Source organism: Agrobacterium sp. K11, from assembly GCF_059429395.1.
Genome location: NZ_JCAHRB010000009.1, coordinates 1 through 115,343 on the forward strand (window position 1 = coordinate 1; position 115,343 = coordinate 115,343).

99 protein-coding genes and 1 riboswitch (1 of these 100 running past the window's edge) are annotated in these 115,343 nt (G+C 58.6%); of the genes, 44 read left to right on the forward strand and 55 right to left on the reverse strand.

Features of this window, described 5'->3' with window-relative positions:
- The first annotated feature begins 130 nt into the window (after nucleotides 1-130).
- From AC5SEO_RS16670 to AC5SEO_RS16690, 5 genes are all read left to right on the forward strand, one after another.
- The gene (locus AC5SEO_RS16670; RefSeq protein WP_174060499.1) at nucleotides 131-1,081 is read left to right on the forward strand and encodes a phosphoribosylaminoimidazolesuccinocarboxamide synthase; all 951 of its coding nucleotides are present in this window, start codon (nucleotides 131-133) and stop codon (nucleotides 1,079-1,081) included.
- A gap of 2 nt (nucleotides 1,082-1,083) precedes the next feature.
- On the forward strand, nucleotides 1,084-1,743 hold the full coding sequence (locus AC5SEO_RS16675) for a TetR/AcrR family transcriptional regulator (protein WP_019566104.1): 660 nt from the start codon (nucleotides 1,084-1,086) through the stop codon (nucleotides 1,741-1,743).
- A 198-nt stretch (nucleotides 1,744-1,941) separates the two neighbouring features.
- On the forward strand, nucleotides 1,942-3,144 hold the full coding sequence (locus AC5SEO_RS16680) for an efflux RND transporter periplasmic adaptor subunit (RefSeq protein ID WP_003516855.1): 1,203 nt from the start codon (nucleotides 1,942-1,944) through the stop codon (nucleotides 3,142-3,144).
- Nucleotides 3,145-3,197: 53 nt separating this feature from the next.
- Nucleotides 3,198-6,287: an efflux RND transporter permease subunit gene (locus AC5SEO_RS16685; protein WP_174068639.1), complete on the forward strand. Its 3,090-nt coding sequence runs from the start codon at nucleotides 3,198-3,200 to the stop codon at nucleotides 6,285-6,287.
- A gap of 149 nt (nucleotides 6,288-6,436) precedes the next feature.
- The gene (locus AC5SEO_RS16690; protein ID WP_174060501.1) at nucleotides 6,437-7,879 is read left to right on the forward strand and encodes an efflux transporter outer membrane subunit; all 1,443 of its coding nucleotides are present in this window, start codon (nucleotides 6,437-6,439) and stop codon (nucleotides 7,877-7,879) included.
- Between the two features lie 111 nt (nucleotides 7,880-7,990).
- Here the strand turns inward: AC5SEO_RS16690 and efp are convergent, their stop codons facing one another.
- The gene (efp, locus tag AC5SEO_RS16695; RefSeq protein ID WP_003516849.1) at nucleotides 7,991-8,560 is read right to left on the reverse strand and encodes an elongation factor P; all 570 of its coding nucleotides are present in this window, start codon (nucleotides 8,558-8,560) and stop codon (nucleotides 7,991-7,993) included.
- 250 nt (nucleotides 8,561-8,810) lie between these two features.
- Here efp and epmA point away from each other — a divergent pair, with 250 nt between their 5' ends.
- From epmA to AC5SEO_RS16710, 3 genes are all read left to right on the forward strand, one after another.
- Complete coding sequence (gene epmA, locus AC5SEO_RS16700) at nucleotides 8,811-9,875, forward strand: EF-P lysine aminoacylase EpmA (RefSeq protein ID WP_174068640.1); 1,065 nt, start codon at nucleotides 8,811-8,813, stop codon at nucleotides 9,873-9,875.
- Nucleotides 9,872-10,936, forward strand: a complete 1,065-nt coding sequence (locus AC5SEO_RS16705; RefSeq protein ID WP_174068641.1) for a lysine-2,3-aminomutase-like protein — start codon at nucleotides 9,872-9,874, stop codon at nucleotides 10,934-10,936. The genes epmA and AC5SEO_RS16705 overlap by 4 nt, the downstream gene beginning before the upstream one ends.
- Nucleotides 10,937-11,314: 378 nt before the next feature.
- Nucleotides 11,315-11,503 (forward strand): hypothetical protein, encoded by a 189-nt coding sequence (locus AC5SEO_RS16710; protein ID WP_003516843.1) that lies wholly within the window; start codon nucleotides 11,315-11,317, stop codon nucleotides 11,501-11,503.
- Nucleotides 11,504-11,812: 309 nt separating this feature from the next.
- On the opposite strand, the gene AC5SEO_RS16715 is transcribed toward AC5SEO_RS16710, so the two are convergent.
- Nucleotides 11,813-12,049: an Lrp/AsnC ligand binding domain-containing protein gene (locus AC5SEO_RS16715; protein WP_003516842.1), complete on the reverse strand. Its 237-nt coding sequence runs from the start codon at nucleotides 12,047-12,049 to the stop codon at nucleotides 11,813-11,815.
- A 116-nt stretch (nucleotides 12,050-12,165) separates the two neighbouring features.
- A complete protein-coding gene (locus tag AC5SEO_RS16720; RefSeq protein ID WP_112290030.1) occupies nucleotides 12,166-13,077 on the reverse strand; it encodes a LysR family transcriptional regulator in 912 nt (303 codons plus the stop codon).
- A 130-nt stretch (nucleotides 13,078-13,207) separates the two neighbouring features.
- Here AC5SEO_RS16720 and AC5SEO_RS16725 point away from each other — a divergent pair, with 130 nt between their 5' ends.
- The 4 genes from AC5SEO_RS16725 to modC all read left to right on the forward strand — a co-directional run bounded on the left by AC5SEO_RS16725 (nucleotide 13,208) and on the right by modC (nucleotide 17,250).
- Nucleotides 13,208-14,491 (forward strand): NAD(P)/FAD-dependent oxidoreductase, encoded by a 1,284-nt coding sequence (locus AC5SEO_RS16725; protein ID WP_174068642.1) that lies wholly within the window; start codon nucleotides 13,208-13,210, stop codon nucleotides 14,489-14,491.
- Nucleotides 14,492-14,621: 130 nt separating this feature from the next.
- Nucleotides 14,622-15,413, forward strand: a complete 792-nt coding sequence (gene modA, locus AC5SEO_RS16730; RefSeq protein ID WP_174068643.1) for a molybdate ABC transporter substrate-binding protein — start codon at nucleotides 14,622-14,624, stop codon at nucleotides 15,411-15,413.
- A gap of 56 nt (nucleotides 15,414-15,469) precedes the next feature.
- The gene (gene modB / locus AC5SEO_RS16735; protein ID WP_003516834.1) at nucleotides 15,470-16,177 is read left to right on the forward strand and encodes a molybdate ABC transporter permease subunit; all 708 of its coding nucleotides are present in this window, start codon (nucleotides 15,470-15,472) and stop codon (nucleotides 16,175-16,177) included.
- Complete coding sequence (gene modC, locus AC5SEO_RS16740) at nucleotides 16,174-17,250, forward strand: molybdenum ABC transporter ATP-binding protein (RefSeq protein ID WP_019566094.1); 1,077 nt, start codon at nucleotides 16,174-16,176, stop codon at nucleotides 17,248-17,250. Before modB ends, modC begins: the two co-directional genes overlap by 4 nt.
- Here modC and AC5SEO_RS16745 read toward each other — a convergent pair.
- From AC5SEO_RS16745 to thiC, 6 genes are all read right to left on the reverse strand, one after another.
- Entirely contained in the window at nucleotides 17,219-17,617 is a 399-nt protein-coding gene (locus tag AC5SEO_RS16745; RefSeq protein WP_174068644.1) for a winged helix-turn-helix domain-containing protein, read from the reverse strand. The two genes, modC and AC5SEO_RS16745, sit on opposite strands and share 32 nt — an antisense overlap.
- Nucleotides 17,618-17,620: 3 nt before the next feature.
- Nucleotides 17,621-18,625, reverse strand: coding sequence for a P1 family peptidase (locus tag AC5SEO_RS16750; protein WP_495363901.1), 1,005 nt, complete (start codon nucleotides 18,623-18,625; stop codon nucleotides 17,621-17,623).
- A 61-nt stretch (nucleotides 18,626-18,686) separates the two neighbouring features.
- On the reverse strand, nucleotides 18,687-19,460 hold the full coding sequence (locus AC5SEO_RS16755) for a thiazole synthase (protein ID WP_003516825.1): 774 nt from the start codon (nucleotides 19,458-19,460) through the stop codon (nucleotides 18,687-18,689).
- Between the two features lie 4 nt (nucleotides 19,461-19,464).
- On the reverse strand, nucleotides 19,465-19,662 hold the full coding sequence (thiS, locus tag AC5SEO_RS16760; protein ID WP_003516823.1) for a sulfur carrier protein ThiS: 198 nt from the start codon (nucleotides 19,660-19,662) through the stop codon (nucleotides 19,465-19,467).
- Nucleotides 19,631-20,635 carry a glycine oxidase ThiO gene (thiO, locus tag AC5SEO_RS16765; RefSeq protein ID WP_019566093.1) on the reverse strand — a complete coding sequence of 335 codons (1,005 nt, stop codon included), beginning with the start codon at nucleotides 20,633-20,635 and terminating at the stop codon, nucleotides 19,631-19,633. The genes thiS and thiO overlap by 32 nt, the downstream gene beginning before the upstream one ends.
- Before the next feature lies 1 nt (nucleotide 20,636).
- Entirely contained in the window at nucleotides 20,637-22,460 is a 1,824-nt protein-coding gene (thiC, locus tag AC5SEO_RS16770; RefSeq protein WP_003516819.1) for a phosphomethylpyrimidine synthase ThiC, read from the reverse strand.
- A gap of 94 nt (nucleotides 22,461-22,554) precedes the next feature.
- Nucleotides 22,555-22,666: riboswitch (TPP riboswitch) on the reverse strand.
- 180 nt (nucleotides 22,667-22,846) lie between these two features.
- Between thiC and AC5SEO_RS16775 the strand changes: the two genes are divergently transcribed.
- From AC5SEO_RS16775 to AC5SEO_RS16795, 5 genes are read left to right on the forward strand one after another with little or no spacing between them, the layout of a single operon-like run.
- Nucleotides 22,847-23,098, forward strand: a complete 252-nt coding sequence (locus AC5SEO_RS16775; protein WP_003492279.1) for an acyl carrier protein — start codon at nucleotides 22,847-22,849, stop codon at nucleotides 23,096-23,098.
- Complete coding sequence (locus AC5SEO_RS16780; RefSeq protein WP_019566091.1) at nucleotides 23,098-24,279, forward strand: acyl-CoA dehydrogenase family protein; 1,182 nt, start codon at nucleotides 23,098-23,100, stop codon at nucleotides 24,277-24,279. Before AC5SEO_RS16775 ends, AC5SEO_RS16780 begins: the two co-directional genes overlap by 1 nt.
- A gap of 4 nt (nucleotides 24,280-24,283) precedes the next feature.
- Nucleotides 24,284-25,192: an amino acid--[acyl-carrier-protein] ligase gene (locus AC5SEO_RS16785; protein ID WP_013636844.1), complete on the forward strand. Its 909-nt coding sequence runs from the start codon at nucleotides 24,284-24,286 to the stop codon at nucleotides 25,190-25,192.
- A gap of 6 nt (nucleotides 25,193-25,198) precedes the next feature.
- Nucleotides 25,199-26,182, forward strand: coding sequence for a DUF1839 family protein (locus AC5SEO_RS16790; protein ID WP_174068645.1), 984 nt, complete (start codon nucleotides 25,199-25,201; stop codon nucleotides 26,180-26,182).
- The gene (locus tag AC5SEO_RS16795; RefSeq protein ID WP_113291867.1) at nucleotides 26,179-28,635 is read left to right on the forward strand and encodes a glycosyl hydrolase 2 galactose-binding domain-containing protein; all 2,457 of its coding nucleotides are present in this window, start codon (nucleotides 26,179-26,181) and stop codon (nucleotides 28,633-28,635) included. Before AC5SEO_RS16790 ends, AC5SEO_RS16795 begins: the two co-directional genes overlap by 4 nt.
- On the opposite strand, the gene AC5SEO_RS16800 is transcribed toward AC5SEO_RS16795, so the two are convergent.
- Nucleotides 28,606-30,423 (reverse strand): serine aminopeptidase domain-containing protein, encoded by a 1,818-nt coding sequence (locus AC5SEO_RS16800; RefSeq protein WP_113291866.1) that lies wholly within the window; start codon nucleotides 30,421-30,423, stop codon nucleotides 28,606-28,608. The genes AC5SEO_RS16795 and AC5SEO_RS16800 overlap by 30 nt on opposite strands.
- Nucleotides 30,424-30,769: 346 nt before the next feature.
- Here AC5SEO_RS16800 and AC5SEO_RS16805 point away from each other — a divergent pair, with 346 nt between their 5' ends.
- The 4 genes from AC5SEO_RS16805 to AC5SEO_RS16820 all read left to right on the forward strand — a co-directional run bounded on the left by AC5SEO_RS16805 (nucleotide 30,770) and on the right by AC5SEO_RS16820 (nucleotide 36,939).
- Complete coding sequence (locus tag AC5SEO_RS16805; protein ID WP_003516808.1) at nucleotides 30,770-33,487, forward strand: ABC transporter ATP-binding protein; 2,718 nt, start codon at nucleotides 30,770-30,772, stop codon at nucleotides 33,485-33,487.
- 43 nt (nucleotides 33,488-33,530) lie between these two features.
- Nucleotides 33,531-33,986, forward strand: coding sequence for a cyclic nucleotide-binding domain-containing protein (locus tag AC5SEO_RS16810; protein WP_003516807.1), 456 nt, complete (start codon nucleotides 33,531-33,533; stop codon nucleotides 33,984-33,986).
- A 188-nt stretch (nucleotides 33,987-34,174) separates the two neighbouring features.
- Complete coding sequence (locus AC5SEO_RS16815) at nucleotides 34,175-35,035, forward strand: MBL fold metallo-hydrolase (RefSeq protein ID WP_495363902.1); 861 nt, start codon at nucleotides 34,175-34,177, stop codon at nucleotides 35,033-35,035.
- 209 nt (nucleotides 35,036-35,244) lie between these two features.
- Nucleotides 35,245-36,939 (forward strand): adenylate/guanylate cyclase domain-containing protein, encoded by a 1,695-nt coding sequence (locus tag AC5SEO_RS16820; protein ID WP_003516805.1) that lies wholly within the window; start codon nucleotides 35,245-35,247, stop codon nucleotides 36,937-36,939.
- A gap of 37 nt (nucleotides 36,940-36,976) precedes the next feature.
- On the opposite strand, the gene AC5SEO_RS16825 is transcribed toward AC5SEO_RS16820, so the two are convergent.
- On the reverse strand, nucleotides 36,977-37,459 hold the full coding sequence (locus AC5SEO_RS16825) for a class I SAM-dependent methyltransferase (protein ID WP_003516804.1): 483 nt from the start codon (nucleotides 37,457-37,459) through the stop codon (nucleotides 36,977-36,979).
- 79 nt (nucleotides 37,460-37,538) lie between these two features.
- Nucleotides 37,539-38,879 carry a nucleotide sugar dehydrogenase gene (locus AC5SEO_RS16830; protein WP_003516803.1) on the reverse strand — a complete coding sequence of 447 codons (1,341 nt, stop codon included), beginning with the start codon at nucleotides 38,877-38,879 and terminating at the stop codon, nucleotides 37,539-37,541.
- Nucleotides 38,880-39,007: 128 nt separating this feature from the next.
- On the opposite strand from AC5SEO_RS16830, the gene AC5SEO_RS16835 reads away from it, so the two are divergent.
- Nucleotides 39,008-40,105, forward strand: a complete 1,098-nt coding sequence (locus AC5SEO_RS16835; RefSeq protein WP_174068646.1) for a glycosyltransferase family 4 protein — start codon at nucleotides 39,008-39,010, stop codon at nucleotides 40,103-40,105.
- The gene (locus AC5SEO_RS16840) at nucleotides 40,102-40,845 is read left to right on the forward strand and encodes a polysaccharide deacetylase family protein (RefSeq protein ID WP_174068647.1); all 744 of its coding nucleotides are present in this window, start codon (nucleotides 40,102-40,104) and stop codon (nucleotides 40,843-40,845) included. Before AC5SEO_RS16835 ends, AC5SEO_RS16840 begins: the two co-directional genes overlap by 4 nt.
- On the opposite strand, the gene AC5SEO_RS16845 is transcribed toward AC5SEO_RS16840, so the two are convergent.
- Nucleotides 40,837-41,799 (reverse strand): glycosyltransferase family 32 protein, encoded by a 963-nt coding sequence (locus tag AC5SEO_RS16845; protein ID WP_174068648.1) that lies wholly within the window; start codon nucleotides 41,797-41,799, stop codon nucleotides 40,837-40,839. The genes AC5SEO_RS16840 and AC5SEO_RS16845 overlap by 9 nt on opposite strands.
- 213 nt (nucleotides 41,800-42,012) lie before the next feature.
- Here AC5SEO_RS16845 and AC5SEO_RS16850 point away from each other — a divergent pair, with 213 nt between their 5' ends.
- From AC5SEO_RS16850 to AC5SEO_RS16880, 7 genes are all read left to right on the forward strand, one after another.
- Nucleotides 42,013-43,905 (forward strand): ABC transporter ATP-binding protein, encoded by a 1,893-nt coding sequence (locus AC5SEO_RS16850; RefSeq protein WP_174068649.1) that lies wholly within the window; start codon nucleotides 42,013-42,015, stop codon nucleotides 43,903-43,905.
- Nucleotides 43,902-45,803, forward strand: coding sequence for an ABC transporter substrate-binding protein (locus AC5SEO_RS16855; protein ID WP_174068650.1), 1,902 nt, complete (start codon nucleotides 43,902-43,904; stop codon nucleotides 45,801-45,803). Before AC5SEO_RS16850 ends, AC5SEO_RS16855 begins: the two co-directional genes overlap by 4 nt.
- Before the next feature lies 1 nt (nucleotide 45,804).
- Nucleotides 45,805-46,803: an ABC transporter permease gene (locus AC5SEO_RS16860; protein WP_003516797.1), complete on the forward strand. Its 999-nt coding sequence runs from the start codon at nucleotides 45,805-45,807 to the stop codon at nucleotides 46,801-46,803.
- Complete coding sequence (locus AC5SEO_RS16865) at nucleotides 46,800-47,975, forward strand: ABC transporter permease (protein WP_003516796.1); 1,176 nt, start codon at nucleotides 46,800-46,802, stop codon at nucleotides 47,973-47,975. The genes AC5SEO_RS16860 and AC5SEO_RS16865 overlap by 4 nt, the downstream gene beginning before the upstream one ends.
- Nucleotides 47,976-48,047: 72 nt before the next feature.
- Nucleotides 48,048-49,256, forward strand: a complete 1,209-nt coding sequence (locus AC5SEO_RS16870; protein WP_003516795.1) for a glycosyltransferase family protein — start codon at nucleotides 48,048-48,050, stop codon at nucleotides 49,254-49,256.
- A gap of 43 nt (nucleotides 49,257-49,299) precedes the next feature.
- On the forward strand, nucleotides 49,300-50,547 hold the full coding sequence (locus AC5SEO_RS16875; protein ID WP_174068651.1) for a glycosyltransferase: 1,248 nt from the start codon (nucleotides 49,300-49,302) through the stop codon (nucleotides 50,545-50,547).
- Complete coding sequence (locus AC5SEO_RS16880; protein ID WP_003516793.1) at nucleotides 50,544-51,695, forward strand: glycosyltransferase family protein; 1,152 nt, start codon at nucleotides 50,544-50,546, stop codon at nucleotides 51,693-51,695. Before AC5SEO_RS16875 ends, AC5SEO_RS16880 begins: the two co-directional genes overlap by 4 nt.
- On the opposite strand, the gene AC5SEO_RS16885 is transcribed toward AC5SEO_RS16880, so the two are convergent.
- The 6 genes from AC5SEO_RS16885 to AC5SEO_RS16910 all read right to left on the reverse strand — a co-directional run bounded on the left by AC5SEO_RS16885 (nucleotide 51,661) and on the right by AC5SEO_RS16910 (nucleotide 58,920).
- Nucleotides 51,661-52,401, reverse strand: coding sequence for a copper homeostasis protein CutC (locus AC5SEO_RS16885; protein WP_003516792.1), 741 nt, complete (start codon nucleotides 52,399-52,401; stop codon nucleotides 51,661-51,663). The two genes, AC5SEO_RS16880 and AC5SEO_RS16885, sit on opposite strands and share 35 nt — an antisense overlap.
- Before the next feature lie 79 nt (nucleotides 52,402-52,480).
- The gene (locus AC5SEO_RS16890) at nucleotides 52,481-53,686 is read right to left on the reverse strand and encodes an MFS transporter (protein WP_003516790.1); all 1,206 of its coding nucleotides are present in this window, start codon (nucleotides 53,684-53,686) and stop codon (nucleotides 52,481-52,483) included.
- Between the two features lie 63 nt (nucleotides 53,687-53,749).
- On the reverse strand, nucleotides 53,750-55,183 hold the full coding sequence (locus tag AC5SEO_RS16895; RefSeq protein ID WP_174068652.1) for a M81 family metallopeptidase: 1,434 nt from the start codon (nucleotides 55,181-55,183) through the stop codon (nucleotides 53,750-53,752).
- A 12-nt stretch (nucleotides 55,184-55,195) separates the two neighbouring features.
- Entirely contained in the window at nucleotides 55,196-57,115 is a 1,920-nt protein-coding gene (locus AC5SEO_RS16900) for a beta-N-acetylhexosaminidase (protein WP_174068653.1), read from the reverse strand.
- A 42-nt stretch (nucleotides 57,116-57,157) separates the two neighbouring features.
- Entirely contained in the window at nucleotides 57,158-57,940 is a 783-nt protein-coding gene (locus AC5SEO_RS16905) for an SDR family oxidoreductase (RefSeq protein ID WP_174068654.1), read from the reverse strand.
- A 116-nt stretch (nucleotides 57,941-58,056) separates the two neighbouring features.
- Nucleotides 58,057-58,920 (reverse strand): MurR/RpiR family transcriptional regulator, encoded by an 864-nt coding sequence (locus AC5SEO_RS16910; protein ID WP_003516783.1) that lies wholly within the window; start codon nucleotides 58,918-58,920, stop codon nucleotides 58,057-58,059.
- Between the two features lie 173 nt (nucleotides 58,921-59,093).
- Here AC5SEO_RS16910 and AC5SEO_RS16915 point away from each other — a divergent pair, with 173 nt between their 5' ends.
- Nucleotides 59,094-59,579: a hypothetical protein gene (locus AC5SEO_RS16915; RefSeq protein WP_003516778.1), complete on the forward strand. Its 486-nt coding sequence runs from the start codon at nucleotides 59,094-59,096 to the stop codon at nucleotides 59,577-59,579.
- A gap of 146 nt (nucleotides 59,580-59,725) precedes the next feature.
- Here the strand turns inward: AC5SEO_RS16915 and AC5SEO_RS16920 are convergent, their stop codons facing one another.
- The 5 genes from AC5SEO_RS16920 to AC5SEO_RS16940 form a co-directional block, all read right to left on the reverse strand.
- Nucleotides 59,726-60,838, reverse strand: coding sequence for an ABC transporter ATP-binding protein (locus AC5SEO_RS16920; RefSeq protein WP_003516776.1), 1,113 nt, complete (start codon nucleotides 60,836-60,838; stop codon nucleotides 59,726-59,728).
- Nucleotides 60,839-61,023: 185 nt separating this feature from the next.
- Entirely contained in the window at nucleotides 61,024-62,256 is a 1,233-nt protein-coding gene (locus tag AC5SEO_RS16925; protein ID WP_003516773.1) for an extracellular solute-binding protein, read from the reverse strand.
- Between the two features lie 40 nt (nucleotides 62,257-62,296).
- Complete coding sequence (locus tag AC5SEO_RS16930) at nucleotides 62,297-63,154, reverse strand: carbohydrate ABC transporter permease (RefSeq protein ID WP_003516772.1); 858 nt, start codon at nucleotides 63,152-63,154, stop codon at nucleotides 62,297-62,299.
- Nucleotides 63,151-64,035, reverse strand: a complete 885-nt coding sequence (locus AC5SEO_RS16935; protein WP_003516771.1) for a carbohydrate ABC transporter permease — start codon at nucleotides 64,033-64,035, stop codon at nucleotides 63,151-63,153. The genes AC5SEO_RS16930 and AC5SEO_RS16935 overlap by 4 nt, the downstream gene beginning before the upstream one ends.
- A 12-nt stretch (nucleotides 64,036-64,047) precedes the next feature.
- Nucleotides 64,048-65,229 carry a Gfo/Idh/MocA family protein gene (locus tag AC5SEO_RS16940; protein WP_003516769.1) on the reverse strand — a complete coding sequence of 394 codons (1,182 nt, stop codon included), beginning with the start codon at nucleotides 65,227-65,229 and terminating at the stop codon, nucleotides 64,048-64,050.
- Between the two features lie 439 nt (nucleotides 65,230-65,668).
- Here AC5SEO_RS16940 and AC5SEO_RS16945 point away from each other — a divergent pair, with 439 nt between their 5' ends.
- Genes AC5SEO_RS16945 through AC5SEO_RS16960 form a run of 4 tightly spaced genes read left to right on the forward strand, consistent with a single transcriptional unit; the run spans nucleotide 65,669 to nucleotide 69,566 of the window.
- Nucleotides 65,669-66,424 (forward strand): GntR family transcriptional regulator, encoded by a 756-nt coding sequence (locus AC5SEO_RS16945; protein ID WP_003516768.1) that lies wholly within the window; start codon nucleotides 65,669-65,671, stop codon nucleotides 66,422-66,424.
- 26 nt (nucleotides 66,425-66,450) lie between these two features.
- Entirely contained in the window at nucleotides 66,451-67,473 is a 1,023-nt protein-coding gene (locus AC5SEO_RS16950; RefSeq protein WP_113291859.1) for an SIS domain-containing protein, read from the forward strand.
- Nucleotides 67,470-68,636 (forward strand): N-acetylglucosamine-6-phosphate deacetylase, encoded by a 1,167-nt coding sequence (gene nagA / locus AC5SEO_RS16955; RefSeq protein ID WP_174068655.1) that lies wholly within the window; start codon nucleotides 67,470-67,472, stop codon nucleotides 68,634-68,636. Before AC5SEO_RS16950 ends, nagA begins: the two co-directional genes overlap by 4 nt.
- Nucleotides 68,637-68,639: 3 nt before the next feature.
- Entirely contained in the window at nucleotides 68,640-69,566 is a 927-nt protein-coding gene (locus tag AC5SEO_RS16960; protein WP_080800161.1) for an ROK family protein, read from the forward strand.
- A gap of 6 nt (nucleotides 69,567-69,572) precedes the next feature.
- Here the strand turns inward: AC5SEO_RS16960 and AC5SEO_RS16965 are convergent, their stop codons facing one another.
- Together AC5SEO_RS16965 and AC5SEO_RS16970 are read right to left on the reverse strand one after the other, a co-directional pair.
- Nucleotides 69,573-70,829, reverse strand: a complete 1,257-nt coding sequence (locus AC5SEO_RS16965; protein ID WP_112682376.1) for an FAD-dependent oxidoreductase — start codon at nucleotides 70,827-70,829, stop codon at nucleotides 69,573-69,575.
- Nucleotides 70,830-70,855: 26 nt separating this feature from the next.
- Entirely contained in the window at nucleotides 70,856-71,557 is a 702-nt protein-coding gene (locus AC5SEO_RS16970) for a phosphatase PAP2 family protein (RefSeq protein ID WP_025594534.1), read from the reverse strand.
- 163 nt (nucleotides 71,558-71,720) lie between these two features.
- Between AC5SEO_RS16970 and dxr the strand changes: the two genes are divergently transcribed.
- Nucleotides 71,721-72,914, forward strand: a complete 1,194-nt coding sequence (gene dxr / locus AC5SEO_RS16975; RefSeq protein WP_112959811.1) for a 1-deoxy-D-xylulose-5-phosphate reductoisomerase — start codon at nucleotides 71,721-71,723, stop codon at nucleotides 72,912-72,914.
- A gap of 35 nt (nucleotides 72,915-72,949) precedes the next feature.
- On the opposite strand, the gene hemA is transcribed toward dxr, so the two are convergent.
- Nucleotides 72,950-74,167 (reverse strand): 5-aminolevulinate synthase, encoded by a 1,218-nt coding sequence (gene hemA / locus AC5SEO_RS16980; protein ID WP_174068656.1) that lies wholly within the window; start codon nucleotides 74,165-74,167, stop codon nucleotides 72,950-72,952.
- A 371-nt stretch (nucleotides 74,168-74,538) separates the two neighbouring features.
- Here hemA and AC5SEO_RS16985 point away from each other — a divergent pair, with 371 nt between their 5' ends.
- The 5 genes from AC5SEO_RS16985 (at nucleotide 74,539) to AC5SEO_RS17005 (ending at nucleotide 83,886) form a co-directional block, all read left to right on the forward strand.
- Entirely contained in the window at nucleotides 74,539-74,790 is a 252-nt protein-coding gene (locus tag AC5SEO_RS16985; RefSeq protein WP_003492347.1) for a YMGG-like glycine zipper-containing protein, read from the forward strand.
- Nucleotides 74,791-74,965: 175 nt separating this feature from the next.
- Nucleotides 74,966-76,891: an autotransporter assembly complex protein TamA gene (locus AC5SEO_RS16990; RefSeq protein ID WP_112496304.1), complete on the forward strand. Its 1,926-nt coding sequence runs from the start codon at nucleotides 74,966-74,968 to the stop codon at nucleotides 76,889-76,891.
- Nucleotides 76,892-76,936: 45 nt separating this feature from the next.
- Nucleotides 76,937-81,097 (forward strand): translocation/assembly module TamB domain-containing protein, encoded by a 4,161-nt coding sequence (locus tag AC5SEO_RS16995; protein WP_495363903.1) that lies wholly within the window; start codon nucleotides 76,937-76,939, stop codon nucleotides 81,095-81,097.
- Between the two features lie 167 nt (nucleotides 81,098-81,264).
- Nucleotides 81,265-81,741 (forward strand): chemotaxis protein CheW, encoded by a 477-nt coding sequence (locus tag AC5SEO_RS17000; RefSeq protein ID WP_003504949.1) that lies wholly within the window; start codon nucleotides 81,265-81,267, stop codon nucleotides 81,739-81,741.
- Between the two features lie 372 nt (nucleotides 81,742-82,113).
- Nucleotides 82,114-83,886: a methyl-accepting chemotaxis protein gene (locus AC5SEO_RS17005; RefSeq protein WP_035252390.1), complete on the forward strand. Its 1,773-nt coding sequence runs from the start codon at nucleotides 82,114-82,116 to the stop codon at nucleotides 83,884-83,886.
- Nucleotides 83,887-83,929: 43 nt separating this feature from the next.
- Here AC5SEO_RS17005 and fdhD read toward each other — a convergent pair whose 3' ends face one another.
- The 8 genes from fdhD to AC5SEO_RS17045 form a co-directional block, all read right to left on the reverse strand.
- Nucleotides 83,930-84,745 (reverse strand): formate dehydrogenase accessory sulfurtransferase FdhD, encoded by an 816-nt coding sequence (fdhD, locus tag AC5SEO_RS17010; protein ID WP_003516752.1) that lies wholly within the window; start codon nucleotides 84,743-84,745, stop codon nucleotides 83,930-83,932.
- A gap of 276 nt (nucleotides 84,746-85,021) precedes the next feature.
- The gene (locus AC5SEO_RS17015) at nucleotides 85,022-85,432 is read right to left on the reverse strand and encodes a F0F1 ATP synthase subunit epsilon (RefSeq protein ID WP_003516751.1); all 411 of its coding nucleotides are present in this window, start codon (nucleotides 85,430-85,432) and stop codon (nucleotides 85,022-85,024) included.
- A 127-nt stretch (nucleotides 85,433-85,559) separates the two neighbouring features.
- Nucleotides 85,560-87,014: a F0F1 ATP synthase subunit beta gene (atpD, locus tag AC5SEO_RS17020; protein ID WP_003516750.1), complete on the reverse strand. Its 1,455-nt coding sequence runs from the start codon at nucleotides 87,012-87,014 to the stop codon at nucleotides 85,560-85,562.
- Between the two features lie 23 nt (nucleotides 87,015-87,037).
- A complete protein-coding gene (locus AC5SEO_RS17025; RefSeq protein WP_003516748.1) occupies nucleotides 87,038-87,916 on the reverse strand; it encodes a F0F1 ATP synthase subunit gamma in 879 nt (292 codons plus the stop codon).
- 30 nt (nucleotides 87,917-87,946) lie between these two features.
- On the reverse strand, nucleotides 87,947-89,476 hold the full coding sequence (atpA, locus tag AC5SEO_RS17030) for a F0F1 ATP synthase subunit alpha (RefSeq protein ID WP_003516747.1): 1,530 nt from the start codon (nucleotides 89,474-89,476) through the stop codon (nucleotides 87,947-87,949).
- Nucleotides 89,476-90,042, reverse strand: a complete 567-nt coding sequence (locus AC5SEO_RS17035) for a F0F1 ATP synthase subunit delta (protein ID WP_173739219.1) — start codon at nucleotides 90,040-90,042, stop codon at nucleotides 89,476-89,478. The genes atpA and AC5SEO_RS17035 overlap by 1 nt, the downstream gene beginning before the upstream one ends.
- A gap of 261 nt (nucleotides 90,043-90,303) precedes the next feature.
- Nucleotides 90,304-90,690 (reverse strand): AGROH133_08824 family phage infection protein, encoded by a 387-nt coding sequence (locus tag AC5SEO_RS17040; RefSeq protein ID WP_003516743.1) that lies wholly within the window; start codon nucleotides 90,688-90,690, stop codon nucleotides 90,304-90,306.
- A 77-nt stretch (nucleotides 90,691-90,767) separates the two neighbouring features.
- Nucleotides 90,768-92,984, reverse strand: coding sequence for a primosomal protein N' (locus AC5SEO_RS17045; RefSeq protein ID WP_003516742.1), 2,217 nt, complete (start codon nucleotides 92,982-92,984; stop codon nucleotides 90,768-90,770).
- Nucleotides 92,985-93,128: 144 nt separating this feature from the next.
- Here AC5SEO_RS17045 and AC5SEO_RS17050 point away from each other — a divergent pair, with 144 nt between their 5' ends.
- Both AC5SEO_RS17050 and AC5SEO_RS17055 read left to right on the forward strand, forming a co-directional pair.
- Nucleotides 93,129-94,076 carry a tyrosine recombinase XerC gene (locus AC5SEO_RS17050; protein WP_035252387.1) on the forward strand — a complete coding sequence of 316 codons (948 nt, stop codon included), beginning with the start codon at nucleotides 93,129-93,131 and terminating at the stop codon, nucleotides 94,074-94,076.
- Nucleotides 94,077-94,156: 80 nt separating this feature from the next.
- Nucleotides 94,157-95,251 (forward strand): TraB/GumN family protein, encoded by a 1,095-nt coding sequence (locus tag AC5SEO_RS17055; protein ID WP_065705232.1) that lies wholly within the window; start codon nucleotides 94,157-94,159, stop codon nucleotides 95,249-95,251.
- Here AC5SEO_RS17055 and AC5SEO_RS17060 read toward each other — a convergent pair.
- The 16 genes from AC5SEO_RS17060 to sdhC form a co-directional block, all read right to left on the reverse strand.
- Complete coding sequence (locus tag AC5SEO_RS17060) at nucleotides 95,235-95,723, reverse strand: DUF2867 domain-containing protein (RefSeq protein WP_003516737.1); 489 nt, start codon at nucleotides 95,721-95,723, stop codon at nucleotides 95,235-95,237. The two genes, AC5SEO_RS17055 and AC5SEO_RS17060, sit on opposite strands and share 17 nt — an antisense overlap.
- Before the next feature lie 166 nt (nucleotides 95,724-95,889).
- Nucleotides 95,890-96,390: a cytochrome b gene (locus AC5SEO_RS17065; RefSeq protein WP_003516735.1), complete on the reverse strand. Its 501-nt coding sequence runs from the start codon at nucleotides 96,388-96,390 to the stop codon at nucleotides 95,890-95,892.
- Nucleotides 96,391-96,502: 112 nt separating this feature from the next.
- Nucleotides 96,503-97,909, reverse strand: coding sequence for a dihydrolipoyl dehydrogenase (gene lpdA / locus AC5SEO_RS17070; RefSeq protein WP_003516734.1), 1,407 nt, complete (start codon nucleotides 97,907-97,909; stop codon nucleotides 96,503-96,505).
- Nucleotides 97,910-97,973: 64 nt separating this feature from the next.
- On the reverse strand, nucleotides 97,974-98,618 hold the full coding sequence (locus AC5SEO_RS17075; RefSeq protein WP_003516732.1) for a LysE family translocator: 645 nt from the start codon (nucleotides 98,616-98,618) through the stop codon (nucleotides 97,974-97,976).
- A 14-nt stretch (nucleotides 98,619-98,632) separates the two neighbouring features.
- Nucleotides 98,633-99,046 (reverse strand): MAPEG family protein, encoded by a 414-nt coding sequence (locus tag AC5SEO_RS17080; protein WP_013636885.1) that lies wholly within the window; start codon nucleotides 99,044-99,046, stop codon nucleotides 98,633-98,635.
- Between the two features lie 68 nt (nucleotides 99,047-99,114).
- Nucleotides 99,115-100,347, reverse strand: coding sequence for a 2-oxoglutarate dehydrogenase complex dihydrolipoyllysine-residue succinyltransferase (gene odhB, locus AC5SEO_RS17085; protein ID WP_019566052.1), 1,233 nt, complete (start codon nucleotides 100,345-100,347; stop codon nucleotides 99,115-99,117).
- A gap of 53 nt (nucleotides 100,348-100,400) precedes the next feature.
- A complete protein-coding gene (locus tag AC5SEO_RS17090; protein WP_003516728.1) occupies nucleotides 100,401-103,397 on the reverse strand; it encodes a 2-oxoglutarate dehydrogenase E1 component in 2,997 nt (998 codons plus the stop codon).
- A 176-nt stretch (nucleotides 103,398-103,573) separates the two neighbouring features.
- Nucleotides 103,574-104,476 carry a succinate--CoA ligase subunit alpha gene (gene sucD / locus AC5SEO_RS17095; protein WP_003516727.1) on the reverse strand — a complete coding sequence of 301 codons (903 nt, stop codon included), beginning with the start codon at nucleotides 104,474-104,476 and terminating at the stop codon, nucleotides 103,574-103,576.
- Between the two features lie 17 nt (nucleotides 104,477-104,493).
- Nucleotides 104,494-105,687: an ADP-forming succinate--CoA ligase subunit beta gene (gene sucC / locus AC5SEO_RS17100; RefSeq protein WP_003516725.1), complete on the reverse strand. Its 1,194-nt coding sequence runs from the start codon at nucleotides 105,685-105,687 to the stop codon at nucleotides 104,494-104,496.
- Between the two features lie 131 nt (nucleotides 105,688-105,818).
- Nucleotides 105,819-106,781 carry a malate dehydrogenase gene (mdh, locus tag AC5SEO_RS17105; RefSeq protein WP_003516723.1) on the reverse strand — a complete coding sequence of 321 codons (963 nt, stop codon included), beginning with the start codon at nucleotides 106,779-106,781 and terminating at the stop codon, nucleotides 105,819-105,821.
- Nucleotides 106,782-106,957: 176 nt separating this feature from the next.
- Entirely contained in the window at nucleotides 106,958-108,121 is a 1,164-nt protein-coding gene (zapE, locus tag AC5SEO_RS17110) for a cell division protein ZapE (protein ID WP_013636887.1), read from the reverse strand.
- An 87-nt stretch (nucleotides 108,122-108,208) separates the two neighbouring features.
- A complete protein-coding gene (locus AC5SEO_RS17115; RefSeq protein ID WP_003516719.1) occupies nucleotides 108,209-108,751 on the reverse strand; it encodes a protease inhibitor Inh/omp19 family protein in 543 nt (180 codons plus the stop codon).
- 205 nt (nucleotides 108,752-108,956) lie between these two features.
- Nucleotides 108,957-109,736 carry a succinate dehydrogenase iron-sulfur subunit gene (locus AC5SEO_RS17120; RefSeq protein WP_003516718.1) on the reverse strand — a complete coding sequence of 260 codons (780 nt, stop codon included), beginning with the start codon at nucleotides 109,734-109,736 and terminating at the stop codon, nucleotides 108,957-108,959.
- A 15-nt stretch (nucleotides 109,737-109,751) separates the two neighbouring features.
- Nucleotides 109,752-111,593 (reverse strand): succinate dehydrogenase flavoprotein subunit, encoded by a 1,842-nt coding sequence (gene sdhA / locus AC5SEO_RS17125; RefSeq protein WP_013636888.1) that lies wholly within the window; start codon nucleotides 111,591-111,593, stop codon nucleotides 109,752-109,754.
- Nucleotides 111,594-111,600: 7 nt separating this feature from the next.
- Nucleotides 111,601-111,981, reverse strand: coding sequence for a succinate dehydrogenase, hydrophobic membrane anchor protein (gene sdhD / locus AC5SEO_RS17130; protein ID WP_003516716.1), 381 nt, complete (start codon nucleotides 111,979-111,981; stop codon nucleotides 111,601-111,603).
- Nucleotides 111,982-111,995: 14 nt separating this feature from the next.
- Nucleotides 111,996-112,388, reverse strand: a complete 393-nt coding sequence (gene sdhC, locus AC5SEO_RS17135) for a succinate dehydrogenase, cytochrome b556 subunit (RefSeq protein WP_013636889.1) — start codon at nucleotides 112,386-112,388, stop codon at nucleotides 111,996-111,998.
- A 306-nt stretch (nucleotides 112,389-112,694) separates the two neighbouring features.
- Between sdhC and AC5SEO_RS17140 the strand changes: the two genes are divergently transcribed.
- A complete protein-coding gene (locus AC5SEO_RS17140) occupies nucleotides 112,695-113,063 on the forward strand; it encodes a hypothetical protein (protein ID WP_019566047.1) in 369 nt (122 codons plus the stop codon).
- A 5-nt stretch (nucleotides 113,064-113,068) separates the two neighbouring features.
- Here AC5SEO_RS17140 and AC5SEO_RS17145 read toward each other — a convergent pair whose 3' ends face one another.
- From AC5SEO_RS17145 to AC5SEO_RS17160, 4 genes are all read right to left on the reverse strand, one after another.
- Complete coding sequence (locus tag AC5SEO_RS17145) at nucleotides 113,069-113,713, reverse strand: class I SAM-dependent methyltransferase (protein WP_003516713.1); 645 nt, start codon at nucleotides 113,711-113,713, stop codon at nucleotides 113,069-113,071.
- Nucleotides 113,714-113,720: 7 nt separating this feature from the next.
- Entirely contained in the window at nucleotides 113,721-114,164 is a 444-nt protein-coding gene (locus AC5SEO_RS17150) for an EVE domain-containing protein (RefSeq protein ID WP_003516712.1), read from the reverse strand.
- Nucleotides 114,165-114,170: 6 nt separating this feature from the next.
- The gene (locus tag AC5SEO_RS17155; RefSeq protein WP_003516711.1) at nucleotides 114,171-114,464 is read right to left on the reverse strand and encodes a YciI-like protein; all 294 of its coding nucleotides are present in this window, start codon (nucleotides 114,462-114,464) and stop codon (nucleotides 114,171-114,173) included.
- A gap of 86 nt (nucleotides 114,465-114,550) precedes the next feature.
- Nucleotides 114,551-115,343: the 3' portion of an NAD(P)H-dependent glycerol-3-phosphate dehydrogenase gene (locus AC5SEO_RS17160; RefSeq protein ID WP_065688672.1), read on the reverse strand. The gene runs 191 nt beyond the window's last position; 793 of the gene's 984 nt are visible here — the last part of the coding sequence; its start codon lies off the right edge, out of view; the stop codon is at nucleotides 114,551-114,553.

Here is a 115,343-nt window from a genome sequence, read left to right on the forward strand (position 1 = left end):
GGAGGGCAAGAGGAGCCTCCTGTATGTGCCGACTGGTTCTGTTTCGGGAAACATGCAATAGGAACGGATAAGAGTTTCAGCCAGACTGGGGCGTCCGACGCCCCTTATAGCCTTAAGAATTGGAGAGCCCGTGCGCATTCTCGATGAAGCCGTCATTCCCGAGCTGCCGAATTACTACCGTGGCAAGGTGCGTGAAAATTACGATCTGCCCGACGGCAACCGCATTATCATATCAACCGATCGCCTCAGCGCATTCGACCGCATCCTCACCTGTGTTCCTTATAAGGGGCAGGTATTGACCCAGACGGCACGCTACTGGTTCGAGCAGACGAAGGATATCTGCCCCAACCACGTGGTCAGCTATCCCGATCCGAATGTCGTCATCGGCAAGAGGCTTGAAATATTGCCGGTCGAAGTGGTGGTTCGCGGTTATCTGGCCGGCACCACCGGCACATCTATCCTGACCCTTTATAAGAAGGGCCAGAGACAGATGTACGGCATGAGCCTGCCGGACGGGATGAAGGACAACCAGATCTTGCCCGAGCCGGTGATCACGCCGACGAGCAAGGCCTTCGATGGTGGTCACGACGAGCCGTTGACGCCGGCCGAGATCGTGGAGAAGAAACTTCTGACGCAGGAGCAATGGGACACGCTTTCCCATTACGCGCTCGCACTGTTCAAGCGCGGACAGGAGATTGCCGCAAAGCAGGGCCTCATCCTCGTCGATACGAAATACGAATTCGGCACCGATGAAAACGGCACGATCATTCTGGCCGACGAAATCCACACGCCTGACAGCAGCCGCTACTGGATGGCTGAAACCTATGAAGAGAGCTTCCGCAACGGCGCACGGCCGGCAAGCTTCGACAAGGATTTCGTGAGAGCCTGGGTTGCCGAACGCTGCGATCCCTATAAGGACGACGTTCCGGAAATTCCGCAGGAACTCGTATTGCAGACGTCAAGAGTATATATTGATGCATACGAACGCATCACCGGACAAAGCTTCGTTCCCGACGATAGCGGTGAGACGCCGCTGGCAAGAGTACGCCGGAACCTGGAGCAATTTTTCCCCGGAGTCTGACCTTGAGCAAAACGATCGAACAGGCGAGAAAGGGTGACAGGAGGAACGACGTTCCTGTCAAGCGCCGGCCTCGCCGTTCCGCCGAAGAGACGCGGCGGGACATTCTTGCCAAAGCCGAAGAACTTTTTCGCGAGCGCGGGTTCAATGCAGTGGCGATTGCCGATATCGCCGCAGCACTCGGCATGTCGCCCGCGAACGTCTTCAAGAACTTCAATTCGAAGAATGCGCTCGTCGATGCCATCGGGTTTGAGCAGATCGGTGCATTCGAGCGGGAAATCCACCCGCTCGATAAAAGTCATGCACCAGTTTCAAGGCTGCGCCATCTCGCCCGCACCCTGATGGAACAACACCATCAGAACCTCAACGACAATCCCTATATATTTGAAATGATCCTGATGACGGCCAAGCAGGACATGAAGTGCGGTGACTATTACAAATCCGTCATAGCAAACCTGGTGGCCGACATTATTCGCGATGGCGTAGATAAGGGAATTTACGCCCCCGCCGACATCCCGCCTCTGGCGGAAACCGTTCTCCACGCACTCGCGAGCGTCATCCATCCCGTCCTCATCGCACGGGAAGATATCGGCAATTTAGCAACACGTTGCGATCAACTGGTTGATTTAATCGAGGCAGGATTGCGCAATCCGCTTGCTAAGTGACGATTCTCAACTTACGTCACCTTCTCGCAATTGCTTGCGAAGCGTGAAAGCCTGCGCTTCTATGCGAATGGCGGTCCGAGCAGATTGAACGAAGAAGGTCCCCATAGGGCCTTTACCCATCGTCCCTGCACCCGGACCAGCATCCGCCGAGCGACACTGCGCTTATAGTTGAATGCGACCGATACGCAGGGAAGAACAATGAGCCGACGTATTTTACCCCTATTTGCTTCTCTGTGCATGACCGCAGTTCTCGCGGGATGCAGCGATGGCGGCGAAAGCAGCCAGACCGCCGGCCAGGGCGCCGCGCGTCCCCCGTCTCCGGTCAGCATCATTGTGATGAAGACGAGCGAATATCCCCTGACCACCGTTCTTCCCGGCCGCGCAAGCGCGTTCCAGACGGCGGAAATCCGCCCGCGCGTCACTGGCATCATCCGCGACATTCCCTTCAAGGAAGGCAGCGAGGTCAAGCAGGGTGACATTCTCTACCAGATTGAAGACAACACCTATCTGGCAGAAGTGGCACAGGCCAAGGCAAGCGTGGCGAAAGCCGAAGCAAGCGTTCCGAGCGCCCAGGCGAATCTTGCCCGCTACGAGCGGCTGGTCAACAGCGGCGCAACGCAGATCGAATATGAAAACGCCAAGGTGACGCTGCTTCAGGCCGAAGCCGACGTGGCCCAGACCAAGGCTGCGCTGGAAACGGCTGAGATCAATCTCGATCTCACCAAGGTCCGCGCGCCTTTCGATGGCATCACCAGCGCTACCGCTTTCAGCATCGGGAACGTGGTGACGGCAAACCAGACGACGGCTTTGACGACGCTGCGCCGCATCGATCCGATCTACATCGATCTGATGGAATCCAGCATCAATCTTCTGCGTCTGAAAAAGGCGATCTCGTCGGGCCAGCTCGGCGGCGATACCAAGGAAACCGGCATTCACCTGACGCTGGAAGACGGCACCGAATACAAGCATGACGGCAAGATCGACATGTCGGACATGGCGGTGAGCGAAACCACGGGCACCTTCTCCATCCGTGCTCTCTTCGATAACCCGGACGATCTTCTGCTTCCCGGCACCTATGTTCGCGCAACGCTGACCATCGGTAAGGAAACGGGTTTCCGCATCCCGCAGCGCGCAGCGAGCCGGAACGCCAATGGCGAACTGACCGCAAAATTTGTCACCGCGGAAAACAAGGTGGAAACGCGCACCTTCCCGTCCAGCCAGCAGTCGGGCAATGCCTGGCTGGTGACGGAAAATGTCAAGGATGGCGACAAACTCATCGTTGACGGCTTCCAGTGGATTGCCGACGGCGCGACGGTCGCGCCCGTGGAAGTGACCATCGACGATCGCGGTATCGTCGTTCTGCCGCAGCAAGCTCCGCCTGCCGCCGCCCCCTCGAAATAAACATGAGCACGAAACCCTCGGTCGAAGCTCGTAAAAGGTAAGGCAGGACTGCCATGGCCCATTTCTTTATCAGGCGCCCCGTTTTTGCATGGGTTATCGCCATCGTCATCATGCTGGGCGGCGCTCTGGCAATTGTGACGCTCTCCATCTCGCAATATCCCGATATTGCCCCAACGACGGTCCGCGTCAGCGCAACCTATAACGGCGCTAGCGCGGAGACGGTCGAAAAATCGGTGACGACCATCATTGAGGACGGCATGACCGGCCTCGACGACCTCACCTATATGACCTCGTCTTCCTCGACAGGCAGCGCCGAAGTGACGCTGACCTTCGGCAACAGCATCCTGCCTGACATCGCGCAGGTTCAGGTGCAGAACAAGCTGCAGCTCGTGCAGTCGCAATTGCCCGACACCGTGCAGCAGCGCGGTATTCAGGTCAGCCGCTCCACATCGAGCATTCTGATGGTGGGTGCGCTGATATCGACGGACGGCAAGCGCAATTCGGCCGATCTCGGCGACGTGTTCTCCTCGCGCGTTGAAGACCAGATCAAGCGCCTTGAAGGCGTGGGCAGCATCAACGTCTTCGGTTCCGAATATGCGATGCGCATCTGGCTCGACCCGTTCAAGCTCAACAAATACCAGCTGACCACGGCTGACGTCACCGGCGCCATCGAAAGCCAGAACACCCAGGTTTCGGTCGGCTCCCTCGGTGCCGTTCCCGCCGTCCAGGGCCAGCAGCTCAATGTGACGGTGACGGCGCAGAGCCAGCTCACCACCGTCGCCGATTTCGAATCGGTCATATTGAAGGTTGAGAAGGACGGCGCAACCGTTCGCCTGAGCGACGTGGCCCGCATCGAAATCGGCCAGGAAACCTATGGCGGTGATTCCCGCTCGAACGGCCGTCCTTCCGCCGGTTTCGCGGTCAACCTCGCCACGGGCGCCAACGCGCTCGATACTGCAGCACGTGTCAAGTCCGCACTTACCGCCGTTGAGGGCTCGCTGCCTGCAGGCGTCTCGATCGAATATCCCTACGACACGACACCCTTCGTGAAGCTGTCGATCGAGAAAGTGGTGCATACGCTGATCGAGGCGATCATCCTCGTCTTCGTCGTGCTGCTGGTCTTCCTGCAAAACCTGCGCGCCACCTTCATTCCGATGATCGCCGTGCCCGTCGTGCTCCTCGGCACGTTCGGCATCCTCGCAGTCACCGGATATTCCATCAACACGCTGACCATGTTTGCCATGGTTCTAGCGATCGGCCTTCTCGTGGATGACGCCATCGTCGTTGTTGAAAACGTCGAGCGCATCATGTCGGAAGAGGGCCTGTCGCCGGTCGAGGCGACGGAAAAATCGATGGGCGAGATAACCGGCGCCATCATCGGCATCGCGCTCGTCCTGACCGCCGTGTTTATTCCCATGGCCTTCTTTGGCGGATCGACTGGTATCATCTATCGCCAGTTCTCGATCACGATCGTTTCGGCCATGCTGCTTTCGGCGGTGGTCGCCATCGTTCTGACGCCGGCGCTGTGCGCAACAATGCTGAAGCCCATCGACCATACCAAAAAGCAGCGTGGACCGGGTGCCTGGTTCAACCGCGGCTTCGGCAAGACGACGGACGGCTATGTTTCGTCGATCGGCTATCTGCTGAAACGGCCACTGCGCGTGACGATTCTTTTCCTGATCATCGTCGGCGGCTGCGCCTGGTTCTTCACCAAACTGCCAAGCTCCTTCCTCCCACAGGAAGATCAGGGCGTGCTGCTGACGATCATCCAGACACCGACCGGTTCGAACATCGAACGCACCAACGAGGTGGTAAAACAGGTCGAGAGCTACTTCCGTGAAAAAGAAGCAGCCAATGTCGAATCGGTTTTCGGCGTGCTTGGATTCAGCTTCAGCGGTTCGGGTCAGAACAACGCGATCGTCTTCACCAAGCTCAAGGACTTTTCCGAGCGAACCGCACCCGATCAACACGCCGCCGCCATTGTGCAGCGGGCAATGGGTACGTTCTTCGGCTTCCGCGATGCACAGGTATTCCCGCTTTTGCCGCCGGCAATTCAGGGCATGGGCACGTCGAGCGGTTTCTCCATGTATCTCGTGGATAGCGGCCGCAACGGCACCGACGCTCTGACCGCAACCTCCAAGGACCTGATTGCGCTTGCAACAAGCAATCCAAAGATCAGCTCTCTGCGAAGCGACAGCCAGGACAACGAAACGCAGATGAAGATCATTCTCGATCAGGAAAAGATGGGGGCCATGGGCGTCGATCTTTCGTCCGTGAACCTGATGCTGTCGACGATCTTTGCCGGCCGGGATGTCAACGACTTCACCCTGAACGGTGAGCTCAAGCCGGTCTATGTTCAGGGCGATGCACCCTATCGCATGCAGCCGGACGACCTGAAGTTCTGGTATGCCCGCAACACCAGCGGCGAAATGGTACCTTTCTCCTCCTTCAGCGAGGTGAAGTGGATCAACGCGCCGCCGTCACTGGCACGCTACAACGGTACGGGCGCGATCTCGCTTGAAGGCACCGCCGGCGCGGGCATTGCTTCCGGCGAAGCCATGGACGAGATGGAACGTCTGACGGCAAGCATGCCAGGCGGCTACACCGTGGCATGGCAGGGCATCTCCTATCAGGAACGCCTTTCCGGCTCGCAGGCGCCCATGCTGTACGCGCTGTCGGTTCTCATCGTGTTCCTTTGCCTGGCTGCCCTTTATGAAAGCTGGTCGATCCCGTTCTCGGTCATTCTGGCTGTCCCGGTGGGTGTCCTCGGCGCTTTGACTGCGGCCCATTTCTTCGGCCAGACGAACGACGTCTACTTCAAGGTGGGCCTGCTGACGACCATCGGCCTTGCCGCGAAAAACGCGATCCTGATCGTTGAATTCGCCAAGGAGAGGCAGGAGCACGGGTTAAGTCTGGTGGAGGCGGCACTCGAGGCGGCGAAGCTGCGCCTGCGCCCGATCATCATGACGTCGCTCGCCTTCATCCTCGGCGTCGTGCCTCTCGCGATCGCAACCGGAGCGGGTTCCGCTGCGCAAAATGCAATCGGTATCGGGGTGCTGGGTGGTATGCTTTCTGCAACACTGCTCGGAATTTTCTTCGTTCCGTCCTTTTTCGTCATCATTCGTCGCCTTTCAAGGCGTTAACAAAACAAAAATGGGCTGTGCCAACCGTTAATACGCTGCTAGAAATATGGCCGATTTGGCAAACGCACGTTTCTAGGGCATATCGACCGCGCAGCCCATTTGTCAGCAAGCCGCGCTTGGTAAGCCAACCAGAGAATTGGGAAAATTATATGCTGTCTATTCGCGCTACTATTCCCCTGACAATGCTACTGCTTTCGGGCTGCGTTGTCGGACCCGACCACAAGACGCCGGAAATTCAATTGCCGGGAAAGTTCGCGGAAGCCGGAAAAACCAGTAATGGCGACATCAGCAGCGTTGCATGGTGGACGGCCTTTAACGACAACCGCCTGAACGGTTACGTCTCCACTGGCCTTGCGCAGAACCTCACCGTGATGCAGGCAATCGAGCGCATCAATCAGGCGCAGGCCCAGGTGATCGTGGACGGCGCCGGCGGCCTGCCGAGCCTGACTGGCAGTGGCAGCCACACGACCAGCGAGACCAAGGGCAGCTACCGTGACGTTCCCGTCACCAACGTATCAAACGGCAGCCTTAGCATTTCCTGGTTCCTCGACCTTTTCGGTCGCTATCGCCGGGCAACGGAAAGCGCCGATGCTTCGCTTGACGCCGCGTACTCCACCGTCGACGTTCAGCGCCTGACGCTGATTTCCTCAGTCGCCGCGGCCTATATCGACGTGCGCTATTATCAGGAGCGCCTGGCGATTGCCCGCCAGAACCTGAGTTCACGCCGCGAAACGCTCGATCTGACGAAGCTGCAGCTCGAAGCGGGTGCGGCCTCGCGTCTCGATGTCGTCCAGTCCGAAGGTCTGGTCAATTCAACGCTGTCGCAGATACCCGGTCTCGAAACCAGCTTCCGCAAGTCAGCCCACCGCATCGCGACCCTGCTCGGCATGCCGGCCTCGTCGCTCATCACCGAGCTGCAGAAGGGCGCACGCCAGCCTGTTGCGCGCGCTGTTCCCCGCACCGGCATCCCGGCCGACCTGATCCGCAACCGTCCGGACATCCGCGTCGCTGAACGCAATCTCGCCGCTGCGGTCGCCACGATCGGTGTAACCGAGGCACAGCTTTATCCAAGCATCGAGCTTGGTGGCGCGATCACCCCGAGCTACAATTTCCTGAGTGGCGGCGGCAGGGGAACGGCCAATAGCTGGTCCTTCGGTCCGAGCCTCACTCTCCCGATCCTCGATGGTGGCAGACTGCGCGCCAATGTCGACATCGCGAACTCGCAAGCACGCGAGCAATATCTCGTCTGGAAGGCAACCGTTCTCAACGCGGTTGAAGAAGTCGAAAACGCCTTGGCCGCCATCAATCGCGACCAGCGTACCGTCGACGCGCTGAGAAAGACTGTCTCATCCTACCAGGAAGCGCTGCAGCTCTCGACAGCCAGCTATCGTGACGGTGCGTCGTCTCTGCTCGACGTTCTGGATGCCCAGCGGTCGGTCTCCGATGCGCAGGCAAACCTTGCAACGGCGATCCAGACGACCGCGCAGGATTATGTCTCGCTCAACGTGGCTCTCGGTGGCGGTTATGCCGTTGGCCAGCCTGTCCCGAAGAAGTCCGCCGGCCCAACCGTGGCCGCTGCAAAGGGCATGTAAGAAACGCCTCAAGGCAAATGAAAAGCCCGCGTCGAGACGCGGGCTTTTTTGTATTCCAGACACAAAAAAGCACCGGTCGCCCGGTGCTTTTTGTTTAACCTGCCGTCAGGCTCAGTTCTTGGCGCGCTCGACGTAGGAATTGTCTTCCGTCGCGATGACCACGCGGATACCGGCGTCGATGTGCGGCGGCACCATGGTGCGGATGCCGTTGGAAAGAATTGCCGGCTTGTAGGAAGAAGAAGCCGTCTGGCCCTTCACAACCGGTTCCGTTTCGACGATTTCAAGCGTGACGTGGCGCGGCAGTTCGACAGCCAGCGGATTGCCTTCGTGAATGGAAAGAACGCAGGTCATGCCTTCCTGCAGATAGGCCTTCTGGTCGCCCATCGTCTCAACATCGACAACGACCTGATCGTAGTTTGCCGGGTTCATGAAGTGGAAGCCTTCGCCGTCTTCATAAAGGAACTGGAAGTTCAGGTCTTCGACGAAAGCACGCTCAACCTGTTCGGTCGTGCGCCAGCGCTCGGAGACCTTCACGCCGTCAACGATGCGGCGCATGTCAACCTGCGTGACCGGCGTGCCCTTGCCCGGGTGAAAGTTCTGCGCGGTGAGAACAACGTAGAGCTTGCCGTCCACGTCGAGAACATTGCCCTTGCGGACGGATGAGGCGATAACCTTGACCATATGACTTCCTTGTAACTCGATGAAATGCGTCGTAAAGGACTGCGCGATAGCACCGGCCCGGCAGACGTTTTGTCTTTTTTCTGGGGCGCAACTACCTTAAATCCGCGCGAATTGCCAGCCTTCTACAGCAATTCGCGGAAGAGTGCCTAGCGGTTTTCCGCCCGGAATTGCTTTAAATGATGCGATCAGGCGTTTTGCGGGCCGTTTATCCGTAACAAGGCCAGCAGGTAAGACGGAAAAGAAAAAAGAGATGGGCTCAAGCAACGAGACAATGTCGCCCTGGTGGACGCCCGACGTCCATGCCGACCGCCGCGCCTTTCTGCTTGGACGCAACGCGATCCAGTCGGAATTTCGCAGCTATTTCGCGCGCGCGGACTTTCTAGAGGTCGACACCGCCACATTGCAGATTTCTCCCGGCAACGAGGCACATCTGCATGCCTTCGCCACCCAGGGACTGACGCCAGCCGGCGACGCCGCTCCGCTCTATCTCCACACCTCGCCCGAATTCGCCTGCAAGAAATTGCTCGCGGCCGGTGAAGAACGCATTTTCTGTTTCGCCCATGTTTATCGAAACCGGGAAAGAGGCCCCCTGCACCACCCAGAATTCACGATGCTGGAATGGTATAGGGTCGGAGAAACCTACGAGATCCTGATGAAGGACAGCGCCAATCTTCTGGCGCTGGCGGCAGAAACCGCCAAAACAAACAATTTCACCTATCGTGGCCGCAGCGTCGATCCGTTCCTCGAACCGGAACGTCTGAGCGTCGCGGAAGCCTTCGATCGCTATGCGGGAATTGATCTTCTGGCGACGATTGACCGAAACGGCGAGACGGATAGCCAGCACCTCGCCGCAAGCCTCACCAATGCCGGAATTCGTGTGGCTAGGGACGACACCTGGGCGGATATGTTCAGCCGCGTTATCGTGGAGCGGGTGGAACCAGAACTGGGCTTCGGCCGCGCCACCATTCTCGATGAATATCCCACAAGCGAGGCTGCGCTTGCCCGCAAATCGCCTGGGGATGCGCGGGTGGCGGAACGGTTCGAGCTTTATGCGTGTGGCGTGGAACTTGCCAATGCCTTTGGCGAATTGACACACGCTGCTGAGCAGAGACGGCGTTTCGAAATGGAGATGGTTGAGAAGCAGCGGGTTTACGGCGAGACCTATCCTTTGGACGAGGATTTTCTGGCGGCGCTGGCGATCATGCCGCCGGCAAGCGGCATAGCACTCGGTTTCGACCGACTGGTGATGCTGGCAACCGGCGCGCCCCGAATCGATCTGGTCATGTGGGCACCCGTCGCGGAATACGGACGATGACAAGGCTTGAAACCATCAAGACACCCGAAGCACTTGTTGAGGCGGGGTTGATCAAGACCGAGGCGCTCGAGGACGTGCGCGCGGTGACGCAGCGTTACGCGTTAGCCATCACATCGACAATGGCCGATCTGATGGACAGCCGCGATCCGCAGGACCCCATCGCGCGGCAATTCGTGCCGGACCTAGCCGAACTCGTCCACCTTCCCGAAGAACGGGACGATCCGATCGGCGACGGTGCACATAGCCCCGTCCATGGCATCGTCCACCGTTACCCGGACCGGCTGCTCTTGAAGGCGGTGCATGTCTGCCCCGTCTATTGCCGTTTCTGTTTCCGCCGCGAAATGGTCGGGCCGCAGGGCAACGGCATGATGAGCCCGGAAGAGCTGGACGCCGCATTCGACTATATAAAAGCCAACCCGGCCATCTGGGAGGTCATCCTCACCGGCGGCGATCCGCTGGTACTCTCGGCGCGGCGATTGTCCGACCTGATGACGCGGCTGAAAGACGTACCGCACGTCAAGATCGTTCGCTTCCACACCCGTGTACCGGTCGTCGATCCCGAACGAATCGACGGGCCGCTGATCGAGGCATTGAAGGCCAGCGGCAAAACCACCTATGTGGCCCTGCACGCCAACCACGCACGCGAACTTGGGCAAGCAGCCAGAAGTGCTTGCGCGCGGCTGATCGATGCCGGCATCGCCATGGTCAGCCAGACCGTGCTTTTGAAGGGCATCAACGATGATTCGGCAATTCTCGCCGAACTGATGCGCGCCTTTGTCGAGAACCGTATCAAGCCTTACTACCTGCACCACCCCGACCTAGCGCCCGGCACCAGCCATTTCCGGCTGACGATAGAAGAAGGTCAGCGAATCGTTTCCGCCTTGCGCGGGCATGTCTCCGGTCTTTGCCAGCCGACCTACGTCCTCGACATTCCGGGCGGTCACGGCAAGGCCACGATCGGCCCGAATGCGGCCGAAAAAACCCGCGATGGCTGCTACTCCGTCTCGGACTTCAACGGAAACGATCATATTTACCCACCGCCTGCATCCGGCGACGATTAAAAAAAGCATAAAAAGCCCGCCGTGCCGGGCTTTTCAAAGCGGCGTCGAACGAAAACAAAAATTTCACATTTCCGCCCCCCTCCTGTCATCATAAAGAAAAATATTCTACCTATAACAATCAGCATTGATTTTAATGGTGGTCTGGATTATCAGTGTGGAACTGGAGAGCGAGTCTCCTGATTCCGGATCAACACCAATACAGGGAGTGTGTCATGTCAAAATATATTCGCATCAACGCAATCCTTGGTCTTGAGTCCTGGAATGCTGGATTTAAATCCACGTGTTCCCGCTGCTGTCGAATGTGACCTGACGGTCTCAATTTTCTGAAAATCAGTTCGACGACATGCTGTGTTAATGAGCCACAGCGGGAGTATACCTATGCAAAAGCAAGTTATTGAATTCGCTGGCGAACCCGTCGGCATCGTCATACCGGACAACGACCGGCTGAAGTTCATCGCGGTGAAGTTCCACGTCCACGACCTGGACGAACAGAAGTTCGACAGCGCCGACGATGTGCGGATTGCAATTCGCAATCTCGTGCGCAGCCGGAACCTGGCCGCGGCCTGATGCGGGAAACCCATCACCCGCTCACGGACCTTTCAAAACCAAAGCGCGCCCAATATCGGATCCCGAATACCGGGTCGATGGCGCGCTTTTCTATTGCCTGACAATTCGTCCACTGGTCTGTCATAAACCACGACGGGGTGTATCAATACGCCCTGCACTAAGGTGAAATAGCTTTTTCAAATCCGGATTAGAGTGCAAAAGCCACGCGCTCTTAGAACTCCCACCGCTCCTCGTTTCTGCGCTTGTCGCAGGAATCCAGCCAGCCCAGATCCTGGGGCTGAAAAGACTCTCTCGCCGCCCAGACGCGCGTCAGAACGCGGTAAAGGTCAGCGTCGTCAACGAGCGGACGATGCCTGGAATATTGACGATGTTCTGGTTGATGAACTTGCCGATATCCTCTTCCTGCGGAAGATAGATCTTCAGCATCAGATCATATTCGCCGCTGGTGGAATAAAGCTCGGAAACCAGCTCCGTTTTGTAGATGGCATCGGCGACATCATAGGTCTTGCCGGGCTCGCATTGAAGCTGGACAAAAATGGGCTTCACGGACATCTCCCGTATTGGAACTTGTGGTGCGTGGCTCTTCGCCATGCGTCATGGCGCACTATTGGCTTAGCCGCGCCGGTCTTGCAAGACCGCCTGCCGGTTTAGGCAGAAAAGTCTCATCCGCTGCTACCAACTCCGATCGCGGCCTGAGAAACGATCCAGCTTCGAAAACTTTCAAGCGGAGCGTAACCGGCGCGATCCGGCATGCAGGCGAGATAATAGGCCTCTTCGCTCTCCACCTCGCCGGTAACCGCCGCGACAAGCCGGCCGCTTCGCAACTCCTCCCCGATCATGAAGGACGGAATGAGCGATGCCCCGACCCCGGCACTCGCCGCCTCGGCAATCGTCGTGAACTGATCAAAAAGCATGCCATGCACATTGTCGAAAACCACATCATGGCTGCGAAACCATTGTTCCCAGGCATCCGGCCGGGTCGTCATGTGCAGCAGCGGCACATGCAGCAGATCGCCCGGCTGTGAAAGCCCGTAGCGCTCCCTGAAAGCGGGACTGCACACTGGAATGACTGTTTCATGCATCAGAAAAACGAGTTCGGTACCCGGCCAATGCGGCAAACCGAAATGTATCGCCGCATCGACTGTATCGGTACGGAAATCAAACAGCGACGAACGCGTAAGAAGATTGACCGAAACGCCCGGATGTCGGGCGATGAAATCGGGAAGACGCGGCACCAGCCAGCGCGTACCAAAGCTTGGCAGAACACCGAGATTGAGCGTGCCGCCATCCGGATTGGCGCGCAGATTGAGCGACGCGGTCGATATTCGCCGCAGGGCCTCCCGGATTTCCCGCGCATAACCCTCCCCCGCCCGGGTGAGCCGGATTGTCTGCCGCTCGCGCAGAAACAGCGCCACGCCAAGTTGCTCCTCAAGCGCGAGGATCTGCCGGCTGACCGCACCTTGAGTAAGCCCGAGTTCTCTCGCAGCCGCGGTCACGCTGCCGGTGCGCGAGGCGGCTTCAAAGGCCGCAAGAAGTGAAAGCGACGGTAAGAAGCGCCGAGGCGGCAGGACCATATTCCCTCACGGAATGAACTCTTGACGATATGTCGATATTCAACAGGTGAGGCCGCTTGTAAAGTCTCATAAACAAGGGCTTGTCACTCATACGGAAAACAAATGAACTCGCCCGGAAGATGGTGGAACGATGTATAATGACCCCCGCTCGCACGGCCTCTGGGAAAAGACCGCGCCGCAGCCGCCCGCAACGCCTGCACTGCAAGGCGAGGCGGTTGCCGATGTGGTGATTGTCGGCGGTGGCTTCACCGGACAATCCGCGGCCCTTCATCTTGCTGAAAAGGGCATGGATGTCGTTCTTCTCGAAGCCAGGGAAATAGGCTTCGGCGGCGCCGGCCGCAATGTCGGTCTCATCAACGGCGGCATGTGGGTCATGCCGAGGGAGTTGCCCGGCGTGCTGGGCGAAACCTACGGTGAACGGCTTCTCAGCCTTCTGGGTGACGCGCCGTTGCTGGTGCGCGAATTGGTGGAAAAACACGCGATTCCCTGCGAGATCGAAAAGAATGGCACATTGCATTGCGCCGTCGGTGAAAAAGGGCTCGCCGAAATTCGCGAGCGCTGCGAACAATGGGCAGCCAGAGGCGCTCCCGTCCGCCTTCTCGATGCCGATGAAACGGCAAGACACACCGGCAGCACCGCCTATTCCGGCGCACTTTTCGATACGCGCGCGGGCACGCTTCAGCCGCTTGCCTATGTTCGTGGTCTGGCTGCCACCGCGCAAAAGGCAGGAGCACGGCTGCACACCGCAAGCCCCGTCGTAGCGACCGAACGCAGCGGCGGAAAATGGGTGGTAAAAACACCGCAGGGATCGGTGACCGCCAACTGGATCGTGGTCGCCACCGAAGCATACAGCACCGGGCCGTGGCAGATCGTCCGCGACGAACAGACCTACCTGCCCTACTTCAACTTCGCGACCAGACCGCTTAGCGACAATCTGCAAAAGAGTATCCTGCCGAACCGAGAAGGTTGCTGGGATACAAAGGAAATCCTCTCCTCGTTCCGCATGGACAAAGCGGGTCGGCTGGTCTTCGGCAGCGTCGGCGCCTTGCGCAGCACGGGTGCCGCCATTCACCGGGCCTGGGCCAAACGATCGCTGAAGCGGCTTTTCCCGCAACTGGGAGAGACGGAATTCGAATGCGAATGGTACGGCCAGATCGGCATGACGGACAATGCCGTGCCGCGTTTCCATAAATTCGCGGAAAATGTCGTCGGTTTTTCCGGTTATAATGGCCGCGGCATCGCACCCGGTACTGCCTTCGGCAAGGTGATTGCGCAACATATTCTGGGTGATATCGCCGAAAACGACCTGCCTCTTCCCTTGACCGAACCAAAAGCGCAGGCCTTCCGGGCAGTGAAGGAAGCCTATTACGAGGCGGGCGCACAGATTGCCCATTTCGCCGGTGAACGCTTCTGATCAACAGGCCGAAAGCCGCCGGTCGTGGCGGCTTTTTTAAACGGCATCGATATATTCTTGAAAATATAATGATTGCCCTATAGGCCTATCGATATATTCATCAGGATATCTCGAGCCGGGGGAACACACCATGAGACTCTTACGCCGCACCTTCTTCAAAACCATCGCCGCAGCAACATCCTTCTGGGTGGCGGCATCCTTTGCGGTGGTTCCCGCCCATGCCGCCGAAAAAGTCACGGTGTTTGCTGCCGCGAGCATGAAAAACGCACTTGATGCGATCAATGCCGAATGGGCGAAGGAAAGCGGCAATGAAGCGACCGTGTCCTACGCCGCAAGCTCCTCACTCGCCAAACAGATCGAGCAGGGTGCACCGGCGGATATCTTCATTTCCGCCGACCTCGCCTGGATGGATTATGTTGCCGAAAAGAAGCTGGTCAACGTCGAAAGCCGCTCCAGTCTTCTTGGCAACCGCATCGTTCTCGTCGCCCCGGCCGACAAGGCCAAGCCGGTCGATATCAAAAAGGACTTCGATCTCGCCGGACTGGTGGGCGATGGCCGACTGGCCATGGGCGCGGTCGATTCCGTTCCGGCGGGTAAATACGGCAAGGCTGCGCTGGAAAAGCTCGGCGTCTGGTCATCCGTGGAAAAGAAAGTCGCCGGCGCGGAAAGCGTGCGCGCAGCGCTGCTGCTCGTGTCGCGCGGCGAAGCGCCCTATGGCATCGTCTACCAGACCGATGCGGCCGCTGATCCGGGCGTGAAGATCGTCGGCACCTTCCCGGAAGACAGCCATCCGCCGATCATCTACCCCGTCGCCATTCTCTCGGAAGCAAAATCTCCGGCGGCAAAATCCTATCTCGATTTCCTGAAGTCCGCCAAGGCTACGCTCTTCTTCGAAAAGCAAGGCTTTACCGTTTTGAAATAAAATGCGTTTCGCGGTCCCATCCCGTATGGGACCGCGAGAGATGACGATTGTAGGATATGGCTTTGCATTGGTGGACACTCAGCCCTGAAGAATGGACGGCGATCAGGCTCAGCCTGTGGGTGTCCTCCATCGCCATGTTCGCCAGCCTGCCCTTCGGCATTGCGGTTGCCGTCGCGCTGGCGCGCGGGCGCTTCTGGGGCAAGTCGCTGCTCAACGGCATCGTCCACCTGCCGCTCATTCTGCCGCCCGTCGTCACCGGCTTTCTGCTGCTCGTCCTCTTCGGCCGCAGAGGCGCCATCGGCCAGTTTCTTGACAGCTGGTTCGGCATCGTCTTTTCCTTTCGCTGGACGGGGGCGGCGCTCGCATGCGCCGTCATGGCGTTTCCGCTGATGGTGCGCTCCATCCGCCTCTCCATCGAAGCGGTGGACAGCAAGCTGGAAGAGGCGGCCGGAACCCTGGGTGCAAGCCCCCTATGGGTGTTCCTCACCGTCACGCTTCCCCTGATCCTGCCCGGCATCATCGCGGGCATGATCCTCGCTTTCGCCAAGGCCATGGGCGAATTCGGCGCGACCATCACCTTCGTTTCCAATATTCCCGGCGAAACCCAGACGCTGTCCGCTGCCATCTACACTTTCACGCAGGTTCCGGGCGGCGATGCAGGCGCATTGCGGCTGACCATCGTTTCCGTCGTGATTTCCATGTTGGCCTTGCTCGTCTCGGAGTTTCTGGCCCGCATCATCGGCAAACGGGTGAGCATGGAATGACGCTTTCTGTCTCCACCCGCCACCGCCTCGGCTACTTCGAACTCAACGCGTCATTCACCTCTGATGGCGGCGTTACAGCGCTTTTCGGACGCTCTGGCTCCGGTAAGACGTCGATGATCCGCATCATCGCAGGTCTGCTGCGGCCAGATAGTGGTCAGGTATCGCTCGATGGCGAAGTGCTGGCCGATAGCGGAAAGCGCCTGTTCCTGCCGGCGCACAGGCGCCATTTTGGTTATGTTTTTCAGGAAGCGCGGCTGTTTCCTCATCTCAGCGTTGCCCAGAACCTGAACTACGGCAAATGGTTCGCTACGGAAAAATCTGAGCGGGCGAATGAAAACCGCATTATCGATATGCTTGGCATCGGCCATCTTCTCCAGCGTCGTCCGAACAAGCTTTCCGGCGGTGAAAAACAGCGGGTCGCCATCGGCCGCGCACTCCTGTCATCGCCCAGACTACTGTTGATGGACGAACCTCTCGCCTCACTGGACGAGGAACGAAAGGCCGAGATCATCCCTTATCTGGAACGGCTGCGCGACGAGACGAAAATCCCGATCGTCTATGTCAGCCACTCCATCCAGGAAGTCGCCCGCCTTGCCGACCGCATAGTTGTTATGAAGGACGGCAAGGTGGAGGTACAGGGAAAAGCGGCCGACGTGCTGTCACGGTCGGATTTTAGCGCACATCTTGAGCGACGAGAAGCGGGCAGCATCCTTTCGGGACACATCGAAAGCTTCGATGAAAGGCACGGGCTTGCTGCCGTAAGGCTCTGCTCGTCGCTCCTGCAGGTTCCAGCAAAAAGAGGAACACCCCGCACCCCGGCACGCGTGCTGATACCGGCGCGTGACGTCATGCTTGCCACGGCAAAACCCGAAGGCCTGAGCGCACTTAACATCCTCGAAGGCCATATTGCCGGCATCTCGACCAGCGAAGATGGCATGGTAACCGTTCAGGTGGATTGCGGCGGCGATATTATCCAGTCGCGTATCACCGATCTGTCGCGCGAACGTCTCCAGCTGGAACCCGGGAAACCGGTACATGCGATCATAAAGTCGGCGGCTCTCGATCCGTATTAGTGATGGCGGCATCAGGATTGCGGTTGGCCTCAAGCCAGTCGATATCCTTGCGCAGGGCCTCATCCATCCGCTTTTCCATGCTGCGATAACGTTCAAGCAATTCGGCACCGAATGCGGTCAGCGCAGCCCCACCACCCTGCTTGCCGCCCCGCTGGGACTCGATCACCGGCTGCCTGAACATATGGTTCAGCGCATCCGCAAGCAGCCATGCACGGCGATAGGACATGTCCATCGCTCGCCCGGCGGCCGAGATCGAACCGGTCTCGACAATCAGCGCCATCAACTCGATCTTACCATGGCCGAGACGATCTCCGGGCGGAAAATCGATGCGGAGAACGGGCTTCAGTGGCTGATGTATATTGCTCATCGGCTAGAAACCCCGGCCATGAAGATCGCGATAGGCTTTCTGCGCACCGAGCTGCGGCAGAGCCGTCGCCTCGTAAACACCGCGCGCCACTGCGCGCGCCATAACGATGGTAGCGAGATGGCAGAGTTCCGCGAAATGAGCGCCGCCCTCAAGCGGCTTCTCACCGGTCGCAGCCGAAAACATGGTGTCGCCGTCGCTCGGCAGATGGGCGGGCAGCACGGCGCGCGCCAGCCCGTCATGCGCCGTGATGGAAAGGCGGTGCGCCTGCGCTTTGGTAAGGACGGCATCGGTGACCACGGCGCCGATGGTCGTCGCGGTGAGGTTGACGCCCTTGAGACGAAGCGCGGTATGATCCGGTTCGAAACGATCAGGAAAACCGCAGTCGCCGAACTCGCCCTGCTCTTCAAAAGGCGCAGACCAGAAATGGCGGCTGCTGCCAACGGTTGCCGAGCCAAGCGCATTGACGGCGACGATGGCCGCCACCTTGTAACCGCCGGAACTGATAGCGCTTGCCGAACCAAGTCCGCCCTTGAAGGTGGCGGTGGTCGCCCCCGTTCCCGCGCCGACTGTTCCAAGCCCGAAGGGCTCCGCACGCGCCGCCCTGAAAGCCGCATAGCCCATCTCGCGATAGGGCGAATGCAGCCCCCACTCCTTGTTGCCACCATTCAGCAGATCCATGAGGATCGCCTGCGGCACAATGGGAACACGGGTGGAACCGACTTGCAGGCCACGCCCGATCTCGCGCAGACCGGCCTGAACACCACCCGCCGCATCCAGCCCGAAAGCCGAACCGCCTGAAAGTACGAAGGCATCCACGGTTTCCACCGTCATCGCCGGGTCGAGCAGGCCGGTATCACGACCACCGGGCGCCCCGCCAAGAACCGAACCGGAGGCGATTACGGGTTTTTCGAAAACGATTGCGGTGACGCCGGAGCCGAGTGCAAGATCGGTGACATTGCCGACCAAAATCCCATTGATATCCGTCAGAAGATTATTTCGTGCCGCCATGCCGTTCCCCTTTTCTCCCGGTATCCCGCCGCCACGGGGCACTGTCAACGCAAAAGGTGAATCAGGAAAATACCGCCGTGCCAATCACCGGTGTCGAGGGAATGGCCATATCTCTCGGCTCCAGCGGCCCCGCCACAAAAGCCTGATGCCCGGCCTCAATGGCGCGGGCGAAAGCTTCCGCCATGCCGACCGGGTCACCCGCCCCCGCGACCGCCGTGTTGAGCAGAACGGCATCGTAACCAAGCTCCATCACCGTCACCGCATGTGACGGCCGGCCGATACCGGCATCGACGATCAGCGGCACATCCGGAAAACGCGCCCGCATGGATTTCAGCGCCATCAGATTAAGCGGCCCCATGGCGCTGCCGATCGGCGCGCACCAGGGCATCAGCACCTTGCAACCCGCATCCAGGAGCTTTTCCGCCACGACAAGATCATCAGTCGTATACGGAAAGACTTCGAAACCATCGTCGCAGAGAATTTTCGCCGCTTCGACGAGCGCAAACACATCGGGCTGCAAGGTGTCGTGATGGCCGATGACCTCCAACTTGATCCAGTTGGTGTGAAAAACCTCACGCGCCATCTTCGCCGTCAGCACCGCTTCCTTCACGGTATGGCAGCCAGCCGTATTGGGCAGAATGTAACGATCCAGCTCGCGGATCAGCTCGAAAAACTGGCCACCCTTCTTGCCGCCTGCCGTTTCCCGACGCAGCGAAATCGTCAGAATATCCGTGTTGCTGGCCCGCACTGCATCGGCAAGTACGGCGGGAGACGGATAACGCGCCGTGCCGAGCAGGAGGCGCGACGAGACCTCACGGCCATAAAGCGTCAGCATGGCCTCAACCTCCCTGCATCGGCGAAAGGATTTCGACACGGTCGAACGCCTTCAATCGATAATCGGCGCGCTCTTCCGAATGCACCAGATCGCCATTGACCGCCGTCGCCAGCCACTCGCCTTCATAATCGAGGCTGGTGAGTAACCCGGCCAGCGTCTCGGTGGCGAGATCAAGCTCGTCGCCATTCACCAGAAGTTTCATGATCCTGTTCCTTTCCAGAGATATCTTGGCAGACGATTTCAGCCGCCTGCCGCGCCATCGCCGGCGACAGCAGGAAGCCATGCCGGTGGGCGCCGTTGATGAAGACGGTCCGGCCGTCCTGCGTAACTTTCGGCAGATTGTCGGGATAGGCGGGGCGCACGCCCGTTCCGGTCTCGATGATTTCCGCTTCGCCGAAGGCCGGATGTACGGCATAGGCGGCGTTCAGAAACTCCATCATCGAGCGCGCTGAAATGGCTCCGGCATCCTCTGTCTCGATCATCGTCGCCCCCACCATGAAGCGACCCGGCTCACGCGGCACAATGTAAAGCGGAATGCGCGGATGTAAGAGCCGGACGGCGCGCGACAGGGAAACCTCTGACGTGGCGAGATAGAGCATTTCTCCCCGCACGCCGCGAAGATTGGCAATCTCGCCCACCGCCGCAGCGCCCGTGCAATCCACCACCCGATCGAACGGCTGCTCATCCACCGGAATACCCATATGAAACCGCACGCCCAAGCCGCAAAGCCGCGTATGCAGCGATTTGAGCGCAAGGCGCGGATCGAGATGCCCCTCGCCCGGGAAATAAAGCCCGGAGCGGAACCGCCCGGCAAGGTCAGGCTCCAGAGCGGCGATTTCACCCTCATCCACCCATCGGTACCCTGCGGTTCTGGATGCGAAACGCGAAAGCTCGGCTTTGTCGCGGGCGGGCGCGACGACCAGCGTGCCGTGTCTGATGACAAGGCCGGGGGTCGCCTCATCCCACCAGTCGAGAGCCGCCTGGCCGAGCATTAGTACCGCCTCGTCCGCACTTTCACGCTCGCACCAGGGCGCCAGCATTCCGCCCGCGTAAAAGGATGCGCCGCGCGAGGCTTCAGCATTGCGCTCCGAAACCTCCACGGTTGCACCGCGCCGCGCCAGTTCGAAGGCCGCCGTCAGACCGGCGACCCCCGTTCCCTTGACAAGGACACGCATGCTACTGGCCGTCTGCCGGGGTCGCGAGCGGCATGTAAAGCTCGCCACCTTCCTTGAAGCGCGCGGCCATGGCCTCCAGCCCTTCCTTCTGCGCCTCGGCGCGGATGTCGTGGGAAATCCGCATCGAGCAGAATTTCGGCCCGCACATCGAGCAGAAATGTGCGACCTTGTGCGCCTCCTTCGGCAGGGTCTCGTCATGGAAGGAGCGCGCCGTGTCCGGATCCAGCGACAGGTTGAACTGGTCTTCCCAACGGAACTCGAACCTTGCACGCGACAGCGCATCGTCCCGCACCTGTGCTGCCGGATGACCCTTGGCGAGATCGGCAGCGTGAGCCGCGATCTTGTAGGTGATGACACCGACCTTCACGTCGTTACGATCAGGCAGACCCAGATGTTCCTTCGGCGTGACATAGCAGAGCATCGCCGTGCCAAACCAGCCGATCATCGCTGCCCCGATGCCGGAAGTGATGTGGTCGTAACCGGGGGCGATATCGGTCGTTAGCGGCCCAAGCGTATAAAAGGGCGCCTCACCGCATGTCTTCAACTGCTTGTCCATGTTCTCCTTGATCTTGTGCATCGGCACATGGCCGGGGCCCTCAATCATGACCTGGCAATCCTTCGCCCATGCGATCTGTGTCAACTCACCGAGCGTCTCCAGCTCGGCAAATTGCGCGGCGTCGTTGGCGTCGGCAATCGAACCGGGCCGCAACCCGTCACCCAGCGAGAAGGAAACATCATAGGCACGGCAGATGTCGCAGATCTCGTCGAAATGCTCATAGAGGAAGCTTTCCTTGTGATGATGCAGACACCACTTGGCCATAATCGACCCGCCGCGTGAGACGATACCGGTGACACGGTTGACGGTAAGCGGAATGTAATGCAGCCGAACACCGGCATGGATGGTGAAATAATCCACGCCTTGCTCCGCCTGTTCGATCAACGTGTCGCGGAACACTTCCCAATTCAGGTCCTCGGCAATGCCGTTGACCTTCTCCAGCGCCTGATAAAGCGGCACTGTGCCGATCGGTACCGGCGAATTGCGGATGATCCATTCGCGGATATTGTGGATGTTGCGCCCGGTCGAAAGGTCCATGACGGTATCGGCACCCCAGCGGATCGCCCAGACCATCTTCTCCACCTCTTCGGCCATGGAGGAAGTGACGGCGGAATTGCCGATATTGGCGTTGATCTTGACCAGAAAATTACGGCCGATGATCATCGGCTCAAGCTCGGGGTGATTGATGTTGGCAGGGATGATGGCGCGACCCGATGCGACTTCCTGACGGACGAACTCCGGCGTCACATAATCGGGTATCTGCGCGCCAAAACTCTCGCCATCACGAGCCAGCTTCTCCTTCGCCGCTTCGCGCCCCAGATTTTCGCGGATGGCGATGAACTCCATTTCCGGCGTGATGATGCCTGCCCGCGCATAGGCAAGCTGCGTTACGGCTTTTCCTTCCGTGGCCCTCAGCGGCTGGTGGCGCACGGCGAATTCCGGCGTCAGGCGCTCGCCGGTGGCAAAGCCGTTATCCTCCGGTTTGACGTGCCGACCGTCGTAAGCCGCGACATCGCCGCGCGCTACAACCCAGTCGTGACGCAGGCGTGGCAGACCCTTTTCGATCAGAACGTTATGCAATGGATCGGTATAGGGGCCTGAGGAATCATAGACCGTGACCGGCGGTTCGCCCGCCGTCGGGTGGACGGCGATTTCGCGCATGGGCACGCGAATATGCGGATGCAAAATTCCGGTTTTGTGGATTTTCGTGGAGGCGGGATGCGGCCCGGTTGTGACGACAAGCGGGATATTCTTGGCAACGATATTCATCATGAGGCTCCAAAGTTTGACAGTGGAGACCCAGTTCGAGCCGGAATGATGGAAAATACCGACGCGTCGGCAGCGCAAGTTACACGCAATCCGACCTTCGGTCTTTGCACCGTCCCTACGCCAGTATGAACTGGATCAGGTTCAACGGGTCACTGCGCATAAAAGCAGAATCTCAGCCCCTTGACGGGACACCCCTGGTGAATGGACACAAGAGAAAACACCGCCCGACATTTGTCAAGGGTGCTGCTGATGGCTGGCAAAGGTGGACGAACAACAAAAGCGCCGTTAGTGGTAATTAACCTAACGGTTTAGGCGAATATTATCGTTTTCAAATTAACGATAAGCACAAACCATCCTGATGTTAAATTCATGGGAGATAAGTCGGAATGAATGCGACTATTCGTGAAATACTGGCAAAATTCGGCCAGCTTCCTACCCCCGTCGATACGATTGAAAACGAAGCAGATCTTTATGCGGCGGGTCTTTCTTCCTTTGCATCGGTGCAATTGATGCTGGGTATCGAGGAAGCTTTCGATATCGAATTCCCCGACAACCTCTTGAACCGCAAGTCCTTTGCCAGCATCAAGGCCATTGAAGACACCGTTAAGCTCATTCTGGATGGTAAAGAGGCAGCCTGATGAATGTGACCGTTGCGCCGCAGGATGAAACGCTGTCCGCGCGCGCAAGCCGCGTCGCAGCAATTGCCGCCAAACACGCGGACGAGGTGGACGTCACCGGTCGCTTCCCGGAGGAAGCCGTCCAGGCGCTGAGACAAGAGCGCCTTCTCGGCATTCAGGTCCCGTCCTCTCTTGGTGGCGAAGGCGCATCCATACAGCAAATCGCCGATATCTGCGCCCGGCTTGGCCAGGCCTGTTCGGCAACCGCGATGATTTTCGCCATGCACCACATCAAGGCATCGAGCCTTGTGGAACACGGCGAGACAAGCCCATGGCATGCGGGCTTCATGAGCCGCATTGCAAGCGAACAGCTTCTGCTCGCCTCGGCCACGACCGAAGGCGGAATCGGCGGCAATCTGCGCAATTCCATCTGCGCTATCGAGGTCGAAGGAGACATTTGCCGGCTGGAGAAGGACGCCACCGTCATTTCCTACGGCAGCAATGCGGATGCCATCCTCATCACCTCGCGCGCCCACAAGGATGCCGCCCCGGCCGATCAGGTGATGACCGTCTTCCTGAAAGATCAGTACAGGCTCGAGAAGACCCATGTCTGGGACACACTCGGCATGCGCGGCACCTGTTCGGACGGTTTCCTGTTCCGCGGCGAGGCACCGGCGGTGCAGATATTCCCAAAACCATTTGCGGAAATCGCTGCGCAATCCATGCTTGCAAGCTCGCATCTTCTGTGGAGCGCCGTTTGGTATGGCATCGCGTCGGATGCGGTGCTGCGCGCGCAATCCTTCGTCAGGACGGCTGCACGCAAGTCGCCCGGTGTCACACCGCCAGGCGCTATCCACATTGCCGAAATTTCCACGAAATTGCAGGTGGTCAAATCCAACGTCATTGCGGGCGTAAAGGCTTACGAAGACACCAAGAGCGACCCGGACAAGCTGATGTCCATGGCGTTCGCGGTTGCCATGAACAATGTGAAGATCTGTTCTTCGGAAACCATTCTAGAGATCATCGACCAAGCGATGCTGGTCTGCGGCATCATGGGTTACAAGAACGGTACGCCCTACAGCCTTGGCCGACACCTTCGCGACGCGCATTCCGCGCGCCTGATGATTTCCAACGACCGTATTCTCGGCAATTCCGCCAATCTCCTGCTGGTTCACAAGCAGGACACCAGCCTCTTGGGATAAGACCATGGATATGCAAACATCGTTTCTCGATCGACTGTTCGAAGAAGGCCTGCTGATTGAAACGGGTGTCGATGGTCTTTACGGACGCAGCGGCCAGTTCGAGGACGTCATTGCCGCATTCGAACGCCTGATCGACCGCACCGGCGGCCCGGACAGTGCAGAGGCGATCCGCTTCCCGCCCGGCATCAACCGCGCCTATTTCGAAAAGAGCGGTTACATGAAAAGCTTCCCGCAGCTTGCGGGCACGGTGCATTCCTTCTGCGGTTGCGAACTTGACCATGTCAGCCTTCTCAAATCCATGGATGAGGGCGGCGACTGGACAAAGGACCAGAAAGCAACCGATATCGTGCTGACGCCGGCCGCTTGCTACCCTCTTTATCCGACCATCGCCAAGCGCGGCGCATTGCCTTCCGGCGGCGGTCTCTACGACATCCAGTCCTATTGTTTCCGCCATGAACCCTCGAAGGACCCGGCACGTCAGCAGCTTTTCCGCATGCGGGAATATGTGCGCATGGGCACGGAGAGTGATGTGACCGAATTCCGCCAGACATGGATGGATCGCGGCGTGGCGATGATGGAAGCCGTGGGCCTTGAAGTGACCATCGACGTGGCCAACGATCCCTTCTTCGGCCGCGCCGGCAAAATGCTCGCCAACAACCAGCGCGACCAGAACCTGAAATTCGAACTGTTGATCCCCGTCACATCCGCCACCAACCCGACGGCCTGCATGAGCTTCAATTACCATCAGGACGCCTTTGGCCAGAAATGGGGATTGAACCTCGACAATGGTGATGTGGCTCACACCGCCTGCGTCGGTTTCGGCCTTGAGCGCATTGCGCTGGCACTTTTTGCGCATCACGGACTGGATGTAAAAACATGGCCCGAAAAGGCCTTGAAAACACTCTGGGGCTAACCATTCATGCGGCAGATTTTCCCCGGTCTCGATCCCAAAAACTATGTGCAGCACTCGCTTCATTCGTCGGAAAGAATGTGGCCGGAGACCAATTGCTACATCGATTTGTGGATCGAGGTGCTGGCCTCGAAAGGGTTGCCGCCTGAGGCCATGTTCGGCTTCACCCTGACGCAGGATTTCGAAGGCGACCAGTTCACCTTCTTCAAGGTGCCGCTGGAAGATCTGGAAGCACTTTATGGCGTTCGAGCCACCGAACTTGCGATCTTCGACCGGGTAGAAAACCATATCGAAGCGCAGCTGGAGCGCGGTCGCATCTGCCTGATCGAGATGGACAGCTTCTATATGCCCGATACCCACGGGGTGGGTTACCGGAAGGAACATGGCAAGACCACCATCGCCATCAACCGGCTGGACCTTGCAAACCGGGAACTCGATTATTTTCATAATGCCGGCTTTTTCCACCTGTCGGGCGAAGATTTCGACGGCCTGTTCCAGCATCATCTGAGAGAGAGCGAGCCGCCCTTCCTGCCCTATACGGAATTTGCGAAATTTGCAGACAGCAACCCTTCGCAGGCGCATATCCGCAAAACGGCCGAACGGCTGCTGAAGTTTCATTTTTCACGGCGACCATCCGACAATCCGGTCAGGTCTTTTGCAGCCGTGTTTCCGGCTCAGGTCGAGAAGGTGGCAGACCGTCCGTTTGGCTTTTTCCACAAATATGCCTTCAATACGCTGCGCCAGCTCGGCGCCAATTTCGAACTGGCGGCGAGCCACCTCGAATGGCTGGACAAGAGCGAATTTGCTGAAGCGCGAGACCACGCGCTGCGCATATCCGAGGTCGCCAAGACCGTGCAGTTCCAGCTCGCTCGCGCCGTCACACGCCGTAAATTCGACGCGCTCGCCTCGGTGCTCGATCCGGCTGCGGAAGCATGGGATGGTGTGATGGAAGCCCTTGCGGCGAAATTGTCGAACACCAGCGAGGCCGCGTGAGGACTTATCTTCCGCGCGAAAGCGAAAAATTGCTGAGTGAAGGCTGGACGCTGACACTGACGTCCGCCAATGCCTGCGAAACGCCCTCGGAAATTCCCGCAACTCTTGAAAGCTTTCACGTATCCGTTCCCGGAACAGTGGCGCAAGCTCTGGAACTGGCCGGGAAATTCGACCGTTTCAATCCGACACCATTGAACGACAGGGATGCCTGGTACCGTCTGACGATGATTTCCGATGTGCGGGAGCGGGCGATCCTGCGCTTCGACGGCCTGTCGACGATTGCAGAAATCTTCCTCAACGGCGAACTGATCGCCGCCAGCCAGAGCATGTTCGAAAGGCTGGAAGTGCCGGTTGAACTGACGGGCGCGGACGAACTTTCGATCTGCTTCCGGGCACTTTCGCCAAGGCTCGAAAAAACCGGTCCCCGCGCCCGCTGGCGTCCGCAGATGATGAACACCCAAGGTCTGCGGCTGATCCGCACCACGGCGCTCGGATATATGCCAGGCTGGTGCCCGGAAATCCATGCCGCCGGCCCATGGCGACCCATCAGCCTTAGAAGACAGGCAGGCGTGCTTTGCACAGTCCGGTCCTCGCTCGACGAAACCGGGACGGGAACGGTCAACATCGCCCTGGAGGCGAACCACGACATTCCATCCGCACGGCTCACCTGCGCCGGTTACAGCACCGATCTTTCCAGAGGTGAAAACGGCGAATTCTTGGGCGAACTCCGGATACCCGATGTCGAGACTTGGTGGCCGCATACCCACGGCAGACCGGCGCTTCATGAAGTCGTTCTGGAACTGGATGGTAAGCAACACAGGCTCGGGCGCACCGGCTTCAGGCGCGTGGAGGTGGATTACGGCGAAGACGGAAACGGTTTCGGCATCCAGATAAACGGGCACCCCGTTTTCTGCCGGGGCGCAGTCTGGACGACCGCCGACATCGTGCGCCTGCCGGGAACAAGACCGGACTATGAGCCTTGGCTTCGAAAAGCTGCCGAAGCCGGTATGAACATGATCCGCATCGGCGGCACGATGGCCTATGAAACGCCGGAGTTCTTCACGCTGTGCGATGAACTCGGCATCATGGTTTGGCAGGACGCCATGCTTGCCAATTTTGATTATCCAGCAAAGGATGAGGCGCTCAGCCAGCATATCGTTACGGAAATCTCGCAGTTCCTCGAGGCGACCGCCCTTTCCCCTTCGCTGATCGTTTTTTGCGGTGGTAGCGAAATGTACCAGCAGGGCGCGATGCTCGGTCTGCCGGAACAGATATGGAAGGGAACGCTCACCGAGACAATTTTGCCCAACGTCCTGGCCGAAAAACGGCCAGACGCGGCCTATGTGGCGAATTCCCCTTCAGGCGGCGCCTTGCCCTTCTTCCCCAATGTCGGGGTTGGTCATTATTACGGTGTGGGCGCCTATTGCCGTCCGCTGGAAGATGCCCGCCGGGCCAATCTCCGCTTTGCCGCTGAGTGCCTGGCCTTCGCCAATATTCCCGAACAGGAAACGCTGGACAGACATCTTCCCGCACTGGCGGTGCATGATCCGCGCTGGAAGGCGCGCACGCCACGCGATCGCGGCGCTTCCTGGGATTTCGAGGATATTCGCGACCATTATCTGAAACTGCTTTACGACGTTGAGCCGGACGTGCTGCGTCGGGAGGATGGCGGCCTCTATCTCGACATGTCTCGTGCCGTCACTGCCGAGGTCATGGAAGCAACCTTCGCCGAATGGCGTCGCGACGCGTCCTCTTGCCGGGGCGCCCTGGTGTGGACCTTGCAGGATCTCGTTCCCGGCGCTGGCTGGGGTATCATCGATGCCACCGGCAGACCAAAATCCGTCTGGCATGCGCTGAAAAGAGCGTTTCGTCCCATCCAGGTCAGCCTTTCCGATGAAGGTACCAACGGGCTGGACATTCATGTCATCAACGAAACCGGCGACAACCTTAACGCCATGCTGGAACTGACCTGCCTGCGCGATGGCACGCAACCCGTCGTCCATGCCAAACGGCCGCTCACGCTCTCGCCGCGACAGAGCCAGACCATCGCCGCAACCGAATTGTTCGGCGCCTTTTTCGATACGACCTATGCCTATCGTTTCGGCCCGCCCTCCCATGATGTGACGGTAGCCCGGCTCCGCGATGTCGCGACCGGATCTGTCATCGCCGACGCATTCCATTTTCCTCTCGGTCGGAAAAAAGCACTGCACGCCGCCAACCTTCAGGTGGGGGTGAGCGAGGCGAACGGCATCTGGTCGCTCGAGATCGGCACGGACCGGCTGGCGCAATCCGTCCATATCACGGCGCAAGATTACCGCGCCTCGGAAAGCTGGTTCCATCTCGCACCCGGTGAAACCAGAAAAATCAACCTCCTGCCGGAGACAGTAACATCCGAAACGCCCCCTTCCGGCGATGTCGTCTCGCTAGGCTCCAGCCGGCGATTTTCCTTTTAGAGCCATCAGCTTCACCGCATCGATGTAGGCTTTTCTGGCCTCAGGCGTTGAAAGATTATGGTCGGCGTCAGGAATAATCGTCAGCGACACATTCCGGTAGGCCGAGAGGCCCCTGCCATCGGCGTTGAAATAATACCGGAAATGCTCAAGCCCGTCGTCATTGTCGCTGTAAAGCAGGCTAATGGACACATCCCTTGTCTTGAGCTTGTCGAAAGCACCGTAGACGGCACGCCCTTCCTCGCTCCCCCGGCGGGAAAGCCTTGCCGTTTTTATCGAAAGCTTCTTGAGCGTCGCCTTGGCGATATTGCGACCGGCGCTCACCACATCAACATCGCCGCTGACGAGACGCTTGAACGTAGCGCCCTGGCGAAAACGCTGGCTGTATTCCCCAAAGGACCGTGGCGGTTTGTGCAGCGCTTCATCGACCGAGCGGCCTTTCCGCCAGTGGAACACAACCGGATTAACCGCAACCACCCCGCTGATCCGGTCATCGGCAAGCGCGCCATTGAAGGCGAGGTAGGCGCCACTGCAGCGCCCAGCAGCAACGACGGGTCCTTTGCCACGCCGACTGAGAAAATCGAGCGCAGCGGCCACGTCGTCATTCTGCGCCGCATCGTAAAGAACCTGATCGGGCGCGTTTTTGACCGGGGGGCTGTCGGCAATATTGGCCGCGTCGAACCGCAGCGAAGCGATACCCTCCCGTGCGAGCAAACGGGCCGTTTGCACGGAAAGCCTGCCCCAACCCGCATGCCGGTCGTAGGCCGCGCCCAGCAGAAGGACCGAGGAGACCGCCGGCCGATCGTCAGGCTCGCAAAAAACACCGAAAAGCCGACCGGCTTCGCCAAATTGCACCGGCTGTTCCAGAAAACCGCGACCGCGCTGCGGAGTGTTGACGATGAAGTCCTCCTGCGGATCCGCCGCATCCGTGGTCTGGGTCTTGGACAGGACCCAATCCCGAAGCCGCTTCACCACATCGCCGGGTATTTTCGAGAGTGTAGGACTGGATACGAGATCGTCATATCCCTCAAATTCCGCCTCCCCCACCTCGGCACCAATCGCGGCGAGTTGTTTGGCAAAATCGCTGTCGCTCGCCCGGCCCGGTCTCGTCAGCACCAGAATGCTGCGCCCAGGAGCGGTATCCAGCTTTGCAAGATTGACCTTCTTGATAGCATCAGCAACACCCACCGGCATGGCCATGCCTGCAATTGCCCCCGCCTCCGCCATGCGCTGCCCGGGACGAAGACCAAGGCCATCGTCAATCATGGACGACCACATCGCCAGTTCGCGAAGATAGCTCCGACCAGAGACGACGGGCGCGAGAAGCGCCATGGAACCGACGGCCGCCGCATCGGCGAGCGCCTGTATGGCGATCAGACAGCCGAGACCCTGAGCGATGACGACCACCCTGGAACAGCCGGAAAGACGTTTTAGATAATCGAGCGCCGCTCGCGTGTCGGAAAGCCAATCCGCCGCACGGTCGACATCCTCCGGATCGAGCGCATCCCCGGCGCCATGATAGTCGAATCGCAGGCTGGCGACGCCGGCCGCCGCCAGCCGTTCAGCCACAACCCGCTGAAACTTGCGAGTGCACAGTTCCTCCATGCCCCAGGGGCTGACGAAAAGAACCGCATGATCCTGTTTGACCTCTTTGCGCGCCGGGTGAAAAACACCCGTGCATCCTTGAAAAGAAACCGGATGTGCGATCGACCCATCGGATGCAATGCCCGAGAGCGACAACATGTCAGGGGACGGTTCACCGCTTGCACGCTCTGAAATATCTATCGCCATCGACCTTGCAATCACTACGCCTGTGTCGGCTCAACCATTTGCGGGATAACTATACCGGAGCGTCCTAACGTCCTGTTCTACAGTAAAACCAATAACATTAGGGAAGTCTAAAAATGTAGTCGTCTCAATATCGAATGTGGAATGCACGTTACAAAAACAAATATCGGGGATCGTGGGCCAGCCTCGGCACGGGCGCTATTTTGCTCGAAACCGCTTGAATATACTGATAAATAGCGAGTCACATACCTATTTGCAGGAGGGGATCCCGCCACCCGGCAGCCTGACCGTCTTGACACCGCGCAAACCAACACGCCGGGCCCTGCCCGACAGGTCATAGAAGTTTTATATGGAACAAAGCCTTACGCGTTATATCTGGTCGCATACGAAGCGGCAGCAGCTTTTCATTCTGCTGATCGTCGCCCTGTCCATGATCCCCTATTTCCTCGCCTTCGATCTGCCCAAACAGATCGTCAACGGGCCCATTCAGGGAGACGGCTTCGAAGGGGCAAACGCGACACAGCTTTTCATGCATCTCACGGTCGATATTCCCTATTGGGGCACCGTGACGCTCTTCCCCGGGCTCGAACTCAACCGCATGTCGATGCTGATGGCGCTCAGCCTCACCTTCCTTGCGCTTGTCGTCATCAACGGGCTTTTCAAATATTATATCAACACCTTCAAGGGCCGCCTCGGCGAGCGACTTCTCAGGCGTATCCGTTTCGAACTTATTGATCGGATCCTGCGGTTCCCGCCCACGCATTTCAAGCGGGTCAAGGGTGCTGAAATCTCCAGCATGGTGAAGGACGAGGTCGAACCGCTGGGCGGATTTACCGGCGACGCCTTTGTGCAGCCGGCGCTTCTCGGCGGTCAGGCGCTCTCGGCACTCTTCTTCATTCTCGTGCAGAATTTCTGGCTGGGTCTTATTGCGGCTTTCATGGCCGCCATCCAGGTCGGCATCATCCCCAAAATGCGCCGTCGCCTCATCGAACTCGGGCGCCAGCGGCAGCTGAGCGCACGCCAGCTTGCCGGGCGCATCGGCGAAATGGTCGACGGCATCGGCACCATCCACGCCTATGACACCTCCAATTTCGAGCGTGCCGATGCCTCGCACCGGCTCGGCGACATCTTCAGGATCCGCTACGATCTCTACCAGTGGAAGTTTCTGGTCAAATTCATCAATAACTTCCTCGCGCAGCTCACCCCTTTCTTCTTTTATGCACTGGGCGGTTATCTCACGCTCAAGGGCAGCCTCGATGTCGGGCAGCTGGTTGCCGTCATCAATGCTTATAAGGAACTGCCAGGACCGCTGAAGGAGCTGATCGACTGGGATCAGGCGCGTCAGGATGTTCAGGTAAAATACGAGCAGGTCTTCGAGCAGTTCGATGCGTCGAACATGATCGATGACAAGGTGCAAAAACTGTCACCGGGAGCAGTCGCGGCAATTGCCGCACCGATCGTCGTCAGCAATCTGACGCTCGAAGACGATAGCGGCAGCCGGCTTCTGGAACAGGCATCGTTGAAGATCGAGGCAGGCGAGGTGATCGCCATCGTCGGTGGATCGGGAGCAGAGGCGCTCGCGGATGCTATCGGCCGCACGCTCTGGCCGACTTCCGGCAAGGTGAGCATCAACGACGTCGACATATTGGAATTGCCTGAATCGCTGACGGGTCGGCGCATCTCCTATGTGTCCTCGGACAGCTATTTTTTCCACGCCAGCCTGAAGGACAATCTGCTTTACGGTCTCAAGCATGCACCGCTTGTCGAAAAGCAATACGAAGGTGCAGCGCTGGAACACCGCAAATGGGAGATCCGCGAAGCCAAGCTTGCGGGCAATCCGACGATCGACATCAACAGCGAATGGATCGACTACGCTTCAAGCCCGGCCGGTGATGGCAAACCGGAAAACCTCATCCAGGCCGTTCTGGCTGTGCTCGACAGCGTGGAACTTTCACAGGATATTCTGGAATTCGCGTTGCGCTCGACGATCGACCCTTTGACCGACCTGCATCTTGCGGCCCGCATTGTGGAACTGCGACATGTCCTGCGCGCCGAACTGGAAAAGGAGAACCTGAGCGGCCTCATCGCTCCGTTTGAGCTGGAGAGCTACAACAGCGAGGCTACCGTGGGCGAGAACCTGTTGTTCGGTACCATGCGCGACTCATCACAGTCGATCAGAACCGTCATCGAAAGCGAATATTTCCGTTCGCTGATGCGCGAAACCGGCCTCGTCAAAACCCTGTTCGAAATGGGGTATACGATTGCCGAAAACATCGTGGAAATCTTCGCCGACCTGCCGGGTGACCACCCCTTCTTCCAGCAGCTGACATTCATGACGCCCGACGATGTTCCGGTCTATCAGCAAATGCTGCAGCGTCTTCAGAGCAGGAGTTTCGACGAGGCCAATGAAAGCGAAAGACGCGCGATGCTGCGGCTGAGCTTCTTCTACATTGAGCCCCGGCAGCGTTTCGGCCTGCTGTCACCGGAAATCATGAACCGGATCGTTGAAGTACGGCACATGTTCCATGAAAACCTGCCGGACAGCCTGAAGAACGTGATCGAAATCTACGATCCGACGAAATACATGAGTGCCACCAGCCTTCTGGACAATATTCTCTTCGGCAAGGTCAGCCATCGTTATACCGACGCATCACGGCGCATCACCCACATCGTGGCCGAGGTCATGCGCAAGCAGGGCGTCTATGAGCGTGTGCTTGCGGTGGGTCTGGATTTCAACCTCGGCGCCGGCGGCAAGCGGCTCGGGCCACTCCAGCGGCAGAAGCTCAATCTCGCAAGGGCGCTCATCCGCAAGTCCGACTATTACGTCTTCAATCGCCCCCTTCCCGGCCTCGATCCGCGGCAACAGGAGGAAATTGTCGAACGGGTCATCACATTCCTGAAACAGAACAATAATAACCCGGCGATCGTGTGGGTTCTGTCGAATGCGACGCTCTCGCGCATGTTCGACCGGGTCATCGTCGTCCATCAGGGCCTTATCAGCGCTGATGGAAGTTACGAGACTCTTGCGCAGGAAAACGGTACATTCAAGGATATGGTCGCAACATAAATCCAAGAAAGTGACCGAGGTGGAACAAGAACAGGGTAAGGCAATGCTTTTCAAAGACGAAATTCAAATGCTGAAACGCGTCCCGTTTTTTTCGGAAATGGAACCGTCGAAGCTCAAACTTCTCGCATTCGCATCCGACCGCGTGTCCTATCACACCGGCGACATGCTGTTCCGGCAGGGAGATGTCGGCGATGCGGCCTACGTCCTTTTGACCGGCAAAGTGGATGTTCTGGTCGATTCTCCGTCGGGCACGTTAAAAGTGGCCGAAATGACCGGTAATGCGATCGTCGGTGAAATCGCCATTCTCTGCGACAGCGTCAGAACCGCAACCGTGCGCGCCTCCACCAACGTGGAAGCCCTGCGTATCGGCAAGGAACAGTTCTTCAAGCTCATGTCCGATTTCCCTGACATTACCATCAAGGTCATGCGCGTTCTTGCCGAACGTCTCACCCAGACGACGACGGAGCTTAGCAAAGCGCGTGCAAACGCGAGAACATGAGCCGCAATTTCTTGCTACCGTGGATGGCGATGTTGGAAAAATAAATGTCGCACCATTGCAATATAAATGAAATGCTGACTGAATAAGGGTAAGGGCGTCCGCCAAAAGAGAGCGGATATAATAATCTGTAGAGACAACGGGCTTCATGGGAGGAAGCGTGCAAGATTCCGTTGTAATCGGGGTGTGTCATGGCGTTCGATTCCGACATAGTAAGTCGGGAAGGTAATAAAGATTTTCGGGTAAAGATCTGGGGTGCGCGGGGAACGCTTCCTGTTTCAGGTGAAAACTTCCGAAAATATGGCGGGAATACCATCTGCATCGAGGTACGATGCGGAGATCATGTTCTTTTGTTCGACGCGGGTTCGGGGTTACACCCTGCTGGTCTGGCGTTGCGGGCGGAAGGTATTACCGACGTCAACCTGTTCTTCTCTCACTGCCATTACGACCACATCGTCGGCTTTCCCTATTTCAAGCCGTTCTACAATAGCTCCAACGATGTCGCCATCTGGTCGGGTCATCTTGCCGGCACCATGACAACGCGGGAAATGCTCAAGGACTTCATGAGCCCGCCATGGTTCCCCGTACCGCTGGAAGTCTGCTGCGCAAAAATGGCAACGCGTGACTTTATGCCGGGCGAGGTCCTGGATGTTCATCCGGGCCTCTCGATCCGAACTGGAATGCTCAATCATCCGGGCAACGCCATCGGGTATCGCCTGGACTGGGCGGGAAAGTCATTCGCCATCATCACCGATACCGAACATGAACCGGGCAATATCGACAAGAACGTGCTTGATCTGATCAAGGACGTCGATCTCTTCCTCTACGACGCCATGTTTACCGATGAGGAGATGGGCCTTTATCGCGGTTACGGCCATTCGTCCTGGCAGGAGGCGATCCGCCTTGCCAAACTGGCAGGCGCAAAAAATGTCGGCTTCATCCACCACGCCCCAAGCCGCAGCGACGATGAGCTGGACGATATCGAAAAACAGGCAAAAGCCCAGTTCAGCGGTGCATTCGCGACAATGGACGGCCAGATCATCGACCTCTGATCGCGGTCACCAATCTCGTGTTGCTGGCGTGCGTTTGACGCTTTTTTGAAGCCTGATTTGTATCATGCGGCGAACCGACGTTCGAACACGCACAATTGACCATCGCCGGCCCATTGCTCCACGATATTGCCACGAGATACCCTGCATTAAAGACACCAGAGCACACTTAATGATGATTCTGCGCCAAATGACCGCATGATGGGATTTGCATGATCCGTTTCTTTTCGGAGACCAATTTGAGACGCGCCCGGATCTTGTCCGGCCTCATCATTTTTGCCTTTGTATTTTCCCATCTTTTCAACCATTCGCTCGCTCTCATCTCCATCGATACCGCCGAGCGGGCGCGAAAATGGTTCAGCCTGATCTGGCTCAATCCCGTCAGCAGCCTGCTGTTTTATGGGTCGGTTGTGGTGCACGTCTGTCTTGTCCTGCGCTCGCTTTATCAGCGCCGGACATTGCGCATGCCCCTTCGCGAAGCGCTGCAAGCCATACTTGGCCTGTCGATCCCGTTTTTGATCATCAGCCACGCCGTCAATATTCGCGTGTCGCACATGATCTACAACATCGACGTGGGATATTACTCGGTCGTTCGCCGGCTCTGGATCAACAACCCCATGGCCGGCGCATGGCAAAGCCTCGCATTGATCGTGATCTGGACCCACGGGTGTATCGGCCTGTTTTTCTGGTTACGTTACCGGGACTGGTATCCCAAAATTGCCGGGATATTCATGACTGTGGCGGTGATGCTGCCTTTGTTGGCGCTTCTGGGCTTCAGCGATGCCGGCCGCTGGCTGGAGGAGGTGGACAGAAAATACTCGCTTCCTCCCGGGCTTGCAGATACCACCGTTCAAAGAGACGACATACCGTTGCAACGGGAGATGGAGACGCGTATCCGTTTCGTTACCGACGCAACGGAAGCGATTTTTGTCGGCGCGGTCATGCTGGTGTTCGTCTTGCGCGGCGTGCGCAGCTGGCGACAGAGATCGACGGCTATCGAAATCCGTTATGAGCATGGCGCGCAAGCGCGCGTCCCTGCCGGGCTCAGCATTCTGGAGGCCAGTAGACTCGCGGGCGTACCGCATTATTCCGTATGCGGCGGCAAAGGACGCTGTTCGACCTGCCGGGTCAGGATTGTCGAAAGCAAAGGCCCGCTTCCGCCTCCTGGAGATATCGAACAAACCACTTTGAGGCGCATCCATGCCGATTCAGATGTGCGGCTCGGCTGCCAGTTGCGGCCCACCCAGGATATTGGAATAGCGCTTCTGGTATCGCCGCCCCAACAGAGCGACCTGCCAGCGGATGCGCAACCGGCACGGCCGGGCAAGGAAGAGGAGATCGCCATCCTCTTTTGTGATATCCGCAATTTCACCGCGCTTTCCGAGGCGAAACTGCCATATGACGTCGTGTTTCTTCTAAACCGCTACTTCACCATCGTCGGGCAGGCCGTAGAACAGGCCGGAGGACATCTCGACAAATTCATCGGTGATGGCGCCATGGCTCTTTTCGGACTTGGCGACGATGCAGAAAATGCCTGCCGCAACGCCATGAAGGCCGCCGCTATCATATTGCGGGAGCTTTCAATCCTGAATGAAGGACTGGAAAAACAATTTGCCGTCCGGCTGGAAGTGGTAGTAGGCATCCACGCCGGCCCGACGATCGTCGGCGTCATGGGCTATGGCGCAGCGAAAACCCTGACCGCCATCGGTGACACCGTGAATGTGGCGAGCAGGCTGGAATCCAAGGCCAAGGAATTCGGCGCCGCCATTGTCGTTTCCGAACCCGCCATCATTCAGGCGGGACAGGAGATTGCCGATCTGCGAAGCGAAAAAATCGCCATTCGTGGGAGAAACTCGCAAATGAAAGTTTTCCTGCTCTCGAAAGAAGAGAGCGAGCGTTACCTATAGGGCAATACCGGCGCTCTCGCTGACGGGCCATCCGGCCTCAAATCTTGCGATAGAGAAAATAACGGTCTGTCGGCACGCTTTCCGGCACCGGCAGAGGCTTCAGCATGGGATGATCCAGAGGCAGACCGCTGACCGCAACGCCGCCTTTTGCCAGCATGCCCGCGGCAAGGTCCGGCAGCCATGTCAGGGTAATGGCATCCTTTTCGGGGTAGCCCGTGCCGATATCGGCATGCACCATGGCCGCCTCCACACCGATGAAGGCGGGAGCGGTTTCCGATATTTCACCGATGACGAGATCTTCCTGCGCCGGAACGGAAGAGGCGTGTGCACCCATGGCCCTGTCGAAGGCAACGATACGGCGTTGCGGAAACAGTTCGCGCAAATGATTGAACGTGCGCCCGTTTCCAAGGCCTATTTCCATGATCGCGCCTTCGTCAGGCAGATCGAGATCGGCCTTGACGTGGTTGAGGATATCGCGCTGCGCGGTCAACCGGCGAATGAAACTGTCCAATCTGCTCATAGTCCGTCCGTTCATGAATGCCGGGCATTTTCAGTAAAAGCGTATGGCGATTTTGCTGGAAATGCCCGGGAGAAGGCGATCAGGCCTTGATGATGTGTTTTGCGGCGATATCCCGACGTGCGAAGACGTTTCGCGTATCGATGATCAGCGGCGACCATTCGCAAAGAGCGGCATAGTCCACATTGTCGTGATCGGTCGCGACCAGAACAGCGTCAAAGGCGCTGACGGTCTGCTTGTCCCAAGCCACGGATTTCATGCCCATCAGGTGGCTATATTCCCGGGTTTTCGGGATTTCTGCCACGTGCGGATCATAATAGGCCGCTTCGCCGCCGCGCTCCTGAATAAGCTCTATGAGTTTCAGCGAAGGACTTTCACGAATATCGGGCACATTCTTCTTGTAGGCCAAACCGACCACCAGCACCTTGGAGCGGCTGAGCGCCTTGCCGGAACGGATGTCGAGTGCTTCCGCGACCCTCCCGATGACATGACGCGGCATGCCGGTGTTGATTTCGCCGGCGAGCTCGATGAACCTCGTCGGCAACTCATATTCCCGCGATTTCCAAGTGAGATAGAAAGGATCGATCGGTATGCAGTGGCCACCAAGACCCGGGCCGGGATAAAACGGCATGAAACCGAACGGCTTGGTTTTCGCCGCGTCGATCACTTCCCAGATGTCGATGCCCATGGCCTCGTAGACGACCTTGAGTTCATTGACGAGCGCGATATTGACAGCACGGAAGACGTTTTCGGTGATTTTCACCGCCTCGGCCGTGGCGTTTGTCGAGACCGGAACGATCTTCTTGACCACTGAGCCGTAGAATGCAGCCATCAGTTTCCCGGCAGCCTCGCCATCGCCTGCAACGACCTTCGGAATCGTCGAGGTCTCGAAATCGCGATTGCCGGGATCTTCCCGCTCGGGCGAAAAACCGATGAAGAAGTCGACGCCGGAGACAAGTCCCGTACCTTCCAGAATGGTCTTCACAACCCCGTCGGTCGTGCCGGGATAGGTGGTCGATTCCAGCACCACAAGCTGCCCCCTGCGCAGATGCGCGGCAATGTCCCGGCAGGTCTTTTCGACATAGGAGAGGTCCGGCTCGCGATATTTCGTCAGGGGCGTCGGCACGCAAATGGCAATCACATCGCATTCAGCCAGTCTGGAAAAATCAGACGTTGCGATGAAGCCATCATCGCGCCTGACGCTTGCCAGCACCTCGTCCGAAACCGCCTCGATATAGCTGCGGCCGGCATCGATCGCGACCATTTTACCGGGATCGATATCGAAACCGACGACCTTGAAACCGGCCTTGGCGATCGTGATGGCTAGCGGCAGACCGACATAGCCAAGGCCGATCACCGCCGCTTTGGCGCTTTTGTTTTCGATGCTGGAAAGCAGGTTCTGGGAAACGACTGGGGAAGTCAAAGCGTGTCACGCTCCGCGCATGTGCAAAAAGATGCCTTTCAGTTGGGCAAGAATGGTCAGGCTGTCAAGGCTCGGCCCTCTCAAATTCCGGTTGACGCCAGAGCCATGGGCGACGCACAACCATCCGGATGAGGATCGCTTTTTATTCACCGCTCAAATCGCCCAACCATCCCGTTCCCTCCGGAGACCGGCTGATGGCCCGCCTGCTGATGAAGGCGATGGCGATGAGCGGCCACGATGTTTCCGTCGCTTCCGAGCTGCGCAGCTTTCTCAAACAGGCTGACGATCCGGCGAGGTCCTTGCTTGCCGATGCGGCGACGCACGAAATCGAGACCATCACGGAGCGCTGGCAGCGGGAAGGCGCGCCGGATCTGTGGTTTTGTTATCACCCCTATTACAAGGCCCCGGACTTGCTCGGGCCGGAACTGGGCACACGTTTCGATATTCCCTACGTCACCGCCGAGGCCTCCTATTCCCCAAAGCGCAATGGCATGGGCTGGCAGGCGGTTCAGGACGAGTTACTGGCCGCATTGAACGCTGCCGCCATCAATATCTGCTTCACCGCGCGTGATCGCGACGGGCTTGTCCGCGCCTCTCCCGCACTCCGCTCGGCGATGTTGGCGCCCTTTATCGATGCCAGTAATTTTCTTGAAATTGCTCCGCGCCCCACACCGGGAAAACTCATCACCGTCGCCATGATGCGGGCGGGCGACAAGTTCGACAGCTATCGCGCGCTTCGCGAAGCGCTTGCGCTGTTGCCGCAGGATTTGAACTGGACATTGGATATCATTGGCGACGGGCCGGAACGCGCTGCCGTACAGGCCATGTTCAGCTCTTTCCCCGATCGCCGTCTTATCTGGCACGGAGAAAAAAATGCAAACGAAATCGCAGAACTTCTTTCAAAAGCATCGGTTTACGTCTGGCCGGGGCATGGCGAAGCCTATGGTCTCGCCTATCTCGAGGCACAGGCTGCGGGCCTGCCGGTTATCGCCGAAGCGGTGGCCGGCGTCCCCGAAGTGGTAAAATCCGGAACCACCGGATTACTGACACCGGAAAATGATACAGCCGCCTATGCTGGAGCAATCGAAACTCTGCTCGGCGATGACAAGCGGCGTGAGGACTTGGCAAGGGCAGCCCGCCAGTTCGTAAAAAATGAACGATCTCTGGAAAACGCCGCAAGAGAACTGAACGATATCCTGTTGCGAGCAAAGGCACGAACATCATGAGTCTGGAAAAACTCGTAGCGGCACTGGATGAATGTGGACGACGCGGCATAACGGCCGATCTCTGGCTCAGGGACGACGATGCGGTGGAACCGACACCGGCGCTCGACACGCTGCTCGATCTTTGCAGCAACTTTTCCGCGCCGGTCACGCTTGCGGTTATTCCCGAGATGACGACGGACAAGCTCGCGCAGCACCTGGATACGACTGACATTGCCCATGTCGCCGTGCATGGCTGGTCCCATACGAACTATGCCACCGAGAAAGAAAAGAAACAGGAACTCGGATCACACCGTGACCTGTCCATCGTTCTCGACGAGTTGCAATCCGGACTGGAAAAACTGCACGATCTGCATGGCAGGCGTTTCGTGCCTATGCTCGTTCCGCCGTGGAACCGCATAGATGCCAATGTGGTGCAGGGACTGGCAGACCTCGCATATCGAGCGCTCTCGGTTTTCGGCCCGGAGAAAGACACTGTGCCACCTTGCCTGAACACCCATGTAGACGTGATTGACTGGCACGGCAGCCGAGGTGGGCGCGAAGACGACATCCTTTTCGCCGAGACCGCCGCCCGCATCCTGCAGACTGCGGAGCACGGCGGCACGACCGGCATCCTCACCCATCATCTCGTGCATGATGACAACGTCTGGCGTTTTCTGAAACGGCTGTTCGAAATTACAGGCAAACATCCTGCCGCGCGCTGGCGCTCCTCGGCGGAACTCGTCAACCAGATATCACCATGACTTCCAGGCAATCAGCAAACCACCCGTCTTGGTGGCAAGTTCGCGCCTGACAGCTTCGACCTCCTGCAACGCGGCGCGATCGGCGAGAGAAGCGGCAACAAACCCCGCCGGCGCAAGGCTGATGCTCCCAGCCCGAGCGATGACGGTAAAGATCAGCGGGCCCGTCGACCACCAGGCTGGCGCACGCGGCATTTCCTCAAGAATCCTCGGAAACGCTTCAAGCATCCTGCGGAAGACCGGATGGCCAGCAGGTGTCGCAATGAAAGAGTTGGCAAGAAGCATGCTGCCCTGCCCGGTATCGCGCGGCGTTTCTTCATCGAACGCCGTCAGCCCTACCAGTGGCAGGAAAGCATCGAAACTCGCATCATCCCGCGCCGGATACCAGTCGCAATCAAGATAGATGCCACCAAAACGCTCCAGCACGACATAGCGGGCTACATCGACAGCGCCGGGATAATCGCCGTCTTCCAGCATCGTCCTGAAGACGTCATTCGAAAATACGCCTTCCCGCTCAAGATCGGCCTCCCGCCAGAGGTGATATTCGTAACCATGCGAGGCGGCATGGGCGGCCCAGGCCTTGACCGATACGGGCGGGGCCTTGTCTCCGATCCAAATCTGGTGGATGCGCCTGGGCACGTCCTCCCTGCTTTTCAGATTGATAGCGCGGTGCTCCTCCAGGGAAAAATGCGCATATTTTGCAAGCACCTGCGGCGGCGGAACCAGCGTATATTGATAGCCGATCCTCGCGACCACATCGCCTTCAGCCTTGGCAAGACGCAGCCGTGCCGCATGCAGCCGGCGCGGCAGACCGAGCACTGTCCGTTCACCCATCAGGTGCCCGTCCTTTACTGCAACCAGCGATAAGAGAAGCGCATGCGCTTCCGTATATTGTCCTTGGTTTTGCAACTGCCGGGCTCTATCCAGCTGGGCATCGTAATATTTCTTGTCGGACATGGATCCTCACCCGGGAACGTTCGTTAACATATCGCCAAACACAAGCTATCAGGCAAGCCATTGCAATTTGGAAGCCGGCTTTGAATTTGCTAAACAATTCGATGTTTCAGAGGCATAGACAGACAACAAACCCTACGATAACGTGCCTTTAAGCCCTCCTGAGCAAATTGTCACAAGACAACGATAAAGAGAGACGGCAAGGAACCCTTTAGCATGAGCGCAGGCGCAGATTTGCTCCGTATTGAAAATCTGCGGGTCTCGTTTTCTCTTATGGGTGGCACGATTGACGCCGTGAGGGGTGCCAGCCTTCGCATTCTTCCGGGAAAAGTGACCGCGCTTGTCGGAGAATCCGGCTCCGGAAAATCCGTCATCGGCCAGACGATCATGGGTATCCACCCCAAGACGGCGCGCGTGAACGGACGCGTGCTGTTTACCGATCCCGCAAATGCCGCAGCCGGCCCCGTCGATCTGCTGCAACTGCCGAAGGACGGCCGGGAAATCCGCGCTATACGCGGAAATCGCATCGGGCTGATTTTTCAGGAACCCATGACGTCTTTTTCGCCGTTGCATACGATCGGCAACCAGATTGACGAAGCGCTGAGAATCCACAGCATCCTGTCGCCGGCCGAGCGCGCGGAAAAAATGTATGAGACGCTCGACCTTGTAGGGTTTTCCAACCCGAAGAAGGTCGTGAACATGTATCCCTTCGAATTGTCGGGCGGCATGCGCCAGCGCGCCATGATCGCCATGGCACTGATCTGTCGCCCCGCCCTTCTGATCGCCGACGAACCGACGACGGCTCTTGATGTAACCATACAGGCGCAAATCCTCAAACTACTGCGCGATCTCCAGAGCCGACTGAACATGAGCATGCTGCTCATCACCCACGATCTCGGCGTGGTGGCAAACATCGCCGACGAGGTTGCCGTGATCTATCAGGGCGAGATCATGGAAGCTGGAACGGTCGACGATATTTTCAAGGCACCGAGCCACCCCTATCTCAAGGGCCTGATGGCCGCCGTGCCGCATTTCGACATGAAGCCGGGTGAGAGGCTGAAGGCGCTTCGTGAGATCACCGTCGACCACGAAAGCCTTGTCGGCAAGAAGACCGCCGCAGTGAACAAGACTCCCGGCCCGCTCTTGAGCGTAGAGAATATCAGCAAGACCTTTACGACCCGGAAGTCAAGCTGGTTCAGCCGCCGCGATGCCAATGCCACCAAGGCGGTCAACAGCGTCAGTTTTGAAATCCGCCGGGGAGAATGCCTTGGCCTCGTCGGCGAAAGCGGCAGCGGCAAGACAACCGTCAGCAAAATCCTCATGCGCGCCGTTCGCCCGGATGAAGGCTCCGTAACCTTTCACCGGCCGCAGGGCGATATCGACGTCCTCAATGCTAGGGACGGCGATCTAAAGGAATTGCGGTCGAAGATACAGATGGTCTTCCAGGACCCGATCTCATCGCTTTCACCGCGCATGACCGTGCGCAATATTTTGAGCGAGCCGCTTGAAATCCATGGACGGGGCGATGCGAAATACCGCGCGGAAAAAGTCCGTAATCTCGTCAAGGCCATCGGCCTTGGAGAAAGCGCGCTGAACCGTTATCCGCACAGTTTCTCAGGCGGCCAGAGGCAGCGTATCGGCATTGCCAGAGCCCTGGCGTTGGGTCCCGAACTGCTGATCTGCGACGAACCCGTTTCTGCCCTAGATGTCTCGGTGCAGGCGCAAATCCTCAACCTGCTCAAGGATTTGCAGAAGGACCTCGGACTTACCTACCTCTTCATCTCGCACAATCTGGCGGTGGTGGATTACATGGCGGACCGCGTGGCGGTGATGTGCGAGGGCCGCATCGTCGAGCTGGCGCCGCGGGAAATCATGATGCGCTCTCCGGTTCACCCCTATACAAAATCGTTGCTGGCGGCTGTGCCTTTTCCCGATCTCGACCGTCCGCTCGATTTCCGCACCATCGGCAAGATCAGCGCGACGGGCAAGTTCGACTGGGGCAAGCAATTTCGCGACGAGGGTGACGGCGAAATGATCTCTGCCGATCTTGGCGATGGCCATTTCGTTCTCGCAAATGGCAATGCCGACATCAGGGAGCTTCGCTCGTGATTACGCGCCGCACCACCCTTGCCTTGATGGCCTCCGTCTTTTTGCCGACCTATGCGCGCGCTGCCTATACCGACCCCGCCTACTTCAAGGAAAAGCGGGAAAAAGGTGAGCTGCCTGATATTACCGAGCGCTTGCCGAAAAACCCGCGCGTCATCGATATGAAGGCGCTTGGCCGGGAGCCCGGAAAACACGGCGGTTCCGTGCGCATGCTGATCGGCGGCCAGCGCGATATCCGGCTTATGCCCATCAGCAACTATGCCCGCCTGGTTGGTTACGACGAAAAATTCGAGCTTCATCCCGACATTCTGGAAAGCTACGACGTTCAGGACGAACGCATCTTCACCTTCAAGCTACGCGAAGGCCACAAATGGTCCGACGGCAGCGATTTAACCTCCGAGGATTTCCGGTATTTCTGGGAGGATGTTGCTCTCAACAAGGAAATTCACAAGGGCGGCCCGCCAATCGAACTGCTGGTCAACAACAATCCTCCCCAGATCGAAGTCATCGACCGGCTGACGGTGCGCTATACCTGGGAAGGCCCTAACCCCGATTTTCTGGCGAAGCTCGCAGCAGCATCGCCTGCGCGGCTTTTCCTGCCCGCCGCCTATATGAAGCAGTTCCACGTCAAATATCAGACCGCGGAAAACCTCGCCAAGCTCATCAAGAAGAACAAGGCGGATGACTGGAGCGGGCTGCATATCAAGATGTCGCGGCAGGTCCGTCCGGAAAATCCCGCTCTGCCGACGCTGGACGCCTGGCGCAATACGACTTCGCCACCGGCCGAACAGTTCGTTTTCGAGCGCAATCCCTATTATCACCGTGTCGACGAAAACGGCCTGCAACTGCCCTATCTCGACCGATTCCTGCTAAACGTCACCTCCTCCGACATCATCTCGGCCAAGACGGCGTCGGGTGACAGCGATCTGCAATATTTCGGCCTCGATTTCGCCGACTACACCTTCCTGAAGGATGCCGAAAAGCGCTTTCCTCTGAAGGTGAACCTCTACAAACGCTCTCAAGGGTCGCGCATTGCGCTTCTGCCCAATCTGAACTGCGCCGATCCGGTATGGCGGAGCTGTTTCCAGGACGTGCGTGTGCGCCGCGCAATGTCGCTCGCTATAAACCGGCACGAAATCAACATGGTCTGCTTTTACGGGCTGGCCAAGGAAAGCGCCGACACCGTCTTGCCGGAAAGCCCGCTTTACCGACCGGAATTTGCCGAGGCCTGGAGTGCCTTCGACCGGGCGATGGCCAACAGGTTGCTTGACGAAGCAGGTCTCGATAAGCGCGACAGCGCCGGCTACCGGCTTCTGCCGGACGGCCGTCCAGCCTACATCATCGTCGAGACCACAGGCGAAAGCACGCTCGAAACGGACGTGATGGAACTGGTCACGGACCACTGGCGGCATATCGGCATTGCGGTTTCGGTCCGCCCGACCCAGCGCGATGTCTTCCGCAAGCGCGCCATGGGCGGCGAGGTGCTGATGTCGGTGTGGATGGGCATGGATAATGGCGTGCCGACCCCCGACATGTTGCCTTCGGGCCTTGCGCCCACCGGCGACGACCAGTTGCAATGGCCGGTCTGGGGCATCCACTATCTGTCCGGCGGGCGCGAGGGCAAGGAGCCTGACCTGCCGGAAGCAGCGCATCTGCTCGATCTCCTGAAAAAATGGCGCCGAAGCGTCACCGAGGAAGAGCGCGAGGCAATCTGGCTGGAAATGCTTGGTATCTACACGCAGCAGGTATTTTCCATCGGCATCGTCAACGGCGCGCTGCAACCCGTCGTCCATGTCAAACGCATGCGAAACGTGCCGGAAAAGGCGCTTTTCGGCTTTGAACCCACATCGTATCTCGGCATCTACATGCCGGATGCCTTCTGGTATGACGGAGACGCCTGATATGCTGCGGTATATTCTCAAGCGCATCCTCGTCATGATCCCAACGCTGATCCTGATCTCGATGCTGGTCTTCACCATCATCGAATTGCCGCCGGGCGATTATTTCGAAAGCTACGTCGCCGAACTGCGCGCCATGGGCGAGACCGCAAACCTTGCCGAAATCGAGGAGTTGCGCGTCCGCTATGGCTTCGACCAGCCGGCGCCGATCCGTTACTTCCGCTGGGCAACCGGCATGCTGGTTGGCGATTTCGGTTATTCTTTCGAATATCAGCTCCCGGTAAACGAGGTTGTGGGAGACCGTCTGTGGTTGACGGTTCTGGTGTCCTTCGTCACCATCATCGTCACCTGGATTCTTGCCTTCCCGATCGGCATCTACTCCGCCACGCACAAATATAGCTGGGGCGACTACGGCCTGACCTTCCTCGGTCTGCTTGGCATCGCCATCCCCAACTTCATGCTGGCGCTGATCCTGATGTATTTCGCCAATATCTGGTTCGGTATCTCCATCGGCCATCTGATGGATCGGGAATATCTGAACCAGGCGATGAGCTGGCCAAAGTTCAAATCGATTCTCGAACATATCTGGATACCCGTCCTCATCATCGGAACGGCGGGCACGGCCGGCATGATCCGCCGCCTGCGCGCCAACCTCTTGGACGAGTTGCAGAAACAATATGTCGTAACCGCCCGCGCCAAGGGGCTTCACCCTTTCAAAGTGCTGATCAAATATCCGCTGCGCATGGCGCTGAATTTCTTCATCTCGGACATCGGCTCGATCCTGCCCGCCATCATATCAGGCGCGGAAATCACCGCCGTCGTGCTGTCACTCGAAACAACCGGTCCGATGCTCATCCGGGCGCTGCAAAGCCAGGACATGTACCTGGCCGGCTCCTTCCTGATGTTCCTTGCTTTCCTCACGGTGATCGGCGTTCTTGTGTCGGATATCGCCCTTGCCATACTTGACCCGAGAATCCGCTTCGGAGGTGGTAACGTCAAATGACTTCATCCATCCCGACATCCGGCGAAGCGCTGCCCCACTACGTTTCGACGGCGCCGTTCGACCCGTCGCTCATCGAACCCAATACGTCCGGAATGGCGGCCTTCAGCAAGGCGTCGCAGCTGCGGCTCATGTGGTGGCAGTTCCGCCAGCACAAGATCGCCGTCTGGTCCGGCGCCTTTCTGGTGGTGCTTTATCTTTCGATCCTGATCAGCGAGTTCCTCGCGCCTTACAATCTTCACACCCGCAATATCGAGCATATCTACGCCCCACCCCAGGCCATTCACCTTTTCAATGACGGAAAATTTGTCGGGCCTTTCGTCTATGGTCGGGAAATGACGCTCGACATGGACAATCTGCGGCGCGTCTACCGGGATGTGCCGACGGATATCCAGCCGCTGCGTTTCTTCTGCAAGGGCGATACCTATCATTTCTGGGGCATGATCGAGGCTAGAACCCACCTCGTATGTCCGGCCGAAGGTGGTGAAATGTTCCTGCTCGGCACCGACCGGCTTGGACGAGACGTGCTGTCGCGAATCATCTACGGCGCGCGCATCTCTCTGACGATCGGCCTTCTCGGTGTCGCCATGAGCTTCGTTCTCGGCATTGTGATCGGCGGACTTGCAGGTTATCGCGGCGGCACTTTCGATCTCATCGTCCAGCGTATCATCGAAGTCCTGCAATCCATTCCGAGCATTCCGCTGTGGCTCGCACTCGCAGCAATCATGCCGGTGACCTGGAGTCCGATCCTCGTCTATCTCGGCATCACCATCATTCTCGGCATGCTGGACTGGACGGGACTGGCGCGCGCCGTGCGCTCCAAATTGCTGGCATTGCGCGAGGAAGACTATGTTTTGGCTGCACAACTGATGGGCGCCGGCACACCGCGCATCATCGGCAGGCACCTTATCCCCGGCTTCATGTCACATCTGATCGCCTCGGCGACGCTGACGATACCGGGCATGATTCTCGGCGAAACCGCGCTGAGCTTCCTTGGTCTCGGCCTCAGGCCGCCGATCACAAGTTGGGGAATTCTGCTCACGGAGGCGCGCAGCGTCAGCGTCATTGCGCTATATCCGTGGCTTCTCATCCCGACGATTCCGGTTGTTCTCGTCATTCTGGCCTTTAATTTCTTCGGTGACGGACTACGTGATGCTGCGGATCCCTTCAGATAAAATGGAACACGCCTTGATAAACTGCTCTTCCGCCATCGCCTTTTTTGGGAAAGGCAAAAAGAGGTGTGGCCGATGACCTCCCGTCTGAACGACGCACGCATCCTCATGTACAGCCACGATTCTTTTGGCCTCGGACATCTGCGGCGCTGTCGCACGATCGCTCACGCGCTGGTGGAGGATTATCGCGGCCTCAACGTGCTTATCATTTCGGGCGCAACTATCGCCGGCGCCTTCGATTATCGCGCTCGTGTCGATTTCGTGAAAATCCCGAGCGTCATCAAGCTGCGCAACGGCGAATACACCTCCATGGACCGGCATATCGATCTTCAGGAAACACTGAAGATGCGCCGCTCCATCATCTATCACACTGCCGAAAGCTTCCAGCCGGATATCTTCATCGTTGACAAGGAGCCCATGGGTCTTCGTGGCGAGGTGGAGGAAACGCTTGCGTATCTCAAGGGACAGGGAACCAAGCTTGTCATCGGCCTCCGTGACGTCATGGACGCACCGCAGCTGCTTGAAGCGGAGTGGAAGCGCAATGACGTGATGACCAAGATCGGCAAGTTCTATGACCACGTCTGGATTTATGGCCCACCGGATTTCCACGACCCCTTGACGGGGCTCGACGTTCCCCAGACCGTTCGCGACAAGATGGATTTCGTCGGCTTCCTGCAACGCTCCAAAACGCAGGCGGAAACCGTGGCGCACCGGCCGGAGGGCGACTATCTTCTCATCACCACTGGCGGCGGCGGTGACGGCAGCGAATTGATCGATGACGTCATCAACGCCTACCGTCATGATAGCGAACTGACGCACAAGGCGCTCGTGGTGCTCGGCCCCTACATGCCGGCAGACCAGCGCCAGCGATTCATGAGCAGTGTTGCCGATATTCCGTACATCGAGATCATCGAATTCGACAACCGCATGGAAGACCTCGTTGCCGGCGCTCAGGCCGTCGTGTCGATGGGCGGCTACAACACCGTCTGCGAGATATTGTCGTTCGACAAGCCTGCCCTCGTCGTGCCGCGCACGGTGCCGAGGGAGGAGCAGCTTATCCGCGCAAGCCGCGCGTCGGAGCTCGGCCTTTTCGACATGCTTTTACCTGAGGATGCCGAGAATCCGGCGAAAATGGCGGCAGCTCTTAAAGCGCTGCCGAATCGCGCGCCGCCTTCCGTCAATTCGCAGGACCTGAAGCTCGATGGTCTGGAAAACATTTCGAAACGGATAGCCGAATGGCTGCCGCCCGAGGGCGACAAGGTGCCAATAACGCTGACGGCGTGACCGGCTCCCCGACAACCACCGCTTCAAAAGAGACACGCGCAACGTGACCGACACAAAAAAAATCGTGGTGCTCCTCAAGGGCTATCCGCGCCTGTCCGAGACTTTCATTGCCCAGGAACTTCTGGGGCTTGAAAAGGCTGGCCTTACGCTGGAACTCATGTCCATGCGCCGCCCGACGGATAAAAAACGCCACCCCGTTCACGATGAAATCCGCGCACCCGTGACCTACCTGCCGGAATATCTGCATGACGAGCCCATCCGCGTGCTGAAGGCCCTGTGGGCATGCCGCAAAAAGCCAGGCTTCACCAAGGCGCTGCGTCGGTTTTTCAGCGATCTGCCGCATGATCTAAGCCGCAACCGCTTCCGCCGTTTCGGGCAGGCGGCCGTGCTGGCGCACGAATGGCCTGTAGATGCCGGGTGGCTGCATGTCCACTTCATCCACACACCCGCCTCGGTCGCCGCCTATACACATCTTATCACCGGCACGCCCTGGACGATTTCGGCCCACGCCAAGGATATCTGGACCTCCAGCGACCGGGACCTTGCCGCAAAGCTGGAAAGCGCCCGCTGGGCCGTGACCTGCACCGCAAGCGGCTTTCAGCATCTTCGCACCCTTTCCGGCGTCAAGCAGAATGTGCATTTGAGCTATCACGGTCTCGATCTCACCCGCTTCCCGAATTTCGACACGCCGCGTCCGCAAAGAGATGGATCGGACGCTCATGATCCGGTCAGGATTTTGAGTGTTGGACGGGCCGTCAAGAAAAAGGGCATCGATATTCTGTTGCAGGCTTTGGCCTCGCTTCCACAGGACATCCATTGGCGTTTCACCCATATAGGTGGCGGCGACGAACTTGCCGGGTTGAAAAAACTCGCCGACGAGCTTGGCATCGCCGACAGGATCTTCTGGACCGGCGCCATGGACCAGAAACAGGTGCTGGAGAATTACCGCGAGGCCGACCTCTTCGCCCTTGCCTGCCGCATCACCAGCGATGGTGACCGCGACGGTCTTCCCAATGTGCTGGTCGAGGCCGCCAGCCAGGCGCTGACCTGCGTTTCCACCAATATATCAGGCATTCCGGAATTCTTCGTGGATGGTGAAAACGGCCTGCTGACGGAGCCCGAAAATCCGGTTGCCTTCGCCGAGGCTCTGCGCACGGCGATTACCGATCCACAATTGCGTGAGCGTCTGGGTAGTGCGGCGGAAAACCGTGTGCGAACCGCCTTCGACAACCGCACCAGCATTGCCGAGTTGACGACGCTGTTCGAAACCGAGTGGGAAAAAACGCCATGACCGATACGGAAAAGCGCCCTTCCGTTTTCTTCTACGTCCAGCACCTTCTGGGCATCGGCCATATCGCCCGCGCCAGCCGCGTTGCCAATGCCCTTCAGGCTGATGGTTTCGATGTCGTTCTGGTGACAGGTGGCACCCCGGTTCCCGGCTTTCCGGGCGAAGGCATCCGCCATGTCGAATTACCGCCGATCGCCGTTAGCGACGGCAGCTTTTCCGGCCTTGTCGATAGTTCCGGCAAACCGGTCGATGACGACTTCAAGAAGCTTCGAACGGATATGCTGATCGGCGCTTATCACGGCGCAAAGCCGGATATCGTCATCATAGAGGCCTTCCCCTTCGGCCGCAGGCAGGTGCGTTTCGAATTGCTGCCGCTTCTGCACGAGATCGAGGACAGTGAACCACGCCCGCTCGTCATGACGTCGCTGCGCGATATTCTGCAGGAAAAAACCAAACCCGGCCGGGACGAAGAAACCGTGTCGCTGGTGAAGAAACATTTCGACGCGGTGCTGGTCCACGGAGATCCGGATTTCGTCCGGCTGGAGGAGACCTTTCCCCTTGCCGGCGAAATCAGCCAGCGCGTTGTCTATACCGGCCTCGTCGCGCCGCTGCCATCGCCGGAACCGGCGGAAGAATTCGATATCGTCGTTTCCGCTGGCGGAGGTGCCGTTGGTGCAGCCCTTATCCGGGCCGCACTTGAGGCATCGCCTCTGCTGGAAGAGATCAAAAGCTGGTGCCTCATAACCGGCCCCAACATGCCGCAGGCAGATTTCGATGCGATCTCGGCGCAGGCGCCCGAAAATGTGTCCATCTTCCGCTTCCGCAAGGATTTCGCAAGCCTGCTCGCCGGCGCGCGGCTTTCAGTTTCGCAGGCCGGTTACAACACCGTCTGCGATATTCTACAGGCAAAATGCCGCTCGCTTCTGATCCCGTTTGCGGCCGATGGCGAAACGGAACAGAGCGCCCGCGCCGAACGGCTGGCGCGGCTGGGGCTGGCACAGGTGCTGGAAGAGAAGCATATCTCTGCGCAATCCATGGCCGATGCCATCAGGGCGGCATTGGCCCTGCCGGGACCGGACGTGATCCACCTCGATCTCGATGGCGCCGCAGGAACGGCTAGAGCTTTACGCCGCCTTTTTGATGAGCGGTGAGGATCGCCTTTAACTCTCGAACGGCCTCCTCATCCGTGCCCTTGCGCCCCGCGCCGGTGAAACCGAGTTTCGCCACCCGGCTTTCCGGATCGTAAAACGGAATGGCGGAACAGGATGCGTGGATCTCCGTAATGGGAAAGCGGTCCAGCAACGTCTGCACGACTGGTGGACGCACCCCGGCCCCCGGCATGATGACAATCCGCCCGGCGGCAAGCTCGGATAATCGGGCCAAGGTCTCGATGCCCTCAAGCGCCGAACGCGCGCCCCCGGAGGTCAGAATTCTCGGGAAGCCCAGCGCGATAGCGGCCTCCAAGGCTTCATCCATGTCGGGAACAACGTCGATCGCCCGGTGCAGCGTCATATCGAGCCCGTCGGCGTGGCGGCGCAGTTCTTCGAGCAGGGGAATATCAAGCGAGCCATCGCCAAGCGAGGCACCGAGCACCACGCCGGAAAGCCCCGCCGCGCGCGCCGCATCGATATCGCGTTTCATCACATCGGCTTCGTCGCGCGTGAACACGAAATCCCCGGCGCGCGGCCTGATCATCACGCTCACAGGCAGGGCGTAGGCCGCCGCCCGGTGCATGAAACCCGCAGACGGCGTCACACCGCCACCGGACAATGCCGCGCAAAGTTCTATTCGGTCGGCCCCACCCCTGACCGCCGCTTCCAGACCGGCCACGTCGTCCACGCAAATCTCGAGAATCATCGTAACCTCTTTCTTTTGAATGTGCCGTGTTTTCGCGCCGGCTTATCCGAAAACCGCCCACACTTTTCGGTCCGACGCTCTACCTGCGGCGGCCCTTCCCATCAAGCGCGTAGAGCATGTAAACGCCGCCGAGACCCACAACCGCTCCCAGGATTGAAGTGCCTGAATAGCTCGTGACGAGCGTGCCGACGGCAAAAATCAGCGCACCCAAACCCGCGCCGAGGAAGATGTTGACGGCAATCAGCGAGCTTCCAAGCCCCGGCCGATCCGCAATCAGTTCCTGTAGATAGGTGATCGGGATACTGATGATGGCGGCTGCGCCGAGCGCGCTGATCAAGGTCTGCGCATAGATATGCCAAGGTGCCGTCGCGAGACCCTGCAGGATGAGGTAGATGGCATAAAGCCCCGCTCCAGCCGCAAGGGTCAGCGTTTGCGGCACCTTTTTTTCGATCCAGCCCCACAGCAGAATGAAGACGATTTCCAGCGCGGCAACGATGCCCGCGACGATACCGATATCCGCGACCGTTCCCTTTGCCTGACCCGTTATGATGAGCGAGCGGATGGAATCATTGAGATGCAGCATCGAGCAGATGAGCGCGATGGCGATGATCCGCAGCAGCACCCGTCGCTCCCCGATTTCCGCAAGTGAAGCGCGGACACCGAAGCGTGCCTGCGTGTTCACCGATGCCGGAGTGGCCGTGCGCGGCAGGCAAAAGGCCACAAGCAGAAAGCAGATAAGCGCGCAGATGCCTGAGAACAGGAAAGCCAGCAGCATATTGCCGGAATTCACCAGAAAAATACCGACGATACCAGGCACCAGCACCCAGGACAGCGAGATGGTGGCCCGCATGATCGAATTAACGGCGATCATGTCGCCCGTCGAAAGATTGCGGGCATCGGCGCGCACATGCGCGAAAATCAGAGAGTTCATCGCCCCGAAAATCGGCAGGAGCAGCAGCTTCGCGGTCACGAAGGCGGTGGCATTGCCAACGAGATAAACCAGCAAATAGCCGCTGACGCCGAAAAGCGCGATCAGCAGCATGGGTTTGCGATATTCGCCGAGCCGGTCTGCAACGATGCCCATCAGGACGCTGGCGCTGACATTGATGATGGCGGCAAACAGCATCAGTAGGGAATAGACGGTGTTGCTGAGCCCGATTTCGCGAATGCCGATCACCGCCTGATAGGGGGCGGTGGCGGCATTCGAAAATCCGAAGAACAGGATGGCGAGCGCACCGATGCGGATCGACGGATTGTTGAAAACGATGGAAAGAGCCGACGGCATGAAGGTTCGCCTGAGATGATCCGGCGCGGCCGGATCGCTGAATGAAATGCTATCAAACCGCTGTCATCGCCAGCGGGCCGAAAGGATGGGTTTCGGGATATAGTTGAAATGCGGTTTCCATGGGTAAAAATCGCCATCCCGGCGGCGATTGGGGAGGTTTTCGATATCCTGATTGATAACCCCCTCCGTCAACGCCATGAGATTGGGATTGGCGATGGGCGCAAGCTCCGGCGAAAGATAACCTGACTTGACGACCAGCAGCCTTACCGCCTTCGGATCGAAGCCCAGACGGGTGAAATCCGCGATCATGTGATAGGGCCTGCGCCTTGCAGCCAGAATGACGGTAATGCCATCGATGACGACGACCGCCTGCCGCTGATCGGAAGCACCTGGATCGTCCAGTTTCAGGACCTTGGCTTCGACGGTGATGGAAGGGCTTTCGGGATCGAGACTGCCGCCGATCTTCAGGGAAAGCGCCGCGCCCTCGCCCGCCGCAAAACAGGCCTCGACCGCCGGCCTGTCGGTGATGCCGCCGATCAACGCGCCCTGCCAATTGCGCGCAATCAACGCCGCCAGAACATCGGCGCGATCGCCCACCCCGCCGCCGGTCGGATTGTCGCCGGAATCCGCCAGAATGATCGGCCCGGTTGTTGTTTTTTCCGCAATATCCATGATGACCTCGAGCGGTTCGGTCACGGGACCGAAACGGAAATCCTGTCGGGCATTCCAGTAGGATTGCGCAATCTCCGAGGCGACCGCCTGCGCGGCATCTTTGTCCGTCCCGGTCACGACAGCGCAGGCCGTCGCCCTTGGTTCATCGGCCCAGACGTAGCCGATCATGAAATTCGCATCCCAAATGCCGGGCCGCGCGTCGTAGTCCGGCAAGACGGCATAGAGGCTTTTGGCCGGTTCATCTTCCGTGGAGGTTTTTTCACCCGGCAGGAGAACGGGGATTTTCGCCCATGCCACACCGGGCTTCTCGCCAGTTTTCAGAGCCTTGATGAGCATCGTCCACGCCCGCACCATCGTCTCGCGCACATCGATATGCGGCGCAGTTCGGTAGCCGGCGAAAATATCCAATTGGTCGATGATCGACTGGCTGACATTGCCGTGCAGGTCGTAGCTGGCGGAAATGATCACATCCGGTCCGACTACGGCGCGGGCGCTGGAAATCCAGTCCCCTTCCGCATCGTCCATTCCCTCGACATTCATCGCGCCATGCATGGCGAGATAAAGCCCGTCGAGCGGCAGGCAAGCCTTGAGACGCCCCAAGAATTCCTGCTTGAACGCATCATAGGCCGCGCGCGACACGGGACCACCCGGCACCGCCCGCGCATGCAGAAGCGGCAACACCTCCACACCGCCTTCGCCGAGGAAATTGAAATACTCTGCTTCCAGCAACTCCGCCCCGCGAAAGACGCGAAAATCTTCCTGACGCATCAGCACCGGCGAATAGGTGCTGCATTCGGTATGAATTCCACCAACGGCAATACGCATCTCGCCTTCCTCTCAATAGACCGGGCTCAAGCGGACGATGGCGGAGAAACGCAACCAGTCCTTCTGCGCTTTCGGCGTCCACGCCGCCTCGGCAATGGCGGGCAGTCTCGGGAAAACCAGATGGTTGAAATAGGCGCGATTGAGGAAATGCTCGGACCAGATGCAGGCCTGAACGCCTTTCATTCGCTCCTTCAATTCCTCGGGAAACTCACCGACTGCCTCGTAAGCATACGTGTGCGACGGCGGAACGGTGCCGGCCCAGCTTGCGCCCGGCTCCTGCCAGGCTTCATCCTGTACCATGTCGAGATAATAGGCCTGTCCCGGCGTCATCACGACGTCGTAGCCCTGCTTTGCAAGCTCCAGGCCAACTTCCGGCTTCTGCCAGGCCATCAGCAATGTTCCCGAGGGATCGACGCCGCCGCCGTGCGAAACTTCGTCCCAGCCGGCAAGCTGGCGGCCGCGCTCATGCAGCATCCCCTGAATACGTTTCATGAAATAGGACTGGATACCGAAGGTGCCGTCGAGGCCTTCCTTTTCCATCAACGACTTGGCAAGCGGCGAGGCAAGCCAGGAGCCATCTGCTACCTCGTCGCCGCCGATATGGATCAGCCGCGAGGGGAAAAGCTCCACCATCTCGTCGAATATCTTGCCAAGGAATTCATAGGTCGGCTCGATGGCGGGATTGAGCGCATTGTTGGGATAGCCCTGTACGGAGCGATAGCTGTCCGGCGCTTCCTGCCCATCCGTCAGCTCCGGATAGGAAACGAGAGCCGCCGTGCTGTGGCCGGGAATATCGACCTCCGGCACGATTTCGATGTTCAGTGCCGCCGCATGCGCGACGACCATGCGAACATCATCCTGCGTGTAATAACCGGAAACCGGCTCAGCCCCATTGCCGAGCTGCGGCAGAAGCGGCGCATCCGGGCCGCGCGTCGCGCCGACTGTCGTCAGCAGCGGGTAAGCCTTGATTTCGAGACGCCAAGCCTCGTCATCCGTCAGGTGCCAATGGAACCGGTTCATGCGCAGCCATGCAAGAATGTCGATCAGCCGCACGACATCACCGGTTGGATAGAATTGTCGCGAGACATCCAGATGGCAACCGCGCCAGCTGTAACGCGGCGCATCGGCGATGGTGCCTGAAACCGGGAAACGGAATTTGGTATCGGTGCGCGCGCCGTGCAGCAATTGCGCGAGCACAGTCAGGCCGTATTGCAGACCTGCAGCGGCCGAATATTCCACGACGACGGCGTCATCAGAGAAAGACAGGCGATAACCTTCCGCTTCCAGACCGCTATGTTGCTTGAAACGAAGCTGTTTGCCCTCATGAACAGGCGCGAGGCTGAAAGGCACGTGACCAACGGCAAAAAGCCTGCGGAACAGCGACGAAACAGTTTCCACCGCAAGCACTTCTTCCTTGCCTGCCTCCTCCGTCGGGAAGAGTGCGACGGGGAAATCTTCGCCCGGCGCGGCATCGATTTCGGCAGGCCAGGGCTGGATGGCGAAGGGCAGATCGAGCTTTCCTTCGGGAAGCAGGGCTGGCGCCGGCTCGCTATGGCGCCCGTCGAGCATCAGGTCAGCGACATCAACCGCGCGATGTGTGCCGTCGGCAAGGCTGATATAGGCGGATTTCGCACCGTCTGTGCGATGGCGGGCAGGCCTGAGCAGGCCGTCAACGGTGAAACGCCACGATTTCCCGGCTTCGAGCACGAAACCCGTTGGCGGCGCAAATTCATGGAAATTGGCATTGCGGCGCAGATAGACGGCATTGCCGCAGACGGGCTTGTCGATGGTCCGCGTCAGCGACGTATAGACGATGCGGAAATCCTTCACCGGCTCGCTGGAAAGATTGAACAGGGTGAAGGTGAAGCCACCCGATGCGGAATCTTCGAGCGGATGCCATGAGTTTTCGAGACGAAATTGTGCGAGCGCCATGATGCTCCCCTTTATTGTGCTTCAAGCCCGAGAGGACTTCGGTCAGTAGTGTTCGGATTGTGAGAAAGTGCGGGCGAGCGGCGCCTGCCCTGCCGTCAGGCCGCAATCCACCGGCAGGCACACGCCGCTGATGGCCGCTGCCTGTGGCCCGGCCAGAAAAGCGACGGCGTTGGCGACATCCTCAGGCCTCACGATGCGCTGCAACGGATACCAGTGCTTCGCTTCCTCGAAGACCTGAGGATTGACTGCCGCCCGCGCTTCCCAAGCCTGCGTGCGCACGGTTCCTGGAGCAACAGCATTGGAACGGATGCCGAATTTTCCGTATTCGACAGCGATCAGCTTCGTCAGATGGATCAAGCCTGCCTTTGCCGCGCTATAGGCGGGATGGCCGAACACAGCCATGCCGTTGACGGAGGTGATATTGATGACAGACCCTTGCGTGCGCTTAAGCGCGTCCTCGAAAGCCCTGAAGCAGAGAAACGGTGCTTCCAAGTTAAGGGCATTGTCCTTGCGCCATATCTCTGCGGTCGTGTCGTGCAGGCTGACGGCCCTTGCAGCACCGGCATTGTTGACGAGGGTCGCGACATCACCCAGCTCCGCAACCTCCACGGCCAGCCTTGCAAGATCCTGCGGATCGGTGACGTCGCAGGTTTTCGAAACGAAGGCGGAACCGGAAAGCAGGGAAAGCGCATTGGAAAGGGCGTCGGGATCGATATCCACCAACACCACCTTCGCGTGGCTTTCAGAAAGCGCCGCGGCAATTGCCCGGCCGATGTCGCCCGCCGCGCCCGTTACGACGGCGACCTGATCTTTCCTGTCCTGCATGTCATGCTACTCCTTCGAGGCTTTCCAGAGCGGGTTTTGAGGTCAAGCCGCTCTACATCTTTGTTTTTACGCATTTTCCGGGCGTGAAACCGCTACGCGGGCTTACTGGGAATGCTCTAGTCACCCAGCAATTGCCGGTCGTCCGGATCACGATGCTCCACAAGCTGCTGCTTGATGTGCCGCAGAGTCACCATCGACCGCTGCCGGTGGTGATAGGCAGCTAGCGTCGCCAGAACATCAACCGCCGCCAGATAGGCATAACGCGATGATGTTGGGCGGAAGATATTGTTTCCCTCAGGCACGTTGACGGCCACCACCATATCGGCGGCCAAGGCGACGGGCGTATCGCTCTGGGTCAGCGCGATGGTGGTAACCCCCATTTCCCGCGCCAGCCTGAAGCACTTCACCAATTCCATGTTGCGGCCGGAAAAGGAGGATCCGATGATAACGTCTTCCTTCCGCGCAGCGGCAGTCATCATCAATTGCATGCTGTGATCGGCGCTGGTCGAAACGCGCAGGCCAAGGCGAAACAGCCGGTTCTGGATTTCCGATGCGATCATCGAGGAATTACCACCGGCTCCAAACGCGTAGATCATGCCGCTATTAGCAATCCGGACGGCCGCTTCGTCGGCGAGGGCGGGATCGAGCGTCTTGTGCAGCAGGAAAAGCGCCTCCTGCGCCTTGGCAAGCACTTCCTCGGCGACGTCCGACGGGCCCGTGCTGGTCGGTTCCGAGGTGAGGTAGCGGATGCCGACATAAGCGGTCTTGGCAAGGCTGACCTTGAAATCCGAAAAGCTCTGGCAACCCAGACGGCGGCAGAACCGCGTCACGGTTGGCGGGGAAACCTCGGCGCGGGCGGCAAGCTCAATGATCGATGCATTGACCGCAAACTCGAAGTCCGAAACCAGGATATCGGCGATCCGCCGCTCCGATTGCGAGAACTGTCCCCTGTCGTCTTGAATCTTTGCGAAAATATCCATGCTCACCGGTCTCCGTTCCGCCAAAACTTAAGGCTTGGCCCCGTTGACGACACGCCGGACACCTTTGATTTGAAAATTATTTTCTCTGTTGATTGCGAGATGAGCATATGCCAACAATCTTCGCCAGAGAAATATCCAAATCTTGAAAATAATTTCAACAACGGACCTGAATCATGCGCGACCCATTCAAAAACCCTTTTCCCGAAACAGACGTCGCCCGCCACTCCATCTGGGACATGCTGGTAACGCGGGATATCGACGCCTTCCTCACTGCCGACTGGTCGAAAGTCGCGGATGATTTCGTAAAGGACGGCTTTCTCGGCATCAACGCCAACCGGGATGCAAACCCGGACAACTGGCGCCTGTCCTTCCCCTCGCTTGACGCCTATCGCGACGAATGGCTGCGACAGGCGCAGGATTTCCAGACCCAGCAATTCGCTGAAGACCCGCGCAATGCGATCTTCACCACCACCACGCTGGAAGAAATCGAAGTGGAAGGTGAGACCGCGCTGGTTCGCAAGAAGTTCGACGGCGGGCTTCGCAAGGCCGACGGCAGCTTCGACATCATGAAATGGCAGACGCTCTATTATTGCCGACTGCATGAGGGCCGCTGGAAAATCAGCGGTTTCACCGGATACATGCCCAATCCCATGCCGTGATCCAGAGGACCTGCCAGACCGATTTGAACGCCGGGCCGAAAGCCCGGCGTTGCTTTTTCGTCTGGAAGACGAAGACCGCTGAAAAACGATAGCGTCGCAGAAAACCGGGCATGGCGAGACAGATTTCATGGCCCGGTTCCCGCCCTTTATTGTATCAGTTTGAGGACAGAAAGGTCGACACGCCGTTCGAGCGATGTGCCGCTTTCATCAAACAGATGGCAATCCGACGCCTTGATACCGGTGACGATGGTTTCATCGACGACAACAGGCGCAGAACCGGAAAGAAGCGCGCAATAATTTTCACCCGTGGGCGCGACGCCATAAGCGATCGTATTCACACCCAGCCGCTCGATAACGCTGGGCGCGACCTTGATATTCAGGTCGGCCGTTTCGAGACCGGTGTGTTCCGGGCGAATGCCGAGCGTCAGTTGCGTGCCTTCAAGACCGGCGCGCGGCTCCACCGGCACGGTGATTGTCTGGCCCTCATACTCCACGGTCACACCATCGGCGCTGACGGATTTGCAGGTGACCTTCAGGAAATTCATTTTCGGATTGCCGATGAAACCGGCGACGAACAGGTTTGCGGGCTTGTGGTAAAGTTCCAGCGGCGCGCCGACCTGGGAGATTTCGCCCGCATTCAGCACCACGATGCGGTCGGCCATGGTCATGGCTTCCACCTGGTCATGCGTCACGTAGATCATCGTCGCCTTCAGCGTCCGATGCAGATTGGTGAGCTCGATACGCATGTCGGCGCGAAGTGCGGCGTCAAGGTTGGAAAGCGGCTCGTCGAACAGGAATATCTTCGGCTCGCGAACGATGGCGCGGCCGATTGCTACACGCTGGCGCTGGCCGCCGGACAACATGCCGGGACGCTGCTGCAGGCGCTGGTCGAGTTGCAGGATCTTGGCGACGGCCTCGACCTTTTCCTTGATCTTGCCCTCTTCCATCTTTTCGACGCGGAGGGGAAAAGCGATGTTTTCAAAAACCGTCATATGCGGATAGAGCGCATAGGACTGGAACACCATGGCGATGCCGCGTCTAACCGGCGGCAAGTCATTGACCTTCACGCCGTTGATGACGATGTCGCCGGCGGAAATATCCTCAAGGCCGGCGATCATGCGCAGCAATGTGGATTTACCGCATCCCGAGGGACCGACAAAAACGACGAACTCGCCATCCCTGATGTCGAGCTGAACGCCCTTGATGACTTCGAAATGTCCATAGTTCTTGCGGACGTTGTTGAGATAAAGCTGACCCAAAACTTGCCTCTCCCGTCACCAGCCGACATCAGGCTGCGTTCAGAGACGTTCCGCGACACGGAAAAATCGCGCCTTATCGGAACCGTTAAAACACACGAGAAGCTCCTGCCGTCATAGCGGCGGGTATTCTCGCAACGAATTATGAGGTTGCGGGCGACGTGCGCCCGCAACCGTATAAATGTGGATTACTTGTACTGCTCGAGAGCGGCAGAGGCCTTCTTTGCGGCATCTTCCGGTGTCGCCTTGCCGGTAACGACAGACTGCACCATCTCAATCATCGTGTCCTGGAAGCCCTTGTAGTCAGTGAAGAGCGGCTCGGGACCGCCATAGGCGATACCGTCGATCAGCGGCTTCCAGAAGGGGTCCTTGGCGATGAACTCATCAACCTTCGGCGACGGACGAAGCGGGGTCAGGCCAGCGCCGCCCTGCAGTTCGTATTCGCCCTGCGGGCCGGGAGAAGTGATGAACTTGGCGAATTCGGTCGCCTTTTCTTCGACACCGGTTCCCTTGAAGATCGCGAGGCTGTCGGTGATGAGCAGCGTGCCGGGACCCTTGGCTTCAGGGCCGAGCGGCAGGGTTGCGATACCCCAGTTGATCTTGGTTTCCTGCAGGCGAGTTGCGGCACCCGATCCCGCCTGGATCATGCCAACCTTGCCATCGAGGAAGATGGCGCGGATTTCGTTCTGCTCGTAGGCCGTCGGACCTTCGACGGAGTAAGGCGTGATGTCCTTGTAGGCCTTCAGAGCTGCAAGAACCTGCGGGCTGTCGACGGTGATCTTGTCGCCGTCGATAACCTTGCCGTTATTGGTGTAAACCCAGTGCATGAACTGGTGCATGGTGTTGTCGAAGGTCTTGGCGGGCAGACCATAACCGGCGACACCGGTCTTTTCCTTGATCTGCTTGGCAAAGGCGATCTCTTCAGCCCAGGTCTTCGGCGGCACTTCCGGATCGAGACCGGCCTGCTTGAAGAGGTCCTTGTTCCAATAGAGCGCCTTGGTCGAGAAGGCGACGGGCACGCCCCACTGCGTATCCTCGAAGGTAACCGTGTCGACGATGTTAGGATAATAGGTCTTCTTTTCGTCTTCGGTCATCGGCACCGGAACGATGAGGTCGTTCTGTGCGAACTGCTTCAGCGTGCGCGAACCGACATAGGCCATGGCGACCGGAGTGCCGGCGGCTGCGAGCGTGGTTGCCTTGTCCTGGCACTGCGCCCAGCCGACGACTTCCGGAACGACCTTCCAGCCGGCATTCTTGCCTTCCCATTCCTTGATGTATTTTTCATGGATGGGGTCCATCTTGTCGCCGCAATAGATCCAGCTGATCTCCTTGTCGGCGGCGTGTGCCGCCACCGTGCCAAGGGCAGTGGAACCGGCAAATGCGAAGGCGCAAAGCGCCAATCCGTAATGTTTCAGTGCCATAGATAGTCTCCCGTTTTCTGGTGGTCGTTCCTATTGTTGATTATTTCACCGCGCCGGCGGTAAGCCCGCTGACGAGATAGCGTTGCATGAAGAAGATGACGACCATGGCCGGCGCAATGCCGACGAAACTGGCCGCCATCAACTCATTCCAGACGACTTCCTGACGACCGAAATAGGCAAACAGGCCGATGGGCAGCGGCATATATTCGGTCTTGGAATTGAAGGTGAGCGCGAAGATGAACTGCTGCGCATAAGCACCGATGAAGGTGGTGATGGACACGACGGCGATGCCAGGCATCGCAAGCGGCAGGATCACCCGGCGGAAGGTATAGAAATAGCTCGCGCCGTCCACATAGGCCGCCTCTTCCAGTTCGCGCGGAATACGCAGCATGTAGGTTCGCAAAAGCCAGATGGCAGTGGGGATCAAAAAGGCGGCGCCGGGAATGATCATCGCCAGATAGGTGTTCAGCACGCCCATATTGCGCATCAGCCGGTAAAGCGGGATCAGAAGCACAGCACCGGAGAACATGTTGATCGCCAGAAACGCGCCGAGCAATTGCCCGCGACCGCGAAACTGGAACCGCGCGAAAGCATAGGACGCCGGCACCACCAGAAGCAGAACGATGATCGTCGATATCGTCGAGATGAAGAAGGAGTTGAAGACGTAGCGGGCAAAGCCGGGAACGCTGACCCACATGGTCCGGTAAGCTTCGAAGGAGCCGTTTTCTGGCCAAAACTTATACGGTGACGAAAAAAGCAGGCTGAGCGGTTTCAGTGAAACTAGAAACCCTTCGACAAACGGCGCCAGCACGAAGGTCAGGAATACGGCGATGCCGCAATAAATCCCGACGATCTCATACCATCTGTAACGGTTGATCATCGCATTTTTGTCGGTCATCGGCTGGTCTCCTGCGAGATACGGCTGGTGATGCGGAAGTAGAAGTAGGTGAATATGGACAGGAAGATGCAGATCAGCACTGCACGCGCTGCGCCCTCACCGTATTTGTAGGAACCGATCGCCGTCTTGTAGGTGTCGATGATCATGGTCGTCGTCTGGCCCGTCGGTCCGCCCTGTGTCAGGATCCAGATGATGTCGAAGGAATTGAAGGTCGAAATCAGCGAGATCATCGACATGGTAATCATGGCCGGCAGCATCAGCGGCAACGTGATGCGGCGGAAGCGGTAGGTGCGGCTGGCGCCGTCGGTCCAGGCTGCCTCGTAAAGATCCTGCGGAATGGCCTGAATTGCCGCCAGCAGATAAAGCGTCACCATCGGCACGCCGATCCATACGTCGGTGATGATGGTCGCCCAGAAAGCCGTGCTGCCATAGGCGAGGAAGGCGACTGGACCGTCCACCAGGCCAAGATTCTGTAAAACACCGGAAATCATGCCGAACTGGCCGTTATACATCCAGCCCCACATGAAGATGCCGATAGCCATCGGCACGATCCATGGCGGCATCGTCAGGATGCGAAACAGGGCCCGACCGGGAACGGCCGAATTCAGCAACACCGCACCGAAGGTGCCGATGATCATCTTTATCGAGACGGAAAAGAACGTCCAGATAAAGGTCCGCGTGATGACCCCGGCGAAAGTCTCGTTGAAGATCTTCTCGTAATTGATGAAACCCACCCAGTTCGTCGTCTTTTTCAACGACGCGTCCGTGAAGGACAGGATGAAGGTATCGACGAGCGGATAAGCAACAATAACAGTGATGTATAAAAGCGCCGGCAAAAGAAGAAGCCAGGCAAAGATAACCGCGCTGCGTTTCGCATCCATCGCAGCGCCCCCTTAAGCCGATTTCACGGCGGGCGACTTCAACTGCCCGTGGAGTGCCAGATCATATTCCTCCCACACCGGCTTGAGATCGACCACCTTGCGGCCATGGCGCGCCTCGTCCATGGCGAGCGCCAGAATACCGGCCTCGATCGCATCGAGCGCGGAAACCGGCAGGGGCGTCCCCTTGACGACATGGTTGATCACGTCCTCGGCCATCTGCTCATCCGCGCCATAATGCTGGGAGAGCACGGTTGCCGCCGAATAGGTCTTGGCAACGGTCTTTTCGTTGGTGCGGGCATTGTGCACGTTCAGGAAGCCGCGCACGAAATCGCCCTCCGCCATGCCCTTGGCGCCGATGACGCAGAAACGGCGGAAATCGTCGGGAACGTTCAGATTGGTATGGAAGGCGAGCGATGCGCCGTTTTCATATTCGACGATCGCGGTCTGGTAGTCGATGATATCGCCGTCGCTGTCGAAAACCTTGTCGGAACCCATCCAGCCGCTCGGCTTGCGATGGTAGACTTCCATGTCGTTGATGCCGTCATTTTGCGGAGCATTTGCAGGCGTGAAGCTCTTGCGCCCGCCAAAGCTCGACACGAAACGCGGCCGGGCACCCACCACGCCATTGTAGAGATCGAGGTCGTGGCAGCATTTTTCCAGCATGAAGGAGCCGGAATAGTTCTCGTAACGCCGCCAGTCGCGCATGAAGAACGCGCCATGATAGGGCGGGATATGTTCCGAAGCCTCGATGGATACGACGTCACCCAGCTTGCCTTCGGCCTGCGCGGCGCGCAGATCGCGGTAAAGCGGCGAGTAACGCAGGACCAGACCGACCAGCAGCCGCTCATGTCCATGCTTGTTGAGCAACCGGGCGAGTTCGAGGCTTTCCTCGATGCTGACGACGATGGGTTTTTCCGAGAAAATGGTGCAACCGGCTTCAAGCCCGATGCGGATATGCTCCAGATGCATATGGTTCGGTGAGCCGATCATCAAAAGGTCGAATGTCTCGCCGGCAATCAGCGCCTCGGGGCTGTCATAGGCCTTGCCAGCCGAAATGCCCTTTTCCTCAAGACCCGGCAGACCGGCCGGGGCAGGATCGACATAACCGACGATCTCGAAATCCTTGTCGATCTCGTGAAAAACGTAGCCCAGATAACCGAGACGGAATCCGAGTCCGATAATTCCCACCTTCATGAACTTTGTTCCCTGTTCACTCGTAATTCATTTTCGCAGAGGCAACCATTTCTGTGCTGGTTATTCTGATATCTGCGATAATTTTCCGCCACGATGAAATTAATTTTCATAACGGTCAAGTTAAATTCGATCTCGCAAATTCTAGTGAGGACCGGAGACCGATTTCCCCAGCGGAGAAAGGCGCAAGATAGAGCGCCGTCAGCCACTGATACAAAAACAATACCAAAAAAATGCCAATCGTCTATAGCAATTCCAATTGCCGGAAATTTTTTTTGGTTAATGCGAAAATTTCAAGCAAGAGGCCTTATTATTCGGCAAATGATCGAAAAAACCACCGATTAATCGTACAAATCCACTAATGGTTCTATTTTGGTATTGCCGATTGTAACGCATATGGTATAGCCGGAATTCGCCACATCGATTGTGACAGAGGTTATGGATGAACGGGGCAGCGCTTAATCTGGACGACCTGCAATCGGGAGGCGGCGGCCCGCTTTACCTGAAACTGCGTCAGACGATTGAAGACGCCATCAATGGCGGCCGCCTCAAACATGGCGATGCCCTGCCGCCCGAGCGCGATATTGCCGAAAGCGCCTGCGTCAGCCGCGTCACGGTGCGCAAGGCTGTGGACGATCTCGTTCGCGACGGACTTCTCGTGCGCAGGCATGGGTCGGGCACCTTTGTCGTCAAACCCATCACCCGTATGCAGCAGCCGTTGACCAAGCTTACCTCGTTTACAGAGGATATGCGCCGCCGGGGAATGGTGGCGAGCACGCGCTGGCTTGAAAGAGGCCTGTTTTACCCGACCGGTGACGAGATGATGGCTCTCGGCCTTTCCCAATCCGCCATGGTTGCCCGGTTGACGCGACTGCGCCTTGCCAACGACCAGCCGATCGCACTCGAAGTCACGAGCCTGCCGGGCGATATTCTGCCGGACCCGCAGCTGGTGGAAAACTCGCTTTATCAGGAGCTTGCGAAAAGCGATATTCGCCCCGTCCGCGCCATCCAGCGCATCTCCGCGCGCAACCTTACGGATGAGGAAACGATGCTGCTTGGGGTTCCCCCCGGGTCTGCTGCACTATCCGTCCAGCGCATGGCCTATCTCGAAAGCGGCCGCCTCATGGAAATATCGCGCGCCCTTTATCGCAGCGACGCCTACGACCTCGTCGCCGAACTGACGATGACCTCCGACTGAAACACATCGACCAAGGACAGAAAACGATGACAACCCTGATGCGCCAGGAAATCAACGAGATTCCCGATGCCGTCGCCCGTCTGCTGGACAATACCAGTGCCGACTTCCGGCAGGCCGGAGACAAGCTGAAAGCCCGTGACCCGGCCGTTATCGTCACCATTGCCCGCGGATCGTCCGATCACGCCGCGCATTTCCTGAAATACGCGATCGAGTTACAGACGGGGCTTCCGGTCGCCTCGCTCGGCCCTTCGCTCGCATCGATCTACCAGACGAAACTGCGGCTGGAACGGGCTGCGGCCTTCGCCGTATCGCAATCGGGCAAAAGCCCTGACATCGTCGCTTTGGCGGAAAGTGCCCGCAAGGGCGGAGCGCTTACCTTCTCCCTCGTGAACACCCTGCCCTCCCCCCTTGGAGACGCAGCCAATCACGCCATCGACATCCAGGCGGGACCGGAAAAGGCAGTTGCCGCAACCAAGTCCTTCGTCAACTCCATTGTCGCTGGTCTGGCCATCCTTGCCGAATGGACGGAAGACAGCCTGCTCGCGAAGGCCGTCAGCACCCTGCCGCAGAATTTCGCCAAGGCGATCGGACTTGACTGGAGCCATATTGGCGAGGCTGTGAAGGGTGAGGATTCACTTTATATGCTGGGCCGCGGCCCCGCCCTTGCGATTGCCGCGGAAGCCGCGCTGAAATGCAAGGAAACCTGCGAGCTGCACGCGGAAGCCTATTCGTCGGCAGAAGTCATGCACGGCCCGGTTTCGCTGGTCGCACCGAAATTTCCGGTAATCGCCTTTGCCGCGCGCGACCGCGCCGAGACCTCCGTTACGGATATTGCCGCAAGCCTTGCCCACAAAGGCGCCAATGTTTTCGTCACATCTGCCAAGGGTAGCCCGGCCAAGCCCTTGCCCTTCGTGGAAACCAACCATCCCCTGACCGATGCATTGCTGCTTATCGCACCGTTTTACGGCTTCATCGAGCAATTGTCGCGCGCAAGAGGCTTCAACCCGGATGCTCCCGTGGCATTGAAAAAGGTGACTGAGACCCAATGAGCGGCATAAAGGCATTTGTCGGCGCCCGCATTTTCGATGGCGCCGAATGGCATGATGACAAGGTGCTCCTGATCCGCGAAGGGCGCGTTGCCGCTGTCCTGGACAGCGTGCCTGCCGACGCCGAAGTGATCGATACAGATGGGCTGTTGATCGCGCCGGGCTTCATCGACCTTCAGGTCAATGGCGGTGGCGGCGTCATGTTCAACAACCAGCCGGATGTGGCTGGCATTGCCCGCATCTGCTCCGCCCACGCCCAGTTCGGCACGACGGCTTTGATGGTGACGCTCATCACCGACCGGTCGGACGTGACTTTCAGGGCGGCGCAAGCGGGGATTGTCGCGCGCAAGCAGCATGTGCCCGGTTTCCTCGGCCTGCATTTCGAGGGGCCGCATCTTTCCGTCGCGCGCAAGGGCACGCATGATCCGGCGTTGATCCGCAAGATGGAGACAGACGACCTCGCGGTCCTGACCGGCTGCAGGGCGGAACTCCCCTTCGTGCTGACAACCATTGCCCCGGAAAATGTTACTGTCGAGCAGGTTGCAGCACTCAGCGACGCCGGCATCGTCGTCAGCCTCGGCCATACCGACACCGGTCTCGATGTTGCGACGGCCTATGCTGATGCAGGCGCTTCCATGGTGACGCATCTGTTCAATGCCATGAGCCCGCTTGGCCACCGCGAGCCGGGGCTGGTCGGGGCCGCACTTTCGAACGGCAAGTTGCATTGCGGGCTTATAGCCGACGGATTCCATGTCGATCCGGCCGCAATCGGCATTGCGCTGCGCGCCAAGAATGGCCCGGCCCGCATCTTCCTTGTCACCGACGCCATGTCCACCATCGGCACGGATGATGACGGTTTCGAACTGAACGGCCGGCGCGTCTATCGCAACGGTGGACGGCTAACATTGGCCGACGGCACGCTGGCGGGAGCGGATATAGACATGCTCTCCTGCATCCGCTTCATGCGTGAGAAGATGGAAATGCCGCTGGAAGAAGCTTTGCGAATGGCATCCGCCTATCCGGCGCAGGCAATCGGCGCCTCCGGCAAGGGGAAACTCCTGGCCGGTTTCGATGCTGATTTCGTGATGCTGACACCAGACCTCCAGATGCATTCAACATGGATTGGCGGAGAAAAAATCTACGATGCCACACGTTCCGGAGTCTGAACCATGATCGTTTGTTTCGATATCGGCGGAACGACCATCAAGGGCGCGATTGCCCATGCCCCGGACGATATTCGCCCCGTACCGCGTATACCAACGCCCAAAACCAGCTTCGAAGACTTCGCTGCCAGCCTGAAATCCGTCATCGACAACAGCGGCGGCACACCCGACTGCGTATCACTGTCGATCGCAGGCGTCATCGATCTTGATACGGGAAAGGCGACGGTCGCCAATATTCCCAGCATTCACCGCAGAACGCTAAAAGACGATCTGGAAAAAGCCCTGAACCTTCCCGTTATCGTTTCGAACGATGCGGATTGTTTCGTGATCGCCGAATCGGAAATCGGCTCCGGACAAGGACATCGCGTCGTCTTCGGCGTTATCCTTGGAACAGGTGTCGGCGGCGGGCTGGTGATTGACGGCAAGCTCATCAACAGCGACGGCGGCTTCGCTGGCGAGTGGGGACATGGGCCAGTGGCCGCGACATTGGCCGGCAATCCACCGGTATCGCTGCCGCGATTCGAATGCGGTTGCGGCCTCACCGGCTGTGTCGACGCGATCGGCAGCGCGCGCGGCATGGAAAAGCTGCATCTGCATCTTCACGGGCAGGATATGACCAGTGAGGATATTATTGCCGCCTGGCAGGCAGGCGATGCGCAAGCCGCAAGAACCATCGATGTACTCATTGATATTCTCGCCTCGCCGCTGGCGATGGTGATCAATGTCACCGGCGCAACCATCGTGCCCGTCGGCGGCGGGCTTTCGAATTCAAGGGAACTCGTGACAGCTCTGGACGAAGCCGTCAGGGGCCGCATTCTCAGGCGCTTCGACAGGCCGCTCGTCGTGCCTGCCATTTGCCGGATCGAGCCGGGGCTGATCGGTTCCGCCGTTATCGGGCTGAAATATGCGAAGGAAATCGTGAATGCGGCTTAAGCCGCGTCACACCGTCTCGATCTTTTCCCGACGAAAGCCCAACCCCACCAGCCTGCCGGTCAGATGAGCAAAAAGTGGAAACCGCATGATCGCCCGCACGATGGCGGGTGGGCCTTTAGGCTTTTCCGCCGTTTCCGCCTGCTCTTTCTTGCGACCGACACGCATCATCCGCTGCAAGAATTGCGTGGCCTTGGTTGGAAAGGATCGCCGTTTCTCTATGGCGGCGAGGTCATCATCGGCAATGGTCCGGCCGGATGTGAATACCGGCACCAGAACATTGGCCGCAGCAACCGCATCCTGAATGGCAAGATTGATGCCGACACCGCCGACGGGCGACATGGCATGGGCCGCATCGCCGATGCAGATCAGGCCGGGCTTCCACCAGCGCTTCAACCGATCGATACGGACGGTGAGCAGATGCACGTCATCCCAGCTCGTAATTTCGTCAAGCCTCTCGCGCGGGAAAGGGCAGATTTCCGCAACCCGGTTCCTGAAGGCTTCAAGTCCCTCAATCTTCATGTCAGCGAAAAAGCCCTTGCGCACCACGTACCCGCATTGCCAGTAGTCACCGCGGTTGATCATTACGAAACCCTGCCGCGAACCCGCATGGCCCATGGTGTCGGCCGGATCACCCGGCTGTCTCGAAAGGCGCATCCAAAGCACCTCGGTCGGGATGCCGAAGCGCTGTACTTCAAGCCTCGCCGCCTCGCGGACGATGGAGTTGCGGCCATCCGCGCCCACCACCAGATCAGCGGCGATCTCGATTGCGCCTTCCGGCGTATTGACCATGAGGCCACCAACACGCCCGTCGCGCTCGATCAGGCCGGTTACCGGCGCATTCATCAGCAGCCGGAAATTCTCATATTGCCCGGCCTTGCCGACGATGAAATTGAGAAAATCCCATTGCGGCATGAAGGCAATGAAACGATGATGGACCGGCAGCCGCGAAAAATCCGCGATCGTGATACGCTCGCCGCCGATGACTGCGTTCAGCCGTGGCGCACGCGTATGCGGGAGGCTCAGGAACTCCTCGGCAAAACCCAGCTGCTCCATCAGTTCAAGCGTGGAGGGGTGAATGGTGTCGCCGCGAAAATCGCGCAGAAAATCCCCATGTTTCTCGACAACCGTTACGTCTATACCGCTGCGGGCAAGCAAAAGGCCGAGCATCAGGCCGGCCGGCCCGCCACCGGCCACGACAACGGACGTGCGGATGTGCTGAACGGCCCTGCCGTCATTCTCCGGCACGACTTTCGCTTCTTCCATCACCGCCCCCTGTCCGTTAAACGTCTCTATCGTGCATCCGCCGCCGGCAGGTTTGCATTTTTCGGCTGTGGCCAACCATGTGCATCGAAACGGAAAAGCATTTCGGACCGGGCAAAGATAAAGGCGAAGGCCATGGCCGTCCACATGCCAAGCAACAGCCCGGCGGCCACATCGCTTGGATAATGCGCGCCGACGATGACGCGCGAAACACCAATGACAAGGGCAAGCAGCAGGAACGCCCAGCGGAAGCGCGGCATCAGCATGGCGAAAACGCCGAAAAACGCTCCGGCAGCCGTCGAATGGCCTGACGGGAAGCTCTCATAAAGATTGTCACCGGTAAAAGGCGTGAGGCTATAGGCACCCATTTCCAGAAAAAGCTCCGGCCGCGCCCGCCCGATCAGGAATTTCAGCGTGTGGACCAATATGCTCGCCGTTCCGATCGTCAGGAAGAAGTAAGCGAGAAGCCGCCATGCCGTCCTCAGCCGGCCGGCATAGGTCCGCGCCTGCAGGACACGCGCGCCGACATAGGCGAGGATGGCAAGAGCGCCGGTGGAATAAAGCATCCAGCTGAACGTACCGAAATCGGTAATGGAGCGATTGAAGGAAACTATCCTTCCCGGCAGGGCTTGAGCATGTTCCGAAAGGCGTGGGTCGAAAGGAATAAAGACCAGAACCAGCACAAGGCTTGCCGCAAAAATCCAACCGCTGGAAACCAGAAAACGTCGCATCAATATTCTCTCATCGTTTTTCTTGCATATGGCTTTGCCATCCGCAAAAACAATAGCCCGGCTGTGTCCTTGTTATGACGGGTTTTCACGAGTAGAGGCTAGTGCATGTCGCCAGAAACTATGCATCGGTTTCGGGCAACCGGAAACGACCGACGGACGGAAGATGACAGATACCAGTGAAATGCCACGCAGGCTGACGATATTGGGTTCGACGGGTTCGATCGGTACGAACACACTGGATGTCGTCCGTCAGCTGGGTGGTCGCAGACAATTCGAGGTTTTGGCGCTCACCGGCGCCGGAAACATCGATCTTCTGGCGCAACAGGCGCGTGAATTCGGCGCGCAGCTTGCGGTAACCGCCGAGGATGGCAAATACGAAGCGCTGAAAGCGGCCCTTGCCGGCACCGGCATTGAGGTTGCGGCGGGCAAATCCGGCCTCGAAGAAGCGGCCTCGATGGAGGCCGGCTGGGTAATGGCAGCGATTGCCGGAACACCTGGTCTTGCCCCGACATTGACAGCCGCACGGCGCGGCGCAGACATAGCGCTTGCCAACAAGGAATGCCTCGTTTCCGCAGGCGATGTTTTCCTGCGCACGGTCAAACAGGGCGGCGGCAGGTTGATCCCGGTCGATAGCGAACATAGTGCGATATTCCAGTGCCTGACGGGCGATCACAAACAGGCCGTGGAGCGCATCGTACTCACCGCATCCGGCGGACCCTTTCGCACCTGGTCGCGTGAGCAGATGGCCAATGTCACGGCAGATATCGCCCGTGCCCATCCCAACTGGTCTATGGGGTTGAAGGTATCGATCGGCAGCGCCTCCATGTTCAATAAGGGCCTGGAAATGATCGAGGCGAAATATCTCTTCGATCTCAGGCCCGAGCAGGTCGAAGTGATCGTCCATCCGCAGTCGATCATACATTCGATGGTGGGTTATACTGATGGCTCCTACATCGCCCAGCTCGGCTCGCCCGATATGCGCACCGCCATCTCCTATGCCCTCACCTACCCTGAGCGCGGCAATCTCAATGTCGAGCGCCTGGATTTCGCCAAGCTGGCGCGGCTCGATTTCGAAGCGCCTGATGAGGCCAGGTTTCCGGCGCTCCGACTGGCGCGCACGGCGCTGGAGCGCGGAGGCTTGCAGGGCGCGGCCCTGAATGCCGCCGAAGAAACCGCCTTTCACGCCTTCGTTGAAGGTGGCATCGGTTTTCTCGATATGGCCGAAATCGTCGAAACGGTCATGGACCGCATGCATGACGGCCGATCAGCCAACAGCATCGAAGACGTATTTTCGGCGGACGGGGAAGCCCGCAATCACGCGCGGGAACTGATCGCCAGCAAAGAAAAGGCCGCGTAAACGCGGCCCGATTTTCTCTTGTTTGAACTGCGGCGTTAAGCCACCGCACGCGCCAGCGCACAATGCGACCAGAGCTGGTGCAACGCGCCGACCAACTGTTCGATGTCGGCATCGGTGTGCAGCGGTGTCGGCGTGATGCGCAGACGCTCGGTCTTGCGCGGCACGGTCGGATAGTTGATCGGCTGCACATAGACGCCGTGATTGTCGAGCAGGATATCCGAAATCCATTTGCACTTGGCGGCATCGCCCACCATGACCGGTACGATATGGCTGGGATTGTCCATATGCGGAATGCCGCGTGCATCCAGAAGCCCCCGCAGCTTGCGCACCCGGTCCTGATGGCGGGCGCGCTCAAAGGGGCTTGCCTTCAGATGCTGGATCGAGGCGATTGCGCCGGCAGCGAGCGACGGCGGCAGGGCCGTCGTGAAGATGAAACCGGAGGCAAAAGAACGGATAAAATCACAGACCGCCGTGGACCCGGCAATATAACCGCCCATCACGCCGAAAGCCTTGCCGAGCGTTCCCTCGATGATCGTCAGGCGATCCATCAGGCCTTCGCGCTCGGCAATGCCGCCGCCGCGCGGTCCGTACATGCCAACGGCATGGACTTCGTCGAGATAGGTCATGGCGCCATAACGATCGGCAAGATCGCAGATTTCCTTGATCGGGGCGATATCGCCATCCATCGAATAGACGGATTCAAAGGCGATGAGCTTCGGCGCGCTTGGATCGGCTGCCTTGAGCTTTGCCTCGAGATCTTCGAGATCATTGTGTTTCCAGATCACCCGCTCGCAACGGCCGTAACGGATGCCTTCGATCATCGAGGCATGGTTGAGCGCATCGGAGAAAATGACGAGGCCCGGAATTTTCTGGCCAAGTGTGCCGAGTGTCGCCCAGTTGGAAACGTAACCCGACGTGAAGATCAGCGCCGATTCCTTGCCGTGCAGATCGGCAAGTTCCTGTTCCAGCAGGACGTGATGATGGTTGGTCCCAGAAATGTTCCGGGTGCCTCCCGCACCCGCGCCACAGTGATCGATGGCGGCTTTCATGGCTTCGATGACTTTGGGGTTCTGGCCCATGCCCAGATAATCGTTGGAACACCAGACGGTTACGTCTTTGCGCTCGCCATTGGCGTTGTACCGTGTCGCGCGGGGAAAACTGCCCTGCTGGCGTTCGATATCCGCAAAAACGCGATAGCGTCCCTCAGAATGCAGGCTCTGCAGTTCCGTCGTAAAAAATGCCTCGAAGTCCATGCCATGCTCCAGAATTGACCAGATCGTTTTCTGCCTCGACACTGGGACCGTCAACCCTTGCGAGCTGCTTTAACCACGTCTGCGTCAATTCGCCGTTGTTTTGAACCATTCCAATAAACCGTTTATAGACGCCGATGAAAAGTACAAAATTGATTCACATCAAAAAACCCGGAAATTTGGAACCTTTTTCAAACGGCGCCGTTGTTTGGGACGCAATCGATTTACGCGCGGAAGAACGCCTGAAAGAGGAGGCTTCCCTAAACGGTATCGAATTGTTAGTTATCTGTGGCGGTCGGAGGTAGCAGTCGCCGCAGATAAATATGGGACGCCTACCGAGCCGAAGAGCTCATTGTAACGTTGGAGAGAGTTTCATGAAAAAGGCAATCATATTTGCGCTGGTCGGCCTGTCGCTTGCAAGCTGCACGCAGACTGAAAAGGGTGCTTCGATCGGTGCCGTTTCCGGTGCGGTTCTGGGCGGCGCTATCACGGGCAACGTTCGTGGCGCGGCAGTGGGCGCGGCGATCGGTGGCGTTGGCGGCGCGTTGATCGGCAATGCATCCGAACCGGGCTATTGCTATTATCGCGACCAGTACGGTCAGCGTTACACGGCGCGTTGCCGTTAATAGCTGCACGAGATACCGTTGCACAGAAGCCCCGGTCATCCGGGGCTTTTTGCGTTAAAGCGGGCAAAACACAGTCCGAAGGGTCCTCAACGCCGTTTATTTATGATTAAACTGCACTGTTAACGGACAGGAAACGGGTCAGAGCCATAATAAATGCTCAACCATAAAGCAGCTTATGCGAAGAACACGGACTAACCCGAAGACAGGTATTGCGTATCGGAAAGCTGGCACCGCTCTTGCGGTTGCCGTTACGTTCGCCCTGTACCCGGCGTTTACTCGCGATGCCTTTGCTTTCAAGCTGTTCGGCGTGCGTCTCTGGGGTTCGGAAGAACCGGAGATCGAAGTTATAAATCCGGTCAAATATGCCGTGACGCTGAATGCTGCCGATGCAGACAAATCTCTCAAAGGCAGCCTGGAAAACAGCTCGCTTCTTCTGGCCGACAAGGACAAACCGGCCTCCGGCGATCTCGGCCTTCTGATCAAGGCACGTGATGACAGGGACAGGCTGATCGCAGCGCTTTACGAAAACGCCCGATATGGCGGCATCGTCAAGGTCACGGTCGCCGGCAAGGATGTGGACGATCTGCCGCCCAATCCGGTGTTCAATCACTCCGCTCCGGTGCCCGTGGTCATAACCGTCACCCCCGGCCCGGTCTTCACGCTCGGCACTATCAGACTCGAGGGCGATGTGACGGGCCGCAACCTTGAAGAATACGGTCTCGTCACCGGCGGCGATGCCGGATCTCTGGCAATCATCCGCGCCGGCAACAAGCTGATCGATGATCTGAAAGCCGAAGGCCGCCCTCTTGCGAAGCTGACGAAACGCGAGGCCGTTGCAAACCACGCGACGAACACGGTCGATATTACCATGGCTGCCGAAGGTGGCCCCGTGGCACCCCTCGGCGCGGTCACCGTCACCGGCGAAAAAACCGTCGACGGCGACTTCATCCGCCGTTATTCGCGCCTCAATGGCGGCGAACCCTACTCGCCGGAAAAACTGCGCAAGGCCGCAGACCGGCTACGCCAGCTCGGCGTCTTTTCCAGCCTGACAATCAAGGAAGCAGGAACACTGTCACGCGATGGCTCCATTCCGCTCACCATCGAGGTGTCAGAGGGCAAGCACCGTTATTTCGGCGTCGGCGCACAATATTCCACCACGGAAGGCATTGGCCTCCAGGGGTATTGGGGCCACAGGAACCTGTTCGGGCAGGCGGAATCGCTGCGGATCGAGGGTTCGGTTTCACGCATCGCCGAAGCATCGAGCGTCGAAGGCATGGACTATTCGGCGGGCATCACCTTCACAAAGCCCGGCATGTTCAACCCGCGCACCACATTCAAGACCAGCCTGATCGCCAAGACCGAACATCCCGATACCTATGAGGCCAAGACCATAACTGGAGCCGCCGGTTTCAGTTATGAGCTGAACGACACCGATACCGCAGCCGCCGGTCTCGAGGTGCAGTGGGCAGATACCGAAGACGCATTCGGCAAGAACAAATATCTGACCACCTCCATACCGCTGGAATTCGTTCGCGATACGCGCGACGACAAGCTCAACCCCACTGAAGGCTTTCGTGCATCGGTGGCCGCCAAGCCCAGCTACGAAGCGCTGAACGGCACTTTCTTTTCCTCCTTTGAAGGCTCTATTTCGGGTTATAAGGGACTCGGCGCCGAAGATCGCTTGATCATGGCCGGAAAGCTTTCCGGCGGCGTGCTCGTCGGCGGCAGCAATCTGCAGGACATACCGACCACAAGGCGCTTTTATGCCGGCGGCGGCGGATCCGTCCGCGGCTATAGCTACCAGGAAATATCGCCCTATAATGCAGCCGGTGATGCAACTGGCGGCCGCTCTTACGTGGTTGGCTCCATCGAAGCCCGTATCAAGGTCACCGATACGATCGGAATCGTGCCCTTTATCGATGCGGGTGTGGTATCCGACAGCGTGACCCCTGATTTCTCCGATATCCGGGCTGGCGCCGGTATTGGTTTGCGTTACGCAACGCCCTTTGGGCCTTTGCGTCTTGATGTCGCCATGCCGCTTGAAAAATATGATGGTGGCAACAATTTCGGCATTTATGCTGGCATCGGCCAGTCTTTTTAAACGCCGCCATCGAACACCCTAGCAACAGAGTGTAGATTACGCTTGATGACAACGTTGATTCGATTGCTGAAATGGCTGGGCTACGCTGCTCTTTGCGGCGTGGTGCTGGTGTTGCTTGCGGTTCTGTTCGTCGGTCTTACCCCGATGGGTGCAAGAATTGCCGCAAAGCAGATTTCATCGCTCGTTTCCACGCCCGACCAGACAATCGAAATCTCTCCACCCAGCGGTCTTTTGACCGGTCGCCTGCGGCTCGACAATGTCACCCTTTCGGATCGGCAGGGACCTTACGCCCGCGTGAACCAGATCGCCGTTGACTGGTCGCCGCTCTCGCTTCTTGCCGGAACCTTCCACGCCGACCGGGTGTCGGCCGGATCGATTGATGTCGATCGCAAACCGCTTCCCGCTGAGCAAACATCGACCAAAAGCTCCGGCAGTTCGTCCCTGCCGATTGAAATCGGCATCGACAGTTTCAATTTCCCCGATATTAGCCTCGGACAATCTCTTCTTGGCCGCGACTTTGAGCTGACCGCCGAGGGCAATCTCAAGGCCGCGCAGGACGATATCAGGCTATCGCTCACCGCCCACCGGCAGAGCACGCCGGAAGCTGCCATCAATGCGGACATCGCGTTTCTGCCGAATGAAAATGTCTTGAAGTTGAAAGCGGAAATGAAGGAGCCCGAGGGCGGGCTTCTGGCCACGCTGCTCTCGCTTCCGGGCACACCCGCCGTGGCGATCGATGTGAACGGTGAAGGTCCGCTTTCTGACTGGACCGGCACTCTGCGCGGCAACGTCGCCGGCAACCCCGTGCTCAACGTCACCGGCCACCATCTACTTGGAGAAGACGGCACGCGGCGTATCGAGGTCGCAGGCGGCGGCCAGCCCGATCTGCTTCTGCCCCCCGCTTTCCGACAGCTTTTTGCCGGCGAGACGAAACTTGATGCAAACGCCACGCTCTCACCGCAGGGCCGCATCGAAATCGGCAGCAGCACGCTGGAAACCGGCACATTGCTGCTGACGGCCTCGGGCACCGTGGATCCGAACGGCCAGAACGATCTTAGTGCCAACCTCATCGGCACCGCCGGGCCAGTGGATTTCCGCTGGCCGCTGAACAATGGCGAGATCCAGGCCCTCATCAATGGCATTGATCTTTCCCTGAAAGGCAACGCTGATTCCGCTCATCTCAACACCACGGCATCGTTGCGCAGCCTTTCCCTGCCACAGGGTAGGCTTGATGATGTCAAGCTGACGGCCAGGAGCGGCAATCTCAACATTGCCGATCGCAGCGGCACCATCGACACCATTCTCTCCGTGGCACAATCGTCCTTCGTCAGCCCGGATATCGACCGGCTGGTGCGTGCGCCGGTCACCATCAAGGCGCCGGTCAGCCTCACCTCCTCGACGATCGGCTTTGACGGCGCGACGCTGGAGAGCGCCAGCGTCGGCGGAACGCTGAACGGCAGTTTCGACCTCGCGAACAATCGCCTGACATCCAGCGTGCAGCTCTTCGCGTTGCCCGCCACCCTGCCGCCAGCGCTGGCGGAAAAATTCGATACCACCATAGCTTTGCAGGGCGATATCGACCTGATCATTGGCGGGCGCACAAGCGTTCAGAACCTCGTGGTCAAATCCGGAACAATTGAAGCGACAGGTGATGTCAGTCTCGAAGACGACGCGTTGAGCGCCAATCTGACGGGCAAGTTTCCCGCTCTCGAAAAACTGACGCCACAGGCAAAGGGCGTTGCCGATTTTGCAATTGAAGCCAGCGGCGCGCTTGCCGCGCCCGACTTCAATGTCACCTTAAGCTCCGAAAGTGCCACTCTTGCCGGACGGAAGCTTGAAGCCCTGAAGGTCAATGCCGCAGGCAAGGCCGATCCGGCCGCACCGCAGGCAAAACTGACCGCCAGCGGCAGCCTCGACCGGCAGAAGATCGACGCCAACGCCAATGTGGTGCAGACAGAAAACGGCACGGCAATACCCGAGCTTCATGTGGCAGTGGGTCGCAACATCTTGAACGGCAAGCTGCAATTCTCGCAACAGTTCCTGCCATCTGGCAATCTGTCGTTCAATTTCCCGGACTTGGCCCTGCTGGCGGCACTTGCCGCGCAACAGGCAGATGGCGATATTGCCGGCGACATCGTACTCAGTAACGATAACGGCCGGATTGCCGCGACGATAAAGGCGAATGGCGGCAGTATCCGCCAGGGCACAACGGTTATTTCGAAGCTCGCTGCCGATATCTCCATTGACGACCTTCGGGCGCTCGCCATCAACGGCAAGGTCAGCGCCGACAGCGTCAATGCTGGCACCGCGGCGATTTCGGCGCTGAATGCGACCATTGGCCATTCCGGCACGACCACCAACTTCGATGTCAACGGACGCTACGACAATGCGCCGCTCGTGGTAAAGGGCAGTGCCAATACCGCAGGATCGCCGATGACCGTGCGGCTCGATGCCTTCTCGGCCGCCCCCAAGGGCATTGCCGTACGGCTTGAAAAGCCGAGTACAATTGCGATCGAGAACGGCACGGCCCGCATCTCCGGTCTGACTATCATCACCGGCGACGGGCGCGTCGAGGTAAACGGCACGGCGGGTTCGACACTCGACATCAACGCCAATATCCGCTCGCTTCCCGCGAACCTCGCAAATGCCTTCGCCACCGGGCTGGATGCGGCGGGGAGTATATCCGGAACGGTCAGCGCCAAGGGCACGGCTTCAGACCCGGCGGTCGATTATAATCTGAACTGGACGAATGCCGAGGTTGCCCAGACGCGTGCGGCAGGGCTTGCAGCGCTCGGCATCAAGGCAAACGGCCGTTTCGCCGGCGGCACCCTGCAGATCGATACGAATGTAACCGGTCAGGGCGGCATGTCGCTTTCGGGCGGCGGCTCCCTCGGCATTGCCGGTAACCGTCCGCTTTCCATGGCCTTTTCCGGGAGGTTGCCCTTCTCCGCCGTTGCCGCACAAACCGCAGCACAGGGCCTCGATGTGGACGGCACCGCCGCCATCGATGTGAAGATTTCCGGCAGCGCTTCCGCGCCTGTCGTTACCGGCAGCATCACCACCGATGGTACGCGCCTGACCGATGTGCGCCGTAACCTCACGGTCAACGGGCTGGCAGCAACGGTCACCTTCGATCGTGATCGCGCCGTCATATCCCGGCTGACGGGAAAGCTTGCTGGCGGTGGAACGATCTCGGGAACGGGTAGCGTCGGTATAACGGGCGGTTCGGGCTTTCCAGCCGACATCACGATCACGTTGGACCGCGCCGGTTACAATGATGGCACACTGGTGACGACAATCGTGAGCGGCACGCTGACACTGAAGGGTCCGCTTCTGAATTCGCCCGTGCTTGGCGGCAAGCTGACGCTGGACAGAAGCGCCATCACCATCCCGGAGAAACTTCCAGCCTCGCTGACGGAAATCGACGTCAAGCACAAGAACGCCCCGCCGCAGGTGCGGGCGCAGGTAAAGGCACTCGGCAACGATCAGGGCGGCAGTGGTAGTTCATCGACCATCAATCTCGATCTTCAGATAAACGCACCGAGCGGCATCTTCGTGCGCGGACGCGGCATCAACGCAGAACTGACCGGCAATCTGACCATTCGCGGTACGGCAGCTGTTCCCGTCATCTCCGGCGGTTTTGAAATGCGCCGTGGACGGCTCGAAATTCTCACCCGCCGTCTCGATTTCAATACGGGCAAGATAACCTTCGGCGGCGGCCTCGTGCCGGTTCTGGATATGGAGGCGCAGTCCACCGCTGGTTCCGCCACCATCACCGTTGCGGTTTCCGGCAATGCCAACGACCCGACATTCGCCTTCTCCTCAACCCCGGCTTTGCCGCAGGATGAGGTTATGGCACAGCTGATCTTCGGCCAATCCATGTCCAAGCTCTCGGCCTTGCAGATCGCGCGGCTGGCGGATGCGGCAGCCCAGCTTGCCGGTGGGCGCTCCACCTCGTTGTTCGACAAGCTCCGAAGCAATCTCGGTGTCGACGATCTCGACATCTCGACGGATTCGGAAGGCCAGGCCCGCGTTTCCGCCGGCAAATATCTCAACGAGCGAACCTATCTCGAACTGCAGCAAAGCGGCGATTCCGGCGCAAAGGCCATCATCAACCTCGATGTCGGGCGCGGCGTGAAGCTGCGCGGTGAAGCGGGCGGTAATGGCGAAGGTGCAGCCGGTATATTTTACGAGAAAGAATATTGAAGTCTTCGCATTTAGGTTTGCGAAACCATCTCATGCTACGAATCTTCCATTGAAGGCGGAAAATATTGTTTCCGGCTGTTCAGGCACCAGGCAGAACGCCAAATTCGCATATGCAAGTGTCGGTGCACTTGCGCTGGCCTCCACAGCGAGCATTGGGAAGAATTCTGATGGCAATGATAAACTCTACCAACTTTGGCGGCGAGACGCTCGAAATCATCGCATTCCGCCTGCATGATCAGGAATTCTGCGTGAAGACGACGACTATCCGCGAAATTCGCGGCTGGGCGCCTTCAACGCCCATTCCCCACGCGCCGAAAGACGTCATCGGCGTCATGAACCTGCGCGGTTCGGTTATTCCGATCATCGATCTCGCACACAAACTCGGAATGAAAAGCACCGTCGCAAATGAAAGAAGCGCCATCGTGGTGGCCGAAGTGCACAACATGGTCATCGGCATGCTCGTCGATCGCGTTTCGGACATTCTGACGATCCCGGCAAATCAGGTCCAGCCGGTTCCGGAAATCTCGGCCTCTTTCGACAAGTCCTACTCCGAAGGCATCATTGCCAACGAACATGGCATGATCTGCTTCCTGAACCTTGCAAAGATGTTCAAGGGAACCGAAGCGGAAGATCTCGCCGCCTGATCGTTGCAATTCCTTTGCATGACGGCCGGTTCGCGTTCTTAGGCAACCTAAGAACAAAGGCTCAAATACGAGACTATTGACCATTGAACCAAACCGCCGGAGCACCTGCCCGGCGGTTTTTGTTTTCATGACCGTCTCTTTTATTAAATAAGAACATTTTAATATTATAGATATCTAATATTAAAAGCCGACGAACAGTATCGCGCCTACATCACATCACGCGGGTTCCGATACCTGACCGAGGCTGACAAGTCGCAAGTGCCTGCATTGCTGCCTTTGGCGGCAGAACCTGTTCGTTGTTCAACATGATACGGCGCCGACCACACCTCCTGTGCGGCAGCGCGCGCCGAGGCCGCTATTTGGGGGACGTTAATGCTGGGGTTAGGGAAAAGCGCAGACAATCGAAATATGCTCGATGCGATATCCAGATCGCAGGCAGTCATAGAATTCGATCTTAAAGGCAATATTCTTACGGCAAACAGCAATTTCTGTGTGACGCTGGGCTATGATCTCGCAGAGATCGTCGGCAAGCATCATCGTATCTTCTGCGACCGGGAATTTGTCGCATCGCACGCATACCAGGAATTCTGGGAATCTCTTGCGCGCGGCGAATTTCAGGGCAAGGAATATCGCCGCATACGCAAGGATGGATCGACCATATGGATCGAGGCCTCCTACAACCCCGTCTTCAGGTCAGGCAAACCCTATAAGGTTGTCAAGATAGCGACCGACATCACAGCCAAGAAGATCAAGGCTGTAGAAGATGCTGGCAAACTCGAAGCGCTTTCACGCTCCCAGGCCACCATCGAATTTTTGCCGGATGGTACGATCATTACCGCCAATCCGAATTTCTGCGCCACTGTCAACTACGACCTCAAGGAAATCGAAGGCCGGCACCACCGTATGTTCTGCGATCCGGCCTATGCAGCATCGCCAGCCTATGCCAATTTCTGGCCGCGGCTGGCATCCGGAGAATTCATCTCAGACGAATTTGTTCGTTATGGAAAGAACGGCAAGGAGATATGGATCCAGGCCGCTTACAACCCGGTATTGGATGAGACAGGCAAGGTGGTGAAGGTTGTGAAATTCGCAACCGACGTGACGCCGCGTATGAGCGCCATCACCCTTCTCGCCGATGCCTTGCAGGCACTGGCCGAGGGTGACCTGGTGCAGCGCCTCGATAGCAGCTTCGTGCCCAGCATGGAGAAATTGCGCCAGGACTTCAACGGCGTGGTCGGCAAACTTCAGTCCACCATGCAGACGATCGCTCACAATGCCTCGACAATCGCATCCGGCTCGGGTGAAATCCGCATAGCCGCCGATCAGCTCTCGCAGCGAACCGAACAGCAGGCGGCCTCGCTGGAAGAAACAGCAGCGGCGCTGGAGCAAATCACCACCACCGTGACCGATGCGAGCCAGCGCGCCGGCGAGGCCGGGAAACTGGTGTTGCGCACGAGAGAACATGCCGAACATTCCGGTGAAGTCGTTCAGCAGGCAATTTCCGCTATGGACGCGATTTCGCGCTCCTCCGGTGAAATCACCAACATCATCGGCGTCATTGACGACATCGCATTCCAGACCAATCTTCTGGCGCTGAATGCCGGCGTGGAAGCTGCCCGTGCCGGTGAAGCGGGCAAGGGTTTCGCTGTGGTCGCCCAAGAGGTGCGGGAACTCGCGCAACGATCCGCCGTTGCTGCCAAGGAAATCAAGTCCCTCATCAACACCTCCCGCGAACAGGTCGCCAATGGCGTCGATCTGGTTGGCAGAACCGGCGGTGCGCTGCGGGATATTCAATCGCAAATGGGCGAAATCGATGCCAACGTCTCGGCCATCGTCGAGGCCTCGCGCGAACAGGCCAACGGTCTGAGAGAAATCAACCAAGCCGTCAACGTTATGGATCAGGCGACTCAGAAGAACGCCGCCATGGTGGAAGAAACCACTGCCGCCAGCCACGGCCTCGCCAATGAAGCGGACAACCTGCACGAATTGTTGCGGCAGTTTAGAATATCGCGCGAAGGACAGATATCATCCGCCCAGCAGATCAATAAAAGACCCGCTGCAATAACGAGGCTGACAGCACCACAGCCGCGATACGCAACGGCAAGGTCTCACGGAAATGCTGCGCCCGAATGGGCGGAGTTTTAGTATGCTTCGAACCCCGGATGCCAATGCCGACCGGCAACTGGCATTATAAAATAACACGGTCCGCACGGGTGAAGATTTCGAAGTCTTCACCCCGCACCAGCGCAACAAGCGTGATGCCCGCACTCTCGGCAGTTTCGATGGCAAGCGCGGTAGGAGCCGAAATTGCTGCCATAACCGGACTACCAAGGATCGCTGTCTTCTGAACCATCTCCACCGACAGGCGACTGGTGACGGCAACAATGCCTGTCTTGGCGGAAATACCGGCATTCACGACAGCACCGGCCAACTTGTCGAGCGCATTGTGGCGACCGACATCTTCGCGCACCGCAAGCAAACCATCTTGAGGACTATAAAAACCCGCACCGTGAACGGCTCTCGTTTCGCGGTTGAGGCTTTGTGCGTCGCTCAGTGCTTTCACCGCAGCAACGATGTCATCACCGTGGATCGACATTCTCACGCCGCTGAGATCGGGGACCACGCGAACCGCCTGTTCTATGGATTCGATCCCGCACAGACCGCAACCAACCGGACCTGCCATATGCCGCCGTCTCGCCCGCAGGGCATCGGCCTCGGCGTCCATCAGATCCACCTGGACATCATAGCCCTGCCCGGCTTCAATGACCTCTATCGCCCGGATTTCGGTGCGTGCCGAAATGATGCCCTCTGTCAGGCTGAAGCCGACGGCGAAATCGACAAGATCAGCGGGACTAGCCATCATCACGGCATGGGTGCTGCCGCCGTAAGAAAAGGCAACCGGCACCTCCTCCGGCACGGCGCGCTCACCCGTGCTAAGGACGCCCTGTCGCAGCGCGGATCTTGCGACCCTTCGATAACTGGCTTCTATCGACACGGCGATCATCCCTCCATGACAAGAAACATGACTTCTCGTCTGCTCTCGATCGACAACAGCGATGTTACTTTTCACCCTCATGTCTAGCCTATCGCCCTGAAAATCGGAATCGATTTCCGCAAACGTAATGAGCGGACCGAAACGCTTTTCCTGGAACGAGAACTCATATTTTCTGCCTGCTTAAGAAAACAGGCAGTGGCCGAAAACAAAAAAGCGACCGAAACGGCCGCTTTTTTGTTTTGGATATTGTGTGGACAGTCATTCTTTCGAACCCGCCCGGTGCTTTCAAGCGGCGACGAGAACCTCATGCAGGTTCGTCAGTTCGTAGAGATGCTTTTCAAGCTTGGTCAGATGCTCGTGGTGATGATTGCCTTCCTGGATTTCGGCCTTGGCCAAATCGATGCGCTTCTGCAGCGTGTCAGGGGACATATCGTCAGCCGAAACAGCGGATTCGGCGAGAAGCGTGCAACCTGTTGGAAGAATATCGGCAAAACCACCGAAAACGACGTATTTATGGGTTTCGCCAGAGGCGAATTTCACCGTCACCAAGCCCGGCTTGATCGTCGTCATGGTGGGCGCGTGATTGGCCAGAACCGTCATCTCACCCAGCGTAGCCGGAATGACGACTTCCGTAACCGTTTCGGAAACGAGCAGACGTTCCGGGGAAACGAGATCGAATTTGAAACTGTCAGCCATGGCTATTCACTTCTTTTCAATTACGCGGGCGTCACGGACTTTTATTAAAACGCCGGCAAAGCCGTTCCGGTTTCACCGTCATCGTCGGCAAGGCGCGTGGTCGAACCGCGCGCCCGCCAATTCATAATCAGGCAGCTTCAGCAGTCAGCTTCTTTGCCTTTTCGATGGCTTCTTCCATCGAACCGACCATGTAGAAAGCTGCTTCCGGCAGGCTGTCGTATTCGCCGTTGACCAGGCCCTTGAAGCCCTTGATCGTGTCTTCGAGTGCGACGAGCTTGCCCGGAGAACCGGTGAAGACTTCGGCAACGAAGAACGGCTGCGACAGGAAGCGCTCGATCTTACGGGCGCGGGCAACCGTCAGCTTGTCTTCTTCCGACAGTTCGTCCATGCCGAGGATGGCGATGATGTCCTGAAGGGACTTGTAGCGCTGCAGGGTCGACTGAACCTTACGGGCAACCTCGTAGTGTTCTTCACCGACGATCATCGGGTCGAGCATGCGCGAGGTGGAGTCGAGCGGGTCAACAGCCGGGTAAATACCCTTTTCTGCGATCGAACGCGACAGAACCGTCGTTGCGTCAAGGTGCGCGAACGAAGTGGCCGGCGCAGGGTCGGTCAAGTCGTCGGCGGGAACGTAAATCGCCTGAACAGAGGTGATCGAACCCTTGTTCGTGGTGGTGATGCGTTCCTGCATCTGGCCCATGTCGGTTGCGAGCGTTGGCTGATAGCCCACAGCCGAAGGAATACGGCCGAGAAGAGCCGAAACTTCCGAACCAGCCTGCGTGAAGCGGAAGATGTTGTCCACGAAGAACAGAACGTCCTGGCCTTCGTCGCGGAAGTTTTCAGCGATCGTCAGACCGGTCAGAGCGACGCGAGCGCGGGCGCCCGGCGGTTCGTTCATCTGGCCGTAAACGAGAGCTGCCTTGGAACCTTCGCCGCCGCCAAGCTTGTTGACGTTCGACTCGATCATTTCGTGATAGAGGTCGTTACCTTCGCGGGTACGCTCACCCACGCCGGCGAATACCGAGTAACCACCGTGCGCCTTGGCGACGTTGTTGATCAGTTCCATGATGAGAACCGTCTTGCCAACGCCAGCGCCGCCGAACAGGCCGATCTTGCCGCCCTTGGCGTAAGGAGCCAGAAGGTCAACGACCTTGATGCCGGTAACAAGGATCTGGCCTTCAGTCGACTGCTCGACGTAAGACGGTGCGTCCTGGTGGATGGCGCGCTTCTTGGCCGTTACGATCGGACCTGCTTCGTCAACCGGCTCACCGATGACGTTCATGATGCGGCCGAGCGTTTCCAGACCGACCGGAACCTCGATCGGGGCGCCCGTATCAGCGACGACCTGACCGCGGACGAGACCTTCGGTCGAGTCCATGGCGATCGTGCGTACGACGTTTTCGCCGAGATGCTGAGCGACTTCCAGAACGAGGCGGTTGCCGTTGTTATCGGTTTCGAGCGCGTTGAGGATCGGAGGCAGTTCGCCTTCGAACGCCACGTCGACAACAGCGCCGATAACCTGGGTAACCTTGCCCGCGCCGTTCACCGCTGCGGTTTTCTTGGGGGTAGCTGCCTTAGCCATTATCCTTACCCTCTTTCCTTACCTCAGAGCGCTTCCGCGCCCGAAATGATTTCAATGAGTTCCTTGGTGATCTGAGCCTGACGCTGACGGTTGTAGGAAAGCGTTAGCTTGTTGATCATATCACCGGCATTGCGCGTTGCGTTGTCCATCGCGCTCATCTTGGCGCCCATTTCACCGGCAACGTTTTCGAGCAGAGCCCGGAAAACCTGAACCGAAATGTTGCGCGGAATAAGGTCTTCCAGAATAGAAGCCGCATCAGGCTCATATTCGTAGACGGCGCTCTGCGTTGCCTCAACCTCTTCCACAACAGGGACTGCGGCAGGAATAAGCTGCAGACCGGTCGGGATCTGGCTGATGACGGACTTGAATTCCGAGTAGATCAGCGTGCAGACGTCAAATTCACCCGCATTGAACAGGGAGATCACCTTCTTGGCGATCTGGTCGGCGTTTTCGAAACCGACCTTCTTCACTTCGCGCAGTTCGATGCGCTCGATGATATTAGCTGCGAATTCGCGACGAAGGCTGTCGTAACCCTTCTTGCCGACCGTGATGATCTTGACCGTTTTGCCTTCGGAAATCAGCTTGCGGGCTTGATCGCGGGCAAAACGGGAAATCTGCGAGTTGAAACCGCCGCAAAGACCACGTTCAGCGGTGCAGACAACGAGCAGATGCACGTTGTCCTTGCCGGTGCCGGTCATCAGCGCCGGAGCGACGTCCGCCTCGACCGCCTTGGCGATGTTGGCAAGAACGGCGCCCATGCGCTGAGAATAAGGCCGGGCGGCCTCCGCAGCTTCCTGGGCGCGCCGAAGCTTCGCCGCGGCGACCATTTTCATCGCCTTGGTAATCTTCTGCGTCGCCTTTACGGAGGCAATGCGGTTTTTCAGATCCTTTAGTGAAGGCATCCGTTATCCGTCCGAGTAAAAGAGCCCTAATTACGAGAAAGACTTCGCGAAGCTATCAAGAGCGCCCTTGAGCTTGCTCTTGGTATCGTCGCTGATTGCCTTTTCCGTGCGGATGGTGTCGAGGATCGCCTTGCCTTCCGAGCGGAGGTAGGAGAGCAGACCCTGCTCGAACTTGCCGACCTGCGCGACCGGGATCTTGTCGAGATAACCGTTGACACCGGCGAAGATCACCGCGACCTGCTCTTCCGTCTTGAGCGGAGAGAACTGCGGCTGCTTCAGAAGCTCGGTCAGGCGGGCACCGCGGTTAAGCAGGCGCTGTGTGGAAGCGTCAAGGTCCGAGCCGAACTGGGCGAAGGCGGCCATTTCGCGATACTGGGCAAGTTCACCCTTGATCGAACCGGCGACCTGCTTCATCGCCTTGATCTGGGCGGCAGAGCCAACGCGCGAAACCGACAGACCGACGTTAACGGCCGGACGGATACCCTGGTAGAACAGGTCGGTTTCAAGGAAGATCTGGCCGTCGGTGATCGAGATCACGTTGGTCGGAATGAAGGCCGAAACGTCGTTGCCCTGGGTTTCGATGACAGGCAGAGCCGTCAGCGAGCCAGCACCCATTTCGTCGGAGAGCTTTGCAGCGCGCTCCAGAAGACGGGAGTGAAGGTAGAAGACGTCGCCCGGATAAGCTTCGCGGCCCGGAGGACGGCGCAGCAGAAGCGACATCTGACGGTAAGCAACGGCCTGCTTGGAAAGGTCGTCATAACCGATGAGGGCGTGCTTGCCGTTATCACGGAAGTATTCGCCCATGGCGCAACCGGCAAACGGTGCCAGATACTGCATCGGAGCCGGGTCGGAAGCCGTGGCAGCAATGATGATCGAATACTGCAGGGCGCCGCGCTCTTCCAGAACCTTTACGAACTGGGCAACGGTCGAACGCTTCTGGCCGATAGCAACGTAGACGCAATAAAGCTTGTCGCCTTCCGGACCATTGTCGTGAATGGCCTTCTGGTTCAGGATCGCGTCGAGAATGATCGCGGTCTTGCCGGTCTGGCGGTCGCCGATGACGAGCTCGCGCTGGCCGCGGCCAACCGGGATGAGGGCGTCGATAGCCTTGAGGCCGGTCGACATCGGCTCATGAACCGACTTACGCGGAATGATGCCGGGAGCCTTGACGTCAACGCGCGAACGCTTGGCGGCGTTGATCGGGCCTTTGCCGTCGATCGGGTTGCCAAGGGCGTCAACGACGCGGCCGAGCAACTCCGGGCCAACCGGAACGTCAACGATAGCGCCAGTCCGCTTTACGGTGTCGCCTTCCTTGATGGCACGGTCGGAACCGAAGATAACCACACCGACGTTGTCGGCTTCGAGGTTGAGCGCCATGCCGCGAACGCCGCCAGGAAACTCGACCATTTCGCCGGCCTGAACATTGTCGAGACCATAGACGCGGGCGATACCGTCACCGACGGAAAGCACCTGACCGACTTCCGAGACTTCCGCCTCGTTGCCGAAATTTTTGATTTGATCTTTCAGAATTGCGGAAATTTCCGCGGCGCGGATATCCATCAGCCAACCTCTTTCAGTGCAAGCTTAAGGGTGGAAAGTTTGGTGCGAAGAGACGTATCGATCTGGCGAGAACCAACCTTGACGATCAGGCCACCGAGGATCGAAGGATCAACGGTAACGGAAACCGTCACATCCTTGCCGGTAACGCTCTTCAGCGCCGCCTTCAGTTCAGTTTCTTGCGCTTCGTCGAGCGCATGTGCCGAGGTGACCTCGGCGGTAATTTCGCCGCGATGGGCAGCAGCAATGGAGCGATAGGCGCGGATCATGCCGGGAACGGCAAACAGACGGCGGTTATTCGCAACGACCTTGAGGAAATTGACAGCAAGACCGGCAAGACCGGCCTTCTCGCAGATTGCGGTGATTGCCTTGAACTGATCCTCGGCGGAAAACACCGGGCTCGCAACCAGACGCTTCAAATCGTCACTTCCATCGAGAAGTGCGCCGAACCTGTCCAGATCGGCTCCAACTGCCTCGACCGCACCCGCTTCCAAAGCAAGCTCGAAAAGCGACGATGCATACCTTTCGGCTACACCGGATGTTCCATGGGAGGTATCTGCCACGGGCACTTTTTCCCTGCTAATCGTCCAAGAACATCAGCGAGGGGGATCCTCCGCATCAAATTCTTGAAATCGTTTCAATTTCCCCGAAAAAGACCGGAATTCCCCCCTGCCTTTTCCCAATTTCGCGGTCCGTCTAGCATAGGACGCCGGGACTCGCAACACGCGTAATAGCGGAAAGCGCCGTTTGGGCAAGGGGGAATGCGTTTAAATTTTCCGATTCCGCCCAGGATGCGCCGCAGGTGCGGCACAAAAGCCAAAAAGCCCGTCTCAGACCAGTCCGAACACGTAGCTCAACGACAGTGCAGACAACAGAAGGTGTACAACCAGAAGTATGAAATTCCGCACTGTTGCGCCTCCATCCGAGAGAATGGAGAGAATGCCGCCGAACACGCTTAGACCGAAAGCCGCACCGAAGGCGAGATAGACCATGGGCTGCGCCAGAAGCAGGGCGGAAGCACCGAGGCCGAGATAAAAACCGGCAAGCGACGAGCGCACAAGCGCGTAACCATCCCGGCGCTCGCCGATCGCCTGCAGACCGAAGGCACGCAGAGTAGCGCCTGGTGCAAACATGAAAAAGAGGCCGATCACGACCGACACCACCGCAGCGCCGAAGGCCAGCTGCTCGCCGAATTCGGCGGGAAAATAAAACTCCATCTCGTTCCCCAAATCATTTTTGCCTGCTGCGTTATGACACGGTCATGACAGCGGGAAAACGTCCCCATTGATAAAGTTCAAAGGAAACTTTGCGGATCGATATCGAGCTGCACATGCACGCTGCCCCGTTCCTTCGGGCCATTGGCCAGAAGCGTTCGAAGGAAGGATTGCATGTCGGAATTGCGCCGCCCATGCACCAGCAGGCGAAAACGGTGCCGGCCGCGGATAAGCGCCAGCGGCGCTTCCGCCGGGCCGAGCAGCATGATGCCCGTAACCTGCGGTGCTGCCGCCCTTAAACCCCGCGCATGGGTTTCGGCCTCCGCACGCGTATCGGCGGAAACGATGATTGAGGCAAGCCGTCCGAAAGGCGGAAGAACGGCTTTTTCACGCTCCACGATCTCCCTTTCGTAAAAGGCAGATGCATCACCGGACACGATTGCCTGCATGACAGGGTGTTGCGGCTGGTAGGTTTGCAACAGGCCGTGGCTTTTCAGCCCGGTTCGCCCGGCGCGACCGGTCACCTGCGAGAGCAGCTGGAACGTTCGCTCCGCTGCGCGCGGATCGCCATTGGCAAGCCCGAGATCGGCGTCGACAATACCGACAAGCGTCATAAGGGGGAAGTTGTGCCCCTTGGCAACCAGCTGCGTGCCGATGACGATGTCCGCCTCTCCCTTTACGATCGCCTCCAGCTCCAGACGCAGCCGCTTGACGCCCATCAGGTCAGAGGAGAGCACGATGGTGCGGGCCTCGGGAAAATGTTTCTCCACCTCCTCGGCGATCCGCTCTACCCCCGGCCCGCAGGCCACCAGATGATCGAAGGTGCCGCATTCCGGGCAATGGTCCGGCGTCGGCTCGTTGTGACCGCACTGGTGGCATTGCAGTTGATTGCGGAACCGGTGCTCCACCAGCCAGCTCGAACATTGCGGGCACTGGAAACGGTGACCGCAGACCCGGCAAAGCGTCAGCGGCGCGTAACCGCGACGATTGAGAAAGAGCAGGGACTGCTCGCCCTTTTCGATGGTTTTGCCGATGCCGCGCAGGAGAACCGGCGAAAGAAACCCTCCCCTTTCCGGCGGATGGCGACGCATATCGATCAGATGCAGATCGGGCATCGCCGCATCGCCGAAGCGCGTATGCAGATGGATGGTGTTATAGCGGCCAGAACTGCCGTTGACCTGGCTTTCCACTGACGGCGTAGCGGAGACCAGCACCACCGGGAAATCCCCGATCCGGGCTCTGACGACCGCCATGTCGCGGGCGTTGTAAAAGACGCGGTCTTCCTGCTTGTAGGCCGGGTCATGCTCCTCATCGACGATGATGAGGCCGAGATTGTCGAAGGGAAGGAACAGCGCCGAGCGCGCGCCGGCCACCACCTTCACCTCACCCGTCACCGCCTGTCGCCAGACCTTTTCGCGCATGCGCGGCGACAGGTCAGAATGCCATTCCGCCGGCTTGGCGCCGAAGCGGTCGTGAAAGCGATCCAGGAAGGCCGCCGTCAGCGCGATTTCCGGCAACAGGATGAGGACCTGCTTGCCTTGTCGCAGCGTTTCCGCCACCGCCTCGAAATAGACCTCGGTTTTGCCGGAGCCGGTCACACCATCAATCAGTGAAACATGGAAACCACCCTTGCGCACATCCTCGAGAATTTCCGATGCCGCCTGTTTCTGTGGGCCTTCCAGTCGCGGCTCGGCATAGTCAGGATCAGGCTCGGCCACAACGGGCGGCGCGGGCAGAAAAACCGTCTCGAATACGCCCTGCTTGACCAGACCATCGACAACGCTGGTAGAAACGCCGGCGGCATGGGCAAGGCCACTCTTCGTCCAGCCATGGCCCTCGGCCGCCAGTTCCATCACTCTCTCGCGGGCGGGAGTAAGCCGCTCCGGCCTGCCTTCGGTCAGCCGCAGCCCCTCGATCATAGGCTCGGGATCGAAGGCGGCGGGGGCGCGTAGGGCCATGCGCGCCACAAGGCCGGGCGGAGAAAGCGTGTAAGCGGCAACCCAGTCGATGAAGCGCCGCATTTCCGCTTTCAGCGGCGGGCACTCGAAACTCTTGGTGATGGGCCGCAGCTTTTTCGGATCGACGCTCTTCTCTCCTGCATCGTCCCACACCACGCCGAAGACCTGCCGTGGTCCAAGCGGCACCTGAACGATGGAGCCGGTCTCCACCACCATATCGTCAGGCACGGCATAACTGTAGGGTCCAGGCGCCGGCATCGGCACGAGAACGGGCACCGTGCGCGTGAGCGACGGCGGGTCGAACAGAGCCCCAAACAGATCGGACGAATCTTTTGCCATGATGTGGCGAACATGCCCCGGCGGAATGAAAAAGGAAACCGCCCGGATGTAATGGCTGACCCCGGTAAAGTCCACGCCAGATGCGAAGCCCAGGCGCGAGCCTTAACCAAATACTGACCATAAGGGCATAGCGTTGGGAGAGGAATGGAGCGCCCCGTGACCGAAATTCTGACTTTTGCCACACCCGATCTCTTGAACGAGCGCCAATCCTGGCTTGCCGCGATTGCCGGTGAACGCCGCCTTGCGGACAATACCGTCGAGGCCTACGAGCGCGACACTCGCCAGTTTTTGACATTCCTCACCGGTTACATCGGCAAGCCAGCTTCAATCGCCGATATCGCCGATCTGCGCCCGGTCGATCTTCGCGCCTTTCTGGCCAGTCGTCGCAGGGAAGGCGCCGGCGCACGCTCGCTGGGGCGGCATCTGGCGGGCCTGCGTTCCTTTCTCCACTATCTGCAAAAGAAAGGTCTGGTGAATGCGGCCGGGGCCACCGCCATGCGCTCGCCGAAACAGCCGAAATCTCTGCCGAAACCGCTGACGGACCGGCAGGCGCTGAAAATAACCACCACCGAGGCGCAATTGAATGAAGAGCCATGGATTGCCGCCCGAAACGCTGCGGTTCTCTCGCTTCTTTATGGCTGCGGTCTTCGCATCTCCGAGGCGCTCGGGCTGGCTCCGGCCGATTTCACGCCCGACGCCCGCAGCCTTCGCATCACCGGCAAAGGCAACAAGACCCGGATGGTGCCTTTGCTGGCGGTGGTAACGGAAGCGGTTGAGGCCTACAAAAAGCTCTGCCCCTATCATCTGGCTGCCGACCAGCCGCTATTCCTCGGCGCGCGCGGCGGCAAGCTGCAACCTGCCATCATCCAGCGCGAGATGCAGAAGTTGCGTGGCGCTTTCGGCCTGCCGGAAAACGCCACACCGCATGCGCTGCGCCACTCCTTCGCCACCCATCTGCTGGCCGGCGGCGGCGACCTGCGCACCATTCAGGAACTGCTCGGCCATGCCAGCCTCTCCACCACGCAGATCTATACCGGCGTCGATACCGCAAGATTGCTGGAAATCTACGATAATGCCCACCCGCGCGCATGAAGCAGGAAATGCTTAACCATAGTCATTAATCAGACGTCCAAGCCGCCGTTCTATAAGTGGACTAGAACCGGATGGTACCTATGCAAAGCCTGATAAAGCCACAAAATCTCACCGCCACCCTGATGGGCAAGACCGGCGACACCCTGCTATGGTTGCTCGCCGCGCTGCACGTCACTGCTGTCGCAATCCTCTTCGCAACGTTGCTATCGTTGGGTGAGGCGCAAGCCGCCGAACAGGAGATAAGCTGCACGGGCAGCGATATTCTCGTGGAGATGCGCAAGAGCGACCCGCAGAGCTTCGCGAAGATCGAACAGGAAGCGGCAGCTATACCGAACGGCAAGGGCAACTTCTGGCGCATCGAAAAAGCTGGAACGGCGCCGTCCTTTCTTCTCGGCACCATGCATGTCACCGATCCACGTGTTCTCGGCATGCCAGCCGCCGCAACACCCGCGTTTGAAAAAGCCGCGACGGTCATCGTGGAATCGGACGAAATCGTCGATGACAAGAAAATTGCGGCATCGCTGCTGACAAGACCCGACCTCACCATGTTTCTGGACGGCAAGTCGATCACCGACATCCTGTCACCCGAAAATGTCGCACGCCTTGAAAAAGGTCTTAAGGAGCGCGGCATTCCGCTGAGTGCCGTTTCGCGCATGAAGCCATGGATGCTGTCGAGTTTCGTCGCCCTTCCCGCCTGCGAATTTGCCCGCAAGGCCACTGGCCTGTCTTTCCTTGACAAGAAGCTCGCTGAAGATGCAGTCGCGGACGGAAAGCATCTTGTCGGGCTGGAGACCATGGTGGAGCAGCTTGCGGCCATGTCTGAGCTGCCAATGGAATTTCATCTGCAGGCGCTGATCGAAACGCTCGAATTGGGCGACCGCATGGACGACATCATGACGACAATGACCGATCTTTATGTCAGCGGTGATATCGGCATGACCATGCCCATGCTGAAGAGCATCGATCCCAAGAAAGCGTCTGAAAATGACCAAGGCTACGCCGCCTTCGAGCAACGCATCATCACCGATCGCAACCACGTCATGGCGGAGCGATCGGCCCCTGAGCTTGCCAAAGGCAATGTCTTCATGGCCGTCGGCGCTTTGCACCTGCCGGGCGAAGAAGGCGTAATTGAACTCCTGCGTGCGCAGGGCTTTACCCTCACACGGGTCGACTGATCCACTCGTCTCCGGTCTTGACGGGGCGGACATTGGCGCAAAACGGCCGCATCGTCGCCGGCACGATGCGACGATGAAACGGCCCGACGACGAAAAGATAGAGACGCCCGAACAGGTTCTTGCGCCGGACGATAGTAGTGACCTTCACGATCTGCCGACCAGGCTCCTGTTCCACATCGACGACGATACGGAAATCGAGATGGTTGTCGTCAAAGCCGAGCACGGTCCGGTCCGCAGTAGACGACAGCACTGGAAATCCGCCCGCCGAAGTACCCGCCGCCAGCTCGACCGTTCTGAGACCGAAAAGCGATACGAGACGGTTTCGAAGCGCCATAAGGCCGCTGATCCATGCCGGAGGATGATCGAGGAGAAGTCTGCTCACATCGAGTGAACTCGATGCGGCCGTCACCATCTCTCCTTCAAAGCAATCCCGCCAGTCCGCGCCCGGCAATATGTCTTCGCTGTCCCGCATCCCATAACCTCATTGCCGCCTTGTGTGGCGAGGCTCATCATCACTATTTCCGATCATCCGGGAACGTGACAAACCGCCGCTAATGGCAATTCGAGCGGGTTTAGCTTCAGAAAATACGAAGAGACAGAGAGATAGAGCGTTTTCGCTTTTGGAAAAGCGTAGTGCTTTAGCCGTGCGTCATACGCTTCAGAACATTGGTGCGCCAGTAGAACTGGTGAACCAGAACTGCGGCGACGTGGCCGGCGATCAACACCCACATCAGCCCCTTGAACGGCCCGGAATGCAATTCTCCTGCTACTCGCGCGCCGAAATAATAGGCCGCAATGCCCGACAATGGCAGGGCAAAAAACAGCGCGTAAAAGGTGAAATGCGCGACCTTCGCGGCGATTTGAGAAGCGCGCGGTTCATTGGCGGGATGCGGCGGCACACCCTGGAAAAACCGCAGACAGAGGCGCAGAACCGCAAGGGACAGGACGGCAAAGCCGACATACGCGTGAATATTGGCCGAGGAGATCTGTTCCGGCGTCAGCGTTTCACCCCGCCGCATCAACCGATACGCATGGGCCATGCCATCTGGAAACAGAAGGTTGAAAAAGATCAGAAGCGCCATCGTCCAGTGAAGGATACGCTGCGGAACGGAGAAGGAAACTTGAGTGGAGGACGCCATTTTATTGCCTTTTATCAAAAGGTTAGACAGGCTATGGCGCAAATATGCTGAACCCCGGCCTGCATTGCAAGCCGGGGTTCGCTTTATGGCTGAAATTTAATATTGGCTAAAATCACATATGGATCGGCTTGAAGAAAGTTGCCAGCGCCGCTTCCTTCACCGCTTCCGACATGGTCGGATGCGCATGGCAGGTACGGCCGAGATCTTCCGAGGAACCACCGAATTCCATCAGCACGGTGATCTCGTGGATCATTTCGCCAGCGCCGAAACCAACGATATGGCCGCCGAGAACCCGGTCGGTTTCCTTGTCAGCGAGGATCTTCACGAACCCATCAGTCACCTGCATGGCGCGGGCGCGACCATTGGCGGTGAAGGGGAACTTGCCGACCTTGTAGGCGATACCAGCGGCCTTCAGTTCTTCTTCCGTCTTGCCGACGGAAGCGACTTCCGGCTGCGTATAGACCACGGCCGGAATGACATCGTAGTTCACATGGCCGCGCTGGCCGGCAAGAATTTCCGCAAGAGCGACGCCCTCGTCTTCCGCCTTATGTGCCAACATCGGGCCCTTCACCACGTCGCCGATGGCGTAGATGCCATCCACATTGGTCTTGAAGTGGCCGTCGATTTCGACACGGCCGCGGCTGTCGAGCACGACACCGGCTTCCGCAAGGCCGAGACCCTCGGTGTAGGGCTTGCGACCGGTGGAGATCAGCACAACGTTGGCTTCCAGCGTTTCAGCTGCGCCACCCTTGACCGGCTCGAACACCACCTTTGCGCCAGTTCCCGTCTTTTCAACGCCCGTCACCTTGGCACCGAGCTTGAAATCGAGACCCTGCTTGGCGAGCAGACGCTGAGCCTGCTTGGAGACTTCGCTATCCATGCCGCCGAGAATGGTGTCGAGATATTCGACGACGGTGACCTTCGCGCCAAGACGCGACCAGACCGAACCAAGCTCGAGGCCGATGACACCGCCGCCCACCACGATGAGCTTTTCCGGAACCTTGGAAAGCGCAATCGCGCCGGTGGAGGAAACGATGACGCTTTCATCGATATCCACCTGGACGCCGGGAATACCAGCAACATCAGAACCGGTGGCGATGACGATGTTCTTGGCTTCGATTTCCTGGCTCTCGCCCTTGTCGTTGGTGACGGAGACCTTGCCGGCGGATACAACCTTGCCCGTGCCCTGGAAGGCATCGATCTTGTTCTTCTTGAACAGGAAGGCAACGCCGTCGACATTGGCTTTCACCACGCTGTCCTTGTGCCCCATCATCTTCTCGAGGTTCAGCTTCGGAGCGGCGACTTCGATACCAAGCGTATCAACGCCATGGGCCACATGCGCGAAGGTTTCGGAAGCGTGCAGCAATGCCTTGGAAGGAATGCAGCCGACATTGAGGCAGGTGCCGCCATAGGTCGCGCGCTTTTCGATCACTGCGACCTTCAAGCCAAGCTGTGCCGCCTTGACCGCGCAAACATAACCGCCGGGACCCGTACCGATTACCACTACATCATATGCCATGTTTCTGTTCCTGATTGATTGCGGGCAGGATTTTGAACCGCCCTGCTTCCGTTTGACCTGAAACTCAGGCCGCTTTTTCCGTTGCGAGTTTTATACCGAGAGCGATGAAGACCACGCCACTGGTGCGGTCGATCCATTGGCTGGCGCGCTGAAAAGCTGCGCGCATGCGAGGCGTCGTCATGAACAGGCTGACGCCGACGAACCACAGGATAAGGCAGCTTGCCATGACGAGCCCATATCCGAACTTGATGCCAACAGGCGTATGCGCGTGAACCACCGTCGAAAAGATCGACAGGAAGAAAAACACCGGTTTGGGGTTAAGCGCGTTGGCGGCAAAACCGAGCGTGAAGGCCTTCAATGCAGTCTGGCCGCTTCTGGCCCGAACGCCATCTTCGCCTTCCGCAGCCGGCAATTCGGTCTTGCCGGCGCGCAGCGCCTTGATGCCGATATAGATCAAGTAGGCGACACCCAACCACTTGACGATGTTGAAGAGATAGATCGACTGGGAAATGATGAGACCAAGTCCAAGGATCGTATAGGTGACGTGGAACATCAGGGATGTGCCAACACCGAAGCTGGTGATGATGGCCTGCTTGCGCCCATGCACCATGGCCTGACGCATGACCATCGCCAGATCGGCGCCGGGAGAAACGATCGCGAAAAAGAAGATCGCCATCAGGGATGCAAGTTCGATCAGATACTGATGCATGGGAAAATCAACCTCTAAAACATCAACACGAAAAGCATCAGCCCAAGACCGAGCATCGAACCGAGCCAGACCAGCGAGCGGATATAGGGCACACCAGCGAGATAAAGTGGAATATAGACCACCCGGCAGATCAGCCAGATCAAAGCGCCGGTGAAGGCCAGCCCGGACGGATCGCCAGCCATGATGACACCGAAGGCGAGCGCAATGAAAGCGGGATAGGTCTCGCGAAAATTCGCCGAGGCACGCGCGGCGCGTCCGGCAACCCTGCCCTGCGGCTTCTTTTCAGCATCCCGCGGACCGGCATTCCAGTCCAGCCCGAATTCACGCGTTGCCGTCATTCCCTGCAGCGCAATGTGGGCGGCCAGCAGCAGAACGCTGAGCCCGATCAGCGGCAAAAAGGGTGACGCGGCAAGAAATGTCGGCTGCACTTTCGCTCTCCTGATGGCATTTCAGCGGGATCGACTTGAAACCCCGCTGAAACGAAAAGCAAGACCGATCAGAGATCGAGAACCAGACGTTCCGGATCTTCGAGGCTTTCCTTGACGCGAACGAGGAAGGTCACGGCTTCCTTGCCGTCAACGATACGGTGATCGTAGGAGAGCGCAAGATACATCATCGGACGGATGACGACCTGACCACCGATGGCGACCGGACGCTCCTGGATCTTGTGCATGCCGAGGATGCCCGACTGCGGCGCATTGAGGATCGGCGAGGACATCAGCGAGCCGTAGACGCCGCCATTGGTGATGGTGAAGGTGCCGCCCTGCATGTCGGCCATGCCGAGCGAACCGTCGCGCGCTGCCTTGGCGAGACGGCCGAGTTCCTTTTCGACACCAGCGATGGAGAGCTGGTCGGCATCGCGAATGACCGGAACGACGAGACCCTTGTCGGTGCCGACAGCCATGCCGACGTGACAATAGTTCTTGTAGATGATGTCCGTGCCGTCGATTTCAGCGTTGACGGCGGGCAGTTCCTTCAGCGCGTGGGTCACGGCCTTGGTGAAGAAGCCCATGAAGCCGAGTTTGACGCCGTGCTTCTTCTCGAAAACGTCCTTGTAGCGGTTGCGCAGATCCATGACGGCGCTCATGTCCACCTCGTTATAGGTGGTCAGCATGGCGGCCGTGTTCTGTGCATCCTTGAGGCGACGTGCGATCGTCTGGCGCAGGCGGGTCATCTTGACGCGCTCTTCGCGAACCTGATCCTGCTCGGCCGAAACCGGACGGGGAGCAGCAGCAGCGACCGGAGCGGCGGCAGGTGCCGAAACACCCTTGGCAACAGCGGCGAGAACGTCGCCCTTCAGAACCTGGCCACGCTTGCCCGAACCGTCGACCTGATCGGCGGAAAGGTTGTTTTCAGCGAGCAGCTTGCCGGCGGCAGGTGCCGGCGGCATGGCGCTGCCAGCCGGAGCGGCGGCCACGGCTGCGGCAGGTGCCGGTGCAGCAGCAGGCGCAGCAGGCTTTGCCGCGGGTGCAGAAGTTGCAGCGCCGGCAGCACCTTCGGCGATCTGGCCGAGAAGGGCGTCGAGACCGACGGTTTCGCCGTTCTGCACGACGATTTCGGTCAGCACGCCGGAGGCGGGTGCCGGAACTTCGACGGTAACCTTGTCGGTTTCGAGTTCAACGAGAGGTTCGTCGGCCTTGACGGTATCGCCGACCTTCTTGAACCAGGTGCCGACGGTCGCTTCGCTGACGGATTCGCCGAGGGTTGGTACGCGGATTTCAGTGGCCATGATCTAGTTCCGTTATTCGGGTGTCTTTTTTGCGGGGCGATGCGGGAGAGTTCTCACTCTCCCAGCGCGTCTTCCAGGAACGCAGCAAGCTGCGCCAGATGCTTGGACATCAGGCCGGTCGCCGGAGAGGCGGCAGCCGGACGGCCCGTGTAACGGACCTTCTGGTACTTGGCGTCGATATGCGCCAGAACCCATTCAAGGTAGGGATCGATGAACGACCACGCACCCATGTTCTTCGGCTCTTCCTGGCACCAGACCATTTCCGCGTTACGGAAACGGGAAAGCTCGTTGATGAGCGCCTTGGCCGGGAACGGATAGAGCTGTTCGACACGCAGCAGGTAGATGTCGTCGATACCGCGCTTTTCACGCTCCTCGAGCAGATCGTAATAGACCTTGCCCGTGCACATGACGACGCGGCGGATCTTCGAATCCTTCTGCAGCTTGATCGGACCATCCTTGATGACCTCCGCATCGTCCCACAGGAGACGGTGGAAGGAGGACTCGCCTGCAAGCTCCGCAAGCGACGAGGTGGCGCGCTTGTGACGCAGCAGGGACTTCGGCGTCATCAGGATGAGCGGCTTGCGGAAGTCACGCTTCATCTGGCGGCGCAGGATATGGAAGTAGTTAGCCGGCGTCGTGACGTTGGCAACCTGCATGTTGTCTTCGGCGCACATCTGCAACCAGCGTTCCAGACGGGCGGACGAATGTTCCGGACCCTGACCTTCATAACCATGCGGCAGGAGGCAGACGAGACCGGACATGCGCAGCCACTTGCGTTCACCCGAAGAGATGAACTGGTCGAACACAACCTGGGCGCCGTTGGCGAAGTCGCCGAACTGGGCTTCCCAGAGCGTCAGTGCATTCGGGCGGGCAAGCGAATAGCCATATTCGAAACCAAGAACCGCTTCTTCCGAAAGCATCGAGTTGATGACTTCGTAACGGGCCTGCGTCGGCGAAAGATTGGCAAGCGGGATGTAACGCTCTTCTGTCTCCTGATCATAGAGAACCGAGTGGCGCTGCGAGAAGGTGCCGCGTTCGCAATCCTGACCGGACAGACGGATCTTGTGGCCGTCTACGACCAGCGAACCGAAGGCCAGAGCCTCAGCCATCGCCCAGTCCAGCCCCTCGCCGGTCTCTACCATCTGGGCACGGTTTTCCATGAAGCGCTGGATCGTGCGGTGTGCGCTGAAGCCTTCCGGAATGGTCGACAGCTTCTTGCCGATTTCCTTCAGCTGCTTCATCGGCACGCCGGTCTTGCCACGACGCTGCTCATCGGCATTGTCGGCGGCGCGCAGACCGGACCACTGACCATCCAGCCAGTCGGCCTTGTTCGGCTTGTAGGACTGGCCTGCCTCGAACTCCTGCTCGAGATGGGCGCGCCAATCGGCCTTGATCTTCTCGAAATCGCCTTCGGTGATCAGGCCTTCCGCAATCAGGCGGTCAGCATAGATGCGGGCAACAGTCTTGTGGCCACGGATGACCTTGTACATCTTCGGCTGCGTGAACGCAGGCTCGTCGCCTTCGTTATGGCCGAAGCGACGGTAACAGAACATGTCGATGACGACAGGCTTGTGGAACTTCATGCGGTATTCGGTTGCAACCTTTGCCGCATAAACCACCGCTTCCGGATCATCACCGTTAACGTGGAAGATCGGCGCCTCGATCATCTTGGCAACGTCGGACGGATAGGGCGACGAGCGCGAGAAGGCCGGGTTCGTCGTGAAGCCGATCTGGTTGTTGATGATGAAGTGCATGGTACCGGCAACGCGGTGACCGCGCAGGCCGGAGAGGCCGAGAATTTCGGCAACCACGCCCTGACCCGCAAAAGCGGCATCGCCGTGCAACAGGAGCGGCAGCACCTTGGCGCGTTCCGATAGCGGAATGATGTCGCCGTCCCATGTCTTGGCAAGCTGGTCCTGCTTGGCGCGGGCCTTGCCCATGACGACAGGGTTGACGATTTCAAGGTGCGACGGGTTTGCCGTCAGCGAGAGGTGAACCTTGTTGCCGTCGAATTCGCGGTCTGAGGAGGCACCGAGATGGTACTTCACGTCACCGGAACCTTCGACGTCATCAGGCTTGAACGAACCGCCCTTGAACTCGTGGAACACGGCGCGGTGCGGCTTGCCCATCACGTTGGTCAGAACGTTCAGGCGGCCGCGGTGAGCCATGCCGAGCACGACTTCTTCCAGACCGTCCTGGCCGCCGCGCTTGATGATCTGCTCAAGTGCCGGGATCAGCGATTCACCGCCATCGAGGCCGAAACGCTTGGTGCCCTTGAAACGCACGTCGAGGAACTGCTCGTAACCTTCGGCTTCGACGAGCTTGGACAGAATGGCCTTCTTGCCTTCCGGCGTGAAGTCCACACCCTTGTCCGGACCTTCGATGCGTTCCTGGATCCAGCCCTTTTCTTCCGGGTTGGACATATGCATGAATTCGACGCCGAGCGTCGAGCAATAGGTGCGCTCGAGAATATCGACCATTTCGCGCACGGTCGCGTATTCGAGACCGAGGACGTTATCGATGAAAATCTTGCGGTCGTAGTCGCTTTCCTCGAAGCCATAAGACTTCGGCGAAAGCTCGTTATAGTCCTCAACGGCGCTGGCGATGCCAAGCGGGTCGAGCTTGGCGTGCAGATGGCCACGCATGCGGTAGGCGCGGATCATCATGATGGCGCGGACGCTGTCACGGGTCGCCTGAAGCACTTCGGCCGGGCTGACGGCCTTGCCGGTATCGGCGCTCTTGGCCTCGGCTTTCGCCTGAACCTTCTTCTCGATGGCCTTCTCGACCGTAGCCCAGTTGCCATCAAGCGCGGATACCAGGTCGCCGTTTGCCGGGATCGGCCAGTTGGCGCGCTTCCAGGAGGCGCCCTTGGCTGCCTTCTTCACGTCTTCCGGATTGTCGGACAACGCCTTGAAGAAGCTCTGCCACTCCGGCGACACGGAAGAGGGATCCTCTTCGTACCGGGCATAGAGCTGCTCGATATAGGCTGCATTCGCGCCGTCCAGAAACGACGTGATCTGAAACTGCTCGTTCGCTTCTTGCCTTGCCATTGTGTTCTTGCGGACTTGTCCGTCCGCCTCCTCGATGCCGTTAGGGCCGTTTATCGGCCTGCCGCTTGATTATTGCTGTCTGCCGCCGGGGCGGTATGCCGTCTGTCTGTCGTTCTTTGCGGCTTCGGGCAGCGTGGCGTTAAAGCCGCACCGCCCGTTACCGGTCTCATGTGGTCTCAGCCCTTGAGGACTTCAACCAGCGTCTTGCCGAGGCGCGCCGGGGAAGGCGATACCTTGATGCCTGCAGCTTCCATTGCTGCGATCTTCGATTCCGCATCACCCTTGCCGCCGGAAACGACAGCGCCGGCGTGGCCCATGGTGCGGCCCTTCGGAGCCGTACGGCCCGCGATAAAGCCAGCCATCGGCTTCTTGCGGCCCTTCTTGGCTTCGTCGATCAGGAACTGTGCCGCATCTTCTTCAGCCGAACCGCCGATTTCGCCGATCATGATGATCGACTGCGTGGCTTCGTCGGCCAGGAACATTTCCAGGACGTCGATGAACTCGGTGCCCTTGACCGGGTCGCCGCCGATGCCGACAGCCGTCGTCTGGCCGAGGCCTTCGTTGGATGTCTGGAATACGGCTTCATAGGTCAGCGTGCCGGAGCGCGAAACGATACCGACCGAACCCTTGCGGAAGATCGAGCCCGGCATGATGCCGATCTTGCATTCTTCAGGCGTCATGATGCCCGGGCAGTTGGGGCCGAGCAGGCGCGAGTTCGAACGGTCGAGGCGAGCCTTGACGCGCACCATGTCCATCACCGGAATACCTTCGGTGATGCAGGTGATGAAGGGGATCTCAGCCTCGATGGCTTCGATGATGGCGTCGGCTGCACCTGCCGGCGGAACATAGATCACGGATGCGTCTGCACCGGTCTTTTCCTTGGCTTCGGCAACCGTTGCGAAGATCGGCAGGCTTTCGCCCTTGGAGCCGGTCCAGGTTTCGCCACCCTTCTTCGGGTGAATACCACCAACCATCTGCGTGCCGTAATAAGCAAGCGCCTGTTCGGTGTGGAAGGTACCGGTCTTGCCGGTCAGACCCTGAACGAGGATCTTGGTGTCTTTATTAACAAGAATAGACATTATTTCCGGTCCCTCAATTAGCCGTTGATCGCCGCGACGATCTTCTTGGCTGCGTCGTCCAGGTCGTCAGCAGCCGTAATCGCAAGGCCCGATTCGTTCAGGAGCTTCTTGCCAAGTTCGACGTTGGTGCCTTCGAGGCGAACAACGAGCGGAACCTGCAAACCGACTTCCTTCACCGCGGCGATAACACCTTCGGCGATGACGTCGCACTTCATGATGCCGCCGAAGATGTTGACGAGGATACCCTCGACCTTCGGGTCAGCAGTGATGATCTTGAAAGCTGCAGCAACCTTCTCCTTGCCGGCGCCGCCGCCGACGTCACAGAAGTTTGCCGGCTCCTTGCCGTAAAGCTTGATGATGTCCATCGTCGCCATGGCGAGACCGGCACCATTGACCATGCAGCCGATGTTGCCATCGAGCGCAACGTAAGCGAGGTCCCACTTGGAGGCTTCGATTTCCTTGGCGTCTTCTTCGGTCTCGTCGCGCAGCGCCTTGACGTCGTCATGGCGGAACAGCGCGTTGCCGTCGAAGGACATCTTGGCATCGAGAACGCGCAGATGACCGTTTTCCATGACGATCAGCGGGTTAACCTCGAGGAGAGCCATGTCCTTCTCGTTGAAGGCCTTGTAGAGGATCGGGAACAGCGCCTTAGCGTCTTCCGCAGCAACACCCTCAAGCTCGAGCGCCTTGGAGATCGCGGCAACGTCAGCGTCGCTCACACCCTTTTCCGGGTCGATGGCGATGGTGTGGATCTTCTCGGGCGTGTCGTGGGCAACAGCTTCGATATCCATGCCGCCTTCGGTGGAAACCACGAAAGCAACGCGACCGACCGAGCGATCGACCAGCAGCGAGCAGTAAAGCTCGCGAGCGATATCCGCACCGTCTTCGATGTAAAGGCGGTTGACCTGCTTGCCGGCATCGCCCGTCTGCGCCGTTACCAGCGTGTTGCCGAGCATATCCTTGGAGTGGGAAACGACTTCTTCGATCGTCTTTGCGAGACGAACGCCACCCTTGGCGTCGGGGCCGAGTTCCTTGAACTTGCCCTTGCCGCGGCCGCCGGCGTGAATCTGGCTCTTGACGACGTAGAGCGGGCCGGGAAGCTGCTTTGCGGCGGCTTCGGCTTCTTCAACCTTGAGGATGGCGACGCCTTCAGCGACCGGCGCACCATAGCCCTTCAGAAGAGCCTTGGCCTGATATTCGTGAATATTCATGGAATAATCCCTGTTTGGAGCCGCTTGAAGCGCCCTGCATCCTTATCTGACGCAGGGCGCTTCAAGCTGTTGAATCTACGCATCGTGCCTTGCAAAAATCCAATCCGGTTTTGCGCCGATGCGTCAGGCTATTACTTCAGCGACGGAGCGATGTTGATGCAGGCTTCGCAGAGACCGGCAACAGCGCCGACGGACTTCTGGAAGGCGGCTTCTTCATCCTTGTTCAGCTCGATCTCGATGATGCGCTCGATACCACCGGCGCCGATGATGGTGGGCACGCCGACATACATATCGTCCACGCCGTACTGGCCCGACAGATGGGCAGCCGCGGGCAGAACGCGCTTCTTGTCCTTGAGGTAGGATTCAGCCATTTCGATCGCCGAAGCGGCTGGCGCGTAATAGGCCGAGCCGGTCTTCAGCAGGCCGACGATTTCCGCACCGCCGTCGCGGGTGCGCTGGATGATCTCTTCGAGACGCTCGGCGGTGAGCCAGCCCATCTTGACGAGATCGGTCAGCGGAATGCCGCCAACGGTGGAGTAACGCGCCAAAGGCACCATCGTATCGCCGTGGCCGCCGAGAACGAATGCCGTTACGTCCTGAACCGAAACGTTGAACTCTTCGGCGAGGAACAGGCGGAAGCGAGCGCTGTCGAGAACGCCGGCCATGCCGACGACCTTGTTCTTCGGAAGACCGGAAAACTTCTGAAGCGCCCAGACCATGGCGTCCAGCGGGTTGGTGATGCAGATGACGAAAGCGTTCGGGGCATATTTCTTGATGCCGGCGCCGACCTGCTCCATGACCTTGAGATTGATGCCGAGAAGATCGTCGCGGCTCATGCCGGGCTTGCGGGCGACGCCTGCGGTGACGATGCAGACATCAGCGCCTTCGATGGCAGCGTAGTCGGACGCGCCAGTGAGCTTGGCATTGAAACCTTCAACCGGTCCGGACTGGGCAATATCCAGACCTTTGCCCTGCGGGATGCCGTCGGCAATATCGAAGAGGACGATATCGCCCAGTTCCTTCAGGCTGGCGAGATGCGCCAGCGTGCCGCCGATCATGCCAGAACCAATAAGTGCAATCTTTTTGCGAGCCATCGAATGCTTCCTCTAGAGCTTCAATTCAATTTCACCACGCCACCGGCAGCCAAATTGTCGCACTTCGATTAGCCCCATTGACCAAAATTGGCAACAGATTCTTTTGGCATGAATATTTTCAATCGTTTAGATCATTATTTTCTTACGTAAACGTAAGAGAATGCGTCACGAAAGTGTCAAACTTTCTGCCGTTTTTCATGGTGGAGCACCAGATAATCTGCACTGCGCATCTCAAACAGGCGCGAGGCGGTGCGATCGAACTCGAAACCTTCGGTGCCCTTGCGCTTGCCGAGCAGGTCTTCGGGCATGGCCGCAGCGGAGGCGAAGAGGCGGACGCTGTGATCGTACAGCGCGTCTATGAGAATGATAAAACGCTTGGTTTCGTTCCGTTTGTCGGCATTGAGAAACGGGATGTGGTCGATGAAGACTGTATCGAAACGATTGGCTATCGCGAGAAAATCAGAAGCGCCGAGCGGCTTTTCGCAAAGGTCGGAGAAGGAAAAGCGGGCCACACGGCCGCTGGCGCGCGGCACCAGAATGGAGCGGCCCTTCATCGGTATTTCAGTTGGCGCGACAAGATGGCCACCGGTCATGTGCCGCCAGGCCATATCCATCGCCTGATCCGCCGCACCGTCGAGTGGCGTGACATAAACCGGCAGGCTTTCCAGCTTTTCCATGCGGTAATCGGTGGGACTGTCCAGCGTCACCACTTCCACATGCTTCTTCAGCAAATCGACGAAGGGCAGAAACAGGCCGCGATTAAGCCCGTCCTTGTAAAGATTGTCGGGCACAACATTGGACGTTGTTACCAATGTGCAGCCATTGGCAAAAAGCTCGCTGAAAAGCCGGGCGAGGATCATCGCATCGGCAATATCCGTGACGGTGAACTCATCGAAGCAAAGAAGCTCCGCTTCCGCCAGAAGCTGGGCTGCCACTGGAGGAATGGGATCGGCCTGCTTGGTTTCGCCATTCTTGAGCTTCTGCCGATGCGCGTGCACGCGATTATGGACATCAGCCATGAATTCGTGAAAATGGCAGCGCCTTTTGGAAGAGACGGGCGCCATCTCGTAGAACATGTCCATCAGCATCGTCTTGCCGCGTCCAACGCTGCCATGGACATACAGTCCCTTGACGAAGGCGGCAGGGCCAGCCTTGCGAGCGAACATCCAGCCGAGTGCGCTTTTTTTCCTGGCGGGTTTGCGCGCTTTCAAATCGGCAAGGATACGGTCGAGGTGGGCCGCAACGCCGCGTTGTGCGGCATCCGCCTGCAAGGTGCCAGCTGCCGTCAATGCGTTGAGCTGTTCAACGACACTATGGTTGTAGTCAGGCAATGGCTTCATGGAAAAGCGCCCCGGTCGCGGACGGACGCCCGCGACGAATGGAATGGCTTGAAACAGGCGAGGCGATCCGGATGCACCGGAGATGCTCTATCGGCTGAGGCTCAGCGGCTGGCCGCTATTCGTCGTGCCGTCAAAGCGCGCATCGGCGCTCTTGTAGACGCGGCCGATCGTATCGCCGGAACGGTTCTTGAAGAGGACCATCTTGCCGGACACTTCCCAGGACCCCATCGCCGTGAGTTCGCCGGAGCAGCCACGCGTGCCGCCACGAGAACCGCTGCCGAGATTGGTAAGCGTCAGGAACATGTCGCAATTGGCGCCGCCATTGGAAACGCGCCAGTTGCCAACCATGGATTCCTTGGTGACATCAAGCGCCGTTGTCGGCGGAGCGGCAGACGCCATATCAGTGCCGCCAGGCGTCGCAGAAGCGGGTGCTGACGGGAACTGACTGCCGGAAGCACCACCGGGTGGCGGCAGGGCGCCAGACTGAACGGAGGGAACCGGCTGTGCTTGCAACGGCGGCGTATAACCGGGATTGTTGCTGGTGTTGTTGTTGTAATCGTAGGAGGTACGTTGGCAACCGGCCAGGCTCATTACAACCGCAAGACCCGTCACCACATATCTGAATTGCATATCAAGCTCCCGATTCTCTCGCTTCCGGAAAGACCATGATCAAACAAGAAGGCTGAATTATTACCAAAGCCTTATCTTGCGCAAGCGATGGCTGGGATAATTACCATTTCGGTCGATTTTTACCGAAATTTCCCGCGCCCGGTTGTAAAAAAGGGCCGCGGTCCAAACCGCGGCCCGATAGATTTTCTGTCCAAACGAATCGTCTTCAGACGCGACGCTCGACCATCATCTTCTTGATTTCCGCGATCGCCTTGGCCGGGTTGAGACCCTTCGGGCAAGCCTGCGCGCAGTTCATGATGGTGTGGCAGCGATAAAGACGGAACGGATCTTCGAGATCATCAAGACGTTCGCCGGTTGCTTCGTCGCGGCTGTCGATCAGCCAGCGATAGGCCTGCAGCAGAACGGCGGGGCCGAGGTAACGGTCGCCGTTCCACCAGTAGCTGGGACAGGAAGTGGAGCAGCAGGCGCACAGAATGCACTCGTAGAGACCGTCGAGCTTCAGGCGGTCCTCATGGCTCTGCTTCCATTCCTTGGCAGGCGTCGGCGAAACCGTCTTCAGCCACGGCTCGATGGAGCGGTGCTGCGCGTAGAAGTTCGACAGGTCCGGAACGAGGTCCTTCACCACTGGCATATGCGGCAGCGGATAGACCTTCACCGTTCCCTTGATCTCTTCCATGCCCTTGGTGCAGGCGAGCGTGTTGGTGCCGTCGATGTTCATAGCGCAGGAACCGCAAATGCCTTCACGGCAGGAGCGGCGCAGCGTCAGCGTCGGGTCGATATTGTTCTTGATGTACAGCAGCGCATCGAGAACCATCGGCCCGCAATCGTCGATATCGATATAATAGGTATCGATGCGCGGGTTCTGGCCATCATCCGGGTTCCAGCGATAGATCCGGTATTCGCGAACGTTCTTGGCACCATCCGGCTTCGGCCAGACTTTGCCTTCGCTGATCTGGGAATTCTTGGGGAGAGCGAGTTCAACCATATCCAGTTCCTCAAATCAGTAGACGCGAGCCTTCGGCTCGATCTTTTTCGGATCGATGCCGTCGGCGATCAGGTCGGTGTGAACAGGGCGGTAGTCGAGCTTGACATCACCTTCAGGGCTGACCCAGGCAAGCGTGTGCTTGCGCCAGTTCACGTCGTCGCGACCGCCGAACGGACCATCGACGAAATCCTCACGGGCATGCGAACCGCGGCTTTCCTTGCGCGCTTCCGCGCCATAGACCGTGGTGATCGCGTTGGCCATCAGATTGTGCAGCTCGAGCGTTTCCACCAGATCGGAGTTCCAGACCATCGACCGGTCGGTAACCTTGACGTCAGGCAGTTCCTTCCAGATGGCGGAAATGCGCTGGCAACCGCTTTCCAGCGATTCCTGTGTGCGGAATACGGCGGCATCGTCCTGCATGGCGCGCTGCATCTTGTCACGCAGCACCGCCGTCGGCGTCGAGCCGTTGGCATAACGCAGGCTGTCGAAGCGATCCATGATCTTGTCGCAGGCAGCCGTGTCGAGAGCCGGAACCGGCGCATCGCGGTCGATGACCTGGGCTGCACGGATGGCGGCAGCGCGGCCGAAGACCACAAGGTCGATCAGCGAGTTGGAGCCGAGACGGTTCGCGCCGTGAACCGAGGCGCAACCGGCTTCGCCAACGGCCATCAGGCCGGGAGCGATGCGTTCCGGGTTCTCGGCGTTGGCGTTCAGCACTTCGCCCCAATAGTTGGTCGGAATGCCGCCCATATTGTAGTGAACGGTCGGCAGGACCGGGATCGGCTCGCGCGTCACGTCAACGCCGGCGAAAATCTTGGCGCTTTCGGAAATGCCCGGAAGACGCTCGTGCAGGATCGCCGGATCAAGGTGATCGAGATGCAGGAAGATGTGGTCCTTGTTCTTGCCGACGCCACGACCCTCGCGGATTTCCATGGTCATGCAGCGAGACACCACGTCACGCGAAGCAAGGTCCTTCGCCGAAGGAGCATAACGCTCCATGAAGCGCTCGCCTTCGGAGTTGACGAGATAACCGCCCTCGCCGCGCGCGCCTTCGGTGATCAGGCAGCCCGCGCCGTAAATGCCGGTCGGGTGGAACTGAACGAATTCCATATCCTGAAGCGGCAGGCCGGCACGTGCAATCATACCGCCGCCGTCGCCGGTGCAGGTATGGGCAGACGTTGCCGAGAAATAGGCGCGGCCGTAACCACCGGTCGCCAGCACCACCATCTTGGCGGAGAAGCGATGGATCGTGCCGTCATCGAGGTTCCACGCCACGACGCCCGTGCAGCGGCCATCGGGCGCCATAATGAGGTCGAGCGCGAAATATTCGATGAAGAATTCCGCATTGTTGCGCAGCGACTGGCCGTAAAGCGTGTGCAGAATGGCGTGGCCGGTACGGTCGGCAGCGGCACAGGTGCGCTGCACCGGCGGGCCTTCGCCATAGTTCTGCATATGGCCGCCAAACGGGCGCTGGTAGATCTTGCCTTCGGCATTACGCGAGAAGGGCACGCCGTAATGCTCCAGCTCATAGACCGCCTTTGGCGCTTCCATGGCGAGATATTGCATCGCGTCGACGTCGCCCAGCCAGTCGGAGCCCTTTACGGTGTCGTAAAGGTGCCACTGCCAACAGTCGGGCGTCATGTTGGTGAGAGAAGCGGCGATGCCGCCCTGCGCCGCGACCGTGTGGGAGCGCGTCGGGAAAACCTTGGTGATGCAGGCCGTGCGGAACCCCTGTTCCGCCATGCCGAGCGTTGCGCGCAGACCCGCGCCGCCGGCGCCCACCACGATCACGTCATAGGAGTGATCGACGTAGGTGTAAGCCTTGCCATTCTGGGAAGGTGAACTGATCGATGCCATGGCCGATTTATCCTGCGAATGCGATTTTCAGAATGGCGAAGATGCAAAGACCGCCAATGAGAACCGCGAAAAACGTATTGAGCATCAGAAGAACGAGCTTCGAAACCTCGCCGTGAACGTAGTCTTCGATGATGACCTGCATGCCGAGCTTCATGTGAATGAGGCCGGAAACCAGCACCAGACCCATGATGACCGCAACGAGAGGGTTGGAAAGCGCCGCCGCAACTTCCGGATAGGGAGCGCCGGCATATTTGATGAGAAAGACCACGAAGAAGATCAGCAAGGGCACGTTGGCGACGGCCGTAAGGCGCTGGCGCCAGAAATGGTCGGTGCCTTCCTTGGCGGAGCCGAGGCCACGAACCTTTCCGAGAGGTGTACGCATATCCATGACAGGCTATCTCCTTAGCGCACGATCAGGGCGATGACCCAGATCAGCGCGGTCAGACAGATCGACGCTACAAAGGTCGCCTTGGCGAGTTTCGTGTTGAAATTCTTCTCGAAGCCATGGCCGAGATCCCACATGAAGTGGCGAAGGCCGCCCAGCATGTGGTGAACGAGAGCCCAGGTATATCCGATCAGGATAAGCTTGCCGATGATCGTACCCATTGCCCAGCTGACCCAGTCGTAATAGGCAGGGCCGGAAGCAAGTGCAATAAGCCACCAGGCGACAAGAAGCGTTCCGAAATAAAGCGCCGCACCCGTGATGCGGTGCACGATGGATGCGACCATCGTCGGAATCGGCTTGTAAATTTGAAGATGCGGCGACAGAGGCCGGTTATTTGTCACGTTCGCCATCAGAACCTCGCGGCGTTTTCCCGTGCACCCGTCAGATCGGGCGCCCCCAAGCAACAGCACATGACGAAAGAATGTGCATTGCACCAACCGCGACGTTTAATCACATGGGAGCATCACGACAAGCACATTTCATGACCGATTCCAATTTAATCGATTGGTTCACGAATTTTTTTTGGAATTTTTTTGCTCGAAAATAAAAAAACGAGCATTTCCAAGATTTACGCCTTCAAAATATTTACCTTTACGTAATTTCGAAATCATGTAATTTACTATTCGTTAACCAAAAAAATCCGGAGAATGAGGCTCATGTTACAGCGTCGAATCGCAGCTCTGGCGGTGATGACTGCAGGCATTATTTTCACGGCACTGCCTCCTGCTGCGGCAGGTGATTTTTATAGTCGCCACCATTATCAGCATCGTCAGTCACAATTGAGCTTCTCCACGGACGGACTGCCCTCCACGCTTTCCGGCGGCACTTATGTGGGTGGAATATCCGCCTTGAGAGTCCGTGGGAACGGCAATTATTTCGCGATCAATGGTGGGCTTTCGCGACAAGGCGCAACCGTCAATATGGGCGCGCAGCTGGCACCGAAGGCGAAAATCATCAACGTCCGCGCCGAAACGACAGGCGACGCCTGCGATTACCAGCACGGCGTCTGCATCATCAGGCCCTGATATAATCAGACAAAACGCCAGACGGTGGTTTTTTTGACTTCACTGTCTTCCAGAGCCCGCGTCACCGGCACCTGATAGGTTGCCTCGGCGTAAAGGCGCTGTTTGGGCAGGTAGGCCCGCCCCGGATCGCCGACGAGCACGGTCACGCCTCTATCCGCCAGTTCCAGAAACCAAGGCACGAGGAGATCGGCAAAGGCGCGATCATAAAACACGTCGCCGGCCAGCAGAACATCCGCCTCAACCGGCGTCCCAACCAGATTGCGGCCGGTAAAATCGATGGCCACACCATTGAGAGCCGCATTCAGCCGAATGGCCGTTTCCGTCCACGGATCGATATCGGCGGCGACAACAGCCGCGGCGCCCGCCTTTACGGCGGCAATGGCGACCAGTCCGGAACCGCTGGCGAAATCCAGCACACGCTTGCCGGAGACACTTTCAGGATGATCGAGAACGTAGCGGGCAAGTCCCTGTCCACCAGCCCAGGCGAAAGCCCAGAATGGCGGCGGCAGGCCGATCTCCTCCAACTCCTCCTCCGTCTTCAGCCACAGCTCATGCGCTTCGGTCGCAAGATGAAGGCGCAATTCCGGCACATGTGGTGGATGCATGATGCCGGTATTGTCGAGAATGAAGCGTTCGGGATCGGTCCTCACCGAAAGCTCAGTCCGGAGATTTCGGTGGATTGGAAAGGCCACCCATGCGGCAGACTTCGAGATATTCCTCTTCCGTCACCGGCTGCACCGAAAGCCGCATGGAGGTGACCAGCGACATCTTTTCGAGTTTCGGATTGGCCTTCACATCCTTCAGCGAAACAGGTTTCGGCATGTCGCAAACGGCGCGGATATCCACGCAATCCCACTTCAGATCGCCCTCTGCGGTCGAATCCGGGTGTGAAAGGGCGCAGACTTCCACGATGCCGACGACATCAAGCCCTTCATTCGAGTGGTAGAAAAAACCCTTGTCGCCGATTTTCATGGCGCGCATGTTGTTGCGGGCCTGATAATTGCGCACGCCGGTCCATTCTTCGCCGGCCTCGCCCTTGGCCTTCTGCATTTCCCAGGACCATTTGAACGGCTCAGACTTGTAAAGCCAGTAATTCGCCATGGCCGGTCACGCCCCCGGATTGTTGAAGACCCAGTTATAGGGCTTCACATCCACGCTTTCGAACAGGCCGGCCTTTGCATAGGGATCGGCATCGGCAAGGGCCTTGGCCGCATCGATGTCGGCAGCTTCCACGATGACAAGGCTGCCATTCGGCTTGCCTTCGGCATCCAGAAACGGTCCGGCAATCTTCAGCGTGCCTTCGGCGTTCAATTTGTTCAGGTGCTCCAGATGAGCCGGGCGCGTGTCCATGCGCACGTTCAGATGGCCGGGCTTGTCCTTGCAGATAAAGGCAAACAGCATTTTCGTCTCCTCGCTGGCGCATGTCTCCCAAAAGTGTAAGCGGTTTTGGGACCAAGACATGCGTAAAAACTATTCGAAGGCCACACTCATTCAGTGGTGATGGGCCTTGTCATCAATTGTTGCATGGCGCTCGCCACGTCCAGATTGCCGTCGATGATGGCCGCAACCGCCTCGGTCACCGGCATGTCGACAGCGTGATGTTCGCCGAGCCGGGCAGCAACGGCTGCCGCAAAGGCGCCCTCCACCAGCCCGCCGGACATGTCCTTGCCTTCGCCCCGGCCAAGCGCGATGCCGAAACGCAGGTTTCGCGACTGGTGGCTTGTGGCGGTCAGCACGAGATCGCCAAGGCCGGAAAGACCGCGCACGGTATCGGCCTTGCCGCCCATGGCAACGACCAGACGCGACATCTCGGCAAGCCCCCGCGAAATCAACGCCGCCCGTGCGGAATCGCCGAGGCCCGCACCTTCAACGATGCCGGCGGCAATGGCGAGCACATTCTTCAGTGCGCCGCCAAGCTGCACGCCCGTGCGGTCGGTCGAGGCATAAAGCCTGAACGTTCTGCCGGAAATCGTGGTCGCCAGCCGCTCGGCGATGACAGCGTCTTCCGCCGCTATCGCCATCGCCGTCGGCAGTCCGCGCGCGATATCGGCCGCAAACCCCGGACCGGAGAGAGCGGCGATTGGATGATGCGGCAGTTCCGCTTCCAGAAGTTCCGTCAGCAGCCGGCCGGACACCCGGTCGATGCCCTTGGCGCAGGTAACGATGACACAATCATTAGCCAGATAAGGACCGTAATGGCGCGCCGCATCGGCATGGGCCTGAGAGGGCATGGCAAACAACACGATGCCTGCATCGGCCAGCACATCCGGCTCAACGGAA

What these genes read in the sequence shown, in the direction of transcription:
- AC5SEO_RS16680 (WP_003516855.1), top strand. Translation starts at nt 1,942, where the DNA reads ATGAGCCGACGTATTTTACCCCTATTTGCTTCTCTGTGCATGACCGCA.
- AC5SEO_RS16685 (WP_174068639.1), top strand. Translation starts at nt 3,198, where the DNA reads ATGGCCCATTTCTTTATCAGGCGCCCCGTTTTTGCATGGGTTATCGCC.
- AC5SEO_RS16690 (WP_174060501.1), top strand. Translation starts at nt 6,437, where the DNA reads ATGCTGTCTATTCGCGCTACTATTCCCCTGACAATGCTACTGCTTTCG.
- efp (WP_003516849.1), bottom strand. Translation starts at nt 8,560, where the DNA reads ATGGTCAAGGTTATCGCCTCATCCGTCCGCAAGGGCAATGTTCTCGAC.
- epmA (WP_174068640.1), top strand. Translation starts at nt 8,811, where the DNA reads ATGGGCTCAAGCAACGAGACAATGTCGCCCTGGTGGACGCCCGACGTC.
- AC5SEO_RS16705 (WP_174068641.1), top strand. Translation starts at nt 9,872, where the DNA reads ATGACAAGGCTTGAAACCATCAAGACACCCGAAGCACTTGTTGAGGCG.
- AC5SEO_RS16710 (WP_003516843.1), top strand. Translation starts at nt 11,315, where the DNA reads ATGCAAAAGCAAGTTATTGAATTCGCTGGCGAACCCGTCGGCATCGTC.
- AC5SEO_RS16720 (WP_112290030.1), bottom strand. Translation starts at nt 13,077, where the DNA reads ATGGTCCTGCCGCCTCGGCGCTTCTTACCGTCGCTTTCACTTCTTGCG.
- AC5SEO_RS16725 (WP_174068642.1), top strand. Translation starts at nt 13,208, where the DNA reads ATGTATAATGACCCCCGCTCGCACGGCCTCTGGGAAAAGACCGCGCCG.
- modA (WP_174068643.1), top strand. Translation starts at nt 14,622, where the DNA reads ATGAGACTCTTACGCCGCACCTTCTTCAAAACCATCGCCGCAGCAACA.
- modB (WP_003516834.1), top strand. Translation starts at nt 15,470, where the DNA reads ATGGCTTTGCATTGGTGGACACTCAGCCCTGAAGAATGGACGGCGATC.
- modC (WP_019566094.1), top strand. Translation starts at nt 16,174, where the DNA reads ATGACGCTTTCTGTCTCCACCCGCCACCGCCTCGGCTACTTCGAACTC.
- AC5SEO_RS16745 (WP_174068644.1), bottom strand. Translation starts at nt 17,617, where the DNA reads ATGAGCAATATACATCAGCCACTGAAGCCCGTTCTCCGCATCGATTTT.
- AC5SEO_RS16750 (WP_495363901.1), bottom strand. Translation starts at nt 18,625, where the DNA reads ATGGCGGCACGAAATAATCTTCTGACGGATATCAATGGGATTTTGGTC.
- AC5SEO_RS16755 (WP_003516825.1), bottom strand. Translation starts at nt 19,460, where the DNA reads ATGCTGACGCTTTATGGCCGTGAGGTCTCGTCGCGCCTCCTGCTCGGC.
- thiS (WP_003516823.1), bottom strand. Translation starts at nt 19,662, where the DNA reads ATGAAACTTCTGGTGAATGGCGACGAGCTTGATCTCGCCACCGAGACG.
- thiO (WP_019566093.1), bottom strand. Translation starts at nt 20,635, where the DNA reads ATGCGTGTCCTTGTCAAGGGAACGGGGGTCGCCGGTCTGACGGCGGCC.
- thiC (WP_003516819.1), bottom strand. Translation starts at nt 22,460, where the DNA reads ATGAATATCGTTGCCAAGAATATCCCGCTTGTCGTCACAACCGGGCCG.
- AC5SEO_RS16775 (WP_003492279.1), top strand. Translation starts at nt 22,847, where the DNA reads ATGAATGCGACTATTCGTGAAATACTGGCAAAATTCGGCCAGCTTCCT.
- AC5SEO_RS16780 (WP_019566091.1), top strand. Translation starts at nt 23,098, where the DNA reads ATGAATGTGACCGTTGCGCCGCAGGATGAAACGCTGTCCGCGCGCGCA.
- AC5SEO_RS16785 (WP_013636844.1), top strand. Translation starts at nt 24,284, where the DNA reads ATGGATATGCAAACATCGTTTCTCGATCGACTGTTCGAAGAAGGCCTG.
- AC5SEO_RS16790 (WP_174068645.1), top strand. Translation starts at nt 25,199, where the DNA reads ATGCGGCAGATTTTCCCCGGTCTCGATCCCAAAAACTATGTGCAGCAC.
- AC5SEO_RS16800 (WP_113291866.1), bottom strand. Translation starts at nt 30,423, where the DNA reads ATGGCGATAGATATTTCAGAGCGTGCAAGCGGTGAACCGTCCCCTGAC.
- AC5SEO_RS16805 (WP_003516808.1), top strand. Translation starts at nt 30,770, where the DNA reads ATGGAACAAAGCCTTACGCGTTATATCTGGTCGCATACGAAGCGGCAG.
- AC5SEO_RS16810 (WP_003516807.1), top strand. Translation starts at nt 33,531, where the DNA reads ATGCTTTTCAAAGACGAAATTCAAATGCTGAAACGCGTCCCGTTTTTT.
- AC5SEO_RS16815 (WP_495363902.1), top strand. Translation starts at nt 34,175, where the DNA reads ATGGCGTTCGATTCCGACATAGTAAGTCGGGAAGGTAATAAAGATTTT.
- AC5SEO_RS16820 (WP_003516805.1), top strand. Translation starts at nt 35,245, where the DNA reads ATGATCCGTTTCTTTTCGGAGACCAATTTGAGACGCGCCCGGATCTTG.
- AC5SEO_RS16825 (WP_003516804.1), bottom strand. Translation starts at nt 37,459, where the DNA reads ATGAGCAGATTGGACAGTTTCATTCGCCGGTTGACCGCGCAGCGCGAT.
- AC5SEO_RS16835 (WP_174068646.1), top strand. Translation starts at nt 39,008, where the DNA reads ATGAGGATCGCTTTTTATTCACCGCTCAAATCGCCCAACCATCCCGTT.
- AC5SEO_RS16840 (WP_174068647.1), top strand. Translation starts at nt 40,102, where the DNA reads ATGAGTCTGGAAAAACTCGTAGCGGCACTGGATGAATGTGGACGACGC.
- AC5SEO_RS16845 (WP_174068648.1), bottom strand. Translation starts at nt 41,799, where the DNA reads ATGTCCGACAAGAAATATTACGATGCCCAGCTGGATAGAGCCCGGCAG.
- AC5SEO_RS16850 (WP_174068649.1), top strand. Translation starts at nt 42,013, where the DNA reads ATGAGCGCAGGCGCAGATTTGCTCCGTATTGAAAATCTGCGGGTCTCG.
- AC5SEO_RS16860 (WP_003516797.1), top strand. Translation starts at nt 45,805, where the DNA reads ATGCTGCGGTATATTCTCAAGCGCATCCTCGTCATGATCCCAACGCTG.
- AC5SEO_RS16865 (WP_003516796.1), top strand. Translation starts at nt 46,800, where the DNA reads ATGACTTCATCCATCCCGACATCCGGCGAAGCGCTGCCCCACTACGTT.
- AC5SEO_RS16870 (WP_003516795.1), top strand. Translation starts at nt 48,048, where the DNA reads ATGACCTCCCGTCTGAACGACGCACGCATCCTCATGTACAGCCACGAT.
- AC5SEO_RS16880 (WP_003516793.1), top strand. Translation starts at nt 50,544, where the DNA reads ATGACCGATACGGAAAAGCGCCCTTCCGTTTTCTTCTACGTCCAGCAC.
- AC5SEO_RS16885 (WP_003516792.1), bottom strand. Translation starts at nt 52,401, where the DNA reads ATGATTCTCGAGATTTGCGTGGACGACGTGGCCGGTCTGGAAGCGGCG.
- AC5SEO_RS16890 (WP_003516790.1), bottom strand. Translation starts at nt 53,686, where the DNA reads ATGCCGTCGGCTCTTTCCATCGTTTTCAACAATCCGTCGATCCGCATC.
- AC5SEO_RS16895 (WP_174068652.1), bottom strand. Translation starts at nt 55,183, where the DNA reads ATGCGTATTGCCGTTGGTGGAATTCATACCGAATGCAGCACCTATTCG.
- AC5SEO_RS16900 (WP_174068653.1), bottom strand. Translation starts at nt 57,115, where the DNA reads ATGGCGCTCGCACAATTTCGTCTCGAAAACTCATGGCATCCGCTCGAA.
- AC5SEO_RS16905 (WP_174068654.1), bottom strand. Translation starts at nt 57,940, where the DNA reads ATGCAGGACAGGAAAGATCAGGTCGCCGTCGTAACGGGCGCGGCGGGC.
- AC5SEO_RS16910 (WP_003516783.1), bottom strand. Translation starts at nt 58,920, where the DNA reads ATGGATATTTTCGCAAAGATTCAAGACGACAGGGGACAGTTCTCGCAA.
- AC5SEO_RS16915 (WP_003516778.1), top strand. Translation starts at nt 59,094, where the DNA reads ATGCGCGACCCATTCAAAAACCCTTTTCCCGAAACAGACGTCGCCCGC.
- AC5SEO_RS16925 (WP_003516773.1), bottom strand. Translation starts at nt 62,256, where the DNA reads ATGGCACTGAAACATTACGGATTGGCGCTTTGCGCCTTCGCATTTGCC.
- AC5SEO_RS16930 (WP_003516772.1), bottom strand. Translation starts at nt 63,154, where the DNA reads ATGACCGACAAAAATGCGATGATCAACCGTTACAGATGGTATGAGATC.
- AC5SEO_RS16935 (WP_003516771.1), bottom strand. Translation starts at nt 64,035, where the DNA reads ATGGATGCGAAACGCAGCGCGGTTATCTTTGCCTGGCTTCTTCTTTTG.
- AC5SEO_RS16940 (WP_003516769.1), bottom strand. Translation starts at nt 65,229, where the DNA reads ATGAAGGTGGGAATTATCGGACTCGGATTCCGTCTCGGTTATCTGGGC.
- AC5SEO_RS16945 (WP_003516768.1), top strand. Translation starts at nt 65,669, where the DNA reads ATGAACGGGGCAGCGCTTAATCTGGACGACCTGCAATCGGGAGGCGGC.
- AC5SEO_RS16950 (WP_113291859.1), top strand. Translation starts at nt 66,451, where the DNA reads ATGACAACCCTGATGCGCCAGGAAATCAACGAGATTCCCGATGCCGTC.
- nagA (WP_174068655.1), top strand. Translation starts at nt 67,470, where the DNA reads ATGAGCGGCATAAAGGCATTTGTCGGCGCCCGCATTTTCGATGGCGCC.
- AC5SEO_RS16960 (WP_080800161.1), top strand. Translation starts at nt 68,640, where the DNA reads ATGATCGTTTGTTTCGATATCGGCGGAACGACCATCAAGGGCGCGATT.
- AC5SEO_RS16965 (WP_112682376.1), bottom strand. Translation starts at nt 70,829, where the DNA reads ATGGAAGAAGCGAAAGTCGTGCCGGAGAATGACGGCAGGGCCGTTCAG.
- AC5SEO_RS16970 (WP_025594534.1), bottom strand. Translation starts at nt 71,557, where the DNA reads ATGCGACGTTTTCTGGTTTCCAGCGGTTGGATTTTTGCGGCAAGCCTT.
- dxr (WP_112959811.1), top strand. Translation starts at nt 71,721, where the DNA reads ATGACAGATACCAGTGAAATGCCACGCAGGCTGACGATATTGGGTTCG.
- hemA (WP_174068656.1), bottom strand. Translation starts at nt 74,167, where the DNA reads ATGGACTTCGAGGCATTTTTTACGACGGAACTGCAGAGCCTGCATTCT.
- AC5SEO_RS16985 (WP_003492347.1), top strand. Translation starts at nt 74,539, where the DNA reads ATGAAAAAGGCAATCATATTTGCGCTGGTCGGCCTGTCGCTTGCAAGC.
- AC5SEO_RS16990 (WP_112496304.1), top strand. Translation starts at nt 74,966, where the DNA reads ATGCGAAGAACACGGACTAACCCGAAGACAGGTATTGCGTATCGGAAA.
- AC5SEO_RS16995 (WP_495363903.1), top strand. Translation starts at nt 76,937, where the DNA reads ATGACAACGTTGATTCGATTGCTGAAATGGCTGGGCTACGCTGCTCTT.
- AC5SEO_RS17000 (WP_003504949.1), top strand. Translation starts at nt 81,265, where the DNA reads ATGGCAATGATAAACTCTACCAACTTTGGCGGCGAGACGCTCGAAATC.
- AC5SEO_RS17005 (WP_035252390.1), top strand. Translation starts at nt 82,114, where the DNA reads ATGCTGGGGTTAGGGAAAAGCGCAGACAATCGAAATATGCTCGATGCG.
- fdhD (WP_003516752.1), bottom strand. Translation starts at nt 84,745, where the DNA reads ATGATCGCCGTGTCGATAGAAGCCAGTTATCGAAGGGTCGCAAGATCC.
- AC5SEO_RS17015 (WP_003516751.1), bottom strand. Translation starts at nt 85,432, where the DNA reads ATGGCTGACAGTTTCAAATTCGATCTCGTTTCCCCGGAACGTCTGCTC.
- atpD (WP_003516750.1), bottom strand. Translation starts at nt 87,014, where the DNA reads ATGGCTAAGGCAGCTACCCCCAAGAAAACCGCAGCGGTGAACGGCGCG.
- AC5SEO_RS17025 (WP_003516748.1), bottom strand. Translation starts at nt 87,916, where the DNA reads ATGCCTTCACTAAAGGATCTGAAAAACCGCATTGCCTCCGTAAAGGCG.
- atpA (WP_003516747.1), bottom strand. Translation starts at nt 89,476, where the DNA reads ATGGATATCCGCGCCGCGGAAATTTCCGCAATTCTGAAAGATCAAATC.
- AC5SEO_RS17040 (WP_003516743.1), bottom strand. Translation starts at nt 90,690, where the DNA reads ATGGAGTTTTATTTTCCCGCCGAATTCGGCGAGCAGCTGGCCTTCGGC.
- AC5SEO_RS17045 (WP_003516742.1), bottom strand. Translation starts at nt 92,984, where the DNA reads ATGGCAAAAGATTCGTCCGATCTGTTTGGGGCTCTGTTCGACCCGCCG.
- AC5SEO_RS17050 (WP_035252387.1), top strand. Translation starts at nt 93,129, where the DNA reads ATGGAGCGCCCCGTGACCGAAATTCTGACTTTTGCCACACCCGATCTC.
- AC5SEO_RS17055 (WP_065705232.1), top strand. Translation starts at nt 94,157, where the DNA reads ATGCAAAGCCTGATAAAGCCACAAAATCTCACCGCCACCCTGATGGGC.
- AC5SEO_RS17060 (WP_003516737.1), bottom strand. Translation starts at nt 95,723, where the DNA reads ATGCGGGACAGCGAAGACATATTGCCGGGCGCGGACTGGCGGGATTGC.
- AC5SEO_RS17065 (WP_003516735.1), bottom strand. Translation starts at nt 96,390, where the DNA reads ATGGCGTCCTCCACTCAAGTTTCCTTCTCCGTTCCGCAGCGTATCCTT.
- lpdA (WP_003516734.1), bottom strand. Translation starts at nt 97,909, where the DNA reads ATGGCATATGATGTAGTGGTAATCGGTACGGGTCCCGGCGGTTATGTT.
- AC5SEO_RS17075 (WP_003516732.1), bottom strand. Translation starts at nt 98,618, where the DNA reads ATGCATCAGTATCTGATCGAACTTGCATCCCTGATGGCGATCTTCTTT.
- odhB (WP_019566052.1), bottom strand. Translation starts at nt 100,347, where the DNA reads ATGGCCACTGAAATCCGCGTACCAACCCTCGGCGAATCCGTCAGCGAA.
- AC5SEO_RS17090 (WP_003516728.1), bottom strand. Translation starts at nt 103,397, where the DNA reads ATGGCAAGGCAAGAAGCGAACGAGCAGTTTCAGATCACGTCGTTTCTG.
- sucD (WP_003516727.1), bottom strand. Translation starts at nt 104,476, where the DNA reads ATGTCTATTCTTGTTAATAAAGACACCAAGATCCTCGTTCAGGGTCTG.
- sucC (WP_003516725.1), bottom strand. Translation starts at nt 105,687, where the DNA reads ATGAATATTCACGAATATCAGGCCAAGGCTCTTCTGAAGGGCTATGGT.
- mdh (WP_003516723.1), bottom strand. Translation starts at nt 106,781, where the DNA reads ATGGCTCGCAAAAAGATTGCACTTATTGGTTCTGGCATGATCGGCGGC.
- zapE (WP_013636887.1), bottom strand. Translation starts at nt 108,121, where the DNA reads ATGAAGCCATTGCCTGACTACAACCATAGTGTCGTTGAACAGCTCAAC.
- AC5SEO_RS17115 (WP_003516719.1), bottom strand. Translation starts at nt 108,751, where the DNA reads ATGCAATTCAGATATGTGGTGACGGGTCTTGCGGTTGTAATGAGCCTG.
- AC5SEO_RS17120 (WP_003516718.1), bottom strand. Translation starts at nt 109,736, where the DNA reads ATGGTTGAACTCGCTCTCCCCAAGAATTCCCAGATCAGCGAAGGCAAA.
- sdhA (WP_013636888.1), bottom strand. Translation starts at nt 111,593, where the DNA reads ATGGCATCGATCAGTTCACCTTCCCAGAATGGCAAGGCTTACACCTAC.
- sdhD (WP_003516716.1), bottom strand. Translation starts at nt 111,981, where the DNA reads ATGGATATGCGTACACCTCTCGGAAAGGTTCGTGGCCTCGGCTCCGCC.
- sdhC (WP_013636889.1), bottom strand. Translation starts at nt 112,388, where the DNA reads ATGGCGAACGTGACAAATAACCGGCCTCTGTCGCCGCATCTTCAAATT.
- AC5SEO_RS17140 (WP_019566047.1), top strand. Translation starts at nt 112,695, where the DNA reads ATGTTACAGCGTCGAATCGCAGCTCTGGCGGTGATGACTGCAGGCATT.
- AC5SEO_RS17150 (WP_003516712.1), bottom strand. Translation starts at nt 114,164, where the DNA reads ATGGCGAATTACTGGCTTTACAAGTCTGAGCCGTTCAAATGGTCCTGG.
- AC5SEO_RS17155 (WP_003516711.1), bottom strand. Translation starts at nt 114,464, where the DNA reads ATGCTGTTTGCCTTTATCTGCAAGGACAAGCCCGGCCATCTGAACGTG.